Annotated in this window: 76 protein-coding genes (1 of these 76 running past the window's edge); 48 read left to right on the top strand and 28 right to left on the bottom strand. The window is 52.2% G+C overall.

The genetic code is table 11. From position 1 onward, the window contains the following. Positions 1 to 181: 181 nt before the first annotated feature. A complete protein-coding gene (gene mdtD, locus MUG06_RS20140) occupies positions 182 to 1,585 on the top strand; it encodes a multidrug transporter subunit MdtD (protein WP_243079822.1) in 1,404 nt (467 codons plus the stop codon). Here mdtD and rbsR read toward each other — a convergent pair. From rbsR to MUG06_RS20105, 7 genes are all read right to left on the bottom strand, one after another. After that, a complete protein-coding gene (gene rbsR, locus MUG06_RS20135) occupies positions 1,582 to 2,565 on the bottom strand; it encodes a ribose operon transcriptional repressor RbsR (protein ID WP_243079827.1) in 984 nt (327 codons plus the stop codon). The two genes, mdtD and rbsR, sit on opposite strands and share 4 nt — an antisense overlap. Positions 2,566 to 2,578: 13 nt before the next feature. Continuing rightward, positions 2,579 to 3,508, bottom strand: coding sequence for a ribokinase (rbsK, locus tag MUG06_RS20130; protein ID WP_215848112.1), 930 nt, complete (start codon positions 3,506 to 3,508; stop codon positions 2,579 to 2,581). A gap of 63 nt (positions 3,509 to 3,571) precedes the next feature. Next, complete coding sequence (gene rbsB / locus MUG06_RS20125; protein ID WP_215848111.1) at positions 3,572 to 4,447, bottom strand: ribose ABC transporter substrate-binding protein RbsB; 876 nt, start codon at positions 4,445 to 4,447, stop codon at positions 3,572 to 3,574. Between the two features lie 26 nt (positions 4,448 to 4,473). Further along, a complete protein-coding gene (gene rbsC, locus MUG06_RS20120; protein ID WP_215848110.1) occupies positions 4,474 to 5,445 on the bottom strand; it encodes a ribose ABC transporter permease in 972 nt (323 codons plus the stop codon). Further along, positions 5,442 to 6,950: a ribose ABC transporter ATP-binding protein RbsA gene (gene rbsA / locus MUG06_RS20115; protein WP_243079821.1), complete on the bottom strand. Its 1,509-nt coding sequence runs from the start codon at positions 6,948 to 6,950 to the stop codon at positions 5,442 to 5,444. Before rbsA ends, rbsC begins: the two co-directional genes overlap by 4 nt. Positions 6,951 to 6,957: 7 nt before the next feature. Continuing rightward, entirely contained in the window at positions 6,958 to 7,377 is a 420-nt protein-coding gene (gene rbsD / locus MUG06_RS20110; RefSeq protein ID WP_215848109.1) for a D-ribose pyranase, read from the bottom strand. A 182-nt stretch (positions 7,378 to 7,559) separates the two neighbouring features. After that, positions 7,560 to 7,955 carry a NirD/YgiW/YdeI family stress tolerance protein gene (locus MUG06_RS20105; protein WP_215848367.1) on the bottom strand — a complete coding sequence of 132 codons (396 nt, stop codon included), beginning with the start codon at positions 7,953 to 7,955 and terminating at the stop codon, positions 7,560 to 7,562. Positions 7,956 to 8,118: 163 nt separating this feature from the next. Between MUG06_RS20105 and qseB the strand changes: the two genes are divergently transcribed. Both qseB and qseC read left to right on the top strand, forming a co-directional pair. Further along, positions 8,119 to 8,790 (top strand): quorum sensing response regulator transcription factor QseB, encoded by a 672-nt coding sequence (gene qseB, locus MUG06_RS20100; RefSeq protein ID WP_243079820.1) that lies wholly within the window; start codon positions 8,119 to 8,121, stop codon positions 8,788 to 8,790. Further along, entirely contained in the window at positions 8,778 to 10,151 is a 1,374-nt protein-coding gene (gene qseC / locus MUG06_RS20095) for a quorum sensing histidine kinase QseC (protein WP_243079819.1), read from the top strand. Before qseB ends, qseC begins: the two co-directional genes overlap by 13 nt. On the opposite strand, the gene kup is transcribed toward qseC, so the two are convergent. Further along, positions 10,148 to 12,016 (bottom strand): low affinity potassium transporter Kup, encoded by a 1,869-nt coding sequence (kup, locus tag MUG06_RS20090; RefSeq protein ID WP_243079818.1) that lies wholly within the window; start codon positions 12,014 to 12,016, stop codon positions 10,148 to 10,150. The genes qseC and kup overlap by 4 nt on opposite strands. Positions 12,017 to 12,306: 290 nt before the next feature. Here kup and ravA point away from each other — a divergent pair, with 290 nt between their 5' ends. The 24 genes from ravA (at position 12,307) to MUG06_RS19970 (ending at position 38,861) form a co-directional block, all read left to right on the top strand. Next, a complete protein-coding gene (gene ravA / locus MUG06_RS20085) occupies positions 12,307 to 13,803 on the top strand; it encodes an ATPase RavA (protein WP_243079817.1) in 1,497 nt (498 codons plus the stop codon). Then, the gene (gene viaA / locus MUG06_RS20080; RefSeq protein ID WP_243079816.1) at positions 13,800 to 15,260 is read left to right on the top strand and encodes an ATPase RavA stimulator ViaA; all 1,461 of its coding nucleotides are present in this window, start codon (positions 13,800 to 13,802) and stop codon (positions 15,258 to 15,260) included. Before ravA ends, viaA begins: the two co-directional genes overlap by 4 nt. Before the next feature lie 72 nt (positions 15,261 to 15,332). Then, the gene (gene ovoA, locus MUG06_RS20075) at positions 15,333 to 17,471 is read left to right on the top strand and encodes a 5-histidylcysteine sulfoxide synthase (RefSeq protein ID WP_243079815.1); all 2,139 of its coding nucleotides are present in this window, start codon (positions 15,333 to 15,335) and stop codon (positions 17,469 to 17,471) included. A 104-nt stretch (positions 17,472 to 17,575) separates the two neighbouring features. After that, complete coding sequence (gene asnC, locus MUG06_RS20070; protein WP_215848108.1) at positions 17,576 to 18,037, top strand: transcriptional regulator AsnC; 462 nt, start codon at positions 17,576 to 17,578, stop codon at positions 18,035 to 18,037. 155 nt (positions 18,038 to 18,192) lie between these two features. Beyond that, positions 18,193 to 18,633, top strand: a complete 441-nt coding sequence (gene mioC, locus MUG06_RS20065; protein WP_215848366.1) for an FMN-binding protein MioC — start codon at positions 18,193 to 18,195, stop codon at positions 18,631 to 18,633. Between the two features lie 433 nt (positions 18,634 to 19,066). Continuing rightward, a complete protein-coding gene (gene mnmG, locus MUG06_RS20060) occupies positions 19,067 to 20,956 on the top strand; it encodes a tRNA uridine-5-carboxymethylaminomethyl(34) synthesis enzyme MnmG (protein WP_243079814.1) in 1,890 nt (629 codons plus the stop codon). Positions 20,957 to 21,003: 47 nt separating this feature from the next. Then, positions 21,004 to 21,621: a 16S rRNA (guanine(527)-N(7))-methyltransferase RsmG gene (gene rsmG / locus MUG06_RS20055; RefSeq protein WP_215848106.1), complete on the top strand. Its 618-nt coding sequence runs from the start codon at positions 21,004 to 21,006 to the stop codon at positions 21,619 to 21,621. A 713-nt stretch (positions 21,622 to 22,334) separates the two neighbouring features. Continuing rightward, a complete protein-coding gene (gene atpI, locus MUG06_RS20050; protein WP_215848105.1) occupies positions 22,335 to 22,715 on the top strand; it encodes a F0F1 ATP synthase subunit I in 381 nt (126 codons plus the stop codon). 8 nt (positions 22,716 to 22,723) lie between these two features. Next, positions 22,724 to 23,542 (top strand): F0F1 ATP synthase subunit A, encoded by an 819-nt coding sequence (atpB, locus tag MUG06_RS20045; protein ID WP_215848104.1) that lies wholly within the window; start codon positions 22,724 to 22,726, stop codon positions 23,540 to 23,542. 48 nt (positions 23,543 to 23,590) lie between these two features. After that, positions 23,591 to 23,830, top strand: a complete 240-nt coding sequence (gene atpE, locus MUG06_RS20040; RefSeq protein ID WP_003849523.1) for a F0F1 ATP synthase subunit C — start codon at positions 23,591 to 23,593, stop codon at positions 23,828 to 23,830. A gap of 104 nt (positions 23,831 to 23,934) precedes the next feature. Beyond that, the gene (gene atpF, locus MUG06_RS20035) at positions 23,935 to 24,405 is read left to right on the top strand and encodes a F0F1 ATP synthase subunit B (protein WP_215848103.1); all 471 of its coding nucleotides are present in this window, start codon (positions 23,935 to 23,937) and stop codon (positions 24,403 to 24,405) included. Positions 24,406 to 24,419: 14 nt separating this feature from the next. Further along, a complete protein-coding gene (gene atpH / locus MUG06_RS20030; RefSeq protein ID WP_215848102.1) occupies positions 24,420 to 24,953 on the top strand; it encodes a F0F1 ATP synthase subunit delta in 534 nt (177 codons plus the stop codon). Between the two features lie 14 nt (positions 24,954 to 24,967). Beyond that, entirely contained in the window at positions 24,968 to 26,509 is a 1,542-nt protein-coding gene (gene atpA, locus MUG06_RS20025; protein ID WP_215848101.1) for a F0F1 ATP synthase subunit alpha, read from the top strand. A gap of 52 nt (positions 26,510 to 26,561) precedes the next feature. Further along, on the top strand, positions 26,562 to 27,428 hold the full coding sequence (gene atpG, locus MUG06_RS20020) for a F0F1 ATP synthase subunit gamma (RefSeq protein WP_215848100.1): 867 nt from the start codon (positions 26,562 to 26,564) through the stop codon (positions 27,426 to 27,428). A gap of 30 nt (positions 27,429 to 27,458) precedes the next feature. Then, on the top strand, positions 27,459 to 28,856 hold the full coding sequence (gene atpD, locus MUG06_RS20015; RefSeq protein ID WP_215848099.1) for a F0F1 ATP synthase subunit beta: 1,398 nt from the start codon (positions 27,459 to 27,461) through the stop codon (positions 28,854 to 28,856). Positions 28,857 to 28,880: 24 nt separating this feature from the next. Further along, positions 28,881 to 29,300, top strand: a complete 420-nt coding sequence (locus MUG06_RS20010; protein ID WP_215848098.1) for a F0F1 ATP synthase subunit epsilon — start codon at positions 28,881 to 28,883, stop codon at positions 29,298 to 29,300. 162 nt (positions 29,301 to 29,462) lie between these two features. Beyond that, positions 29,463 to 30,833 (top strand): bifunctional UDP-N-acetylglucosamine diphosphorylase/glucosamine-1-phosphate N-acetyltransferase GlmU, encoded by a 1,371-nt coding sequence (gene glmU / locus MUG06_RS20005; protein WP_243079813.1) that lies wholly within the window; start codon positions 29,463 to 29,465, stop codon positions 30,831 to 30,833. Positions 30,834 to 30,979: 146 nt separating this feature from the next. After that, positions 30,980 to 32,809, top strand: a complete 1,830-nt coding sequence (glmS, locus tag MUG06_RS20000) for a glutamine--fructose-6-phosphate transaminase (isomerizing) (RefSeq protein ID WP_243079812.1) — start codon at positions 30,980 to 30,982, stop codon at positions 32,807 to 32,809. A 165-nt stretch (positions 32,810 to 32,974) separates the two neighbouring features. Then, positions 32,975 to 34,018, top strand: coding sequence for a phosphate ABC transporter substrate-binding protein PstS (gene pstS, locus MUG06_RS19995; RefSeq protein ID WP_215848095.1), 1,044 nt, complete (start codon positions 32,975 to 32,977; stop codon positions 34,016 to 34,018). Positions 34,019 to 34,105: 87 nt separating this feature from the next. Next, positions 34,106 to 35,068 carry a phosphate ABC transporter permease PstC gene (gene pstC / locus MUG06_RS19990; RefSeq protein ID WP_243079811.1) on the top strand — a complete coding sequence of 321 codons (963 nt, stop codon included), beginning with the start codon at positions 34,106 to 34,108 and terminating at the stop codon, positions 35,066 to 35,068. Beyond that, positions 35,065 to 35,955, top strand: coding sequence for a phosphate ABC transporter permease PstA (gene pstA / locus MUG06_RS19985; RefSeq protein WP_243079810.1), 891 nt, complete (start codon positions 35,065 to 35,067; stop codon positions 35,953 to 35,955). Before pstC ends, pstA begins: the two co-directional genes overlap by 4 nt. Positions 35,956 to 35,999: 44 nt before the next feature. Beyond that, positions 36,000 to 36,773 carry a phosphate ABC transporter ATP-binding protein PstB gene (gene pstB, locus MUG06_RS19980; RefSeq protein ID WP_215848092.1) on the top strand — a complete coding sequence of 258 codons (774 nt, stop codon included), beginning with the start codon at positions 36,000 to 36,002 and terminating at the stop codon, positions 36,771 to 36,773. Positions 36,774 to 36,790: 17 nt separating this feature from the next. Next, positions 36,791 to 37,525 carry a phosphate signaling complex protein PhoU gene (gene phoU / locus MUG06_RS19975; protein WP_215848091.1) on the top strand — a complete coding sequence of 245 codons (735 nt, stop codon included), beginning with the start codon at positions 36,791 to 36,793 and terminating at the stop codon, positions 37,523 to 37,525. 97 nt (positions 37,526 to 37,622) lie between these two features. Next, on the top strand, positions 37,623 to 38,861 hold the full coding sequence (locus MUG06_RS19970; protein WP_243079809.1) for an MFS transporter: 1,239 nt from the start codon (positions 37,623 to 37,625) through the stop codon (positions 38,859 to 38,861). Positions 38,862 to 38,944: 83 nt separating this feature from the next. Here the strand turns inward: MUG06_RS19970 and xylB are convergent, their stop codons facing one another. Beyond that, a complete protein-coding gene (xylB, locus tag MUG06_RS19965) occupies positions 38,945 to 40,387 on the bottom strand; it encodes a xylulokinase (RefSeq protein WP_243079808.1) in 1,443 nt (480 codons plus the stop codon). A gap of 818 nt (positions 40,388 to 41,205) precedes the next feature. Here xylB and MUG06_RS19960 point away from each other — a divergent pair. Beyond that, positions 41,206 to 42,654, top strand: a complete 1,449-nt coding sequence (locus tag MUG06_RS19960; protein WP_243079807.1) for a sugar porter family MFS transporter — start codon at positions 41,206 to 41,208, stop codon at positions 42,652 to 42,654. Between the two features lie 46 nt (positions 42,655 to 42,700). Here the strand turns inward: MUG06_RS19960 and MUG06_RS19955 are convergent, their stop codons facing one another. The 6 genes from MUG06_RS19955 to MUG06_RS19930 form a co-directional block, all read right to left on the bottom strand. Next, the gene (locus MUG06_RS19955) at positions 42,701 to 43,834 is read right to left on the bottom strand and encodes an ROK family protein (protein WP_215848089.1); all 1,134 of its coding nucleotides are present in this window, start codon (positions 43,832 to 43,834) and stop codon (positions 42,701 to 42,703) included. 128 nt (positions 43,835 to 43,962) lie between these two features. Continuing rightward, positions 43,963 to 45,486 carry a sodium:solute symporter family protein gene (locus tag MUG06_RS19950; protein ID WP_243079806.1) on the bottom strand — a complete coding sequence of 508 codons (1,524 nt, stop codon included), beginning with the start codon at positions 45,484 to 45,486 and terminating at the stop codon, positions 43,963 to 43,965. 184 nt (positions 45,487 to 45,670) lie between these two features. Beyond that, a complete protein-coding gene (gene dnaC, locus MUG06_RS19945) occupies positions 45,671 to 46,411 on the bottom strand; it encodes a DNA replication protein DnaC (protein WP_215848088.1) in 741 nt (246 codons plus the stop codon). After that, positions 46,411 to 46,947: a primosomal protein DnaT gene (dnaT, locus tag MUG06_RS19940; protein ID WP_215848087.1), complete on the bottom strand. Its 537-nt coding sequence runs from the start codon at positions 46,945 to 46,947 to the stop codon at positions 46,411 to 46,413. The genes dnaC and dnaT overlap by 1 nt, the downstream gene beginning before the upstream one ends. A gap of 113 nt (positions 46,948 to 47,060) precedes the next feature. Further along, the gene (locus tag MUG06_RS19935) at positions 47,061 to 47,744 is read right to left on the bottom strand and encodes a hypothetical protein (RefSeq protein ID WP_243079805.1); all 684 of its coding nucleotides are present in this window, start codon (positions 47,742 to 47,744) and stop codon (positions 47,061 to 47,063) included. A 76-nt stretch (positions 47,745 to 47,820) separates the two neighbouring features. Beyond that, positions 47,821 to 48,531 carry an autotransporter domain-containing protein gene (locus tag MUG06_RS19930; RefSeq protein WP_215848086.1) on the bottom strand — a complete coding sequence of 237 codons (711 nt, stop codon included), beginning with the start codon at positions 48,529 to 48,531 and terminating at the stop codon, positions 47,821 to 47,823. Between the two features lie 139 nt (positions 48,532 to 48,670). Between MUG06_RS19930 and MUG06_RS19925 the strand changes: the two genes are divergently transcribed. From MUG06_RS19925 to MUG06_RS19885, 9 genes are all read left to right on the top strand, one after another. Next, positions 48,671 to 49,231, top strand: a complete 561-nt coding sequence (locus tag MUG06_RS19925; protein WP_243079804.1) for a DNA-3-methyladenine glycosylase I — start codon at positions 48,671 to 48,673, stop codon at positions 49,229 to 49,231. A gap of 116 nt (positions 49,232 to 49,347) precedes the next feature. After that, positions 49,348 to 50,010: an OmpA family lipoprotein gene (locus tag MUG06_RS19920; RefSeq protein ID WP_215848084.1), complete on the top strand. Its 663-nt coding sequence runs from the start codon at positions 49,348 to 49,350 to the stop codon at positions 50,008 to 50,010. A gap of 162 nt (positions 50,011 to 50,172) precedes the next feature. After that, a complete protein-coding gene (locus MUG06_RS19915) occupies positions 50,173 to 51,162 on the top strand; it encodes a LacI family DNA-binding transcriptional regulator (RefSeq protein WP_243079803.1) in 990 nt (329 codons plus the stop codon). Between the two features lie 65 nt (positions 51,163 to 51,227). Then, a complete protein-coding gene (locus MUG06_RS19910; RefSeq protein ID WP_243079802.1) occupies positions 51,228 to 52,253 on the top strand; it encodes a LacI family DNA-binding transcriptional regulator in 1,026 nt (341 codons plus the stop codon). A gap of 138 nt (positions 52,254 to 52,391) precedes the next feature. After that, positions 52,392 to 53,138 (top strand): sugar phosphate isomerase/epimerase, encoded by a 747-nt coding sequence (locus MUG06_RS19905; RefSeq protein WP_243079801.1) that lies wholly within the window; start codon positions 52,392 to 52,394, stop codon positions 53,136 to 53,138. A gap of 9 nt (positions 53,139 to 53,147) precedes the next feature. Then, positions 53,148 to 54,101: a sugar kinase gene (locus tag MUG06_RS19900; protein WP_215848081.1), complete on the top strand. Its 954-nt coding sequence runs from the start codon at positions 53,148 to 53,150 to the stop codon at positions 54,099 to 54,101. A 35-nt stretch (positions 54,102 to 54,136) separates the two neighbouring features. Further along, positions 54,137 to 55,417 (top strand): MFS transporter, encoded by a 1,281-nt coding sequence (locus MUG06_RS19895; protein ID WP_243079800.1) that lies wholly within the window; start codon positions 54,137 to 54,139, stop codon positions 55,415 to 55,417. A gap of 72 nt (positions 55,418 to 55,489) precedes the next feature. Beyond that, entirely contained in the window at positions 55,490 to 56,464 is a 975-nt protein-coding gene (gene ghrB / locus MUG06_RS19890) for a glyoxylate/hydroxypyruvate reductase GhrB (protein ID WP_243079799.1), read from the top strand. A gap of 81 nt (positions 56,465 to 56,545) precedes the next feature. After that, entirely contained in the window at positions 56,546 to 57,793 is a 1,248-nt protein-coding gene (locus tag MUG06_RS19885; RefSeq protein ID WP_243079798.1) for a valine--pyruvate transaminase, read from the top strand. Here MUG06_RS19885 and MUG06_RS19880 read toward each other — a convergent pair. Beyond that, the gene (locus MUG06_RS19880) at positions 57,790 to 59,241 is read right to left on the bottom strand and encodes a PLP-dependent aminotransferase family protein (protein ID WP_243079797.1); all 1,452 of its coding nucleotides are present in this window, start codon (positions 59,239 to 59,241) and stop codon (positions 57,790 to 57,792) included. The two genes, MUG06_RS19885 and MUG06_RS19880, sit on opposite strands and share 4 nt — an antisense overlap. Positions 59,242 to 59,480: 239 nt before the next feature. Here MUG06_RS19880 and MUG06_RS19875 point away from each other — a divergent pair, with 239 nt between their 5' ends. From MUG06_RS19875 to MUG06_RS19850, 6 genes are read left to right on the top strand one after another with little or no spacing between them, the layout of a single operon-like run. Next, positions 59,481 to 60,947 carry a hypothetical protein gene (locus MUG06_RS19875; protein ID WP_243079796.1) on the top strand — a complete coding sequence of 489 codons (1,467 nt, stop codon included), beginning with the start codon at positions 59,481 to 59,483 and terminating at the stop codon, positions 60,945 to 60,947. Positions 60,948 to 60,965: 18 nt separating this feature from the next. Further along, positions 60,966 to 62,240, top strand: coding sequence for an ATP-grasp domain-containing protein (locus tag MUG06_RS19870; protein WP_243079795.1), 1,275 nt, complete (start codon positions 60,966 to 60,968; stop codon positions 62,238 to 62,240). Then, on the top strand, positions 62,228 to 62,935 hold the full coding sequence (locus MUG06_RS19865; RefSeq protein WP_215848078.1) for a class II glutamine amidotransferase: 708 nt from the start codon (positions 62,228 to 62,230) through the stop codon (positions 62,933 to 62,935). The genes MUG06_RS19870 and MUG06_RS19865 overlap by 13 nt, the downstream gene beginning before the upstream one ends. Positions 62,936 to 62,940: 5 nt before the next feature. Then, positions 62,941 to 63,741 carry a 2OG-Fe(II) oxygenase gene (locus MUG06_RS19860; RefSeq protein WP_243079794.1) on the top strand — a complete coding sequence of 267 codons (801 nt, stop codon included), beginning with the start codon at positions 62,941 to 62,943 and terminating at the stop codon, positions 63,739 to 63,741. Between the two features lie 29 nt (positions 63,742 to 63,770). Next, a complete protein-coding gene (locus tag MUG06_RS19855) occupies positions 63,771 to 64,271 on the top strand; it encodes a YbaK/EbsC family protein (protein ID WP_243079793.1) in 501 nt (166 codons plus the stop codon). Positions 64,272 to 64,292: 21 nt separating this feature from the next. Further along, positions 64,293 to 65,204 (top strand): EamA family transporter, encoded by a 912-nt coding sequence (locus MUG06_RS19850; RefSeq protein ID WP_243079792.1) that lies wholly within the window; start codon positions 64,293 to 64,295, stop codon positions 65,202 to 65,204. An 88-nt stretch (positions 65,205 to 65,292) separates the two neighbouring features. On the opposite strand, the gene ibpA is transcribed toward MUG06_RS19850, so the two are convergent. After that, entirely contained in the window at positions 65,293 to 65,709 is a 417-nt protein-coding gene (gene ibpA, locus MUG06_RS19845; RefSeq protein ID WP_215848074.1) for a small heat shock chaperone IbpA, read from the bottom strand. A gap of 286 nt (positions 65,710 to 65,995) precedes the next feature. Here ibpA and MUG06_RS19840 point away from each other — a divergent pair, with 286 nt between their 5' ends. Further along, positions 65,996 to 66,358 carry a YceK/YidQ family lipoprotein gene (locus MUG06_RS19840; RefSeq protein WP_215848073.1) on the top strand — a complete coding sequence of 121 codons (363 nt, stop codon included), beginning with the start codon at positions 65,996 to 65,998 and terminating at the stop codon, positions 66,356 to 66,358. Here the strand turns inward: MUG06_RS19840 and MUG06_RS19835 are convergent. The 11 genes from MUG06_RS19835 to dnaA form a co-directional block, all read right to left on the bottom strand. Next, positions 66,339 to 67,589, bottom strand: coding sequence for a DUF3748 domain-containing protein (locus tag MUG06_RS19835; RefSeq protein ID WP_243079791.1), 1,251 nt, complete (start codon positions 67,587 to 67,589; stop codon positions 66,339 to 66,341). The two genes, MUG06_RS19840 and MUG06_RS19835, sit on opposite strands and share 20 nt — an antisense overlap. A gap of 46 nt (positions 67,590 to 67,635) precedes the next feature. Continuing rightward, the gene (locus MUG06_RS19830) at positions 67,636 to 68,958 is read right to left on the bottom strand and encodes an MFS transporter (RefSeq protein ID WP_243079790.1); all 1,323 of its coding nucleotides are present in this window, start codon (positions 68,956 to 68,958) and stop codon (positions 67,636 to 67,638) included. A 96-nt stretch (positions 68,959 to 69,054) separates the two neighbouring features. Further along, entirely contained in the window at positions 69,055 to 70,203 is a 1,149-nt protein-coding gene (gene dgoD, locus MUG06_RS19825) for a galactonate dehydratase (RefSeq protein WP_215848071.1), read from the bottom strand. Further along, positions 70,200 to 70,817: a 2-dehydro-3-deoxy-6-phosphogalactonate aldolase gene (locus MUG06_RS19820; protein WP_243079789.1), complete on the bottom strand. Its 618-nt coding sequence runs from the start codon at positions 70,815 to 70,817 to the stop codon at positions 70,200 to 70,202. The genes dgoD and MUG06_RS19820 overlap by 4 nt, the downstream gene beginning before the upstream one ends. Beyond that, positions 70,801 to 71,676, bottom strand: a complete 876-nt coding sequence (locus tag MUG06_RS19815) for a 2-dehydro-3-deoxygalactonokinase (RefSeq protein ID WP_243079788.1) — start codon at positions 71,674 to 71,676, stop codon at positions 70,801 to 70,803. Before MUG06_RS19815 ends, MUG06_RS19820 begins: the two co-directional genes overlap by 17 nt. Then, positions 71,673 to 72,371, bottom strand: coding sequence for a FadR/GntR family transcriptional regulator (locus tag MUG06_RS19810; protein ID WP_243079787.1), 699 nt, complete (start codon positions 72,369 to 72,371; stop codon positions 71,673 to 71,675). The genes MUG06_RS19815 and MUG06_RS19810 overlap by 4 nt, the downstream gene beginning before the upstream one ends. A 152-nt stretch (positions 72,372 to 72,523) precedes the next feature. Further along, on the bottom strand, positions 72,524 to 73,330 hold the full coding sequence (gene yidA, locus MUG06_RS19805) for a sugar-phosphatase (protein WP_215848067.1): 807 nt from the start codon (positions 73,328 to 73,330) through the stop codon (positions 72,524 to 72,526). Between the two features lie 267 nt (positions 73,331 to 73,597). Beyond that, positions 73,598 to 76,006, bottom strand: a complete 2,409-nt coding sequence (gyrB, locus tag MUG06_RS19800; protein WP_243079786.1) for a DNA topoisomerase (ATP-hydrolyzing) subunit B — start codon at positions 76,004 to 76,006, stop codon at positions 73,598 to 73,600. A 17-nt stretch (positions 76,007 to 76,023) separates the two neighbouring features. Further along, positions 76,024 to 77,109, bottom strand: a complete 1,086-nt coding sequence (recF, locus tag MUG06_RS19795) for a DNA replication/repair protein RecF (protein WP_243079785.1) — start codon at positions 77,107 to 77,109, stop codon at positions 76,024 to 76,026. Positions 77,110 to 77,282: 173 nt separating this feature from the next. Beyond that, the gene (gene dnaN / locus MUG06_RS19790) at positions 77,283 to 78,383 is read right to left on the bottom strand and encodes a DNA polymerase III subunit beta (RefSeq protein ID WP_243079784.1); all 1,101 of its coding nucleotides are present in this window, start codon (positions 78,381 to 78,383) and stop codon (positions 77,283 to 77,285) included. 4 nt (positions 78,384 to 78,387) lie between these two features. Next, a complete protein-coding gene (dnaA, locus tag MUG06_RS19785; protein WP_215848064.1) occupies positions 78,388 to 79,791 on the bottom strand; it encodes a chromosomal replication initiator protein DnaA in 1,404 nt (467 codons plus the stop codon). A 598-nt stretch (positions 79,792 to 80,389) separates the two neighbouring features. On the opposite strand from dnaA, the gene rpmH reads away from it, so the two are divergent. The 4 genes in view from rpmH to yidC are tightly spaced (at most 14 nt apart) and all read left to right on the top strand, a layout consistent with a single transcriptional unit that may run on beyond the window. Further along, positions 80,390 to 80,530 carry a 50S ribosomal protein L34 gene (gene rpmH / locus MUG06_RS19780; RefSeq protein WP_003023858.1) on the top strand — a complete coding sequence of 47 codons (141 nt, stop codon included), beginning with the start codon at positions 80,390 to 80,392 and terminating at the stop codon, positions 80,528 to 80,530. Between the two features lie 14 nt (positions 80,531 to 80,544). After that, positions 80,545 to 80,904, top strand: coding sequence for a ribonuclease P protein component (gene rnpA / locus MUG06_RS19775; protein ID WP_215848063.1), 360 nt, complete (start codon positions 80,545 to 80,547; stop codon positions 80,902 to 80,904). Beyond that, positions 80,868 to 81,125, top strand: coding sequence for a membrane protein insertion efficiency factor YidD (gene yidD / locus MUG06_RS19770; RefSeq protein ID WP_215848062.1), 258 nt, complete (start codon positions 80,868 to 80,870; stop codon positions 81,123 to 81,125). Before rnpA ends, yidD begins: the two co-directional genes overlap by 37 nt. 2 nt (positions 81,126 to 81,127) lie before the next feature. Further along, positions 81,128 to 82,623, top strand: partial view of a membrane protein insertase YidC gene (yidC, locus tag MUG06_RS19765; RefSeq protein WP_215848061.1) — the 5' portion only. Its footprint extends 151 nt past the window's final position; the window shows 1,496 of its 1,647 coding nt (coding positions 1-1,496); it begins with the start codon at positions 81,128 to 81,130; its stop codon lies beyond the right edge, outside the window.

Genomic DNA, 82,623 nt, shown 5'->3' with positions numbered 1-82,623 from the left:
CATTTCTTTGAATAAAATTACTGACCGTCTCTTTTTTAAACGAACGGGTTAAAAACAGGCATTTCCTGCCGGAATAACGCACAGAAAACCGCTCAAATAGCAAAAACGCGCATACCCAGCATTGTTGCCAATGCTATTCTTTTTCAATCTTACTGCTGGATAACCCTTAAAAGGATGCTCAATGATTCGATCCGCGCGCAGTATGGCCGGTCTGCCATGGATAGCTGCCATGGCATTTTTCATGCAGGCACTGGATGCCACCATTCTCAACACCGCTTTACCTGCTATAGCCACCAGCCTTGAACGTTCTCCCCTTGCGATGCAATCCGCCGTCATTAGTTATACATTGACTGTTGCCATGCTAATTCCCGTCAGCGGTTGGCTTGCCGATCGCTATGGCACGCGCAAAGTATTTATTGTGGCGGTTTCGCTATTTACGTTGGGTTCACTGGCTTGCGCATTCTCACAAACGCTTTCAATGCTGGTTATCTCGCGCATTATTCAGGGTGTCGGCGGTGCGATGATGATGCCCGTTGCGCGACTTGCTTTGTTACGCGCCTATCCGCGCAGTGAATTATTGCCTGTGCTTAATTTTGTCACTATGCCGGGTTTGGTCGGCCCAATACTGGGTCCTCTGCTCGGTGGGGTAATGGTGACTTACGCCACGTGGCACTGGATATTCCTGATTAACATTCCTGTCGGCATTCTTGGCATTTTCTATGCGCGAAAATATATGCCGGACTTCACCACGCCTAAACGTCGCTTCGATTTCCTTGGTTTTATGCTGTTTGGCTTTGGATTAGTGATGATCTCAATCGGTATTGAGTTATTTGGTGAGCGTATCGTCTCTGCCTGGCTGGCCGCAGGCATATTGTGCAGCGGAGTTTTATTACTTCTTCTTTATATAATGCATGCGCGCCGTCATCCTTCACCGCTGATCAGCCTACCCATGTTTAAAACCCGCACCTTCTCAGTTGGCATTATTGGCAATATCGCTTCGCGTCTGGGTACTGGATGCGTGCCGTTTCTCATGCCATTGATGCTGCAAGTTGGTTTTGGTTATTCGGCGATTATTGCTGGATGTATGATGGCACCTACCGCAATCGGATCGATTTTGGCTAAATCAACGGTAACGCAGTTGCTGCGCTGGTTTGGCTATCGTCGTGTGTTAGTCAGCATCACCGTCATTATCGGTATTCTGATCACCACGTTTTCGCTACAGTCACCCGCAGAAAGCGTTTTCCTCTTATTAATACCGCTGTTTATTCTTGGCATGGCAATGTCGACACAGTTTACGGCGATGAACACCATAACTTTGGCTGATTTAGATGATGACAACGCCAGCGGCGGCAACAGCGTGCTTGCCGTAACGCAGCAGCTGGCGATCAGTTTTGGTGTTGCCGTCAGCGCCGCGGTGCTGCGCTTTTATCAGGAGTTTGAAACCAGCACTGTGCAGCAATTCCATGAGACCTTCCTGACAATGGGTGTGGTCACCGTATTGTCAGCGCTGACATTCATGATGCTGCGCAATGGCGATGGCCGCAATTTGATCAGCAATCGCGATAAAAAGAAGAAAAAGGCTTAAGCGGAGCCGCGTACAATCAGTTCCGGCGTCAGCACCAACGTTTGCTGGCTGACGTCGGGATCGCGCAGACGATGGATCAAGGTATCAATCGCCAACTCGCCCAGTTCATTTTTTGGCTGATGGATGGTACTTAACGGCGGCGATAAATAACGCGCCAGTTCGATATCGTCATAGCCCATCACCGCCATGTCCTGAGGAATCTGCAATCCCGCCTGATACAACGCATGATAAACGCCAACCGCCATGGCATCGTTACTGGTGAACACCGCTTGAGGAGGGGTTTCAAGCGCGAGCAGCTCAATCATCGCGTTGTAGCCGCCCTGGAATTCAAAATCTCCCTTCACTATATATCCCGGCAAGATATCCAGACCATTTTTCGCCATCGCATTCTGATAACCCTCAAGACGCATGCGCGCCGGGGTTTTATCCAGTGGTCCCGCAATGCAGGCGATTTGCGTATAACCGCTGTCGATTAAATGCTGCGTGGCCAGTTCGCCGCCCAGTAAGGCATTATCCTGAATAATGTCGCCGCGCCCTTCAAACGGCGCCCAGTCCATCATTACGGTAGGAATAGAAGGATAGCGGTTGAGAATATCCGCTGAAGGTAGATGACTTTCCGTGCACATGATCAGCAGACCATCAACACGCTTTTGCAGCAAGGTTTCCAGGCTACGATTCATCCGCTGCTCATCGCCTGCAGTATTACACAAGATCAGACTGTATCCGCGTTCATAACAACTGTCTTCCACGCCGCGTACCACTTCGGCATAAAATGGGTTACTGCTGGCGGTAAGCAGCATGCCGATAGTGTGCGTTTGGTTGATCTTCAAGCTGCGTGCCAACGCTGAAGGCGCATAGTTCAGTTCGCGGATGACTCGCTCAACTTTTTCACGTACGCCCTCGCTCACAAAACGATTGTTATTAATAACGTGAGAAACGGTTGAGGTTGAGACGCCCGCTCTACGGGCGACATCTTTCATGGTAGCCAAGCGCTTAATCCTGCTGTTGCAAAAAATCATCGATTTCCGCGCGCCACGGCACGGAAGGCTGCGCGCCCGGACGCGTTACGGCAATGGCAGCGGCAGCATGGGCGAAGCGCACTGCATTATGCATAGCTTGACCTTCCAACCGTGCAGTAATAAACGCGCCATTAAACGTATCGCCCGCCGCGATGGTGTCTACGGCCTTGACGCTGAAACCCGCAATACGCTGGCCATTGCCCTGTTCACTCAGCCATACGCCACGACGCCCGAGAGTAATCAACACTGTTTCAATGCCCTTCGCATGCAGCGCTTTAGCTGCCTGGGCCGCATCGTCATCACTTTTTACCGCAATCCCCGTCAGGATTTCTGCTTCGGTTTCGTTCGGGGTAATGATGTCAATCAACGCGAGCAGTTCATCTGACAGCCTGGTCGCTGGGGCAGGATTGAGAATGACCTGCGTTTGATGTTGACTGGCGATTTTGGCTGCCGCCAATACGCTTTCCAGCGGTGATTCAAGTTGCATTAATAACGCATCAGCCTGCGCAATGATTTGCTGATGACGTTCAACGCAGGCTGGCGTTAACGCGGCATTTGCACCTGAATAGATACCAATGTTGTTCTCGCCTTCGCCATTCACGAAAATCATCGCCACACCGGTAGATTCATTCTCAACGCTTTCCACTGACGCAACGTCAATGTTGTCCTGCGCCAGCTGCTGACGAATGCGCTCGCCAATATCATCAGCGCCCACGCAGGCGATAAACGCGATATCCGCGCCTGCGCGCCCAGCGGCAACGGCCTGATTCGCCCCTTTGCCACCAAACGCAATGTGATACTGCGTCCCGATCACCGTTTCACCGGGACGCGGAAAGTGCGACAAATTAAGGATGTGATCAGCATTGATGCTGCCAAGAACGGTCAGTTTTGAGTTTTTGCTCATAGGGAATGATCCAGAAAGAGTGCGCCACCGGAAAGGTGGCGCAATGCCCTGCTTTTCTTTGATTTATTGACTAACCAGCTTCAGGTCAACTGGATTAACCGCCTGCACTTTTTCGCTCTTTAGCACTTTATCAGCGGTATCAACGCCAATCATGCCAATTTTGTCCGGCATCTGTGCCACAGTCGCTGACAGTTTGCCCGCTTCAACCGCTTTAACGCCATCAGCAGTGCCGTCAAAGCCGACCACGATCACATCTGTTTTACCCGCAGTTTGCAGCGCACGCAGTGCACCTAACGCCATTTCATCATTCTGGGCAAACACAGCTTGCACGTCAGGATGCGCCTGCAACAGATTCTGCATCACGTTCAGACCTTTAGTACGGTCAAAATCTGCCGGCTGGCTGGCAAGGATCTGGAATTTGTGCGCATCGGCGGCTTGTTTAAAGCCTTCGCCACGTTCGCGCGCCGCAGAAGTGCCAGCAATGCCCTGCAGTTCGATGATTTTTGCATTTTCACCGACTTTCTTAGCGATGTAGTCACCTGCCATTTTGCCGCCAAAACGGTTGTCAGAGGCAACGTGACTCACCACGCTGCCTTGTGATGCCACACGATCAAGGGTGATAACAGGAATCTTGGCCTGATTAGCCATTTTCACTGCATTGCCAACTGCATCGGAATCTGTTGGGTTAATCAGCAGCAGCTTGGTGCCGCGTACTGTTAAATCTTGCACGTTAGCCAGCTCTTTTGCTGGGTTGTTTTGCGAATCCAGCACCACCAGGTTGTAACCCAGCTTGTCAGCTTCTTTTTGCGCCCCATCTTTCAACGCAACAAAGAATGGGTTATTCAGCGTAGAGACAACCAGCGCGATAGTCTCCTTTGCCATTGCGCCAGCACTTAATGTAGCGCCAAGAATGACAGCCAATGCGGTCAACTTTTTCATCATTTCATCCTGTGTAAAGGTCAGAGTTATTTACTGCTTTTATTATCCACCAGCACCGCGAGCAGGATTACCACCGCTTTAACGATCATCTGGTAGTACGAAGAAACGCCCATCAGGTTCAGGCCGTTGTTCAGAAAGCCCAAAATCAGCGCACCAATTAACGTGCCGACAATCCGCCCTTTACCGCCTGCCAGGCTGGTTCCACCTAACACCACCGCAGCGATAGCATCCAGCTCATAACCGGTTCCTGCCGTTGGCTGCGCTGAGGACAAGCGCGCCACTTCAATGGTGCCTGCCAGCGCCGCCAACATGCCGCACAGGGAATAGACGATCACTTTGACGCGGTTCACATTGATGCCGGATAAGCGCGTTGCCGCTTCGTTGCCACCCAATGCATAGATGTAACGTCCAAGGCGGGTGTGATGCAGCATGTACCAGGCAACGATAAACACGATCGCCATCAGCCAGACCGGCGTGGGAATACCCAGCGGGCGGCCGATACCGAACCAGCCAAACAGATCAGCGTTATCGTTGAAGCCGGTATTAATGGGGCTACCGTTGGTATAAACCATCGTGACGCCACGCAGCAGCAGCATCATTACCAGCGTGGCGATAAACGCCTGTACTTTGCCGCGCGCCACAATCGTGCCCGTTACTGCACCAATTGCAGCACCCAGCGCCAGCGAGGCCGCTACCGCCGTTAGCGCATTGACTTCCAGCCCCACCAGCGATGCAGCTACCGCGCCGGTTAGCGCCAGTAACGAGCCCACCGAGAGATCGATGCCAGAGGTTAAAATCACCAGCGTCATGCCCACCGCCATAATGGCGTTCACCGAGGTTTGCTGCAGGATGTTGAACACGTTAGCGATGGTAAAGAAGTTCGGACTTTGGCTCGCGACAACGGCAATCAACACGATCAGCGCAATCAGCGATTTTTGCTCCAGCAGCCACTCTTTGCTGAACCAGCGACGGCTGGAAGGTAAGGTTTGGGTACTCATACAACTAAATCCTCGCTGTGTTGCTTGCCAACGGCTGCCGCCATCAGGCTTTCCTGAGTGGCTTCTTCACGGGTAAATTCGCCGCTTAAGTGGCCTTCATGCATCACCAGAATGCGATCGCTCATGCCTAACACTTCCGGCATTTCCGACGACACTAAAATAATGCTCAGCCCTTCGGCTTTGAACTGGTTAATTAACTGATAAATCTCTTTTTTTGCGCCAACATCAACACCGCGCGTTGGTTCATCAAGGATCAGCACATGGGGCCGCGTCATCAAACCACGCGCAATCGCCACTTTTTGCTGATTACCGCCAGAAAGCAGGCCAATCGGCTGCTCCATCGACGGGGTTTTGACATTAAACAGACGAATAAAATCGCCTACCGCAAGTTGCTCTTCAGCATGTTTCAGGCTGCCACCGCCGCGGCTGAAATAACGCAGCGCGGTTAAAGACATGTTCTCTTTTACTGACATGCCCAGCACTAAACCGTCACGTTTACGATCTTCCGATATATAAACGATGCCGTTTGCCAACCCATCCTGCGGTGAACGCGTGACGACCTCGCGTCCATCCAATAACACGTTGCCTTCACTACGCGGCAATGCCCCGTACAGCACTTTCATTAATTCGGTTCGACCCGCGCCCATCAAACCGGAGACGCCAAGGATTTCGCCTTTACGCAGCGTGAAGCTGACGCCGTTTACGCCTGGTCCGCTAAGGTTTTCTACTTTTAAACGCACTTCGCCTGGCGCTTGATCGAGGCGAGGATATTGATCTTCCAGTTTGCGTCCGACCATCATCTCGATCAGGCTCTCTTCGGTAAGATCACTTACCGCACGCTCGGCAATAAACTGACCATCGCGGAACACGGTGACGTCATCGCATATCTCGAAAATTTCTTTCATACGATGCGAGATATAAACAATGCCGCAGCCCTGCGCTTTTAATTCGTTGATCACGTTAAACAGCGATAACGTTTCGGTGTCGGTGAGCGCATCAGTCGGCTCATCCATGATAATGACCTGCGACTCAAAGCTGATGACTTTGGCGATCTCCACCATTTGTTGATCGCCGATCGACAAATCGCCCACCAGCTTGTGGCTGTTAAAACGCAGGTTAAGCCGATTCAGTAAGGCATCCGCTTCGGCATGCATACGTTTCCAGTCGATGCGACCAAAGCGGTTGACGAATTCGCGGCCAAGGAAAATATTCTCCGCCACGCTAAGTTGAGGAATCAGGTTAAGTTCCTGATGAATGATACCGATGCCCGCTTCCTGGGAAGCTTTTGGTCCGCTAAAGGTGGTTTCTTTCCCCAGCCACTTTAGCGATCCCGCATCACGGCTGTAGATGCCGGTCAGCACTTTCATCATGGTAGATTTGCCCGCGCCGTTTTCTCCCACCAGCGCCATAACGCGTCCGGGGTAAACAGCCAGCGAAGCACTTTTCAACGCTTTCACGCCAGGGAACGATTTTTCAATCCCGATGAGTTGCAGTAACGGTTGCATAGCGGCCTCAGAAGGTCACACCGGCGCTCAGGATGACATTCGCATACGGAGAACACTCTCCGCTGCGAATGACCGCCTGACTACGCTGAGTATGTTGTTTGAACTGTTCATGGCTGGTGTAACGTACCGCGATGGTATTCCCCTGGTGCTGTTGCAAGGCTTCGAGCACAGCGAGCAGCGCGCTGTGGAGCTGCGGATTGTGCAGCTTAATCTCTTCCGCAATCAGGGCACTTTCTACCTGCATCTCCAGCGTGACAGCATTGACCACCTGCATAAAATCGGGCGTGCCCGGCGTAAGCGCCAAGTCAATACGTTGTGGCCCCGCCGGAATCGGCAAGCCTGCATCGGCAATGGTGAGCGTATCCGTATGACCCAAGCGGGCAATCACATGAGAGAGTTCAGCGTTTAACAAGCGACCTTTTTTCATCTATTCACTCCACAGCGAAACGTTTCGCTGGCTGCAGTGTATGAAATGTATAAAGCAACTCAATCGGCAAATGAAAGAAGTGTGATCGCTATCGAAACGTTTCGCTTCAGCGGGAGAGAATTTGTCTTAGGGGACAGGAGAAAGGAAAGAATGGACCGCCGCAGCGGTCCTGAAAGCAGGATTTAAGGCAGTTTCTTCACTTGCTTAACGTCCAGCTCAATGCTGTTGAAATCTTTGTCTAGCTCACCCGTCAACTCAACGCGGTCTTTCGGCGAAATGGTCTGTCCATTCCAGCGCTTGTGATCAATTTCGACTTTCATGGTGCCGGTTTGATCACGGAACTGATAATCCTCGTCACCAATCTGCTTTTCCAACTGACCACGTACAGTGATCCAGCTGTCATCTTTCATCTCTTCAGCCTGTTTTACGGTGACAACGCTGGTGTTGTCCGCATTAAACCCACCTTGTTTAACCTGGGCAGCAGGCGCATTAGGATCGACAAATCCACCTTGCTGAGCAGCAAAAACCGGCGCAGAGGCCAACATAACAACAGCTAACAGTGCGGCTTGCTTTTTCATCATTCCACCTCTTGTCCATGAATGTATTTCGTTTTGATGCATACAGTTAAGCACAAGGTTCTTAACAGGATCTTAAGGATAAAAAATAGCCGAAATAGAGTGAAAGCTGCTGTACAAGCTTGGCTGTGCTTCGTATAAAGCCCTTTCTATCGGGGGAGAATCGATGCGTATTTTATTAATCGAAGACGATCGCTTAATTGGCGATGGCATCAAAGCGGGACTGAGCAAATTAGGATTCAGCGTTGACTGGTTTGTCTCCGGCGAAGCAGGATTTCAGGCGTTAGCCGCTGCACCCTGGGATGCGGTCATTCTCGACCTTTCCCTGCCGGAACGTGACGGACTGGATATTTTGCGTCAATGGCGCCAGCAGGGCCACGATGTGCCGGTGCTGATTCTCACCGCGCGCGACGCGCTGGATCAGCGAGTCGAAGGTTTACAGCTCGGTGCAGATGATTACCTTTGCAAACCTTTTGCCCTAACTGAGGTGGCAGCACGTTTACAGGCATTGATTCGTCGTCGTCATGGTCAGGTTCAACCCGAACTGCGCCACGGCAATGTGGTGCTCTCGCCCGGCAACCACAGCGTGATGATGAACGGCGAAGCGATTGAACTGAAAAGCCGTGAGCTAGCACTGCTCGAATTATTTATGCTTAACCCCAGTCGCGTCCTGACGCGCAGCCAGCTAGAAGAGAAGCTCTATAACTGGGATGACGACGTTTCCAGCAATGCGATAGAAGTCCACATTCATCATCTGCGCAAAAAATTGGGCAGCCGTTTCATTCGCACCGTTCACGGCGTGGGTTATACGCTGGGGGAAGCGGCATGCGATCAATGAGCCTGTTCCTGCGCCTTGGCATTGGCTTTGTTTTGCTGCTGGGCGTTTGCTGGGGCAGCGCCAGCCTGAGCGCATGGTATCAAACGCGTGAAACCATCAATGAACTGTTCGATACTCAACAGATGCTGCTCGCTAAGCGCCTGCTTAGCCTGGATTTTGCCACACTGGATAATGTCTCTCTGCCTAAAACCAAACGGCTGCTGCGTCATAATCGTGGCGATCAGGATGATGATGCGTTGGCGTTTGCCGTTTTTTCTCGCGATGGCAAACAGGTGCTTAATGATGGCGATAACGGCAAACATCTCCCGTTTGAAGCAGATTATCAGGGCTTCCGTGATGGACGTTTAGATAATGATGACGATCGCTGGCGCTTTGTCTGGCTGACCACCGAGGACCAGCAGTTCCGCGTGATTGTCGGTCAGGAATGGGAATATCGCGATGACATGGCAAAAGATTTGGTCAACGCCAGCGTCTTGCCATGGCTGATCGCGCTGCCGCTGATGCTGTTATTGCTCATTGGCCTGGTGTGGTATGAGTTGCGTCCCCTGAAGCGGCTGGCGCAGCAGCTCACCCAGCGTGAGCCCGATGATGACACCCCCTTAAACCCCAAACCTTTACCTAAAGAGGTACAGCCGCTGATCGTGGCATTAAATGGCTTGTTCAGCCGTATCAGCGCCATGATGCATCGCGAACGCCGCTTTACCTCCGACGCAGCCCACGAACTGCGCAGCCCATTGGCCGCACTTCAGGTTCAGAGTGAAGTGATTCAACTTGCTGCTGATGATGAAGCCATGCGTACCCATGCATTACAACAACTGGATGCCGGTATTACGCGCGCCACGCGATTAGTGGATCAATTACTGACTCTTTCGCGCGTCGAAGCGGATGACGCCCGCAGTGCTTTTCAGTCGGTTGATCTACAGCGAACCTTGCAGGATACGCTCATTGCTCAATTGCCGTTGGCTGACAACGCTGGAGTAACGCTACGCTTACACGCGCAGGCTGAACCGGTAATTCAGGGACACCCGTTACTGCTCTCGCTGCTGGTGCGCAATCTGCTGGATAATGCGATTCGCTACACGCCTGCGGGAAGTGACGTTGATCTCTGGCTGGAAGCCAATAGCTTACGCATTGAGGATAACGGTACAGGCGTGAGTGAAGACGATTTACAGCGCTTAGGAGAACGTTTTTGGCGGCCAGCGGGACAGGAAAAAAGCGGTAGCGGTTTGGGATTATCCATTGTGCGCAACATTGCGCATCTTCATGACATGCAGATTGCCTTTAACCAGCGGCAAGGCGGCGGATTGTGCGTCACCTTGCGCTGGTCATCTCACGCCCTAATCAGTGGCGCACCCGCTTAAATCTCGACCTGCGTTCCCAGCTCAATCACACGATTGGGCGGGATCTCAAACTGATCAGGCGCACGTAATGCGTTTCGTTGCAGCGCCAGGAACAGCTTGCCGCGCAACCTCAAGTACCACGGACGTTTACCCATAATCAGCGATTCGTGCGACATAAAGAATGAAGTCTCCATCATGCGGCAGTTTAAACCTTCTAACCCGCAACGATGGAAAACTTCTACCACGTTCGGCGTTTCACGCCAGCCGTAGCTCGCGACAACGCGCCAGAATGTGGGTGAGAGCTGCTCAATCGTGACGCGACGTACATTATGCACGTAAGGCGCATCTTCCGTACGTAACGTTAATAACACCACACGTTCATGCAACACTTTGTTGTGCTTGAGATTATGCAGCATAGCGAAAGGAATCACATTCAGTGCACGCGACATATAGACCGCAGTGCCCGGTACGCGAACCGGCGGAGATTTCTCGAGTGACGCGATCATCGCTTCAAGTGAATTTCCATGCTCATGCAGACGTCGCAACAGGCGGAAACGCTCACTTTTCCAGGTCGTCATGATGATAAACATCACTAATCCCAGACAAAGCGGCAGCCAGCCACCGGAGAAAATCTTAACCAGGTTGGCAGTGAACAGCGGAATATCGATACACAGCATCAGTACCAAAATGACGCCAACCGCTAGCTTCTGCCAATGCCAGTTTTTGATCGCCACAGTGCAGGAGAGAATGGATGTCAGCACCATAGTGCCAGTTACCGCAATACCATACGCCGCTGCCAGATTACTTGAATGTTCAAAGCTGACGATGACAATAACCACAGCAAAATAGAGCACCCAGTTGATAACCGGAATGTAGATCTGACCCGATTCCATTTCTGAAGTATGGATGATACGCATGCCCGGCAGATACCCCAGACGAACCGCCTGACGCGTCAACGAGAACACACCAGAAATCACCGCCTGTGAAGCAATCACCGTTGCCAGCGTGGCCAGGATCAGCATAGGAATCAGCGCCCATTCTGGTGCCAGCAGGAAGAACGGATTTTTTATCGCCGCAGGATCGCTGAGCAGGAGTGCACCCTGACCAAAATAGTTCAGCACCAGTGAAGGCAGCACCACCGAGAACCAGGCGAGTCGAATCGGTATTTTGCCGAAATGCCCCATATCCGCATACAACGCTTCAACACCGGTAATCGCCAGCACCACCGCGCCAAGCGCAAAGAATGAGATGGTTTTGTAGTGCAAAAAGAAGTTAACCGCATGTGCCGGATTCAGCGCCTGCAACACTTCCGGGTTTTTCATGATGCCATTGACGCCCAGCACCGCCAGCACCAAAAACCACAGCAACATCACCGGTGCAAACAGTTTACCGACAATGCCAGTGCCATGTTTTTGAATCATAAACAGCAGCGTTAATACGGCGATAGAAAGCGGTACGATAAAGGGATCCAGCGACGGTGCAGCAATCTCCAGCCCTTCTATCGCTGACATCACAGAAATAGCGGGCGTGATCACCACTTCACCGTAGAAGAAGCTGCCACCAATCAGCCCCATAATCACCAGCACAGCAGTGGCACGAGCGCCAGTATTGCGGCCTGCCAGCGACATCAGCGTTAAAATTCCGCCTTCACCCGCGTTGTCGGCACGCATGACATAGCTGATGTACTTAAGCGACACCACCAATACCAGCAGCCAGAAAATCAGTGACAGAAAACCAAATACGGCTTCACGTTCCACACCAAAACCGAACTGACCTGAAAGGCATTCACGCAAGGTATACAGGGGACTGGTACCGATATCTCCGTAAACTACACCAATAGCGGCCAGCGTTAATCCACCAAGCGACTGCTTCTTATCCGAGCTCATAGAGTTATCTTTTGTTGGAGTCAAAGAGGCACAAAACCGCTCGCTCAAGCCTCTAAAAAGCGCACAGTATGCACGTATTCCAAAAAAATCCCATCCTTGTAAACCGTCTGGTTATCTGCCATCCGGCTGTTTTTACCTTAAAATAAGCGGGTTAAGCGGGGTTTAAGCCTTGTTGAACCTTCTGAAACAAAAAAGCTGACAGCTATCAACGCTTTCACGCATCATAATCTATAAAGTGTTGCGTTCGCTAAGCGCGGCAGCTTGATGATCCTAAGGACAATGATGTGATTATGGCTCAACCCCATCTTTTGGCAGAAAGAATTTCTCGCCTCAGCAACGCATTAGAAAAAGGCTTATATGAGCGTCATCATGCCATTCGCCTCTGCTTGCTGGCCGCCCTGAGCGGTGAAAGCGTATTCCTGCTGGGGCCGCCGGGCATTGCAAAGAGCCTGATTGCCCGCCGCCTGAAATACGCCTTCCAGAATGCTCGCGCCTTTGAATACCTGATGACCCGATTTTCTACGCCGGAAGAGGTGTTTGGTCCGCTGTCGATTCAGGCACTAAAAGATGAAGGGCGTTATCAGCGTCTTACTAAAGGCTATTTGCCGGATGCCGAGATTGTTTTCCTTGATGAAATATGGAAAGCCGGCCCGGCGATTTTGAATACGCTGCTTACTGCCATTAACGAACGCCGCTTCCGTAATGGTGATAGCGAAGAAAAAATTCCGATGCGTCTGCTGGTGACAGCATCCAACGAATTGCCTGAAGCGGACAGTGGACTGGAAGCGCTGTATGACCGCATGTTAATCCGCCTGTGGCTGGATAACGTGCATGAGAAACAGAACTTCCGCAGCATGTTAACCCACCAGCAAGATGAAAACGCCAATCCGGTAGCGGAAGGGCTGCGCATCAGCGACGAAGAGTATCTGCAATGGCAGCAAGGCATTAGTCAGGTCAATTTACCGGACAACGTTTTTGAACTGATCTATCAACTGCGCCAGCAGCTGGAAAATCAGCCGCAAGCGCCTTACATCTCCGATCGTCGTTGGAAAAAAGCGATTCATCTGTTGCAGGCCAGCGCGTTTTACAGTGGCCGAACCACCATTGCGCCGATTGATTTGATCCTGCTGAAAGATTGCTTGTGGCACGATGTCGCCTCAATGCAATTGCTGGATCGTGAAATCGATCAATTGATGACTCAGCACGCCTGGCAACAGCAGCCGATGCTGCTCAAACTTCAGCAAATCAAAACGCGCCGTATGGCGTTGCAGCAGCAACAAAGCGTGTCACAGGCGATCACCCTGGAGAAACACAGCGGAATGTTCAGCCGCAAGCCGCATTACGATCTGCCCGAAACGTTTACTGATGAACAACTCACTTTAATGCTGCAACAGCCGCTGACGCTGCATGACATGCAGGTCACGCACATTGTTATAGCGCGTGATGCGCTTAATCAATGGCTGCTGAAAGGCGGCGACGTTCGCGGCAAACTCAACGGTATCGGTTTTGCTCAAACGGTGGATTTATTGGTTGATGCGCAGCATTGCCTGGCGGTACGTGATGTTAGCCTGCAAGCGACTCGCCTGACGCTGCCGGGTATTAGCAACAACAATGAATTGCCCACTGAAATCGTTGAAGCGCTGGATGAGTTGGATGCGCAACTTCGCGCCCAGCGCCATCTGTTTAGCCAACACCAGCGCTGTTTATTTATCAGCGATGACTGGTTTGCGCGGGTTGAAAGCAGCCTGCAAGATGTAGCAGAACAGCTAAAACAGGCGCGTAAATGATTTCGGTTGAGACGCTAAGCACGCTGCTTTCAATCGGCGAAACTGAACTGATTGAAGAGTTGATTATCGCGCTGCTGGCGTCTCCCCAATTTGCTCTGTTCTTTGAAAAGTTTCCGGGCCTGAAGAAAGCGCTGTTGCGCGATGTGCCGCGCTGGAAGGCAGAAATTAATGCGGAACTCAAAGCCACGCCCGTGCCGGAAATGCTGTCGCAGGAATTTCAGCTCTTTCAACGGGTGCAACTGCTCAGCCACCACGAATTTAACCACCAGCTTTCGGACACGCTAGATACGCTGGATCGCCTGCCTTCCCCTTTTATAGAAGAAGCCAATCGGCTGCTTCACCACACTGAAGCACGCCAGCTCAGCTCGGCGCAGCACACGCTTTTTTTACAGCGCTGGCGGCTTAGCCTGACGTTGCAAACTCTGACGTTGAATGAGCAATTGCTGGAACAGCAGCGTGAACGCCTGATAGCAGAGTTGCAGCAGCGCATGGCGCTAAGCGGCCAACTCGCGCCCCTGTTAAGTGACGATGATGAAGCCGCAGCGGGCCGGTTATGGGATATGAGTAAGTCGTCGCTACAACACGGCGATTATGAGTTGATGCTGCAATATGGCGATTTTCTGGCGCAGCAGCCGGAGCTAATGAAGCTGGCCCAACAACTGGGTCGCAGTCGCGAAGCAAAATCAGTGCCGTCAAAAGAGGCGCCGATGGAAGCCTTTCATCATCTGGTGCATGAACCTGATGCTGTGCCAGAAGAGGTCAGCGGTATTCATCAAAGTGATGATGTGCTGCGTCTTCTGCCGCCAGAGCTGGCCGCGCTGAGTATCAGCGAGCTGGAGTTAGAGTTTTATCGGCGGCTGGTGGAAAAACGGTTACTGACTTATAAGTTGCAGGGCGATGCCTGGCACGAAAAGGTGACGATGCGCCCGGTAAGCCACCAGCAGCATGAAGAGCAGCCGCGCGGTCCGTTCATTGTCTGTGTTGATACGTCGGGTTCCATGGGCGGGTTCAATGAACGCTGCGCCAAAGCCTTCTGCCTGGCTTTGCTAAAAGTGGCGTTGGCCGATCGCCGTCGCTGCTACATCATGCTGTTTGCTCACGATGTCATTGGCTATGAATTAACCGGCGATGATGGTCTGGAGCAGGCGATTCGCTTTCTTAGCCAGCGTTTTCGTGGCGGCACCGATCTGGCCGCGTGTTTGTCGTCGGTGGTGAAACGGATGGAAGGCACTATCTGGCAGGAAGCTGATGCCGTTATTGTGTCTGATTTTATCGCTCAGCGCCTGCCGGAAGAGGTCATCAGCGCGATAAAACAACGTCAGCGTCATCATCAGCAACGCTTCCATGCTGTCGCTATGTCGACGCATGGCAAACCCGGTATTTTGCGCATTTTTGATCATATCTGGCGATTCGATACCGGAATGAAAAGCCGCCTGTTGCGTCACTGGCGGCGCTAAGTCATTAGGCAGAAATCCTTATTTGCTATAGTGAGTAATCGCATTTACTTACTCAGCAATCTGGAGCTTTCTGTGACACCAGCCCAATCTCATCGCGATCTGCTTGCGCCGACGCGTACTTTGCTGCTCTCCGGCCATAACGTAGAACAAAAACGTGCCGAACTGTTGGCGTACTTTACCCAAACCTGGGAACAGTACGAAGAGTTGTTTACCTGTCTTGCCGATCAGCGCGCCTGGTTCAATAAAGCCATCCCACTGCGCCATCCTCTGATCTTCTATTTTGGTCATACCGCCACTTTTTACATTAATAAGCTCATGGCGGGTCGCTACATTGATGCACGCTTAGACGATCGCATAGAAGCGATAATGGCGATTGGCGTTGATGAAATGAGCTGGGATGATCTCAACGACGACCATTATGAATGGCCAACCATCGAAGAAGTGCGTGATTACCGCGGCAGCGTAAAAGCGCTGGTCAGTAAATTTATTCAAACCATGCCGCTGGAATTGCCGATCAGCTGGGACAGCCCAGCGTGGATTATTTTGATGGGCATTGAACATGAGCGCATTCATCTGGAAACCTCCAGTGTATTGATACGCCAACTGCCTATTGAATGGGTCAAACCTCAGCCGCAATGGCCCGCTTGCCCAAACGCGCGTCATGCTCGCAATAGCGTTCCCGCCAACACGCTGGTTGAGATGCCCGGCGGCCGCATTACCTTAGGTAAAACCGATGATACTTACGGCTGGGATAACGAATATGGAACGCAGCACGTCGAACTGAAGCCGTTTAAGGCCAGCAAAATGCTGGTGAGTAATGCTGAGTTTTTTGAATTCATCAGCGCGGGCGGTTATCAGGATGTACGCTGGTGGGATAATGAAGGCTTAGGCTGGCGCGAATTTGCGCAGGCAGAAATGCCTACTTTCTGGGTCGGCACCCCAACGATGCCCGATCAGCTGAAACTGCGCTTGATGACGGAAGAAGTGGCCATGCCATGGGATTGGCCAGCCGAGGTGAATCAATTGGAAGCATCCGCTTTTTGCCGCTGGAAAGCTGACCAAACCGGAAAATCTATTCAGCTTCCATGCGAAGCGGAATGGGCGCAGTTGCGTGAGCAGGTTGAAGGCGATCAGCCGAACTGGGAGCGTGCACCGGGTAATATAAACCTGGCGTACTGGGCCTCTTCCAGTCCCGTTGATCAATTCCCGCAAGGTAACTTTTTCGACGTGATCGGCAATGTCTGGCAATGGACGACAACGCCGACTAGCGGCTTTGAAGGCTTTAGAGTGCATCCTTTATACGATGACTTCTCAACGCCAACCTTTGACGGTAAACATACCTTAATCAAAGGCGGCAGTTGGATCTCCACCGGTAATGAAGCGCTGAAGTCGGCGCGCTACGCTTTCCGTCGCCACTTTTTCCAGCATGCGGGTTTTCGTTATGTTGTCTCTTCACATCAAGAGAGCATGACGATTAACCCGTATGAAACCGACAGTATGGTGTCGCAATATCTCGACTTCCAATATGGTCCACGCTATTTCGGCGTAGAGAACTATGCAGAAACGTTGGTGAATCTGGCGTTGCAGCACACCTCTTTACGTGGCAAGGCATTGGACATCGGCTGTGCCACCGGTCGTGCCAGCTTTGAACTGGCTCGTCACTTCGACAGCGTTGTGGGTATGGATTATTCAGCACGCTTCATTGATGTGGCGCTGCAGTTAGCCAGTGGCGAAGAGTTCCGCTATGTGGTGCCTGAAGAAGGTGAGCTGGTGGAATATCGTCAGGTGCGCTTGAAAGATTTGAATATGGGAAGCGAGTTCGCGCAGCGGATCCAGTTTGTGCAAGGCGATGCCTGTAACCTGAAACCGCAACCACAGCAATATGATTTGGTGTTGGCATCCAACCTGATTGATCGCCTGCGCCAGCCGAAGCGTTTCCTGCAGGACATCACGCCCATGATCCGTTCGGGCGGTATGCTCGCTCTCTCTTCGCCTTATACCTGGCTGGAAGCGTTCACGCCAAAAGAGAACTGGCTTGGTGGCGTGCGCGAAAATGGCGAAGCGCTAACGACCTTACAAGCGCTGCAGCGTCTTTTAGCGGCGGATTTTGAACAGGTTGGCGCACCACAGGATGTGCCGTTTGTTATTCGTGAAACAGCGCGTAAATTTCAACACACGCAGGCGCAATTAACCCTCTGGCGTAAGCGTTAATCTACCCGGCAGCGGTATTCACCGCTGCCGATACATTGCCTAATCCCCCGTTTTGCTGCACATTCTCAACAGTTCAATGAAGAAGTAACATAAAGAGGATGGCAATGGCCGAACATCTGCAACTGGATAACCTGGATCGCGGCATTTTGAATGCGCTGCTGGATAACGCACGCACGGCATATGCTGAACTGGCAAAACAGTTCAACGTCAGTCCGGGCACCATTCATGTGCGCGTAGAAAAGATGAAACAGGCTGGGATTATTCTGGGTACGCGCGTTGAAATCGATCCACGACAGTTGGGCTTCGATGTGTGCTGTTTTATCGGCATTATCCTGAAAAGTGCCCGCGATTATCCTGCTGCGCTGAGCAAGCTTGATGCACTGGATGAAGTCGTTGAAGCCTGGTATACCACCGGCCATTACAGCATCTTCATTAAAGTGATGTGTCGTTCTATTGATGCGCTGCAGCAGGTACTGATCAACAAGATACAGACAATTGACGAAATTCAGTCGACTGAAACGCTGATCTCGCTGCAAAACCCGATCATGCGCACCATCAAACCCTGATCCATCCCCTGCCTTGTGCACAACCTTATCCCCTGTGAATGCGCCGTCTCCCAACGGCTGCGTTCGCATCCTCCGATCTATTAACCCTGTTGTCCACAGGTGGATCACTGCTTGATCACAGCGTACAATGCTCGCCTTTAGTTCAGGAGAGCATGATGGCCGATATTACTTTAATCAGTGGCAGCACCTTGGGAAGCGCCGAATATGTCGCTGAACATCTCGAAGAAAAATTGCAGGAAGCTGGCTTCTCAACGCAGATGCTGCATGGGCCGGAACTGGATGAAGTGCCGCAGGAAGGCGTCTGGCTGATTGTCTCCTCTACTCACGGCGCAGGTGAACTGCCTGATAATCTTGTGCCGTTTTATGACGCTATTAATGAAAGCCAGCCCGATCTGTCTGGCGTGCGCTTCGGTGCCGTTGGTATTGGCAATCACGAGTACGATCTTTTTTGTGGCGCGATCCGTAATATAGAAACGCTATTGATCGCGCGTGGTGCTCAACGTATTGGCGAGCGCCTGGAAATCGATGTTCTTGAGCATGAGATTCCTGAAGATCCAGCTGAAGAGTGGATCGCGGACTGGAAAAGCTTGATTTGATCTGGCTGAGGATCGGGAATTAGCCACGATCCCCAGTGGAAGATGCTGATTTTATGCATTTGAAAGCCATCTGATTGTGGATAACTACCCCTTTTTCCTGCGTATAACCAGTAGTTATCCAAAGAACAACCCAAGTCTATTTTTTGAGCTGTGGATAACTAGCCATTTTGATCTCAGGTTATACGTTGCAGGATCACCGATCATTAACAGCTAGTGATCTTATACATCCTGTTGTTTCATGAGCTTTTTTGAGACATATCCACAACAGATCGCGATCCTAATAAGAGATCTAACAAGAAGATCATATACAGAATAAAGATCCTTTCTTTTAAACACTGACGATCCCATCGCTTTCCCCCTGCGCTGAATTTAAGTAGAATCCACGGCCCAAGGGAGAACGATCCCTGAATGTCCATCAACGAGGTACCACTTCATGTTTTATCAAGATCCTTTTGACGTCATCGTAATTGGTGGTGGTCATGCGGGTACAGAAGCCGCTATGGCTGCTGCTCGAATGGGTCAGCAAACCCTGTTACTCACCCATAACATTGATACGCTTGGACAAATGTCCTGTAATCCGGCGATCGGTGGCATTGGCAAAGGACATTTGGTGAAGGAAGTGGATGCCTTAGGCGGTTTGATGGCCAGTGCGATCGACCAGGCAGGTATTCAGTTTAGGATACTAAACGCGAGTAAAGGGCCCGCCGTCCGAGCGACACGTGCTCAGGCGGATCGCGTGCTTTACCGTCAGGCAGTACGTACTGCACTTGAGAACCAACCCAACCTGATGATCTTCCAACAGGCGGTTGACGATCTGATTGTCGAGAACGATCGTGTCGTGGGTGCTGTGACGCAAATGGGCCTGAAGTTCCGTGCAAAAACGGTGGTTCTTACGGTAGGGACTTTCCTCGATGGAAAAATTCATATCGGGCTGGATAACTACAGCGGTGGCCGTGCTGGCGATCCACCTTCCATCCCGCTGGCAAAACGCTTGCGAGCTTTACCACTGCGTGTAAACCGCCTTAAAACCGGTACGCCGCCGCGTATTGACGCACGATCCATCGACTTTAGCGTGTTGTCGCCGCAGCATGGCGATAATCCAATGCCGGTGTTCTCGTTCATGGGGAATGCTTCACAGCATCCTCAACAGGTACCGTGTTGGATCACATATACCAACGAAAAAACCCATGACGTGATCCGCAATAACCTCGATCGTAGCCCAATGTATGCCGGGATCATCGAAGGGATCGGCCCACGTTATTGCCCATCGATCGAAGATAAAGTGATGCGTTTTGCCGATCGTAATGCGCACCAGATCTTCCTTGAGCCTGAAGGCTTGACCAGTAACGAAATTTATCCAAACGGCATCTCAACCAGCTTGCCGTTTGATGTACAGATGCAGATCGTTCGCTCTATGCAAGGGCTGGAAAATGCGAAGATCATTCGCCCAGGCTATGCCATTGAGTATGATTTCTTCGATCCGCGCGATCTTAAGCAGACGCTGGAAAGCAAATATATTCACGGCCTGTTCTTTGCCGGACAAATCAACGGCACTACCGGTTATGAAGAAGCCGCCGCGCAGGGATTATTAGCAGGTCTGAACGCCGCACGTCAGTCTGCCGACAAAGAAGGCTGGGCTCCACGTCGCGATCAAGCTTATCTGGGCGTGTTGGTTGACGACCTCTGCACGCTTGGCACCAAAGAGCCGTATCGCATGTTCACTTCACGCGCGGAGTATCGTTTGATGCTGCGTGAAGACAATGCCGATCTGCGTTTGACTGAAACTGGCCGCGAGCTCGGTTTAGTGGATGACGCTCGCTGGGCGCGTTTTAATCAGAAACTGGAATCCATTGAGCAAGAGCGTCAGCGTCTACGTGATATCTGGGTACACCCGAAATCAGAAAACGTTGCTGACGTGAATACCGTGCTGAGCGCGCCGTTGACTAAAGAAGCCAGCGGTGAAGATCTGCTGCGTCGTCCAGAACTGACGTATCTGAAATTGATGACGTTGAACGGGTTTGGCCCAGCTCTGTCAGATGCGCAGGCTGCTGAACAGGTTGAGGTTCAGGTAAAGTACGAAGGTTACATTGCGCGTCAGCAGGAAGAGATTGATCGCCAGCAGCGTAATGAAAATACCTTACTGCCGGTCGATCTCGATTATCGTCAGGTTAATGGCTTGTCGAATGAAGTGATTGCCAAACTGAACGATCATAAACCGACGTCAATCGGTCAGGCTTCACGCATTTCTGGTATCACACCAGCCGCCATCTCGATTTTGCTCATCTATTTGAAAAAACAGGGTCTGCTGCGCAAAAGCGCCTGACCTGAAACGGGGCGAGGCAACTCGCCCCCGCTGACTGGACTCACGCTGTGATTAACAAACTCACCTCGCTGCTGCAAGCAGCTAATATTTCCCTCTCCGATCAACAAAAACAGCAGCTGATTGGCTACGTATCGCTGCTGGATAAGTGGAACAAAGCTTACAACCTGACGTCAGTTCGCGATCCACAGCAAATGTTGGTGCGCCACATTCTCGACAGCATCGTCGTTGCACCACATTTGAAAGGCTCGCGCTTTATTGATGTAGGGACCGGGCCGGGCTTGCCAGGCATTCCGCTGGCGATCGTCATGCCAGAAGCACATTTCACGCTGCTTGATAGTTTGGGAAAGCGTGTACGGTTTTTACGGCAGGTACAGCACGAACTTGGTCTCGAAAACATCACGCCTGTGCAGAGTAGGGTGGAGGAGTTTCCTTCGGAGCCGCCTTTTGATGGCGTTATTAGCCGCGCTTTTGCCTCGCTGGAGGACATGGTGAACTGGTGTCATCATCTGCCTGCGCCAGAAGGACGCTTCTTTGCTTTGAAAGGTGTTCGCCCAGACGATGAGATTGCTTCGTTGCCTGCCGGATACACGTTAGATGCTGTTGTCGAGTTGAAAGTGCCTCAGTTGGATGGTGAACGTCATCTGGTCATCATTGGTCGCGAATAGGCATTTAAAGATTGTGGATTAAGGGAAGGTTAAGGTTTCGTCTTAGCAAAAAATGTGGCTAAAAAAACGGCAGTTGATTCTTTTATCGTGCGCGTTTTTTATTAAAGTTGCGCAGGAATAAGGTTAAAAAAGCCAACGGAAATTATCCGAAAAACTCTGTTACATTTAACCTTTAATTCACAATTATTTATCAGAAAGATCACTTATATTGCCGTTCATCTGAATACTGATAGTCACGTCGGAAAATATATCGCAGTAATAACTTGGCGTGCGTAATATGAATTACACACTTTTATTGCACTCTTCGATGTCAACAACATGTTTTTATCGATAATAAGAGATTTGCGACCTGACACTATTTATAACTTGATGATAGTTAAATAAATAACTGCCTGTTAAAAACGGTAAATTGGGTACTGTCACAAAAGTTATTGTAGTTCAGATGCTTATTATGTGATCTAAAGCACGCTTTAAAAGCAAGTCCTGGCTGCATTTTCAGTAGACGGCCTGCCAATTCCAGCGGATTAATCTTTGGAAAAATAGGCGCTCGGAAAGAAATTTAAATAATTGTTCACCTTTTCGCTACTTAGCGATTGAAATCGCAGGTGCGGCCCGTATAATTTGCACGGCTTTTGCTGCTTGACTCAAATGAGTAAAGGCAGTCTTATACGACACGCGACATACCCCTAACGGGGCAGGAGAGTATCAGCGTCATGTCAGTGTCTCTTTACAGTGTGAAATACGCCCGAACCCTGCTGGTTATTCAGCTGGTGACGACTGTCATCATCGGTGCACTCTTTGCTCTGAAAGATGTCCACTGGGGCGTTTCTGCTCTGGCTGGCGGAGCGGCAGCCTGGCTGCCAAACGTGTTGTTTTTGTTTTTAGCCTGGCGCCTGCAGGGGCAAACCCCGGCTTCGGGGCGAGTCGCGTGGAGCTTCGCTTTGGGTGAAATAGCCAAAGTGTTCGCGACCATCATTTTGCTCATTGTGGCGTTGGGTGTATTCGGAGCGGTCTTCTGGCCTCTCGGAATAACCTGGTTATCGGTGCTGGTGGTTCAGATGTTGGCACCGGCGGTAATTAACAACAAAGGGTAAGAGGCATCATGGCTGCAGGAGAAATCTCTACTCCGCAAGAATACATAGGACACCATCTGAATAACCTTCAGCTGGACCTGCGTACTTTCGAGTTAGTGAATCCGCACGACGCTCCCGCGACGTTCTGGGTATTAAATATCGATTCCATGTTTTTCTCTCTGGTGCTGGGACTGGTTTTCCTGGTGTTGTTCCGTAAAGTGGCGAAAACCGTCACCAGCGGTGTGCCAGGGAAATTACAAGCGGCTATCGAGTTGGTTGTTGGGTTCGTTGATGACAACGTTCGCGACATGTATCACGGTAAGAGCAAACTTATCGCCCCGCTGGCTCTGACAATTTTTGTCTGGGTCTTCTTGATGAACTTCATGGATCTGCTACCTATCGATCTGCTGCCATATATTGGTGAGCATTTCTTAGGCCTGCCGGCGCTGCGCGTCGTGCCGTCTGCAGACGTGAACATCACGTTGTCTATGGCGTTGGGCGTATTTATTTTGATTCTGTTCTACAGCATCAAAATGAAAGGCATTGGCGGCTTCACGAAAGAGCTGACGCTGCAGCCTTTTAATCACCCGATCTTCATCCCTATCAACCTGATTTTGGAAGGTGTGAGCCTGCTGTCTAAACCGGTTTCTCTCGGTTTGCGACTGTTCGGTAACATGTATGCGGGTGAGCTGATCTTTATCCTTATTGCCGGTCTGTTGCCGTGGTGGTCACAGTGGTTGCTGAATGTGCCTTGGGCCATTTTCCACATCCTGATCATTTCGCTACAGGCTTTCATTTTCATGGTCCTCACGATTGTCTATCTGTCGATGGCATCTGAAGAACATTGATTTTTTTCTCAACACTAAGCGTTTAACTGAAACAAACTGGAGACTGTCATGGAAAACCTGAATATGGATCTGCTGTACATGGCTGCCGCTGTGATGATGGGCCTGGCGGCAATCGGTGCTGCGATCGGTATCGGCATCCTCGGAGGAAAATTCCTGGAAGGCGCTGCTCGTCAGCCTGACCTGATTCCTCTGCTGCGCACGCAGTTCTTTGTTGTAATGGGTCTGGTGGATGCAATCCCGATGATCGCTGTTGGTCTGGGTCTCTACGTGATGTTTGCTGTCGCCTAAAGCCCTTTGTTCACTCATCACATGTTGTGTACGAGTGAACGGATTCTGCCGTTTATCTTTGATAACGGCAGAAAAGTTAAATACTTAATTAGAGGCATTGTGCTGTGAACATTAATGCAACAATCCTCGGCCAGGCCATCGCGTTCATCCTGTTTGTCGCGTTCTGCATGAAGTACGTATGGCCACCGATTATGGCTGCCATCGAAAAGCGCCAGAAAGAAATTGCTGAAGGCCTTGCTTCTGCTGAACGCGCGAAGAAAGATTTGGATCTCGCGCAGGCTAATGCGACCGACCAGCTGAAAAAAGCCAAAGAAGAAGCCCAGGTCATTATCGAGCAAGCGAACAAGCGTCGCGCGCAGATCATGGACGAAGCCAAAACCGAAGCTGAGAACGAACGTAATCGAATCGTTGAACAAGCGCAGGCTGAAATTGATGCTGAGCGTAAACGTGCACGTGAAGAACTGCGTAAGCAAGTCGCGTTGCTGGCAATAGCTGGTGCCGAGAAGATCATCGAACGTTCCGTGGATGAAGCTGCTAACAGCGACATCGTTGATAAACTGGTCGCTGAACTGTAAGGAGGGAGGGGCTGATGTCTGATCTAATTACTGTAGCTCGCCCCTACGCCAAAGCAGCTTTTGACTTTGCTGTTGAGCATCAAAGTATTGAACGCTGGCAAAAAATGTTGGCGTTTGCCGCAGAAGTGGCTCGCAATGAACAGATGGCAGAACTCCTTTCCGGTGCTTTGGCGCCGGAAGCTTTGTCTGCTTCTTTCAACGCAGTCTGTGGTGATCAACTGGATGAACCCGCGCAGAACCTGATTAAGGTGATGGCGGAAAACGGACGTTTGACAGCGCTTCCAGCTGTACTGGATCAATTCATTCAACTGCGTGACGCCCATGAAGCGACAGCGGAAGTTGACGTGATTTCTGCCAGTACACTGAGTGACGACCAGCTGACTAAAATCAGCACCGCGATGGAAAAACGTCTGTCACGCAAAGTTAAGCTGAATTGCAAAATTGATAAGTCCGTAATGGCAGGCGTGATCATCCGTTCGGGTGATCTAGTGATTGATGGCAGCGTACGCGGCCGTCTTGAGCGTCTGGCAGACGTCTTGCAGTCTTAAGGGGACTGGAGCATATGCAACTGAATTCCACCGAAATCAGCGAACTGATCAAGCAGCGCATTGCTCAGTTCAATGTCGTGAGTGAAGCTCACAACGAAGGTACTATCGTTTCTGTAAGTGACGGTATCATCCGCGTACACGGCCTGGCCGATGTCATGCAGGGTGAGATGATTGCCCTGCCGGGTAGCCGTTACGCTATCGCCCTGAACCTCGAGCGTGACTCTGTAGGTGCAGTGGTGATGGGTCCGTACTCTGACCTTGCCGAAGGCATGAAAGTTAAGTGTACTGGCCGTATCCTGGAAGTTCCAGTTGGCCGTGGCCTGCTGGGCCGCGTGGTGAACACTCTGGGTGCACCTATTGACGGTAAAGGCGCAATCGACAACGACGGCTTCTCGCCAGTTGAAGTGATTGCTCCGGGTGTTATCGACCGTCAGTCAGTCGACCAGCCGGTTCAAACCGGTTACAAATCTGTCGATGCGATGATTCCAATCGGCCGTGGCCAGCGTGAGCTGATCATCGGTGACCGTCAGACCGGTAAAACCGCGATGGCGATCGATGCCATTATCAACCAGCGTGATTCAGGCATTAAATGTGTCTACGTCGCGATTGGTCAGAAAGCGTCAACCATTTCTAACGTGGTGCGTAAGCTGGAAGAGCATGGCGCATTGGCGAACACCATCGTGGTGGTTGCTTCTGCTTCAGAATCTGCAGCACTGCAGTATCTGTCTCCGTACGCAGGTTGTGCGATGGGCGAATACTTCCGTGACCGCGGTGAAGATGCACTGATCGTGTACGATGACCTGTCTAAGCAGGCTATCGCTTACCGTCAAATTTCACTGCTGCTGCGCCGTCCACCAGGTCGTGAAGCTTTCCCTGGCGACGTGTTCTATCTCCACTCTCGTCTGCTGGAACGTGCATCACGCGTAAGCGCTGATTACGTTGAGCGTTTCACCAACGGTGAAGTGAAAGGCCAAACCGGTTCTCTGACCGCGCTGCCAATCATCGAAACTCAGGCGGGTGACGTTTCTGCGTTCGTTCCGACCAACGTAATCTCGATTACTGATGGTCAGATCTTCCTGGAATCCAACCTGTTTAACTCCGGTATTCGTCCGGCCGTTAACCCAGGTATTTCGGTATCCCGTGTGGGTGGTGCAGCGCAGACCAAGATCATCAAGAAACTGTCCGGTGGTATTCGTACCGCGCTGGCACAGTATCGTGAACTGGCTGCGTTCTCGCAGTTCGCTTCTGATCTGGACGATGCAACCCGTAAACAGCTGAGCCACGGTCAGAAAGTGACCGAGCTGCTGAAGCAGAAACAGTATGCGCCGATGTCTGTTGCGCAACAGGGTCTGGTTCTGTTCGCTGCTGAGCGCGGTTATCTGAACGACGTTGAAATTGCTAAAATCGGCAGCTTCGAAGCTGCACTGCTGGCCTTCGCCGATCGCGATCACGCCGAGCTGATGCAGGAAATCAACCAATCTGGCAACTTTAACAACGAAATCGAAGCGAAGCTGAAAGGCCTGCTCGATACGTTCAAAGCAACCCAGTCCTGGTAATGTCTGGCGGCTTGTCTGAAAAGGCAAGCCGCAAGGCTTTGAGGAGAAGCTAATGGCCGGCGCAAAAGAGATACGTAGTAAGATCGGAAGCGTAAAAAATACGCAGAAGATCACCAAAGCGATGGAAATGGTCGCCGCCTCCAAAATGCGTAAAACGCAGGAACGCATGGCAGCCAGCCGTCCGTATGCAGACACCATGCGCAAAGTGATTGGTCACCTTGCGTTAGGTAATCTGGAATACAAGCACCCTTACCTGCAAGAGCGTGACGTCAAGCGCGTCGGCTACCTGGTCGTTTCAACTGACCGCGGGCTTTGTGGTGGTTTGAACATTAACCTGTTCAAAAAATTGCTGGCAGAGATGAAATCCTGGTCTGATAAAGGCGTGCAGAGCGATCTGGCGATTATCGGTTCCAAAGGGATGTCATTCTTCGGCTCTGTAGGTGGCAACATCGTGGCGCAAGTCAGCGGCATGGGAGATAAACCTTCCCTGTCAGAACTGATTGGCCCAGTAAAAGTGATGTTGCAGGCTTATGATGAAGGCCGCATCGACAAGCTGTATATCGTCAGCAACAAGTTTAATAACACCATGTCTCAGACTCCGACCATTACCCAACTGCTGCCGTTACCGCCAGCGGAAGGTGAAGCAGAGATGAAGGCGAAGACCTGGGATTACCTGTACGAACCCGATCCGAAAGCGCTGCTGGATACCCTGCTGCGTCGTTATGTCGAATCGCAGGTGTATCAGGGTGTGGTGGAAAATCTGGCCAGTGAGCAGGCCGCACGTATGGTAGCGATGAAAGCCGCAACCGATAACGGCGGAAATCTGATCAAAGAGCTGCAGTTGGTATACAACAAAGCTCGTCAGGCCAGCATCACCCAGGAACTTACCGAGATCGTCTCGGGGGCCTCCGCGGTTTAACCAGGTTTGGAATTAGGTAGAGGATTCAAGATGGCAACTGGAAAGATTGTCCAGATTATCGGCGCCGTTGTTGACGTCGAATTCCCTCAGGACGCGGTACCAAAAGTGTACAGCGCCCTCGAGGTTCAGAATGGTGATGCTCGTCTGGTGCTGGAAGTACAGCAGCAGCTGGGCGGCGGCGTAGTACGTACCATCGCAATGGGTACGTCTGACGGTCTGAAGCGTGGTCTGGCAGTTAACGACCTGCAGAAACCGATTCAGGTTCCCGTCGGTAAAGCGACCCTGGGCCGTATCATGAACGTGCTGGGCGAGCCAATCGACATGAAAGGCGAGCTGAAAGAAGAAGACGGCAGTGCAGTAGAGATCGCCTCTATTCACCGCGCAGCACCTTCTTATGAAGATCAGTCAAACTCGCAGGAATTGCTGGAAACCGGCATCAAGGTTATCGACCTGATGTGTCCGTTCGCTAAGGGCGGTAAAGTCGGTCTGTTCGGTGGTGCGGGTGTAGGTAAAACCGTAAACATGATGGAGCTGATCCGTAACATCGCGGCTGAGCACTCAGGTTATTCGGTATTTGCTGGTGTGGGTGAGCGTACTCGTGAGGGTAACGACTTCTACCACGAAATGACTGACTCCAACGTTATCGATAAAGTTGCACTGGTGTATGGCCAGATGAACGAGCCGCCGGGTAACCGTCTGCGCGTTGCACTGACCGGTCTGACCATGGCGGAAAAATTCCGTGATGAAGGCCGCGACGTTCTGCTGTTCATCGACAACATCTATCGTTATACCCTGGCCGGTACGGAAGTATCTGCTCTGTTGGGTCGTATGCCATCTGCGGTAGGTTATCAGCCAACGCTGGCAGAAGAGATGGGTGTGTTGCAGGAGCGTATTACCTCCACCAAGACCGGTTCAATCACCTCTGTTCAGGCCGTTTACGTTCCTGCGGATGACTTGACTGACCCGTCTCCAGCGACCACCTTCGCCCACTTAGACTCAACCGTAACGCTGAGCCGTCAGATCGCTTCTCTGGGTATCTACCCAGCAGTTGACCCGCTGGACTCTACCAGCCGTCAGCTGGATCCGTTGGTTGTTGGTCAGGAGCACTACGATGTTGCTCGTGGCGTGCAGTCACTGCTGCAGCGTTATCAAGAACTGAAAGACATCATCGCCATCCTTGGTATGGACGAGCTGTCTGAAGAAGACAAACTGCTGGTGGCACGTGCGCGTAAGATTCAGCGCTTCCTGTCTCAGCCGTTCTTCGTGGCCGAAGTATTTACCGGTTCACCGGGCAAATACGTTTCGCTGAAAGACACCATCCGTGGCTTTAAAGGCATCATGGACGGTGAATTCGACCACCTGCCAGAGCAGGCTTTCTACATGGTCGGTTCTATCGACGAAGCGGTAGAAAAAGCGAAGAAACTGTAATAACGGTTTCCCGGGAGGAAAGATATGGCTATGACTTATCACCTGGATGTTGTCAGCGCAGAGCAGCAGTTATTCTCTGGTCTGGTACAGAAAATCCAGGTGTCAGGTAGCGAAGGTGAGCTGGGGATTTTTCCTGGTCACGCCCCGCTTCTGACTGCCATTAAGCCTGGAATGATCCGTATCGTGAAACAGCACGGCGAAGAGGAGTTTATTTACCTCTCTGGCGGCGTGCTGGAAGTGCAGCCGGGTAGCAGCACCGTTCTGGCCGATACCGCAATTCGCGGTACCGATCTGGACGAAGCGCGTGCTCTGGAAGCAAAACGTAAAGCAGAAGAGCACATCAACAGCAGCCACGGCGACGTGGATTATGCTCAAGCCTCTGCCGAGCTGGCGAAAGCCATTGCTAAACTGCGCGTGATCGAGCTGACCAAAAAAGCGATGTAATCCGGCTTTATGCGTCACGAAATGCCAGCCCTTTGGGCTGGCATTTTTTTTGTCTAAAAGCCATGAAGCAAGAGCCTACCTAATTTCGGCCCGAGAAAAATGTAGTAATCTCAACCCTAAACCGTTTAACTTTCCGCAGTCAAAAATTCAGTCAGGATGATTATGTCTATTAGCGCGATGAGTGTGGTGATCCTTGCCGCTGGCAAGGGCACACGTATGTATTCCGATGTGCCAAAAGTTTTACATACCTTGGCAGGTAAGCCGATGGTTCAGCATGTGATTGACGCCGCCAAAGGTCTTGGTGCGCAGCATGTTCATCTGGTTTATGGGCACGGCGGCGATCGACTCAAAGCAACGTTAACCGACAGTGCCTTGAACTGGGTATTACAGGCTGAGCAATTAGGCACTGGCCATGCAATGCAGCAGGCAGCGCCATTTTTTGCCGACGATGAAGACATTCTGATGCTGTACGGAGACGTTCCTCTTATATCAGAGGCCACGTTACAGCGTTTACGTGATGCGAAACCACAAGGTGGTATCGGATTACTCACAGTGGTGCTAGATAATCCAAGCGGATATGGTCGCATTGTACGTGAGAATGAAACAATCGTTGGAATTATTGAACAAAAAGACGCCACACCTACACAACTCTCTATTAATGAAATCAACACTGGCATCCTGATCGCCAATGGCGGTGATTTAAAACGCTGGTTGGCACAGCTCACCAACAACAATGCGCAGGGTGAATATTACATCACTGACATTATTGCGTTAGCGCACCAGGAAGGCCGACTGATCAATGCGGTGCATCCGGCACGCATCAGCGAAACGGATGGCGTGAATAACCGTCTGCAACTCGCAACCCTGGAACGCACCTATCAAGCTGAACAAGCGGAGAAGCTGCTGTTGGCTGGGGTTATGCTGCGCGATCCGGCGCGCTTTGATCTGCGCGGTACGCTGGCACACGGTCGCGATATCGAAATCGATACTAACGTCATTATTGAAGGTCAGGTGACGTTGGGCCATCGCGTTAAAATCGGCGCGGGCTGCATCATTAAAAACAGTGTGATTGGCGATGATTGCGAAATCAGCCCCTATTCGGTGATCGAAGATGCGAATCTCGCTCAGGAATGTACGGTGGGTCCTTTCGCTCGCCTGCGTCCCGGCAGCGAGCTGGCGCAAGCCGCGCACGTTGGCAACTTTGTCGAAATGAAAAAAGCGCACTTGGGCAAAGGCTCTAAAGCAGGCCACCTCTCTTATCTGGGCGACGCTGAGATTGGCGCTAATGTAAACATTGGAGCAGGTACCATCACTTGTAATTACGACGGCGCGAATAAGTCTAAAACTATTATCGGTGATGACGTCTTTGTTGGTTCGGATACGCAACTGGTCGCACCGGTAACGGTGGCTGCGGGGGCGACAATCGCGGCAGGTACCACGGTAATGAAGGATGTCACTGGCGCTGAGCTGGTCTATAACCGTAAAGAGCAGAATCACAAAGCGGGATGGCAACGTCCGCAGAAGAAAAAATAAATTTTTTTACGGCTCGCCTTGAGCGAGCCGCTGCACGTCCAAAACTATAATCCCCACTCTCTACAAGGCTCGGGGAACCGGCAAAGCCGGAAATCAGGTCGTATGACAACGAAAATGGCGAAGAGCCATGAAGTCAGGAAACTATTATGTGTGGAATTGTTGGTGCAGTAGCACAACGCGATATCGCAGAAATTCTGTTAGAGGGTCTGCGTCGTCTTGAGTATCGCGGGTATGACTCGGCAGGTTTGGCCGTGGTGGATCGCCAAGGGCACGTCACGCGCCTGCGTCGTTTAGGAAAAGTACACAAACTGGCTGAAGCCGCAGAACAGCAGCCGCTAATCGGGGGTACCGGGATTGCTCACACGCGTTGGGCAACGCACGGTGAACCCTCAGAGGCCAATGCGCATCCGCATATTTCAGAGCACATCATCATCGTGCACAACGGCATTATTGAGAACCATGAACCGCTGCGTGAATTGCTGATCGGTCGCGGTTATCACTTTGCCTCAGAAACCGATACCGAAGTGGTGGCGCATCTGGTGCATTGGGAGCAGAAGCAGGGCGGATCGCTGCGTGAAGTGGTATTGCGTGTCATTCCTCAGCTGCGTGGTGCGTATGGCATGGTAATCATGGACAGCCGCGATCCCTCGCTGCTGGTGGCGGCTCGTTCGGGCAGTCCGCTGGTGATTGGACGTGGCGTGGGCGAAAACTTTATCGCCTCCGATCAGCTGGCGCTGCTGCCGGTAACGCGTCGCTTCATCTACCTGGAAGAGGGCGATATCGCTGAAGTGACTCGCCGCGACGTGACTATTCTTGATCGCGCAGGCCAGCAGGTCACGCGTGCAGAAATTGAATCGAACGTGCAGTACGATGCGGGTGACAAAGGCATCTATCGCCACTATATGCAGAAAGAGATTTACGAGCAGCCAATGGCGATCAAAAACACCTTAACCGGTCGTTTTAGCCACGGAGAAGTTGATCTCAGCGAATTGGGCCCACAAGCCGAAACATTGCTGAGCCAGGTTGAGCATATCCAGATTATTGCCTGCGGCACGTCATACAACTCGGGGATGGTGTCGCGCTACTGGTTTGAGTCGCTGGCTAATATTCCTTGTGATGTGGAAATCGCCTCTGAATTTCGCTATCGCAAATCGGCGGTGCGCAAAAATAGCCTGCTGATCACCTTGTCACAGTCGGGTGAAACTGCCGACACGCTGGCCGCGCTGCGCCTGTCTAAAGAGCTGGGCTATCTCGGTTCGTTGGCGGTGTGCAACGTAGCGGGTTCATCGCTGGTGCGTGAATCTGATTTAGCGTTAATGACCAAAGCGGGCACTGAAATCGGTGTGGCATCGACCAAAGCGTTTACTACCCAGCTCGCTGTGTTGCTGATGCTGGTGGCAAAGCTGGGTCGCCTGAATGGCATGTCTGTTGAGACTGAACATGAAATTGTGCACGGTCTACAAGCGCTGCCAAGCCGCATTGAACAGATGCTGGCGCAGGATAAGCTGATCGAAAACCTGGCTGAAGGTTTCTCTGATAAACATCATGCGCTGTTCCTTGGCCGTGGCGATCAATACCCGATCGCGATGGAAGGGGCGCTGAAATTGAAAGAGATCTCCTATATTCATGCAGAAGCCTATGCGGCAGGTGAACTGAAACATGGCCCACTGGCACTGATTGATGCGGATATGCCTGTGATTGTGGTCGCGCCGAACAATGAGCTGCTGGAAAAACTGAAGTCGAACATAGAGGAAGTTCGCGCACGCGGCGGTTTGCTGTATGTGTTTGCCGATCAAGATGCCGGTTTCAGCGACAGCGAAGGAATGAAGATCATTCCATTGCCGCATGTGGAAGAGGTGATTGCGCCAATCTTCTACACCGTGCCGCTCCAACTGCTCTCTTATCACGTCGCGTTGATCAAAGGCACCGACGTCGACCAACCGCGTAACCTGGCAAAATCGGTTACGGTGGAATAAAAAACGGGCCCCGATGTGGGCCCGCTTCATTTCTGCACGCTGTCATATAACTGTCATATTTCGTACATTTCACTGTAACCAAACTGTCCTATTTTCCCTCCAGCAGCAATCACAAAATCTTACTAAAACGGCTTTGAGCCTGAGATTAACTCCCCTGGAGGGAACATGACACTGATGCGTAGCACCGTAGCCCGAATCCTCGCCGCCACCTTCGCCGTAAGCGCGGTCTCTGCTTATGCAGCCACCGATCTGACGGGCGCAGGCGGGACGTTCCCGGCGCCGGTTTATGCCAAGTGGGCAGCAGAATATCAGCAAGCCACAGGTAGCAAAATCAACTATCAGGGTATTGGTTCTTCGGGTGGCGTGAAACAAATTATCGCCAAGACCGTGGATTTTGGTGCGTCAGATGCGCCAATGAAAGATGAAGATCTGCAAAAAAATGGCCTGTTCCAGTTTCCAACCGTGATCGGTGGTGTAGTGCTGGCGGTTAACCTGCCTGGCATCAAATCGGGCGAACTGACGCTGGATGGCAAAACCGTCGGCGACATCTATCTGGGCACCATTAAAAAGTGGAACGATCCGGCGATTACCAAGCTGAACCCAGGCGTCAAACTGCCAGAAACTAACATCAACGTGGTTCGCCGCGCTGACGGTTCCGGCACCTCATTTGTTTTCACCAGCTACCTGGCGAAAGTGAACGAAGAGTGGAACAGCAAAATTGGTAAAGGCAACACCGTTAACTGGCCGACCGGTTTAGGCGGAAAAGGTAATGATGGCGTGGCGGCGTTTGTACAGCGTCTGCCTGGTTCAATTGGTTACGTTGAATATGCCTATGCCAAACAGAACAACCTGACGTACACCAAGCTGATGGATGCCGATGGCAAAGCGGTTGCACCAAGCGAAACCAGCTTCAGCAATGCCGCGAAAGGCGCAGACTGGAGCAAATCTTTTGCCCAGGATCTGACGTTCCAGAAAGGCGACGACGCCTGGCCAATCTCTTCAACCACGTTCATTTTGCTGTACAAGGATCAGGCTAACGCTGACAAAGGTAGCGAAGTGCTGAAGTTCTTCGACTGGGCCTATAAAAATGGTGATAAAACCGCCACCAGCCTGGATTACGCCACCTTGCCAGACAGCGTGACTGAACAAATTCGCTCTGCCTGGAAAGCCAATATCAAAGACAGTTCTGGCAAAGCGCTTTACCAGTAAGTGAATGACCCTGATCGGACATCTGTTCGTTCAGACCTCATGGGCGGCGTTGAGCCGCCCTGATAACCTCTGAAGACTGAGACTTCTATGGCTGCAACGAAGCCGGCATTCAAAGCTCCAGGCAAGCAAGGCGACAAGATTTTCGGCGCGCTGGTAAAACTCTCCGCGATCATTGTGCTGTTGCTGATGGGCGGCATTATTGTCTCCCTGATTATCTCCTCCTGGCCAAGCATTCAGAAATTTGGTTTCTCATTTTTATGGACCAAAACCTGGGATGCGCCCAACGAACAATTTGGTGCGCTGGTACCGATCTACGGCACTATCGTTACCTCTGTCATCGCCTTGATCATTGCGGTACCGGTAAGTTTTGGTATTGCGCTGTTCCTGACTGAACTCTCTCCGAACTGGTTACGTCGCCCGCTCGGTACTGCCATCGAATTGCTGGCGGCCATTCCAAGTATCGTTTACGGCATGTGGGGCCTGTTTGTCTTCGCTCCGCTGTTTGCCGAGTACTTTCAGACGCCGGTGGGTGAAGTGCTGTCAGGCATTCCGATTGTTGGCGAGCTGTTTACCGGCCCGGCTTTCGGTATTGGTATCCTCGCGGCAGGCGTGATCCTCGCCATCATGATCATCCCTTACATCGCCTCGGTGATGCGTGATGTGTTTGAGCAAACCCCGGTGATGATGAAAGAGTCTGCTTACGGCATCGGTTGCACCACTTGGGAAGTGATCTGGCGCATCGTGCTGCCGTTCACCAAAAACGGTGTGATTGGCGGCATCATGTTGGGGCTGGGCCGCGCCCTCGGTGAAACCATGGCAGTGACCTTTATCATCGGGAACACCTACCAACTCGACAGTGCCTCGTTGTTTATGCCGGGTAACAGCATTACCTCGGCGTTGGCGAATGAGTTCGCGGAGGCAGAATCCGGCGTTCACGTTGCCGCACTGATGGAGCTGGGTCTGATCCTGTTTGTGATCACGTTTATCGTTTTGGCGATTTCTAAATTGATGATTTTACGCCTGGCGAAAAGTGAAGGAGCGCGCTCATGACAACAATTGAATTGCAGGCGCGCACTGAGCTTGAGCAGTCACGCCGTAAGATGCAGTCCTGGCGCAGTACAAAAAACAAGATTGCGCTGACGCTGTCGCTACTGACCATGGTTTTTGGCCTGTTCTGGCTGGTATGGATCCTCTATACCACCGTTTCACGCGGGCTGGATGGTTTGTCGTGGGAACTGTTTACCGAATCCACGCCGCCACCGAATACGGCAGGCGGCGGTTTAGCCAATGCTTTAGCGGGCAGCGGCCTGCTGATTTTCTGGTCGACCTTTTTCGGTACGCCGCTGGGCATCCTGGCGGGCGTTTACCTGGCTGAATATGGGCGTAAACACTGGTTGGCGGAAGTGATTCGTTTCATCAACGACATTCTGCTGTCAGCGCCGTCGATTGTGGTCGGCCTGTTTGTCTACACCATCGTGGTGGCGCAGATGCAGCACTTCTCCGGTTGGGCTGGTGTGATTGCATTGGCACTGTTACAGGTCCCGATTGTGATCCGTACTACGGAAAACATGCTGCGATTGGTTCCCGATACCATGCGAGAAGCGGCTTACGCGCTGGGTACGCCAAAATGGAAGATGATCTCAGCCATCACGCTAAAAGCCTCGGTGTCGGGCATTATCACCGGTGTGCTGCTGGCCATCGCGCGTATCGCCGGTGAAACCGCACCGCTGCTGTTTACTGCACTGTCGAACCAGTTCTGGAGCACCGACATGATGCAGCCGCTGGCTAACTTGCCGGTCACCATTTTTAAATTCGCTATGAGCCCGTTTGCCGAATGGCAGAGCCTGGCCTGGGCTGGCGTACTGATTATTACCTTGTGCGTGCTGCTACTGAATATCATAGCGCGTGTGATTTTCGCCAAAGGTAAACACGGTTAACTTCCGGTGCTGCCCTGCGCGGCACCGTTTAAGAGAGACGAACAATGCGTAACGCGACTTCATCTGCCGATAAAATTCAGGTCCGTAATCTGAACTTCTATTACGGCAAGTTTCACGCGCTGAAAAATATTAATCTGGATATTGCTAAAAATCAGGTTACGGCGTTTATCGGCCCGTCGGGCTGCGGCAAATCCACCTTGCTGCGCACCTTCAATAAAATGTATTCGCTCTACCCTGAACAGCGTGCTGAAGGGGACATCCTGCTGGATGGCGATAACATTTTGGCCACGCATCAGGATATCGCGCTATTACGCGCTCGCGTGGGCATGGTATTTCAAAAGCCAACCCCGTTCCCGATGTCGATTTATGACAACATTGCCTTTGGCGTGCGTCTGTTTGAGAAGCTGTCGCGGGCTGACATGGACGAGCGTGTGCAATGGGCGCTCACCAAAGCGGCGCTGTGGAATGAAACCAAAGACAAGCTGCATCAGAGCGGTTACAGTCTTTCCGGCGGTCAGCAGCAGCGCCTGTGCATTGCTCGCGGCATCGCCATTCGCCCGGAGGTTCTGCTGTTAGATGAGCCTTGTTCCGCGCTCGACCCGATCTCCACCGGGCGCATTGAAGAGCTAATCACCGAGCTGAAGCAGGATTACACCGTGGTGATTGTTACCCACAACATGCAGCAGGCGGCGCGTTGTTCCGACCACACCGCATTTATGTATCTGGGCGAACTTATTGAATTCAGCGATACCGACACGCTGTTCACTAAGCCTGCGCAGAAACAAACTGAAGATTACATTACTGGCCGCTACGGCTGATTTGTCAGGAGATTGCCATGGACAATTTGAATCTGAATAAACATATCTCCGGGCAGTTCAATGCGGAGCTGGAACACATTCGTACCCAAGTGATGATCATGGGCGGCATGGTCGAGCAGCAGCTGACGGATGCGATTACCGCGATGCACAATCTGGACGGCGAGCTGGCACAGCGCGTCATCGACGGTGACCAAAAGGTCAACATGATGGAAGTGGAGATTGATGAAGCCTGCGTGCGCATCATCGCCAAACGTCAGCCAACCGCCATCGATCTGCGCTTGGTGATGGCGATCATCAAAACGATTTCTGAGCTGGAGCGCATCGGTGATGTGGCTGAGAAAATCAGCCGCACCGCGCTGGAAAAGTTTGGTCAACAGCATATGCCGCTGTTGGTGAGCCTGGAATCATTGGGCCGCCACACGGTGCAGATGCTGCATGATGTGCTGGATGCCTTTGCGCGTATGGATCTTAACGAAGCGATTGAAATCTATCGTGAAGACAAGAAAGTCGATAAAGAGTACGAAGGCATTGTGCGTCAGTTAATGACTTACATGATGGAAGATCCGCGCACTATCCCAAGCGTATTGACCGCCCTGTTCTGTGCCCGCGCCATTGAACGCATCGGGGACCGCTGTCAGAACATCTGTGAAATCATCTTCTACTTCGTTAAAGGTCAGGATTTCCGCCATGTTGGCGGTGACCGGTTAGATGAACTGCTTTCCGGTGACGACGGCAGCAATAAACCTTCCTGATGTGATTTAATCCGTGCGTTGTTCTGACGCACGGGTTTCCTGTTGCCCCCCTCACTCCTTTATACTTGCGGCACTTTCCCCTTTTAGGTGCCAATTGATGTCTTCTTCTCCCCACTCCAGGCAGAGCGCCACGCCTGCTAAAGCCATGCTGGCTGCCGTTAGTGGTTACGCCATGGACGGATTTGATCTGCTGATCCTTGGTTTTATGTTGCCCGCTATTAGCGTGTCACTGGCGCTTGATCCGTCACAAGCGGGGTCGTTAGTGACCTGGACATTGATCGGCGCAGTTATCGGCGGCATTGTGTTTGGCAATCTCAGCGACCGCTTTGGCCGCATTCGTATGCTGACTATCACCATCTTGGTTTTTTCGGTGTTTACCGGCCTGTGCGCAGTCGCGCAAGGTTACTGGGATTTGTTGGCTTATCGCACGCTGGCTGGCGTGGGATTAGGGGGCGAATTCGGTATCGGCATGGCGTTAATTGCTGAAGCCTGGCCTGAAGAGAAGCGCAATCGCGCATCAGCGTGGGTGGGCATCGGTTGGCAGCTTGGCGTATTGCTGGCTGCGTTTATCACGCCACCGTTATTGAGCGTGATCGGCTGGCGCGGCATGTTCCTGGTTGGTTTGCTGCCTGCGATTGTTTCCTTTGCCATTCGCCGCAGCATGGGCGAACCGGAAGGTTACACGCAGCAGGTAAAGCACGTTCCTTCCTTGTCTTTTATGGCGCGACTCAAACTGTTGGTTCGCGATCGTGATACCACAAAAGCCAGCCTCGGCATCTTCATTCTTTGCTCAGTACAGAACTTCGGTTATTACGGTTTGATGATCTGGATGCCAAGCTATCTCTCCTCCAACTTTGGCTTTAGCCTGACCAAATCGGGCTTGTGGACGGCAGTTACCGTGGTCGGCATGACATTTGGTATTTGGCTGTTTGGCGTGTTGGCGGATCGCTTTGCGCGCTGGAAGATTTTTTTGCTGTATCAGTTTGGTGCGGTGGCGATGGTCATCATCTATGCGCAACTGCGCGATCCCACCGTGATGCTGTTTACCGGTGCGCTGATGGGCATGTTTGTGAATGGCATGATTGGCGGCTATGGCGCGCTGATTTCTGACACCTTCCCACCACAGGCGCGCGCCACAGCGCAGAACGTATTGTTCAACCTCGGACGCGGCGTTGGCGGCTTTGGCCCAGTAGTGATCGGCCTGTTGGCGAGTAAGTTCTCTTTCGTTGCAGCGATTACCTTGCTGGCGCTGATTTATCTGCTGGATATCCTCGCCACGCTATTTTTACTGCCGAAAAAGCAGAGCAAGGAAGATGCGCTAGGCGCAATTGGTTAAGTTTGGCTAGGCGCGCTGGCCCCATCCCGGCCTTCCCCCACAAAGCGGGGGAAGGCGATGTTGCTCCATCAGTGGCTTCTTCCTCACGCCATTAAAGGCTGTAACTGCTGATACAACCGGCTAAACGTCTCGCGCATTGGCTGATAACGGGCAAAGCGTTCCGCATCAGGCTGATGGCGCTGAGCCAGCACCAATGTAGAGGCCTTAGCATCAGGATCGACCGCCAACTGCGCCAAACGTGCCGCGCCCAATGCAGGCCCCACGTCGCCGCCGTGACAATAATCCAGCGTCTGTCCGCTGATATCTGCCAACATTTGCCGCCACATTGCGCTGCGTGCGCCACCGCCGATCAGCATAATACTCTCTGGCGTGACGCCACAGTCATGCACGGCATCCATGCCTTGCGCTAACGCGAACCCCACGCCTTCCAACACGGCACGCGCGAGTTCAGCCCGACCATGCTGGTGGGTAAAACCAAAGAAACAGCCTTTAGCTTCAGGATTGTTATGCGGCGTGCGCTCGCCAGAAAGATAAGGCAAAAACCACAGCGGTGACAGATCCGTTTTGGCCTGTTCCGCTTCGTTTAATAATTGCGAAACGTCTTCACAACCGGTTAGCGCGGCGGCCCAATCAAGACATGACGCCGCACTCAAGATCACCGACATCAAATGCCAGCGCTGCGGCAATGCATGACAAAAGCTATGGACCGCCCGTTCGGGATTACTGAGATAGCCGTCGCTCACGACGAAATAGACGCCGGATGTGCCCAGCGACAACATGCCTTGCCCCGGCTCCGCCATGCCCACGCCTATCGCACCGGCGGCATTATCACCACCGCCCGCAGCCAGCGGCACCGCGTTCATCTTCCAGCGCGTCGCGAGTTCAGCATTCAGCGTACCGGTGATCGCGTTTCCTTCAAACAGGCGCGGCATCTGCTCACGCGTCAGGTTACAGGCATGAAGCATTTCATCGCTCCAGTCGCGTTGCGCCACATCCAGCCACATCGTGCCCGACGCGTCGGAAAGATCGGTGGCGAAATCGCCACTCAAACGCCAGCGCAGATAATCCTTTGGCAGCAGCACTTTAGCGACCTGGCGAAAAATATCTGGTTCATGCTGCTGTACCCAAAGTAGCTTTGGCGCGGTAAAGCCTGCCATCATTAGGTTACCGGTGATGTGACGTGAATTCGGCACTCTCTCTTCCAGCTCACGACACTGTTCAGCGCTGCGACCGTCATTCCACAAAATGGCTGGACGCAACACGCGAGACTCCTTATCCAGCAACGTTGCACCGTGCATTTGTCCACTCAGCCCTATCGCTTTAACGTCGCGCAGAGGATGATCTTTGCTCAGCGCCTGCATTGCGCGGTCTAGCGCTTGCCACCATGCTTCAGGATCTTGCTCGCTCCACAGCGGTTTAGGCCGGGACACGCTGAGTTTTTCCGTTTGACTGGCCAGCACATTGCTGTGCGCGTCGACTAACACCACCTTGATACCCGACGTGCCGAGATCAATGCCAATGAACATGACCTGCTCCTATTGCGTGGAATGATGACGCGCTCAGTATCTACTGGAATGGCGTAGGCAGGTTGAAACCGTGTGAAGAAATTGATCAAGGTCGCATGCGCGAGCTTTTGCGATGTGATTAACCCCGCCGCAGTCTTGTCGGCAATCTGGCGAATGCTATCCCCAGCGGCCTTATCATAAAGACAGATCGTCGTTTCCGGTGAGGTGGCCAAATTTCAAAGCCAGCTGGGACCATCAGCGTTCCTGGGCAGGTTCGACTGCTGTGAGCTCCGCAGTTATTTACGCGGCTGTTAAGCAATGCACAGCTTCAACGCTTCCAACTCTCTCTTTTTATCTCTCTCCATAATGGAAAAATAATTTCATATCTTTTGGGAAGAAATCAATTCCTGTCTTAATTTCTGTTCTCTCTCACTGCAGATTTTTGAGCTGAACGTCATGAAGTAGTCAAAGCTTGTTTCTTATCAGTATGATTTATATAAATAAAAGTTTTCATCAAGCGTACTGGCTTAGTTTTCTGAAAAGTAAGCGTGTTACTTTCTCAGGGGTTAATCTTTTGTAATCACTGATAGTTTTCTCTTTTTTTGGTTTTATCTGTTTATCCTGCTGTTCCTAAAGGCAAAAATTGATAGTTTCCCATCTTTACTATCACGAAATATTCCAACCCCGCTCACACTTTTGGAAAAATTAATCCAAATTGATCGATTTAGAAAATATATTTCATGTGTGCTTTCACTCTGAAGCCGCTAAACCCGAAGACAATAACGACTCCTCTTTCTGAACTGGATACGTTCAGGCAGTAGAGAACAGGAGCTTGAAAGATGGATACCCGGCAAAAACGCTACAACATGAAATACGTCATGCTCTGTTGTACGGTCGCTGCATTTGGCGGCCTGCTGATGGGATATGACTCGTCGATTATTTCCGGTGCAATCGAGCCGCTAAGTGAATATTTTCAGTTATCACCAGCTGAAACCGGTTGGGCTGTGTCAAATATTCTGCTCGGTAGCCTGGTGGGCTGCTTCATTGCGCCAAAACTCAGCGATAAATTTGGCCGAAAAAAATCCCTCGCGATCACCGCACTGCTGTTTACCGCCTCGGTAGTTGGCACCGCCATCGCGCACAACTTCGTTACCTTTGTCGCCTTCCGCATTCTCGGCGGCCTGGCGATTGGTCTGGCTTCGGTGATTTCTCCCATTTACCTTGCTGAGCTGTCACCCTCAAAGTTTCGTGGTCGCACTACCGCGTTATATGCCGTGTGCTGCGTCGGTGGGCAATCAGTGGTTCTGCTGACCAACTACTTCATCAATAAATCGATGCTGCCAGAAATGATGATTGATATCGGCTGGCGCTACATTCTGGCGACCGCATTAGTGCCCTGTGCGCTGTTTGTCTTCTTTATCGCTTTCATTCCTGAATCCCCTCGCTGGAACGTTCTGAAGGGAAAAGATAAAGAGGCGCTGGATACGCTAAGCAAAATCTCTAATCGCGATCACGCAGAAAGCGTTTTGCAGGAGATTAAAAGCTCGTTCTCCACAGAGGCCGCGAGTCAGCACAAAGCCCGCTTCCGCCTGAATAAAACCACCGTGCCGTTGTTGATTATCGGTATTGGATTAGCGGTGGGTAACCAGATCAGCGGCATTAATGTTATTCAATATTTCGGTCCTACCTTGTTGAAAAATGTCGCAAGCAGCACCGATTCCGCGCTGTTACAAACTTTCTGGCTCTCGGTTTGTCAGTTTGTGGGTGTGCTGATTGGCATGTCATTAATTGATAAAATGGGACGTCGCAAGCTGTTGCTGATTGGGGCCATCACTTCTGCCATCTTCCTGGCGTATACCTTTGTCGCGTTTTATTACCGTTTGCCTGGCTTGCTGGCTGTGGTGGGTTTATTCGCTTACATGGTGTTCTTTGGCATCACGTGGGGACAAGTTGTCTGGACGGTGCTGGGTGAACTTTTCCCAACTGAAATTCGCGCTATCTGCGTGGGCATTTCAATCTGCGCAATGTCGATGGCAAACTTCATCATCAGTACCACGTTCCCGATTATGAACAGCAACCCTTACTTGGTTGAAGTCTTCCATGGCGGCTTCCCGCTGCTGTTGTTCGCAATCTTCTCGGTGGGCATGTATTTCTTCACCTTCCGTTATTTACCTGAAACGGCGGGCGTGCCGCTGGAAAAAATCCATGCGCGCGTGTTGGAGAAATTCAATGTTGAGGCTGAGGAAGGCGTTCTGGTGAATGAACCGGCTAATCAGTCGCGTTCATAAGATGAAAGGGCAGCGAAAGCTGCCCTTTATATGGAAAATGAATGGATTAACTGACTCGCTGCTCATACTGTTCAAGCACAGCTAGCGCCAATCCATTTGCCGGGTTAAGCCGGGTTTGCAGAAAATGCAGATCGGTATGTTGATAGGTAAAAGCCAATGCGCTGGACTCTGCCACGCCGCTGACTGCCTCGCAAAACCCGAGATGTGCACTCCATGGGCAATCAATCACGATGCTGGCCGGATTAAGCAGCAGCATGATTTGACTCAGCGCCTTACCCAGAAAACTTCCCGCCTGCATCATCACTTCATTCACAATTTTTGGGGCGCTTTCTCGATTTTGCCAGGTTAAGCCCGGCTGACGTTGAGCCAGCTGTTGTTTTATCGCCGGTTGGCTAATCAGAGCTTCCAGGCAACCTTGTCGGCCACAGCTGCAACGGGGTCCGTTTGGTTGTACGGTTAAATGGCCCGCTTCTCCCGCCGTCCAGCTATTGCCGGTAAAGACCTCACCATCCTGCACTAACGCACCGCCAATACCTTCCGAAATGCGCAGATAGAAGTGGCTGCTTTCTGTCGTCAGCGCAAGTTGCTGCACAGAGAGCAGCGCTGCCGCTTTCACGTTATTCATGACGCGGATAGGCATACGGACATGTTTGCGCAGAGAGGTGAGCAGATCGACATCCTGCCAGCCGAGATGGGTAGAAAGGTGCATCCAGCCGCGTTGCGGATCGACAATGCCGGGAAAGCCCAGCCCGATGCCCAATAAGTCGGGGAATTTATCGCTGATCTCACGACAAACCATTGCCAGTTCAGCCAGCAGTTTAGTGGGATTACTGGTGTCAGTGCGTAGCGTTTCTTCAGCAAGTACCTGTGAAAAATAGTCACAGACGCGCCAGTGAATGGTATTACGCTCTACCATCACGCCAGCACTTTTTAACTTTTCCGGGCGCAGCGTGATTTCAATCTTTGGTCGTCCTGCGGTCGCCACGCTGACCGGGCCTAACTCCTCGATAAGATCCTGTTCCAACAGGTCATCAATGATCAACGAAACCGTGTTTTTACTGAGCGACAGGGTTTGGGCGAGATCCTGGCGTGACGTTACGCGCATCCTGCGCAGTTGCGTCATCACCCGCTTTTGGTTATTTAGCCGCAATAATGCTGGCCCTTTGCCACTGGCTTTCATGACGCATTCACTCAACAGAAGAGAAGAGTTTCAGTGTATCAGCGTCTGTGCATTCGTCACCCCACACTTTCATGCCCTGTTTCACACAACGCCCAATAACCGGCGGCGATCGCCGTGGCATTACACAATTAACGCTCTGGCGAAACGGAGCTTTCCTGTGGCCAGCGCGAATTTTCCGGCATGCCCTGATCGTTATTAAGTGCGTGGAGAAGTGCATCAACCTGCGGATCAACGGGTGAGCGCCGCATCCAGCCCATTACGGTGAACAGCACCAGTGAAGAGAGCACGGGCGCGGCAACCTGCGTGGCGGTACTGACATCGTTCAATACAAACTTCACGTAGAAAAAGGTCGTAACGCCAATGGCCCAACTCGTGAGCGCCGCCGCGCTGCCGCTGCGCCGAAACCACGGGAGCAAACCGAGCAGCATAGGGATAGAAATGGGGCCGACCAGGCCACCAAACCAGATAATCAGTAACGATAAAACGCCGCCAAAGTGGCTGGCATTTATCGCGATAATTAACGTCAGAATAATGAACAGAAACGCGGTGAGACGCGCCACCAGCAAAGAGCTTTTACCGCGCTGGAAAAGGTTCGGCATCATGCCGGGCAGAATATCGCGAGTAACAACGGCGGTGATGGCATTGGCATCAGACGAGGTCATTGAGAGCGTATGTGTAAACATAGCGACCAACACCAGGCCGACTAAGCCATTGGGCAGCAATTCCATAGCCATCAGTGAATATGCACGCGACGGATCGGCAAGATCAGGATAGAGCAGTGGAGCAGCCCACATCGGCCAGAACAGCACCAGCGGCCAGATCAGGAAAAGCGCGGATGAAAGCAGGGCGGCTTTACGCGCTTCGCGCCCCCCAGAAGCAGCAATAAACCGCTGCGCCAAATTCCAGGTGCCGCCGTTGTAGCTCAGCGTGTAAATAATGAAATAGGCAAAAATAAACCCCAGCGTGTAGGGTTCCTGCACGATTTGCGTGTGACCGACTGGCAAATGATCCCAGATGGACAATAAAGCATGAAAACCGCCCAAATGCAGGGCAACGGCGATGAGCATGACAATCGCCGCCACAAACTGCACGATGAACTGACCAAAATCGTTGCAGGCGTCTGCCCACAATCCGCCTATTACGGTATAAAACAGGCTCAGGGCACCAGAAAGGCAAATTCCGATGATCGGATCAATACCGGTAAATACGTTGATGATGACCGCAATAGCGGCCCATTTGGCGCCGACATCAAAGGTTTTCAGCAGTACGCCGCTCCACGCCAGCACCATCTGCGTTGGCAAATTGTAGCGCGTGACGAGATATTCCATTGGCGATTCAATATTCATGTGGATACGCAAACGCGCCCAACGTGGCGCAAACACCCGTGAGCCAATGAATACTGCGATGGAGATGGGCAAAGCCCACCAGAAATAGAGCGTGATGCCCATGTTATATGCAACGGCGGCATAGGCGACAAAGACGGCGGCGCTGTAGCCAGACATATGATGCGAGACGCCAGAAAGCCACCATGGCATTTTGCCGCCAGCGGTAAAAAAGTCGCGCGTGCTGCCCACTTTCCGCATCGCCCATAGCGTAATGAGTACGATCATCAGGGCATACAGCGCCATTACCGCATAATCAAGCACGTTCATCGCAGATTCCAGAAGGGCTGCCCAACGAACACAGCAGCGTCGTCGGCATTAAGGGATTTATCTCTGGTCAGGATAACAGCGTCCTGGCACGGTTATTGGAAATGGAAGGTGATGCTGTCTGCCCGCTGCACTTTAAAACGGCAGCGGCTGAAATAAAACTGCCCGACGAAGCGGGCAGTAAGATTTAATATTCGTCGCCGCGAACCCGGCTGCGATAGCTTTCCCAGTCGAAGCGCACCCAAAGGCTGTTGCCCAGGCGCATGCGATCCATCACCCTTTCTCCCAGCAAAGTATTCATACCTGCGTGGTCGAGATTGGACAACATACCGGTAGGACGTTTTGATGAGGATCGGCGATCAACAATCTGATTAATAATGACTTTTTCGTAACGCGATTCGCTTTGCATTCCAATTTCATCGATCACCAGCAGATCGACGCTGCTGAGATCCTGAATCAGCCGCTCTTCGGTGATATCGCTGGTGCCGCTAAACGTGCCTTTCATGCTGGACATCAGATCGGCGACCGTAACGATTAACACACTTCTACCGCGTAAAATTAAATCGTTGCCAATAGCTGCGGCTAAATGGTTTTTACCTGTGCCAGGACGGCCGGAAAAAACAAAGCTGGCGATACTGCCGTCAAACTCTGCGCAATATTGTCGCGCCAGTTCGAGCGCTTTACGCTGGCCTTCATTCTCAACGCGATAGTTATCGAATGAGCAGTTCATATGCAGTTCGCGAATGCCGGAGCGGCCCATGATGCGCTGCATTTTCATCGCGCGGTTTTCGCGCACAATGGCTTCAGAACGCAAGCGGCCTTGTTCCTGATTCCACGCCAGCAGATCTTCACCACTGGTGAATTTAGGTTGGGTGCCGGCAGGCATCATTTTTTTCAGACGGCTAAAGAGATCGGTCGGCGTTTTCATTACTCACCTCGGAAACCATCGGGAATAGTACGGTCGGGATTGGGCAACTGCGTAATGTCACGCTTAGGCTGCCCGCCGTTAGCGGCGCGATTCATCTGTATACTACGCGCCAGCTTTTGCTGCCACTGAACATGATGGAATAATCGGCCTTCTGCTTGCCAATAGGCGACAAATGCAGCCAGCTCCGAGGCGGTCACCGATTCGCTGAGTGCGACGCCCCAAATTGCGGCTTGGCGTGAAAAATCAGCGTCCGGTTGCCAGCCATCGTACATGGCAAACTTGCCGACCGGCGTATGAATCGCGGCGGGCGCATCGTTAAACAGGCTGTCATCCAGCGCCACGTCATTGGGTTGCTGTATGGCGGCTTCCAGCGCTAAGAGCTGCGCCAAACGCTCCGGCGTGATGGCGTACATCACCGGCGCATAATCTTCTAACACCGCCAGCGTGCCTTTGTCAGCCTGTTGAAGGGCGTTAAGTGGATCCTGACGGAAAGCATCCAGGCCAATAAGCGTTGACGTTAAGATTTTGACTGACATGAAGAGACCTGACGTTAGCAAACACGTTGCGCCGGAGAGATGACCTGTCCGACGCAGAAGTGCATATTGTACCTTTTTTAACGCGCAGAATCGCTCAAAAAGCGCTGAGGCGTTTAGGACGACGTGATGGGCGTCGCTTTGCTGCGATGGGAAGCCATGGGTTTTAAGACTGGCTCGCTAACTGCGGCTGTTACCGGGCGGGTTTGCCATAAATAACGTACCGACGCCAGCGTGCACAAACTGTATCCCAGCAATTCGGTGCCTTCTTCCGCCATATTTTTTACTACGCGGTTGTAGCCATCCATCATCATGTGTTCCCACAAATAATGCGTACCAAACAGGCGTGAAAACACCAGCACGACTAAAAAGCCGCTCGCCATTACCGGCCAACTGCGATTTTGCAGCAGATTCGCCAGACCTTGCAGAGTACGTTTCGGTGAGCGAATCGCAACGGCAAGGCAACCAGCCGTCACGGCCAGCGAAAACCATACCCAGCTCCCGTGATGAATAATGTCAAACAGGAAATCGAGTTCGCGAATCAGCATACAGCTGTAAAAGCCGCCGATCAGGGTTAAAGCGCCACGCTGCTCAGGGCGTTGGTACGCCGCAGCAAAGAACAGCACGGCCACAATGGCCAGTAACGCTTCCTGGGTGGTTTCCGTTAAGGAGGTTTCATGCAGCGCATCATTCATCCAGGCAACGTCGATATAAATCGGCGCCACCATCAAAATAAGGAAAAGTGCTGCAAATATAAAAACGGCCATTTCACGGCCAATAATTGTCAAATTTTCACGCATAGTGTTACCAGTATTATGATTAGCGCGCTCATTATATTTTATTCAGCACGCGCGCCTTCTCATTTTATGCCGCACCTTAAAAGCTGGCGCTTACACCCAAGCTATAAATGAACTGTTCACCGGTATTCAGCGCATCGGTTTGAGAAAAAGAGGCGAAAGCCGCCAGATTATTGTTAAGCGGCATATGCGCCCCGACGCTGACGTCTACCCAATTCTCCTGACGATTGTTGGGATCGTCTTCAGCACGGTAATTAAGATTCTCCTCCACGAGCTGATGGCTGTAACTGAGCTGAGCCCAAGGCGTAATCCAGCCTAACTTTGAATCGACGCGCCAGCCAACACTCGCGACCTGATCGTGATTGGGCCGCTCACTGAAATCACATTGTGGGCAAGTGAGCGGGCGCTGATCAACAGCATATTGCGCCACCGGACCGGTCGTAAACGAGTGATTGATTGGCAAATCCCAGCCTGCACTAAAACGGGTGCCTAGCGGCGTTGCCCCAACGCTGCCGGGTTCGCTACGCAATGCCATTGGGATCGATGCCGGCGCATTGAGCGCTGCATCCCATAATCCTTGCTGCTCGTCGGTAAATTCCAATGGAGTGCGAGAGATTTTTTCCGCCAAAATGGTGTTGTAGTCGGGAGGGATGACCGTAGAACTTTGATTGTCATGCAGGGCAAAGTCGCCACCCCATGCAAAGGCGGGTTGAATGATCGCTAAAAGCAACGCACTACAAAAAAGCCGCACTGGATAGTGCTGGCCTGTACAAGGACTTTTCTGCAACATGAATTCTCCAGGCGAGGCTGAAGGAATGATCGGGCGCTTTGATTAAAGGATCGTTATTGCGCCTGTCGTTTAACTATTAACCGATTGTCCCTAAGATCAAGGGTCTCGATAAAATTTTCCTACAATCAGGATTACTACGATGCAACGATGTGGCTGGGTAACACAGGATCCGCTCTATCTGGCGTACCACGATAAAGAGTGGGGAATCGCGCAAACTGACAAAAAAATGCTGTTTGAAATGTTATGTTTGGAAGGGCAGCAAGCGGGATTGTCATGGATTACCGTGCTAAAAAAACGCGAAAATTATCGGGAAGCTTTTGGTCGGTTTGATCCGCAAATCGTGGCCTTAATGAATGAGGATGATATCGAGCAACTGCTGCTAAACAGCGGCATCATTCGCCATCGCGGTAAGATTTCAGCCATTATTACCAACGCGCGTGCTTATCTGGCAATGGAAGCAAAGGGTGAAGATTTTGCCCGTTTCGTCTGGGAATTTGTTGATAATGCGCCAATTGTTCATCATCACGCCGATTACCGCTTAGCGCCCACCACGTCAGAGCAGGCTATTGCGCTCTCCAAAGCCTTAAAAGCGCGTGGTTTTAAATTCATCGGCCCGACAATCTGTTATTCATTTATGCAGGCTTGCGGGCTGATTAACGATCATCAAACAACCTGTTTCTGCCATCCCGATAATCTTTAGCGGCCATTGTTTACAAAATAAGACTTTCCCTCACGCCTTTCCTCATCATTCCACGGCATAATCGATCCGTTTTAGAGGAGACATTTCTCCACTGTGAAGAGTGTAAAGGAACGAAAATGCAGAAAAATTTATTAGCGATCACCTTGTTACTGAGCGGCAGCCTGGCCCTGTCAGGCTGTACTACCAATCCTTATACCGGCGAATCTCAGGCGGGTAAATCAGGCATGGGTGCTGGCCTCGGTGCACTGGTTGGCGCGGGCGTAGGCGTGCTTTCATCATCGAAGAAAGATCGTGGTAAAGGCGCGTTGATTGGCGCTGCGGGTGGCGCAGCCTTGGGCGGCGGTGTCGGTTATTACATGGATGTACAGGAAGCCAAACTGCGCGACAAGATGCGCGGTACGGGCGTCAGCGTGACGCGTCAGGGTGATAACATCATGCTTAACATGCCAAACAATGTCACCTTTGATTCCAACAGCAGCAGCCTGAAAGCGGCGGGAACCAATACGCTGTCTGGCGTGGCAATGGTCCTGAAAGAGTATCCAAAAACGGCTGTTAACGTAGTGGGTTATACCGACAGTACCGGCACGCGTGCGCTGAATATGCGTTTATCGCAGCAGCGCGCTGAAAGCGTAGCCAGCACGTTGATTGGACAGGGCGTCGCGAATAATCGTTTACGTACTCAAGGTGCGGGACCGGACAATCCTATCGCCAGCAACAGCACGGAAGACGGAAAAGCCCAGAATCGTCGTGTAGAGATTACGTTGACGCCGCTTGGTTAATTGTGTCGCCCTCTTAACCGGGGGCACACCGTTAATGTTCACCTCATTTTCCGACAACTTTGAGTAAAAAGTGCGCAATAAGTTCCAGTTAGGTGCCGATACATAGAGCCAGGTTAAACTTTATGCTAGCGTGATCAAAATCCGAACTGTGAGTAACGCATCATGTCGCTTAAAGCCATTGCTTCCCTATTAGGTCTTTCAGTGACAACCGTAAGCCGTGCTTTGAATGGTTACGAGGATGTGGCGCAGGAAACGCGTCAGCGCGTGGAAGAGGAAGCTCGCCGACGCGGCTATCGCCCTAATGCGGCGGCTCGTCATCTGAAAACAGGCCGGGCTAATGCGGTGGGTTTAGTGTATCCGGTCAGCGCGCCGCCATTGAGTGATGGCTTCTTCAGCGAGATATTACTGACGCTGGATCAGTGCCTTTCCCGCCATGAAATTGACTTACTCCTGCTCGCCAATAAGCCAAAAGAAAGCCAACCTACCTTAACGCGTATGCTGCGAAGCCGTGCGGTAGACGCCATTATCGTGACTCACACCACGCCGCAAGATCCGCGCTTACTGCAACTGCAACAAAAGGGCTTTAACTTTTTAGCCATGGGGCGCAGCGATTTACCACAAACCTATGCCTGGTTTGATGTGGATAACTACGCCGGTTCGCAGCTGGCGGTAAATCATTGCCTGAAAAATAATCTGCAACAGATTGCCTGGCTTGGCGGCAACGAACCCTGCACGTTTGTGCGCGACAGGCGTCAGGGTTATTTGGATGCTCTGGGCCAGATTCCACCGTTTGCTATGGCTGCGGTTGCGCCTTCGCGGCGATGCGGCTATCAGCAAACCTGCGCCTGGCTGGCGCAAGGCAAGCTGCCACAGGCCATCATTACCGATTGCAGTCCACTAGCGGAAGGCGCGGCGATGGCGCTCCAGCAAGCGGGCCGTTTGCTGGGCGACAATGCCGTCACGTTGATTGCCTGGGATGGTCTGCCGCGTGATGCGATTCTCGATCAGCCGATTATTGCTATCCGGCAGGCCTCGAACAATGAAATCGGTGAACGGGTCGCGGAGATGGTTTTATCTCTGCTTGATGGTGCGCCGTTAAACCAATTACAAACCCTTTGGCAGCCCTGGCTACAGTTGCAGGCCCACGCATAACGGTTTTTTGCGACCGGCTTCGGCTGTGCTAGTCTCTGCCTGATTCTTACTTAGCAGGGTATTTCATGAAAACCAGGCCGCCTCGCGCCACTATCAGCGATGTTGCTCACGCGGCACGAACCGGAAAAACCAGTGTTTCTCGCTATCTGAACGGTGAACAACATCTCCTTTCTGTGGATCTCAAGGCCCGCATTGAGCAGGCTATTGCTGACCTGAGCTACAGCCCAAGTCAGATGGCGCGCGGCCTAAAACGTGGCCGAACCCGGCTAATTGGTTTGATCATCGCCGATATCACCAATCCCTACTCTGTGGACGTGATGTGCGGCATTGAAGCGGCCTGTCGTGAATGTGGCTTCACCTTACTGATGTGTAACACCAATAACGAAGTGGATCTGGAGCAGCATTATTTGCAATTGCTCAGCAGTTATCAGGTGGAAGGCATTGTGGTCAACGCCGTTGGGATGCGTGAAGAAGTATTGAGTCGCCTGCAACAATCTTTGCTGCCGATGGTCCTGATTGACCGTAAAATTCCTGACTTTGCGTGTGATGTGGTTGGGCTGAATAATGCCGAAGCTGCTGAAACGGCGACGCGTCATTTGGTGGATAACGGTTATGACGCCTTGCTGTTTCTCAGCGAACCGCTAGGCAGCGTCAATACGCGTCGCGAGCGTTTGCAGGCATTTCGAAAAGTGCTCGCTGATTACCCGCATATACAGCATGAAAACGCTGAAGTGCCGCTGCATCAGCCCGCTGAAATGGATGCAGCCCTGAATGCTTTCTACCAGCGTCATGCGGGCAAGCGCAGTGCGGTGATGGCGGCTAACGGCGCGTTAACCCTGCAAGTCGCGCGTGCTCTGCAACGCATTAATCTGCGTTGGGGCGATGAGATTGGCCTACTTGGTTTTGATGAACTGGAATGGGCCGCTTTAGCGGGTGTCGGCATCACGACCTTGAAACAGCCGACCTGGCAGATTGGTTATGCAGCGCTGGAGCGCTTAATCGCCCGTATTCAAAGTAACGATCTGCCGATCGTTGAACAGGTTTTTCCCGGTGAACTGATTACCCGTGGTTCCAGCCAGCGTTTGCCCTAATTTTTAAGACTCTTTCCCGCCACGCCGTGCTCACTTCGTGAGCACGATCATAATTTCAAGTTTTGCTTCTTTGCTTTGGAACCGGTTCCATCTAACGTTTTTATATTCGTTACGGGAATGTCCCCGCAGGAGCAAAACATGAAAGCAGAAATCATCGTCGTTACCGCCGCCTATGGGCATCAGCAGATCGCCGCACTTGGTGGTCAGTTAGCCTTATTGCCGATCATTCAACAGGCTGGTGCAGACGGTGTTGAAATCCGCCGCGAACTGTTTGATGACGCCACGCTGGCTGACTTGCCTGCGCTGGCTAAAGCCATTGAGCAGCATCAGTTACGTACCAGCTATTCCGTACCCGATACGCTGTTTTGTGACGACGGCGGATTAAATCCTCAGCTGACGAACTACTTTGAAGAAGCGCAGCAGTTAAAGGCTCAGCGTTTGAAAATTGCATTGGGCAACTTCCAAACGCTGCCAACCGAGCAGCTGCGCGCACTTCTTGCCAGCAGCGATATCCAGCTGGCGGTAGAAAACGATCAAACTGAACAGGGCAAGCTGGCGCCGTCTCAGCGTTTTTTCGCTGCGGTCAGCGAAGCAGATTTACCCATTAGCATGACGTTCGATATGGCTAACTGGTGCTGGACACAAGAAAACGCCGAGCAAGCTGCTGCTGAGTTGGGTGCGTATGTCAGCTATATCCATGTTAAAGCGGCGGTCGCGCAAGGCGACAGCTTCCGCGCTATTGCGCTGGACGACGCGGATGAGAGCTGGCTAAACCTGTTGAAAAAGCTGCCAGAAAATGCACCGCGCGGTATTGAATTTCCGCTGGAAGGCGATGATTTGTTGGCCGTCACACGTCATTACGTGGCGCTACTGCGCAACGTTTAAGGAGTAAACATGACAACGCATCAAACCGGCATGCTTGACGTTGTGACCATCGGCGAAGCGATGGCAATGTTCGTTGCGCGTGAGACCGGCGATCTGGCCGCTGCTGAAACGTTTGTAAAACGCGCGGCTGGCGCAGAACTTAACGTGGCAATCGGTCTGGCGCGTCTCGGCTTGAAGGTCGGCTGGGTAAGCCGTGTCGGTGATGACACCTTTGGTCGCTTCATCTGTCAGCAACTTGATAAAGAAGGCATCGATCATCAGCAGGTAGCCTGTGATAAACGCTATCCGACCGGCTTTCAGCTTAAGTCAAAAGTGGACGATGGTTCTGACCCGCTGGTGGAGTATTTTCGTAAAGGCTCGGCAGCCAGTCACCTTTCGGTGGAAGATTTTAATCACGACTATTTTGGCTCTGCGCGCCATCTGCATCTGAGCGGCGTGGCGGCGGCGATTTCTGACAGTTCATTAGCGCTGTTGAAACACACGGCAAAAGAGATGCGTGCACGCGGCAAAACGATCTCTTTCGATCCCAACCTGCGTCCCGTTTTATGGCGCAGCGAAAATGAAATGCGTAAGCAGCTTAACCATTTAGCGGAATATGCCGATTGGGTGCTGCCAGGTGAAAATGAAGGGCTGATTTTAACCGGCCATCGTCAACCGGAAGCTATCGCTGACTTCTACCTCGATAAAGGGGTGAAAGCGGTGGTGATCAAAACCGGCTGTGACGGCGCATGGTTTAAAACTGCGGAGGGCGAAAAAGGGCAGGTAGAAGCCATTTTGGTCGACAACGTGGTGGATACCGTCGGCGCTGGAGATGGTTTCGCGGTTGGCGTCATTAGCGCGCTGCTGGAAGGTAAAACGCTACCGCAGGCGATTCGCCGCGGTAACAAAATTGGTTCTTTGGCGATTCAGGTGATTGGCGACAGCGAAGGTTTGCCGACGCGTCAGCAATTGGGCGAATACTAACCTGCATCTCAATCGCTTTGACAGAGGGTTTTTCTATGAAAAAGCAGACAATTGCGCCTAAACGCTGGTGGTTCATCATGCCCATCGTGTTTATCACCTACAGTCTGGCGTACCTGGATCGTGCGAATTTTAGCTTTGCCTCTGCGGCAGGCATTAACGACGACCTGGGCATTACCAAAGGCATGTCGTCGCTACTTGGCGCGCTGTTCTTCCTCGGCTACTTCTTTTTCCAGATCCCCGGTGCCATTTACGCTGAACGCCGTAGCGTGAAAAAACTGATTTTTTGGTGCCTGATTTTGTGGGGCGGCTGCGCCTCGCTGACCGGGGTAGTAAGCAACATTCCGATGCTGGCGGCCATTCGCTTTATACTTGGCGTGGTGGAAGCTGCGGTTATGCCTGCAATGCTGATTTACATCAGCAACTGGTTTACCAAGTCAGAACGTTCGCGGGCAAACACCTTTCTGATTTTAGGTAATCCGGTCACGGTACTGTGGATGTCGGTGGTTTCCGGTTATCTGATTGAATCGTTCGGCTGGCGCGAGATGTTTATCTTTGAGGGAATTCCGGCGGTGATCTGGGCCGTTGCCTGGTGGTTCCTGGTGCAAGATAAGCCGGCGCAGGCGCGCTGGATGAGTGAAGCGGAAAAAGCGGCCTTACAAGCTGAATTACAGAAAGAGCAAGAGAATATCAAAGCGGTACGTAACTACGGCGAAGCCTTCCGTAACCGCAACGTGATCATCCTGTGTTTGCAATACTTCGCCTGGAGCATCGGCGTGTATGGTTTCGTGCTGTGGCTACCGTCGATTCTGCGTAACGGTACGCAAATGGGCATGGTTGAAGCAGGCTGGTTGTCGGCGGTACCGTATCTGGCAGCGACCATTGCGATGGTGGTGGTCTCCTGGGCTTCGGATAAGACACAAAACCGTAAGCTGTTTGTTTGGCCGCTGTTGTTGATTGGTGCGCTGGCTTTCCTCGGTTCATATCTGGTGGGTTCAGATAATTTCTGGCTCTCTTATGCGCTGTTAGTGATTGCGGGTGCTGCGATGTATGCCCCTTATGGTCCGTTCTTCGCCATTATCCCTGAAATGCTGCCTCGCAACGTATCGGGTGGCGCGATGGCGCTGATCAACAGCATGGGTGCACTCGGTTCCTTCCTGGGATCCTGGGTTGTCGGCTATCTTAATGGAGCGACCGGTAGCCCGTCAGCCTCCTACATCTTTATGGGCGGTGCCTTGTTGGTTTCAGTCTGGTTGACGTTAATCGTCAAACCAGCACAAAACAAAACGCCGCCGCTACATGGTGCGAAACACGCCTGAAAGCGTAAGCGCTAAGCGTATTTTTCCGGGCGACCTGTGTGTCGCCCGTCACTCATTTACAGGGAGCAATTGATGAAACCATCTGTGATTCTGTACAAAAGCCTGCCCGACGATTTGCGCGCCCGCCTCGACGAACACTGCGCGGTGACTGAAATTAACGATCTGTCGCCAGAAAGCCAACAGCAATATGCAGACGCCTTGCAACAGGCAGAAGGTTTACTGGGATCTGGCGGCAAAGTGAATGGTGACTTACTGGCGAAAATGCCAAAACTGCGTGTCTGCTCCAGCGTTTCGGTGGGATATGACAACTTTGATGTCGATGCGTTGAATCAGCGTCACGTGGTGCTGATGCACACGCCGACTGTACTGACCGAAACCGTTGCCGATACCATGATGGCGCTGGTATTAAGCAGCGCCCGCCGCGTCACCGAGCTGGATGCGTGGGTGAAGGCAGGTAAATGGCAGCAAAGCATTGGCCCGGATCTGTTTGGCATTGATGTACACCACAAAACACTGGGAATTCTCGGCATGGGCCGCATCGGCATGGCGCTGGCGCAGCGTGCGCATTTTGGTTTTGGTATGAAGGTGCTCTATAACGCTCGCCGCGAACATGAAGAAGCGCAAACACGCTTTGACGCCCAGCGCTGCGATCTGGAAACGCTGCTGAAAGAGAGTGATTTTGTCTGTATCAGCCTGCCGTTGACCGAGCAGACGCACCATATGATTGGCGCTGAACAGCTTAAATTAATGAAATCGAGCGCGGTGCTGATTAATGCCGGACGTGGTCCGGTGGTGGATGAGAATGCGCTGATTGCTGCGTTACAGAACGGGACGATCCACGCTGCTGGTCTGGACGTATTTGAGCAAGAACCGGTCTCGCCAGATTCGCCGCTGTTGAAACTGCCTAACGTCGTGACGCTGCCGCACATTGGTTCAGCCACCCACGAAACCCGCTACGGCATGATGCAGGATGCGGTGGAAAATTTGATCGCCGCACTGAGCGGCAACGTTGAGAAAAACTGCGTAAACCCGCAGGCGCTGAAGTAATCCGAGCGCCTTCCCATTGCGCCCGCCACTGGCGGGCGTTATGGTGGACCCCCCATTCGTTATTACAAATTTTTAACCGCTATGGCTTTTTCTCAATTCGGCGACAAATTTACACAAAATTCCGGTATCTCACGTTTGATGGAAGACATGGGCGCAGGCTTGCGCACGCCTGGCACCATCATGCTTGGCGGCGGTAATCCCGCGCAGATCCCGGCTATGAACGACTATTTTCAGCAACTGCTGCAACAGATGCACGATGAAGGCAAGCTGAGCGAAGCGCTCTGCAATTACGATGGCCCACGTGGTAAGGCTGTTTTGCTGGAAGCGCTGGCAGAACTGCTGCGCGAAAAGCTGGGCTGGCCCATCAGCGCAGAAAATATTGCGCTGACCAACGGCAGCCAAAGCGCTTTTTTCTATCTGTTTAATCTGTTCGCTGGACGTCGCGCCGATGGCAGCAAAAAGCGCGTGCTGTTCCCGCTGGCACCGGAATATCTCGGCTATGCTGATGCCGGGCTGGATGAAGGATTATTTGTCTCGGCGAAACCGAATATCGAACTGTTGCCAGCAGGCCAGTTTAAGTATCACGTCGATTTCGAACATCTCCCGATGAATGAGGATGTGGGACTGATTTGCGTCTCGCGTCCCACCAACCCAACCGGCAATGTTATTACCGACGAAGAGTTATTAAAGCTGGATGTACTGGCGCAGCAACATGATATTCCGCTGCTGATCGACAACGCTTATGGCGTGCCTTTTCCCGGCATTATCTTCAGCGATGCACGTCCGCTGTGGAATCCCAACATCATTCTCTGCATGAGTTTATCCAAGCTGGGTCTGCCGGGGGCGCGCTGCGGCATTATCATTGCCGACGAAAAAACCATCAGCGCGATTGGCAACATGAACGGCATTATTAGCCTGGCACCGGGCGGCATCGGCCCGGCCATTGCCTGTGAAATGATTCGTCGTGGCGATCTGCTGCGCGTGTCAGAAGAGGTGATCAAGCCGTTTTATCAGGATAAGGTTTCACAGACGATCACCATTATTCGTCGCTATTTATCGGAAGATCGCTGCCTGATCCATAAACCCGAAGGCGCGATTTTCCTCTGGCTTTGGTTCCGCGATTTGCCGATCAGCACGGAAACGCTTTATCAACGACTCAAAGCGCGTGGTGTACTGATGGTGCCAGGCCATTTCTTCTTCCCCGGGCTTGAACATGAATGGCCGCACACGCACCAGTGTATGCGTATGAACTATGTCCCAGATGCCAGCAATATCGAGCGTGCGATACAGATTCTGGCGGAAGAAGTAGAAGACGCCTGGCGCGACTAAACCTGCTTTTCGATCAACGATTGTTGGCACCATTGTGCCAGCTGACGAATGGCTTGCTCGACTTCGGCGTTCCAGCCGAAGCCGGCATTCAGCCGAAAGCAGTGATCGTAGCGGTCATCGGTGGCGAAAATATGCCCCGGCGCAATGCCAATGCCCGCATTGCGCGCTTTTAAAAACAGTGCTCGCACATTTAAGGCGTTAACCGGCATCTCTACCCACAAGACATAACCGCCTTCTGGCTCAGAAACGCGCGTGCCAACCGGAAACTCGCGTAGCACCGACTGACGCATTTTGCTGATTTGTGATGAAAGCTCACGTCGCAGCTTGCGCAGGTGCGCATCGTAGCCGCCGCTGCGCAGCAGTTCTGCAACCGCCGCCTGCGACAGCACTGACGTGCCCATAGTGGAGGTATATTTCAGCGAGGCAATTTTGCGCATGAAATTCACGCTGTGAACCCAGCCGATGCGGATCCCCGGCGCCACGGTTTTCGAGAAGCCGCTGCACAAAATGACATTCGGGCTAAAGGCCCGCATGGGAAAGGGCCGGCGTTCACCAAACGCGGTATCACCAAAAATATCATCCTCAATGATCACCACATCATTTTCGTCGGCCTGGCGCGCAATGTACGCTTTCTGTTCGTTGGGAATGCTTTTTCCCAATGGGTTGTTGATGTTGCAGAGCGTAAGAAACGCTTTCACTGCTTTACGGCGAAACAGACCCGTTAACTTTTCTACGTTAACGTAGCCTTCTGGCCCGGCTTCGACTTCAATCACTCGCAGATCAAGATTACGCAGCATCTGCAATAAGACGAAATAGCAGGGCGATTCCACCGCCACGATATCGCCGGGTTTGACGGTTGCACGCAGCGACAGTGAAATCGCTTCGATGCAGCCGTTGGTGATCAGAATATCATCCGTGTTGATGTTGCAGCCGTAATCGACCGCCCGACGGGCGATCTCGGTTTTCAGCGGCGCGTAGCCGGTGCCTTTTACCGTGTTACCCAACAGCGCCGGTTTGCTGTAACCCATCTGGCGCATCAGCAAGCCGATTTTCTTCACGGGATAGAGCGCGCTGTCACCATTCGCCAAATCAAGGCGTACGCGGCAATCTGAGCCGACCATCGCCAGATGCAGCTCAGTTTGCTCATCCAGCGGGGCGACTTCACGCGGCTGCTCACCCAGCGTTACCCGTGAATGCTTCTCCAGCAGACGGGGTGCAACAAAAAAGCCCGACTTCGGGCGTGCTACCGCGTAGTGCTCATCCTCCAGCGTGCGTAATGTTTTCAACGCCGTCGTCAGGCTGACATTATATTGCGTGGCCAGCGTGCGTACCGACGGTAAGCGGCTGTCTGGCAGCAGCGTGCCCGCATGAATAGCCTGCTTGATCTGTTCTGCTATCTGGCGGTAACGACTGCTTTGACTCTCCTGCTCCCCGATAACATCCGCCATCTGTTCCACCCCATATCGTGCTGATCTGTGCATATTCAACAGAGTACATTCAAAGTACTTTAGGCTGCATCTCTTAATTATTCATGATGCAAGACGGGTATTTCTCCGAGGCTGGCTTGCGTCTAACGCTCTCAATGACCGAGACATTTATTAGCTAACCACGCCGTGGCGTTTTCTAGTGGAATCAATTCTTTCCACGTCGTTCATGCGATTTTATTAGCCAAAGGAAAAAGTGAAAAATGAATAATTTGTCCACCATGATGAGGGAAATTGAAGCCTTTCTTTCGCCCGCAATCATCGACTCTGCTAATCGTTGCTCAACACGTTTACTTGCGGCTTTGCCGGACACACAACAGCTTGATAATAACCGCGTGCTGCTCGCCTACGGCGGCGGCAAAGACAGTAGCTATATGGTCGCCTACGTTCGATACATTCAAGGCCTTATCTGGCAGCAGCAGGGCAACACCTTTCGCCTACGCATTAGCACCAACCGCCATGCGGCGATGAGCGACAGCGTGATGGAAAATATCGATCGCGTTTATCAATCACTGGCTATTCCGGGTGATGAATTCACCGAATGTCTGGTGGTCGATGGCTTACAGATTCGCCCGTTCGAGCGGCATTTGCCGATGCCGGACAGCGTCCGCCAGCAAAATCGCAACGATGTGCTGATGAACGGCCACCGCTTTCGCGCAGATGCGCGTTCCACTTTTTGCAATGCCTGCAACCTCAGCATGGTCAACTCCTTTGGGCTGGCAGCCGATTACAACGGCGGCGTTGATGTGATCATTACCGGCGATTCGCCACAGGAACAAACATCCTACGTTGCCTGGGCGCGCCACCTTTCTCGCCTGTTTGATGCGCCCGTTGCGGATAAAAGCCGCGGCTTTAGTGGCTTTCTGCAAACGCTGGATGGCGTAGCCGACCGCTATTTTTCAGATATTTATGGTGCCGATCAGGTCACGCCCGCCCACCGTATTACGCATCAGTTGGCGCGCGATCCGCTGTTTTTCAACATCTATGAAGATACCGCTTATGAAGCGGGTGCGCATTGGGCACTGCTTAATGACTTTATGCGCTTTCGTTTTGACGACCTGATGTTCAGCTTCTCTGAATCGGACTGCGGCAACCCAACCTTAATGGCGCATATTCGCGGCCTGCGAGCCGAAACGCTGTTGCAAAGAAACTATGCCGAAGGCATTCGGGAATATGTGCGCTTTGCGCTTGGCTTGATGGTGCAAAAAGATTTTCCACCGCAGCTTATCGATGAGATGGCGGCGCGTTATCAGGATGATACAGCCATTGAGCGCCAGCGCCAGCGTGCAGCCCAGTTCGCTGAACAGGCGTTCGATTTAGATGAAACACAGCTGATTTGCATGATTTATTCCCCGTTCATTGAGGAAGGAAAACAGCTCAACAGCTGGCTGACACAGCAAAATATTGCGCTGGATGAAACGGCGATTCGCGATTTTCTTAGCCAGCGCAGTGACGATATGACGCTGGCTCACTCGTTATCCCAGCTTTCCGGTATGACGATGGGACAAATGCGTCATTGTTGGCAGAGCAAACAGGTCAGTTCGTTGCTGGACGGCAAAAGTGCCGATCCGCTGTCGCGCGTGCTGCGTTTTGATCCGCATAAAGCGGTGATACAGGTCAATAACGGCGTGCTTCAGGACACCGTGACCGAAGTGATCTCCGGGCGCTAATCCCGGTAAGGCAGAGCGATGAGAAAGATTTTCCTGCAGATTGGTGCCACCCGCGACGGACAAAATCCTTATTGCGACGTCGCGAAGCGCGAAGGTTATTTTACCGTGCTGGCAGAGATGGGCGATTTTGTTGATTACCAGTCGCTTAGCTTGTCACTGCCGTTCGATCTGATTTTACGTCTCGATCGGCCCGAAAACCCGTGGGATGTGATGCAGGCTTATATGCGCGCCGGGATGTTGGAACACCCGCACGTGGTGCTGGCCGGGTTTGAAGCCTACAACACCAGCGCCGGTCGGGTGCGCGAAATGCTGGCTGGCCCCGATGCGCCCGCAGCCTTTATTCCGTTGGATAAATATGCGCAGCGCATGGCGTTAAAAAAAGCCTGGTCACGCTTTCCACAGCCGGAATTTCGTTTCTTCGCTTCGCCACTCAGCATTCTTGATGCGCAGGATGCGCTGCTTTACCCCTGTGTGATCAAGCCTGTAGATGGTGGCGGGGGTTTAGGCATTTGGTTAATCGAAGAGGAAAGCCAACTCGCGGCGGTGGTAAACAAACTGGTGGAAACCATGAATTACGGCGGTCGCGGCTTTACCGGTTTTATTGTCGAAAGCTGGCTGCCGGGCGATGAATATTCACTGCAAGGTGTGGTGCATGAAGGTCATCCGCAAGCGCTGACCTGCTGCCAAAAGGTGATTGAGCAGCATCGTGATGCTGAAGGTTGCGTCAGTTTCTACGAGTCGGGCCATGTTGCCGCATCCGCCGAACACTTACCGCCTTCGTTTTCCAGCCTGATGAAATTCTGCTGTGAAACCTTTGATTACCGGCAAGGCGCATTTCATATCGATTTCATCGTAGTGGATGGCGTGCCACATTTTTTGGAAATGGGCTTTCGCCTTTCCGGCATGGGTGTGGTGAATTTGGTGCAGGAAGTCACCGGCATTAACTGGGCCGAGATCGCTTTTCAAATTGAAGCCGGTAAGCCGATGCCTGCACTGGAATTTGCGCCACCTCATGCCGTAGGTCAGCTGCGCTTGCGGCAAAGTAAACAGCTGCAGACAGCAGAAACCTGGATCGCGCAGCATCAACAGGGCGTATTGATGCCGCCACTTAATCTGCCCGCGTTGCAGGTCTCGCAGCGATCGTCGCTGTATGCCGATTTAACCCGCCACGCCGGTATTCTCGCCACCTTCCGCCTGACAACCGGCGGGCGTGACGACATTTTGGCGATATTTAATCAGATCATTACTTCGCAAACAGCCAGCATAGGGAGAAATTTATTATGTGCAGGATGATTCTGGCGCACGGCCAGTTTGACCCCGCTACTGTACTGGAAGCTGCGCGTGCTATGAGTTGTGGCGAAAGCGCCGAACACGACGGGCCGATAAAAGCACATCCCAACGGGTGGGGCTGTTTGTGGCTGGAAGAGGGGCAGATTCGTACTTTGCACGGCACCGATACCTTTGCCGAAGCGCTGCCGGGTATTGATATTGATCGACTACGCGGGCGTTTTTTAGCGGTACATGTACGCCATGCAACGTTGACCAAAAATCACGGACTGGAATTTTCACATCCGCTGTGGCGCAACAGTGCTGGCAACCATTGGTACATGATGCACAACGGGTTTTTGCCCACGGTTTACCGCCATCTTGGCTTAACGGAGTCGCGTTTTGACTCGGCAGAATATTTGCAATATTTGGTTGATAAGGTCACACCAGCCGATTTCAACCGCGATTACCTGCGCAGCAAAATGGCACAAGTCGCGCCGGGCGGCAGCGCAGGCAATGCCTTTGTCGTCACCCGGGAAAAAGCCTGGGCGTGGCAATGGTATCCAGAAGACACACCCTATCCTGACTATTTTACGATGCATTACCGTCAACAGGACGGCTGCACATTTATCTCTTCAGAACCTGTTTCAACACTGGGCAGTGCCGACACCTGGCGGCGCATGAGCAATCATGAACTTCATGAGATTCCTTTGTGGGAGTAAACAACATGGCCATTTTTAATCAGATCCGCGTCATCAATCCCAACATGTTCGTTGAAACGACCTGGCTGGATGACATCGTTACTGCGCGTGTGCCTTTGCTGGTGCTGCGTAATTTCATCACGCCAGAAGTGCGCGAAGCGGTGGTCGATGATTTGCAATCGTGTCGCGAAAAGATCCGCGTCTCCCACTATCCCAACGGGGCACTCACGACGCTGGGACCGTATCTGGCAAAACATACTGCTGCGCCGGATAACTACTTTACCGAGCTGCGCGATATTCAGCCGTCGCTGCCGCCGTCACTGAGTTGCTTGCGCGCGCAGATTTACAACTGGGTGCAACATACGCTCAAGCTCGACAGTTTGCGGATTGCGCATGAACCAGGAAAGGGTGATTACGCGGGTTCCATCGTGCGCTTTCATGCCAATGGTGTCGCGAATCCGCTGCATAACGACAACATCGTACGCGATGCCGCAGAGACTGATCTGGTGGTAACTCAGATTCTGCATCAGCTGAGTTGTGTGGTGTGCCTTCAGGAATCAAATGCCGGCGGGACGCTGCGTATCTACAACAAGAAGTGGTCACCGGAAGATGAGCGTTTCAAAACCGCTGGAGAGCTGGGCTATCAAAGTGGCGTGACGGACAGCAGCGAAACCTGTGAATTTTCGCCGCGCAGTGGAGATATCTACCTGTTTAATCCGGCGTTTTACCATGAAATCGATCGCGTCGAAGGCGATACCCGCATCACCATGGGTTTCTTCTTTGGTCTGACTGACAAAAAAATGAAGCATGCCATTGCCTGGAGTTAATTCAGGGGCCCGTCAATGAGGAAAACCGAATGACAGTATTTGAAAAAATCACAGCATTACTGGATGAGCATCAGGCGGATTACCGTGTGGTAGAGCATGACGCGATCGGTCAGACCGATGTCATCAGCGAGATTCGTGGTAACGCGTTGAACCAGGCAGCAAAAGCGATGGTATTAGAAGTCACCATGCCGGAAGGCGCGGATTCGCGCTACCTGTTAGCGATTGTGCCGGGCGACTGCAAGATCAACTTTAAAAGCGCGGCGCGGGCGATTGGCGGCAAGAAGTCGAGCTTCGCTACGCCAGAGATGGCGCAGGCGCTGACCCAGTGCGTAATGGGGGCGGTGCCGCCGTTTAGTTTTGATGACCGATTGGCGCTGCGCGTGGACGCGCGGCTACAGGAGGTGGGCACGTTGTGGTTTAACGCCGGTGCATTGGAAAAATCGATCGCGTTGGCGGTAGCAGACTATTTTCATATTGTGGGTGAACACTGCTGTGCAGAGATTGCCACGCCGATGGCGATCACCGCCTGACGGCAGCAGAAGGAGGACGTGATGTCCGTAAAAGATATGCTGTTAGCACTTTGCGTGGTGGTGGCGTGGGGCGTGAACTTTGTGGTGATTAAACTGGGGCTGCAGGGAATGCCGCCTTTCTTACTGGCAGGGTTACGTTTTGCCTTGGTCGCATTTCCAGCGATTTTCTTTGTGCGTCGTCCGGCGATCCCGCTGCGCTGGCTGGTGGTGTATGGCATCACCATCAGTTTTGGTCAATTTGCGTTTTTGTTTTTGGCGATCAAGTTGGGCATGCCGGCTGGCCTGGCGTCGCTGGTCTTGCAGGCGCAAGCCTTCTTCACCATTCTGCTCGGCGCATTGCTGTTAGCCGAGAAACTGCGCTGGAATCACATCGCCGGGATTATCATCGCCACGCTGGGCATGTTTATGTTGGCGACTGCAGGTATGAAGGGGCAAGCTACCGCAGGCATTACGTTAACCACCATGATGCTGACGCTGGCCGCCGCGCTGTCGTGGGGTTTGGGGAACATTACCAACAAAATCATTATGCGTAACCGCAAGGTGCCGATCATGTCGCTGGTGATCTGGAGCGCGCTGGTGCCGATCGGACCGTTTTTTGCCTGCGCGTTTCTGTTTGAAGGCAAAGAGGCAATTGTTTTCAGTCTGCTGCATATCACCTTGCAAACTGTGCTGGCGCTGATTTATCTGGCTTTCGTCGCCACCATTGTCGGTTATGCGATTTGGGGCAATTTGCTCAGCCGTTATGAAACCTGGCGTGTCGCACCCCTTTCGCTGTTGGTGCCGGTGGTGGGTATATTGAGCGCGGCGCTGTTTCTCAATGAAACCCTCTCTGCACAGCAAATGCTGGGCGCTTCGGTGATCATCGTTGGGCTGTTGGTGAATGTGTTTGGCGGTATGGTGACGCAACGATTTCTGATGCGTACACAGCCTTAAGCAATAAAAAAACGCCGCATCGCTGCGGCGTTTATCTCATCGACTTTCTGTACCTGCGTAACGTCGCGTAAACGTGCGGCAGGGATTATTATTTCAGAATTTCAATGCGGCGTGGTTTCGCCTCTTCTGGAACGATGCGCTCCAAATCAATGCTTAGCAGACCATTTTCAAGCCGTGCATCGCGCACGACGATGTGGTCAGCCAGTTGAAATTTACGTTCAAAATTACGCTCGGCGATGCCTTGATAGAGATATTTACGCTCGACCTGCTCTTCAGGATGCGCACCGCGCACAATCAGCATATTGTCTTGTGAAGTAATATCCAGTTCGCTTTGTGCAAAGCCCGCGACCGCAATAGTGATGCGATAGTGATTTTCATCCACCAGTTCAACGTTGTACGGAGGATAACCGCCGTTGCTCTGGTTTTGGTTTGATTCGAGCAAGTTAAACAGGCGATCAAAACCGATAGAGGTGCGATAAAGTGGAGAGAGATCAAAATTCCGCATAATAAGACTCCTGAAATTCAGCAAGTTTTGGCAACCTTCCACTATTGGACAGGTTGTTCGGTCTTCGGCGTCCCTTTCGGCGACACCCTGCATGACCGTGATATAAAAATGGGTGCCAGCCAGCGACTTTCAAGGCCCCAAAAGCAATTTTTTTCGCCAATCTGGTGAAATGACATACACTCAGGAATACCTTTGTCTGACCAAGGCGGACTTCACCGTAGAGTGATGACGTAGTCAGGCGAGCCAACTCAGTCAGGCGAATATCACGACTGAAGGGATGATGGAAATGAAAATAATGAAAACCTTACCGCTGGCAGGCATTGTCTGCTGCGCTATGGCGACAACAGGCTGTTCCAGCGTGATGTCACACACTGGCGCAAGCCAGGGTTATTATCCCGGCACGCGCGCCAGCGCTGATATGTTAGTGGATGACAACACCAGCTGGGCATTGAAGCCGCTGGCATTGGTTGACCTGCCGTTCTCAGCAGTGATGGATACGCTACTGCTGCCGTGGGATTATTATCGCAGCGACCACGATCAATCCCTCGATTCCCCACGTGCTCGCGTTTTGCGGAGCGAAAAGCTGGCACATACGCAAGAGAATCTGGCTCAGGCGCAGCCGATGCCGACTATTCAGCCGCAACCCTAAACAGCTGACGCCAACCATTCACTTCACGCATATAAGCGATCTGTTTTCCGTCAGGTGACCACACAACGGCGTCGCCGGACGGCGCTTCATCGCTTTGAACGGTTAACCGCTGGCAATCACCGCTCGACACGTCGCAGCGCATCACACTGTTATCACACACAAATGCAATCGCCTTGCCCTCGGGGTGCCAGCTGAACGCTGACTGAATGCTGCTCGCCAGTTGGGTGATTTGCCGTGGCTCGCCACCGTTAGGCGAAACGCTCCATAACTGGATTACGCCTTGTCGATCTGCTTTTAAAAACGCGATGGCGCTGCCATCGGATGACGCACGCAACCAATGGCGTGGCTGCTGCGCCAAACCGCTAAAGGTGACGCGGCGCTGCGTGACGCCAGCGGGCGGTGCAGGCAAACAATCATTGCGGCCTTCCAGCGGTGTATCGCCAGCGCGGGCGTAATCCTCAAGCGCATCGGGTAGATCAACCACAAAAATGTCCGGCTGTTTATCCCCTTGCGGCGAGAGCGTGTCGCCAATAAAGGCGATCGCCCACCGTTGTTGGCGGCCATCCGGCTTTATATAGCCTTGATTGCCAATCCAGCACTCTTCGTAGGCACGATTAATGTCATCGCTGCCAGGTTTGGGCTGCGCCGTGGTGGCGCTCACCAACACACAGAAATGGCTGCCATCATATTCACGTGGATGTTGTTTAGGTGGCGTGACCGCATGCAATGGCACAGCAATGCCGACATTGCGCAGATCCTGGCGCGTATCCCATTCATGCATCACATGGTCGTTATAGGTAAAGCTAAGGCGCGAGCCATCTGGGCTGAAAACGTGAACGTGAGAGCCGCCACGCAGCGCGCCGGCCGTAAACGGCGGCGTAATATCGCAGGCATCAAGATTCTGCGCTTCACCGTTTTGCACAATGACGCCGCGGCGATGGTGAAAATCGTAATGCCAGCTTTCGTCAGGATGTTCCGGGCCGTGAATGCAGACGTAGCGGGGCGGCAAATCTGGACTGACGGTGACAACGCCAACATGCGCCCCCTCTTTTGCCTGATACACCACCTCGACATCGCCACTTTCTACATTGACACGCTCAAGGGTTTCACCGGTAAATGACGCGCCTGAAGGACGTACATCAAAGGCCAGCCATTGGCTGTCTGCGGTCCAGACGTTGATATTAGTGAGTTGGTGATGACGTGAAGCAAAGGTAAGTTGTTTTTCGCGCATGAGGGCAACCTGATCAGAGAGTTGCCCACACGCTACGCCAAATGCGTTAAAGATGCAGCTTCGAATTTACCGCTTTGGCAGGGGCTTCGTGTCCTTCAATGGCCTTTTTTCTGCCCATCACCAAACCCAATATGCCGCCTAAAATCAGCGCGGCTGCCACAATTAACAAGCCATCGTTGTAGCTGTTGGTTGCGTCTTTTATGCGTCCCATAATCGGGGGAAAGCCCAAGCCAGCAATGTTCGCGACTGCATTGATTAAGGCGATAGAGGCGGCACCGGCTACGCCAGAAATGGTTTCGGTAGTGACCGCCCAAAATACCGGCGTGATTGCCCAGTTCAGTCCTACCATCAACACCAGCAACAGGTAAGCTATCCATTGTTGCGAAACCGCCATCGCGGCCAACAGCAGCAAGCCGGAAGCCATCAGCGGCAGCCCTAAATGGCGTGCGCGTTCGCCGGTACGATCAGAATGTCGGCCATTGAAATACATAAAAATACAGGCAAACAGAAACGGCACCGCCGACAGTAAACTCACCATCAGATTGCTGCGATCTTCCGCTACGCCTTTAACAATCAGCGGCAGGAACAGCGTGACGCCGATGGTGCCAAATGCCTGCAGCAGCCACAGCAAACTCAGCGCCCAGACACGACCGCTTTTTAATGCCACGCGCCAGTTGTGATGATGAATAGCGGAGTGCTGTTCGTCGCGGGCGATAGTTTGTGCCAGCCAGTTTCGCTGTTCAGCAGTGAGCCAGCGCGCTTTTGCCGGAGAATCGTCGAGATAAAACCAGGTCACAATGCCGAGGAAGAAGGCGGGGATCCCTTCCAACAGGAACAACCAGCGCCAACCCTCGACGCCCAGCATTCCGTGCATATTCAGCAAACTACCGGAAAGCGGCAGACCAATCACCGAGGCCAGCGCGGCGCCAATGTAAAACATCGACATGGCGCGAGCGCGGTCGCTGCGCGGATACCAGCAGGAGAGGTAATAAATGATGCCGGGCGTAAAACCCGCTTCCGCCGCACCGAGCAGAAAGCGCATCACATAGAGCTGGGTTGGCGTCTGCACCAGGCTCATACCCGCGGCAATAATGCCCCAGCTCACCATGATGCGCGCAATCCAGCGGCGGGCGCCAACGCGCGTTAGCAACACGTTGCTTGGCACTTCAAAGATGATGTAAGTGACGTAAAAAATCCCGGCGGCAATGCCGTACATTTCGGCTGTCATCGCCAGGTCGGCGTTCATCTGTAGCGCAGCGACTGAGATGTTGGCGCGGTCAATGTAGGCGATCAGATAGAGCAACATGATGAACGGCATGATGCGTAAATTCATTTTTTTGACGGTGCTGAGGTGCAGATGTTGTGTCATCGGAATGTCCTCACGTAGGGTGCAGCTGGCCTGGATTCCACGCTAGCGCGGAACCACAGAGATTTTTTTAGTTATGCAGAGGGTTGAATTAGCGCTTTACCATTCGGCGACAGAGCCGTCGACGTGGCGCCATAAAGGGTTGCGCCAGTCTGGCGCGTTGCGGCTGCGTTCGATCACCAAGGCTTCATCGATTTCTACGCCTAAGCCAGGTTTTAACAAGGGAGAAAACATGCCGTCATTCATGGCAAAATCCGCTTTGTTCACCACGTAATCCAGCAATTCTGCGCCCTGATTGTAGTGAATGCCCATGCTCTGTTCCTGGAACACGGCGTTATGTGAAACGAAATCAACCTGCAAACAGGCGGCGAGCGCCAGCGGGCCCAGCGGGCAATGCGGCGCGAGGCCAACATCATAGGCTTCAGCCATGGCGGCAATTTTCACACATTCGGTGATGCCGCCCGCGTGCGACAGATCAGGTTGCAGGATCGCTAATCCACCCGCTTCAAGCACGCGTTTGAATTCGAAACGCGAATACATGCGTTCACCCGCCGCGATCGGGATATGGGTTTGTGCGGCCAGGCGAGGATAATATTCTGCCTGCTCTGCCAGCACCGGCTCTTCAATGAACAGCGGGCGATAAGGTTCCAGTTCGTGGATCAGCAGCTTCGCCATGGGCGCACTTACGCGACCATGAAAATCCAGGCCGAATTCAATTTGATTGCCAAAGGCTTCACGGATCTGGGCGACGGTATTGACCGCAGCATCTACCTTGCGGCTGCTGTCGATCAGACTCATCTCTTCACAGCCGTTGAGCTTGAACGTATCAATACCGATGGTGCGCAATTTTTCGATACCGGCAATCACGTCAGCGGGACGATCGCCGCCAACCCAGCTGTAGGCTTTGATTTTGTCGCGCACCAACCCGCCAAGCAGTTGCCAAACAGGCACACCCAAGGTTTTACCTTTGATATCCCACAATGCTTGATCGATACCTGCTATGGCGCTCATCAAAATTGGCCCGCCGCGATAGAAACCGCTGCGATACATGACTTGCCACACGTCGTTGATACGCGCTGGGTCTTGACCGATCAACGCTTCACCCAGTTCATGGACTGCGGCCTCTACGCTACGGGCTCGTCCTTCGATCACGGGTTCGCCCCAGCCCGATACGCCTTCATCAGTTTCAATTTTCAAAAACATCCAGCGCGGCGGTAAGCGGTAGGTCGTGAGCCTGGTAATTTTCATCGCGTCGCCTCCTTATAAGCCTGTACAAAGGCTTGCGCCTTCTCGATAGTCTGCGTCACCGATTGACCGGCACGATAGAGATCGCTGCCTAAACCGGCACCTATGCAGCCGACTGCCAAATATTCCGCCAGGTTCTGTGGCGTAACGCCGCCAACTGCAAATACCGGGATTTCAGGCGGCAGCACCGCTTTGATCGCTTTGATATAGGCCGCGCCAAAGGCTGAAGCGGGGAAAATTTTCAGCGCCTGCGCCCCTGCATTTACGGCGGTGAATGCTTCTGTCGCCGTGGCGCACCCGGCTGCAACCCACATGTTGTGTTTGACCGCCTGCTGAATGACTGCCGCATCGGTATTCGGCGTAACGATCAGGCGACAGCCGATTGATGCCAGCTCATCAACCTGTGCGGTTTTTAACACGGTTCCTGCCCCAATCACTGCACGATCGCCGAACTGATGCACCATTTGTGGAAGGGTTTGCTGCCAGTTTGGTGAGTTAAGTGGGACTTCTATCGCATCAAAACCCGCATCAATCAGTGCGCGAATGTGTGCTTCCGCTTCTTCCGGCTTAATGCCACGCAAAATGGCAATCAGCGGTAATTTAATCGGTAAGTTCATCAACAATTCTCCGTATTCCTTGCTGGAAGGCACGATCGCCTTCCAGCCATTGCGTCGGGATATCGATCAGGGTGAAAGCCTGCTGATAACGCTGCGCCAGCTGCATATTAGTCACCAGCGTTACTGGCGTGGCTAGCGCGAGCTGGCGCTGCTGGCTGGCAACCTCATGACCAATCAGTAGACCAGAAAGGAAATCGCTAACCGATTCGCGTGGTAGCGTACCCAACAGATGTTGTGCCCGGACCTCGAACAATCGCGACAAAATTGAGGCATCGTTAACACCGATTTCCAGCCCACGGTGAAAAGCCTGCGTATCATCGTGCTGTTCGGGTAAACCGTTGCCGATAAGCGATTGTTTAAGCAGTAAATGGTGCAGTTCACCGGTCATGACGGTGCGGAAATCAACGATGCAGTCGCCTTCGGCAATCACCCATTTACTGTGTGTTCCTGGCATGACCGTAACGGCAGCAGGCGCCAATGCCTGGGCACCCAGCAGCTGCGTCTCTTCACCGCGCATCACGTTATGGTTATCGGCGTGGTTAATGCTCAATCCCGGCACAATCCAGCGGTTTTCGCCGACGTGAGTTAATTGTGCGGCAATGGATTCGAGTGGTAGCGGACAAGGAAGATAAGGCGCAGGTAGCCAGCCAACATTGCTGCCGACCATGCCTGCCATCACCACGGGTAATTCACTGACTGGCCAGCCGTGCACGATTTCGTCAAATACCTGTTGGTGGCTGCGACCATTTAATCGCGTTACGCCTGCTTCTGAGCGTCGCGTCTCTTGGCATTCGCCATCCAGGTAAAACCAGGCGCGTAAATTGGTTGAACCCCAATCGATAGCGATATAGCGGCTCATGAGATTGCCTTTAAGCGCTGGGTTGAGCTGGCAATCATGGTGCGAGCCGCCGCTTCTGCTGCATCGGCATCCTGATGACGAATGGCCTCAAACAGCATCTGATGCTCACGCAATGTTTGCGGCATATTGTCGCGATCGGGTTGGTAAGTGCGTTCAAATACCGCTTTTTGTAGCTGAACAATCGCGATGCTGAGTTGCTGCAAAATAGGGTTGTGGACGGAGGTTAGCAGCGCTTCGTGATAACGCATGTCAGCATCATTAAATGCCTGGCGATCGTGATGATGCGCAATCATGTCATTAAGCGCGTGCTCGATCTGGGCTAAATCCTGTGATGTGGCGCGTTCCGCTGACCAACGCGCCAGCTGCGGCTCCACTAATACACGCACGTCATTCATCGCTGCAATCAACTGCGGATCGTGGTTGTGCTTCAGCGACCATTGCAGCACGTCGCTGTCGAGGAAATTCCACTGCTGATGGGTTGTGACAAAGGCGCCGCGATAACGCTTAATTTCGATAAGCCGTTTTGCTGTTAGCGAGCGATAAACTTCACGGATTATGTTGCGCGACGTGGTAAAGCGTTCACACAGCTCCGCTTCTGCAGGCAGCGCCTGTCCGGGGGCGAACTGTCCAGAGACAATTTCTTCACCTAGCGTGAGAAGAATACGATCGGTTTTACTGACGTCCTGCTGATCCACGATTTATCTGCCTTTTCCTGAATGATGCGCAGGAAAGATTGTAGTACCACCTTGTTGGGTTGTACTACAATGTTGATCACAAAACAGACATATCGTCAGGTGGTGAGGAGCGTAGAATGAAGGGAAGTGGGCGGCGCCTGGCCGCCGAGAAATTAAAGCACTAACTCTTCAATCGCGTAAGCAACGCCATCTTCCATATTAGTTTTCGTGACAAACTGCGCGATTTTCTTAACAGATTCAATGGCATTACCCATTGCAACGCCGGTGCCTGCATATTCGATCATCGCTAAATCGTTTTCCTGATCGCCAATCGCCATCACTTCTTCCTGCTTCAGGCCGAGTTTTTCTGCCAGCATTTTCACGCCCTGACCTTTATTGACGCGACGGTCAAGAATTTCGAGATAGTAAGGCGCGCTTTTCAGCAGGGTGTAAGTCTCTTTCGCGTGGGCGGGCAAACGCTCAATAGCGGAATCCAGCAGCCCCGGTTTATCGATCATCATCAGCTTAGGAAAACGCATGTTGCGATCCATCTCCTCTACGGCGCGATAACGCACCGGAATGCCGGTCAGGCTAGCTTCATGAATGGTATATTCGCTGATATCTTTGTTTGGGGTATAAAGATGAGATTTATCAAACGCCTGAAAATGTACGCCCAGTTCACGTGCCAGCTGCTCAACGTAAAGATAATCGTCGAACGTTAGCGTGACTTCTGCGACGCATTCGCCATCTTCCGCACGATGTACCAGCGCACCGTTATTGCTGATGCAATACTGGCCAGCCTGAAGATCCAGCTCCATCAAATAACGTTGCACGCCAACAAACGGGCGGCCGGTTGCCAGCACAATGGACACACCTTTTTGGCGTGCGTGATCAAGTGCTGCTTTTACTCCCGGCGTGATCAGATGTTGTGGGTTGAGCAGCGTGCCATCCATATCAATCGCAATCAGTTTAATTGCCATAACGTCCTCGTTGAGTCAGGGTTTTATTCAATGCTAGCGCGATTCAGCTCACATTGACCAGTTTATCGGCACGTTTGGCAACAGCTTCGGAATGGGGCGTAAAGCAAAAAAAAGCCATCACAGATGTGATGGCGCATTAACCAGAGAGAATGTTGCGAGGAATCAACGGCTCATTGCGCCTGTTTTCGCTTTTCAAGTGCGCGACAGGCATAAAAAAACCCTTCCGAATAAGGAAGGGTTTTTCGTCGCGTCAGTGAATATCAACGATTAGATATCAATGTTTGCTGCTCTCAGCGCATTCTCTTCGATGAAGGCGCGGCGCGGTTCAACCGCATCACCCATCAACGTAGTAAACAGCTGGTCGGCAGCAATCGCGTCTTTAATGGTGACGCGCAGCATGCGGCGACTGCCTGGATCCATGGTAGTTTCCCACAGCTGCTCTGGGTTCATTTCGCCCAGACCTTTGTATCGCTGCACCGACAAACCACGACGTGACTCTTTTACCAGCCACTCAATTGCTTGTTCAAAGCTGGCAACAGGCTGTCGACGCTCACCACGTTCGATGAAAGCATCTTCCTCCAGCAAGCCGCGCAGTTTGCTGCCCAGAGCACAGATCTTGCGGTATTCTGGCCCCTGAATGAACTCCGCATCCAGCACATAATCGGTGTCAACACCGTGAGTACGCACACGTAAAACCGGTTCGAACAGATGCTCTTCACGGTTTTCACGGATCTGCGCAAAATAGGTGCTGCCGTGCGCTTCACGTTCAGTCAGATAGGAAACCAGGCCGTTTAACCAGTCTGTTACTTCCGCTTCATTACCCAACTCGCTGAGCGTTGCATGGTAAATCAGCGCACGTAACAGCGCGACCGGATAGCGGCGCTCCATACGTTTGATCATCTTCTGCGTGCTGTTGAAATCAGCCACTAAGGTTTCTAGCTGCTCGCCGCCGAGTGCCGGTGCGCTGGCGTTGGTGTGCAGCGTAGCGCCATCAAGCGCGATGGCGATTTGATACTGATCCATCGCTTCATCATCTTTGATGTACTGCTCTTGCTTGCCTTTCTTCACTTTGTAAAGAGGTGGCTGAGCAATGTAGACATGACCGCGTTCTACAATTTCTGGCATCTGGCGATAGAAGAAGGTCAACAGCAGCGTACGGATGTGCGAGCCATCGACATCAGCATCGGTCATGATAATGATGCTGTGATAACGCAATTTATCCGGGTTATATTCGTCGCGGCCAATGCCGCAACCCAGCGCAGTGATCAGCGTTGCCACTTCTTGTGAAGCGAGCATTTTATCGAAACGCGCTTTCTCAACGTTGAGGATTTTACCCTTGAGCGGCAGAATCGCCTGGTTTTTACGGTTACGGCCCTGTTTCGCCGAGCCGCCTGCGGAGTCACCCTCCACCAGGTAGATTTCTGACAGCGCCGGATTGCGTTCCTGACAATCCGCCAGTTTGCCTGGCAAGCCCGCCAGATCCAACGCGCCTTTACGACGCGTCATTTCACGTGCACGACGCGCCGCTTCACGGGCGCGTGCAGCATCAATAATTTTACCCACCACGATTTTTGCATCGCCTGGGTTTTCCAGCAGATATTCTGCCAGCAGTTCGTTCATCTGCTGCTCGACCGCAGATTTCACCTCAGAAGAGACCAGTTTATCTTTGGTCTGCGAGGAGAATTTTGGATCCGGCACTTTTACCGACACCACTGCAATCAATCCTTCACGCGCATCATCGCCGGTCGCGCTGACTTTGGCTTTTTTGCTGTAACCCTCTTTGTCCATATAGGCATTCAGGGTACGCGTCATTGCCGCGCGGAAGCCCGCAAGGTGTGTGCCACCATCGCGTTGTGGAATGTTGTTGGTGAAGCAGTAGATGTTTTCCTGGAAACCGTCGTTCCACTGCAGCGCCACTTCCACACCGATCCCATCTTTTTCAGTTGAAAAATAGAACACTGTTGGGTGGATTGGGGTTTTGTTTTTATTCAGGTATTCAACAAACGCCTTGATGCCGCCTTCGTAATGAAAGTGATCGCTTTTGTCATCGCGTTTGTCTTCCAGACGAATAGAGACACCTGAGTTCAGGAACGAGAGTTCACGCAGGCGTTTTGCCAGGATGTCGTACTCGAACGTAGTGACATTGGTAAAGGTTTGGTGGCTCGGCCAGAAGCGCACGCGCGTACCGGTCGCTTCAGTTTCACCAGTCACAGCCAGCGGTGACTGCGGCACGCCATGCTGATAGATCTGATGATGTACTTTGCCTTCGCGGCGAATAACCAACTCGAGTTTTTCTGACAAGGCGTTAACCACAGAAACGCCTACGCCATGCAGGCCACCAGAAACTTTATAGGAGTTGTCGTCGAACTTACCGCCGGCGTGCAGCACGGTCATGATCACTTCAGCGGCAGAGACGCCTTCTTCTTCGTGAATGCCGGTTGGGATACCGCGCCCATCATCTTGAACGGAAACTGAATTATCCGCATGAATGGTGACCATAATGTCACTACAGTGACCGGCGAGCGCTTCGTCGATTGCGTTATCCACGACCTCGAATACCATGTGATGCAGACCGGTGCCGTCATCCGTATCGCCGATATACATACCCGGGCGTTTGCGTACCGCATCAAGTCCTTTCAGGACTTTGATACTTGAGGAGTCATAAGAATTCGACATCAACGTTTCTCGCTCATTTAATCTTCAGGTTGAACCGCTATTTTACCCTGTTCCACGCGGAACATCTTGCCCTTTTCGTCGCTCATGTCGATTACATGATCGGCAGAAATGGCGCTGACAAAGACTTGTGCTTGCGTGGCTTTTAACCGCTCCGCTAACAGACGGCGGCGGCTGTCATCCAGCTCAGAAGCAAAGTCGTCAATCAGGTAAAGACAGCGGCGTCCGCTCTGGCGCGTCAGGAACTCGCCCTGCGCCAAACGTAATGCACACATCAGCAGTTTTAACTGACCGCGTGAGAGTAAATCTTCCACCGGCGTCCCTTCAGCACGAATACGGAAATCCGCTTTGTGCGGGCCGCTGGCGGTGTAAGTTAAGGCACGATCGCGTTCGAAATTGCGTTCCAGCAATTCGCCGTAATCGCTTTCTTTATCCCAGCCGCGCTGGAATGAGAAGGCTAATTCAAACTCCGGCAAAAACTGGCCGCAAGTTGCAATGATTTCAGCAGATATAGCCGCGCTGTATTCAGCACGCCACTGGCTGATTTGTTCGGCCAGCGGCACCAATTCTTGATCCCACGGCCGGATTTGGCTGTAACGCGAAACCTGACGCAGCGCAGCGTTGCGCTGTTTCAGCAGGCGGCGCATATTGCTCCAGGCATTAAAGAAGCCGGGCGTATTATGAAAACAGCCCCAGTCAACATAGGCTCTACGGTATTTGGGGCCGCCATTAAGCAGCGTAAAGCCCTCAGGCGTGATCAGCTGCATCGGCAGCATTTGCGCCAGCTCCGCGACTTTATGACCATCGCTGCCGTCAATGCGAACCTTGCTGTCTCCGGCGCGATTCTTGGTCAATCCCACCGAAATTTCACGCTCTTTGCCTTCCAGGCGACCGTGCAGCACAAACGCGGCCTGGTCATGACGAATAATCCGTCCTGCCTGCAAACTGCGAAAGGCGCGTCCATGTCCCAGCGTATAAATGGCTTCTAACACGCTGGTCTTACCGCTGCCGTTTGCGCCGACGAGGAAGTTAAACCCCGGCGCTAGCGCTAAGTCGGCCTGTTCGATATTACGAAAATCTTTGATAAGTAGGCGGGTTAAAGCCATGAATCAATCCAGCAGAGAAGGGCAAGAAGAGGCTAAATCATCATTCCAGGCCGACGGCAGCGCAATAAGTCTGATTACGGCCAGCACGCAGACCCTGGGAGCATACTGAAGTAGGCTTCCAGGGATAGGCACTCTCCGCAACCAGAATGACAAGTAAGCCAGGCCGATAAGAATCAAAGGCGCATTGGCATGACAACGTAGGCGGCGGCCGGACTGGCGACATCTTCAATTTGCACGCTGGAAATGGAGTCAGTCAGCAGTAAACGGACGTTCTCGCACTTCAGCGCATTGAGTACATCCAACACGTAACTGACGTTGAAGCCAATTTCCAATTCGCTGCCGTTGTATGAGACATCCAACATCTCTTCCGCTTCTTCCTGCTCAGGGTTGTTCGCCGTAATTTTCAGCTGATTTTCAGTGATATAGAGGCGAACACCGCGGAATTTCTCGTTAGAGAGAATCGCGGCACGGGCGAAAGCTTGTTTCAGCACGTCACAACCGGCTTCCAGTGCTTTGTCGGGGTTCTTCGGCAATACGCGACGATAGTCGGGGAAACGACCATCAACCAGCTTCGACGTAAAGATAAACTCTCCGACATAGGCGCGAATATTGCTGCTGCCAATTTTTACCTGCAGCGGCGTTTCGCCGCCATCCAGCAAGCGCAGCAGCTCAATGACACCTTTACGCGGCACAATCACGGAATGGCTCGGTAAGGTCTGGCCAATCGGCATTGAACAAACCGCTAAACGGTGACCATCGGTAGCGACAGTGCGCAGCTCTTCACCTTCGGTTTCAAACATCATACCGTTCAGGTAATAACGCACATCCTGATGCGCCATTGAGAACTGCGTTGCTTCGATCAGACGTTTCAGCGTGGCTTGCGGCAGCGTAAATTCGACTTCGCTTTGCCAGTCATCCAGATTAGGGAAATCGCTCGCGGGCAAGGTCGACAGCGAAAAACGGCTGCGTCCCGAACGAACCAGCATGCGATCGCCTTCCAGCGTGACGGTAATTTCTGCACCTTCCGGCAATCCACGACAGATATCGAGGAATTTACGCGCCGGGACGGTGGTGGCTCCGGGTTCATGCGCTTGCGTTAAAGCCACACGCGCCACCATCTCCATTTCTAAATCGGTACCGGTCAGCAACAACGATCCTTCATTAACCTGCATCAGCAGATTACCAAGAATCGGTAGCGTCGGGCGCCCACCTAGCGGACCGCTGACTTGTTGCAGCGGCTTCAGCAAATGCTCACGTTCAACAATAAATTTCATAGCGTCAGGAAGATAATGTTCTGATGAGATTAGAGAAATCTTCTTTAATATCGTGGCTCTCTTCGCGCAGCTGCTCAATTTTGCGGCAGGCGTGAAGCACCGTGGTATGGTCGCGGCCACCAAAAGCATCGCCAATTTCTGGCAAGCTGTGGTTTGTCAGCTCTTTCGCCATCGCCATCGCCATCTGGCGCGGACGTGCGACTGAACGTGAACGGCGCTTAGACAGCAAATCCGCGACCTTAATTTTATAGTACTCAGCGACCGTCTTTTGAATATTGTCGATGGTGACTAATTTTTCCTGCAATGCCAGCAAATCGCGTAACGCTTCGCGCACGAAGTCGATCGTTATGGCGCGACCGGTAAAGTTAGCATTGGCAATCACACGGTTCAGTGCGCCTTCCAGCTCACGTACGTTGGAGCGCAATCGCTTAGCAATAAAGAAGGCGACTTCACCGGGCAGGCGAATGTCATTTTCATCCGCTTTCTTCATCAGGATCGCAACGCGTGTTTCCAGCTCTGGCGGCTCGATCGCTACCGTTAAACCCCAGCCGAAGCGCGATTTAAGACGATCTTCGACGCCGTTGATCTCTTTAGGATAACGATCCGATGTCAGGATGATCTGCTGATTGCCTTCTAACAAGGCATTAAAGGTATGGAAAAACTCTTCCTGAGAACGTTCTTTATTGGCAAAAAATTGGATGTCATCGATAAGCAGTGCGTCAACCGAGCGGTAGTAGCGCTTAAACTCTTCAATGGCGTTGTTTTGCAACGCTTTTACCATGTCCTGCACAAAACGTTCAGAATGCATATAAACCACTTTAGCATTCGGTTTGCGCGCAATGATGCCATTGCCGACCGCGTGTAACAGGTGGGTTTTACCTAAACCGGTTCCGCCATAAAGGAAGAGCGGGTTATAGGCGCCGCCGGGATTATCTGCCACCTGACGTGCCGCCGCGCGCGCCAGTTGGTTCGATTTACCCTCGACAAAGTTGTCGAAGTTATGGCGGTTATTCACATTTGAGCGATAAGTCACGTCAGCAGGCGCGGGAACGTTGTCCCAGCTTGGACGCAGAATTTGTGTGGGTGCTGGACGCGTATAAACGGGCGTTGGCGTGCTTACGCTAGCCATAACGGGCTGGCTGACGGCTGCCGTCTGCTGTACCGGACGCGTGCCGACTTCAAAACGCAGCAAGGGCACATGTGGTCCACAAAATTCATTCAATAGTGCATTAATACTGTTGAGGTATTTATCTCGAACCCAGTCGAGTACGAAGCGATTTGGAGCATACAAGGCAAGCGTATTGTCGTTTAACTCAGCCTGTAGCGGACGAATCCACATGCTGAATTCGGTGGCAGGAAGCTCATCCTGCAAACGGGCAAGACACTGTTGCCAAAGCGTAAGTGACACGGCGGACTCCACTCGTACAAATTCGAATAAGAATAGTAGGTGCTAAACTCAGAAACGTTCATTTTTGACACAGACGAAAGAAAGCGCCTGCGACCGCTATCAGCGGTTTTCCATCCTGCAATCACTGGAGGATCGTCAGCGGAAGGGCGGATCATAGCGCAAAGCGCGTCAGAGATCTTCCCTTTCTACACAGTTTTGATCCTTTTTATCCACAGGTTCAAGGCGCGGAGTGAAGTTTACGCTAGCTGGGGGAAAAACCAGCAGGGTTCAGTATAAATGATGTGATTTTTCTAGCAGCTTCTCGTTTTGCTCGCAAGATCCTGCAATCTGATCACAATAAGATCCTGTGCGATCCTTGCGCTTTGGTACGGAGCCCGTATAATTCTCCCCCCGGCGTTGTTGTGCTATGCCCAATGCCCGGACTCAGCGGGCTGTATCCGGGTTTCCAGGTACCGCGAATAGCGAAGTAAATTGACTCTGGACTGTACAATTATTACAATCCCGCCTCTTTATTAAAGACACATTGAGGCGTAGGTCGAATTACTGGCCCAAAAACGCGTCATCCAGTGAAAATTTTCAAGTTTAGGTAGAAATCGCCATGAAACGCACTTTTCAACCGTCCGTACTGAAGCGCAACCGTTCACACGGCTTCCGTGCTCGTATGGCAAATAAAAATGGTCGTCAGGTTCTGGCACGTCGTCGTGCTAAAGGCCGTTCTCGTCTGACCGTTTCTAAGTAATAAAGCTAACCCTGATGGGTAAGCTCGCATTTCCCAGGGAGTTACGCTTGTTAACTCCCACTCATTTCACTTTCGTCTTCCAGCAGCCACAACGGGCTGGCACGCCGCAAATTACTATTCTCGGCCGCCTTAACGCGCTGGGGCATCCCCGCATCGGTCTTACCGTCGCTAAAAAACATGTGAAACGCGCTCACGAACGCAACCGGATCAAGCGATTGACCCGCGAAAGCTTTCGCCTGCGTCAGCATGAATTACCCTCGATGGACTTTGTCGTGGTAGCGAAAAAAGGGGTTGCCGATCTCGACAACCGTACGTTGGTGGAAGCGTTGGAGAAATTATGGCGTCGTCACTGTCGCCTGGCGCGCGGCTCCTGATCGTCCTGATACGCGTCTACCAACGCGTTATCAGCCCATTACTGGGACCACACTGTCGGTTTCATCCGACCTGCTCTCAATACGGAATTGAGGCATTACGCAGGTTTGGCGTGTTAAAAGGCAGTTGGTTGACATTAAAACGCGTATTAAAATGCCACCCTTTGAACCCGGGTGGTGACGATCCTGTGCCGCCAAAAACCTTAGATACCAGAGAACATTAACGATGGATTCGCAACGCAATCTCTTTCTCATCGCTTTTCTGTTCGTGTCTTTCATGATCTGGCAAGCCTGGCAGACGGACCACGCTCCGCAGCCACAGCAGACTCAGACCACGCAAAACACTAACAGCACAGCGGGTGATGCCGCCAGTCAAGGTGTACCGGCCAGCGGTCAGGGCAAAACGATCACCGTTAAGACCGATGTCCTGTCATTAAATATCAACACCCGCGGTGGCGATGTTGAGCAAGCACAACTGCTGACTTTCCCAGACAAACTGGGTTCTGATCAGCCGTTCCAGCTGCTCGAAACCACGCCAGGTTTTATTTACCAGGCGCAAAGCGGCTTAACCGGCCGTAATGGTCCAGATAATCCGAACAACGGTGCGCGTCCTTTATTTACCTCATCGCAAGATCATTTCGAACTGGCTGATGGTCAGACCGAACTGCGTGTGCCGATGACCTTTACCGCCGAAAATGGCGTGGTATACACCAAGACTTTTGTGTTCAAACGTGGCGAATACGCGGTGAACGTTGATTACAACGTCAACAACACCACCCAGCAACCGCTGGAAGTATCACTGTTTGGTCAGCTGAAGCAAACCATTGATCTGCCAAAGCATCGTGATACCGGCAGCAATAACTTTGCTCTGCATACTTTCCGTGGTGCGGCTTACTCGACCAGCGATGAGAAATACGAAAAGTATAAATTCGATACCATTGCGGATAACGAGAACCTGAACATCACCACCAACAATGGTTGGGTGGCGATGCTGCAGCAGTATTTTGCTACTGCATGGGTACCGCGTACCGCAGGCAGTAACGCGCTTTACACCAGTAACCTGGGTAACGGTGTTGCTGCAGTAGGCTATAAGTCTGCGCCAGTGACTATCGCCGCCGGTTCGCAACAGAACCTTGGCGCGACGCTGTGGGTTGGCCCGGAAATTCAGGACAAGATGGCAGCCGTTGCGCCGCATCTGGACCTGACAGTCGATTATGGTTGGTTGTGGTTCATCTCTCAGCCGCTGTTTAAATTGCTGAAATTCCTGCACAGCTTCATCGGTAACTGGGGCTTCTCCATTATCGTGATTACCTTCATCGTGCGCGGCATCATGTACCCGCTGACTAAAGCGCAGTACACCTCGATGGCGAAAATGCGCATGCTGCAGCCGAAAATCCAGGCAATGCGTGAGCGCCTGGGTGACGATAAGCAGAAGCAGAGCCAGGAAATGATGGCGCTGTATAAAGCAGAAAAAGTGAACCCGCTGGGTGGTTGTCTGCCGCTGGTGATTCAGATGCCAATCTTCCTTGCTCTCTACTATATGTTGATGGGCTCGGTTGAACTGCGTCATGCACCGTTCGCGCTGTGGATTCATGACTTGTCTGCGCAGGATCCGTACTACATTCTGCCGATTCTCATGGGTATCACCATGTTCTTCATTCAGAAGATGTCACCGACCACCGTGACCGATCCGATGCAGCAGAAGATCATGACATTCATGCC

The sequence above is a fragment of the Pantoea sp. MQR6 genome, assembly GCF_022761075.1.
Taxonomy (GTDB): Bacteria; Pseudomonadota; Gammaproteobacteria; order Enterobacterales; family Enterobacteriaceae; genus Pantoea; species Pantoea phytostimulans.
Note: the sequence above shows the minus strand (reverse complement) of the source record. Positions and strands in the feature narration are given on the sequence as shown.

Coding starts and splice junctions, on each gene's coding strand:
- MUG06_RS20105 (WP_215848367.1), bottom strand. CDS start 7,955: ATGAAAAAGCAAGCCGCACTGTTAGCTGTTGTTATGTTGGCCTCTGCG.
- MUG06_RS19880 (WP_243079797.1), bottom strand. CDS start 59,241: ATGGCGGATGTTATCGGGGAGCAGGAGAGTCAAAGCAGTCGTTACCGC.
- asnC (WP_215848108.1), top strand. CDS start 17,576: ATGGCCGAACATCTGCAACTGGATAACCTGGATCGCGGCATTTTGAAT.
- atpG (WP_215848100.1), top strand. CDS start 26,562: ATGGCCGGCGCAAAAGAGATACGTAGTAAGATCGGAAGCGTAAAAAAT.
- ibpA (WP_215848074.1), bottom strand. CDS start 65,709: ATGCGGAATTTTGATCTCTCTCCACTTTATCGCACCTCTATCGGTTTT.
- atpA (WP_215848101.1), top strand. CDS start 24,968: ATGCAACTGAATTCCACCGAAATCAGCGAACTGATCAAGCAGCGCATT.
- MUG06_RS19950 (WP_243079806.1), bottom strand. CDS start 45,486: ATGAACGTGCTTGATTATGCGGTAATGGCGCTGTATGCCCTGATGATC.
- MUG06_RS19900 (WP_215848081.1), top strand. CDS start 53,148: ATGACAACGCATCAAACCGGCATGCTTGACGTTGTGACCATCGGCGAA.
- rpmH (WP_003023858.1), top strand. CDS start 80,390: ATGAAACGCACTTTTCAACCGTCCGTACTGAAGCGCAACCGTTCACAC.
- MUG06_RS19915 (WP_243079803.1), top strand. CDS start 50,173: ATGTCGCTTAAAGCCATTGCTTCCCTATTAGGTCTTTCAGTGACAACC.
- MUG06_RS19860 (WP_243079794.1), top strand. CDS start 62,941: ATGGCCATTTTTAATCAGATCCGCGTCATCAATCCCAACATGTTCGTT.
- rbsD (WP_215848109.1), bottom strand. CDS start 7,377: ATGAAAAAAGGTCGCTTGTTAAACGCTGAACTCTCTCATGTGATTGCC.
- recF (WP_243079785.1), bottom strand. CDS start 77,109: ATGGCTTTAACCCGCCTACTTATCAAAGATTTTCGTAATATCGAACAG.
- MUG06_RS19870 (WP_243079795.1), top strand. CDS start 60,966: ATGAGAAAGATTTTCCTGCAGATTGGTGCCACCCGCGACGGACAAAAT.
- atpE (WP_003849523.1), top strand. CDS start 23,591: ATGGAAAACCTGAATATGGATCTGCTGTACATGGCTGCCGCTGTGATG.
- MUG06_RS20010 (WP_215848098.1), top strand. CDS start 28,881: ATGGCTATGACTTATCACCTGGATGTTGTCAGCGCAGAGCAGCAGTTA.
- MUG06_RS19905 (WP_243079801.1), top strand. CDS start 52,392: ATGAAAGCAGAAATCATCGTCGTTACCGCCGCCTATGGGCATCAGCAG.
- atpH (WP_215848102.1), top strand. CDS start 24,420: ATGTCTGATCTAATTACTGTAGCTCGCCCCTACGCCAAAGCAGCTTTT.
- MUG06_RS19960 (WP_243079807.1), top strand. CDS start 41,206: ATGGATACCCGGCAAAAACGCTACAACATGAAATACGTCATGCTCTGT.
- ravA (WP_243079817.1), top strand. CDS start 12,307: ATGGCTCAACCCCATCTTTTGGCAGAAAGAATTTCTCGCCTCAGCAAC.
- MUG06_RS19925 (WP_243079804.1), top strand. CDS start 48,671: ATGCAACGATGTGGCTGGGTAACACAGGATCCGCTCTATCTGGCGTAC.
- atpB (WP_215848104.1), top strand. CDS start 22,724: ATGGCTGCAGGAGAAATCTCTACTCCGCAAGAATACATAGGACACCAT.
- rbsA (WP_243079821.1), bottom strand. CDS start 6,950: ATGCAACCGTTACTGCAACTCATCGGGATTGAAAAATCGTTCCCTGGC.
- rbsC (WP_215848110.1), bottom strand. CDS start 5,445: ATGAGTACCCAAACCTTACCTTCCAGCCGTCGCTGGTTCAGCAAAGAG.
- viaA (WP_243079816.1), top strand. CDS start 13,800: ATGATTTCGGTTGAGACGCTAAGCACGCTGCTTTCAATCGGCGAAACT.
- MUG06_RS19855 (WP_243079793.1), top strand. CDS start 63,771: ATGACAGTATTTGAAAAAATCACAGCATTACTGGATGAGCATCAGGCG.
- qseB (WP_243079820.1), top strand. CDS start 8,119: ATGCGTATTTTATTAATCGAAGACGATCGCTTAATTGGCGATGGCATC.
- rbsR (WP_243079827.1), bottom strand. CDS start 2,565: ATGAAAGATGTCGCCCGTAGAGCGGGCGTCTCAACCTCAACCGTTTCT.
- MUG06_RS19830 (WP_243079790.1), bottom strand. CDS start 68,958: ATGACACAACATCTGCACCTCAGCACCGTCAAAAAAATGAATTTACGC.
- pstS (WP_215848095.1), top strand. CDS start 32,975: ATGACACTGATGCGTAGCACCGTAGCCCGAATCCTCGCCGCCACCTTC.
- rnpA (WP_215848063.1), top strand. CDS start 80,545: ATGGGTAAGCTCGCATTTCCCAGGGAGTTACGCTTGTTAACTCCCACT.
- MUG06_RS19820 (WP_243079789.1), bottom strand. CDS start 70,817: ATGAACTTACCGATTAAATTACCGCTGATTGCCATTTTGCGTGGCATT.
- MUG06_RS19970 (WP_243079809.1), top strand. CDS start 37,623: ATGTCTTCTTCTCCCCACTCCAGGCAGAGCGCCACGCCTGCTAAAGCC.
- MUG06_RS19930 (WP_215848086.1), bottom strand. CDS start 48,531: ATGTTGCAGAAAAGTCCTTGTACAGGCCAGCACTATCCAGTGCGGCTT.
- MUG06_RS19875 (WP_243079796.1), top strand. CDS start 59,481: ATGAATAATTTGTCCACCATGATGAGGGAAATTGAAGCCTTTCTTTCG.
- rbsB (WP_215848111.1), bottom strand. CDS start 4,447: ATGAAAAAGTTGACCGCATTGGCTGTCATTCTTGGCGCTACATTAAGT.
- MUG06_RS19850 (WP_243079792.1), top strand. CDS start 64,293: ATGTCCGTAAAAGATATGCTGTTAGCACTTTGCGTGGTGGTGGCGTGG.
- mdtD (WP_243079822.1), top strand. CDS start 182: ATGATTCGATCCGCGCGCAGTATGGCCGGTCTGCCATGGATAGCTGCC.
- dgoD (WP_215848071.1), bottom strand. CDS start 70,203: ATGAAAATTACCAGGCTCACGACCTACCGCTTACCGCCGCGCTGGATG.
- dnaN (WP_243079784.1), bottom strand. CDS start 78,383: ATGAAATTTATTGTTGAACGTGAGCATTTGCTGAAGCCGCTGCAACAA.
- atpD (WP_215848099.1), top strand. CDS start 27,459: ATGGCAACTGGAAAGATTGTCCAGATTATCGGCGCCGTTGTTGACGTC.
- kup (WP_243079818.1), bottom strand. CDS start 12,016: ATGAGCTCGGATAAGAAGCAGTCGCTTGGTGGATTAACGCTGGCCGCT.
- MUG06_RS19955 (WP_215848089.1), bottom strand. CDS start 43,834: ATGAAAGCCAGTGGCAAAGGGCCAGCATTATTGCGGCTAAATAACCAA.
- MUG06_RS19935 (WP_243079805.1), bottom strand. CDS start 47,744: ATGCGTGAAAATTTGACAATTATTGGCCGTGAAATGGCCGTTTTTATA.
- glmS (WP_243079812.1), top strand. CDS start 30,980: ATGTGTGGAATTGTTGGTGCAGTAGCACAACGCGATATCGCAGAAATT.
- glmU (WP_243079813.1), top strand. CDS start 29,463: ATGTCTATTAGCGCGATGAGTGTGGTGATCCTTGCCGCTGGCAAGGGC.
- atpI (WP_215848105.1), top strand. CDS start 22,335: ATGTCAGTGTCTCTTTACAGTGTGAAATACGCCCGAACCCTGCTGGTT.
- MUG06_RS19865 (WP_215848078.1), top strand. CDS start 62,228: ATGTGCAGGATGATTCTGGCGCACGGCCAGTTTGACCCCGCTACTGTA.
- MUG06_RS19835 (WP_243079791.1), bottom strand. CDS start 67,589: ATGCGCGAAAAACAACTTACCTTTGCTTCACGTCATCACCAACTCACT.
- MUG06_RS19895 (WP_243079800.1), top strand. CDS start 54,137: ATGAAAAAGCAGACAATTGCGCCTAAACGCTGGTGGTTCATCATGCCC.
- MUG06_RS19815 (WP_243079788.1), bottom strand. CDS start 71,676: ATGAGCCGCTATATCGCTATCGATTGGGGTTCAACCAATTTACGCGCC.
- mioC (WP_215848366.1), top strand. CDS start 18,193: ATGGCCGATATTACTTTAATCAGTGGCAGCACCTTGGGAAGCGCCGAA.
- MUG06_RS19910 (WP_243079802.1), top strand. CDS start 51,228: ATGAAAACCAGGCCGCCTCGCGCCACTATCAGCGATGTTGCTCACGCG.
- qseC (WP_243079819.1), top strand. CDS start 8,778: ATGCGATCAATGAGCCTGTTCCTGCGCCTTGGCATTGGCTTTGTTTTG.
- MUG06_RS19885 (WP_243079798.1), top strand. CDS start 56,546: ATGGCTTTTTCTCAATTCGGCGACAAATTTACACAAAATTCCGGTATC.
- dnaT (WP_215848087.1), bottom strand. CDS start 46,947: ATGTCAGTCAAAATCTTAACGTCAACGCTTATTGGCCTGGATGCTTTC.
- MUG06_RS19920 (WP_215848084.1), top strand. CDS start 49,348: ATGCAGAAAAATTTATTAGCGATCACCTTGTTACTGAGCGGCAGCCTG.
- yidD (WP_215848062.1), top strand. CDS start 80,868: ATGGCGTCGTCACTGTCGCCTGGCGCGCGGCTCCTGATCGTCCTGATA.
- pstA (WP_243079810.1), top strand. CDS start 35,065: ATGACAACAATTGAATTGCAGGCGCGCACTGAGCTTGAGCAGTCACGC.
- mnmG (WP_243079814.1), top strand. CDS start 19,067: ATGTTTTATCAAGATCCTTTTGACGTCATCGTAATTGGTGGTGGTCAT.
- xylB (WP_243079808.1), bottom strand. CDS start 40,387: ATGTTCATTGGCATTGATCTCGGCACGTCGGGTATCAAGGTGGTGTTA.
- rbsK (WP_215848112.1), bottom strand. CDS start 3,508: ATGAGCAAAAACTCAAAACTGACCGTTCTTGGCAGCATCAATGCTGAT.
- gyrB (WP_243079786.1), bottom strand. CDS start 76,006: ATGTCGAATTCTTATGACTCCTCAAGTATCAAAGTCCTGAAAGGACTT.
- phoU (WP_215848091.1), top strand. CDS start 36,791: ATGGACAATTTGAATCTGAATAAACATATCTCCGGGCAGTTCAATGCG.
- ghrB (WP_243079799.1), top strand. CDS start 55,490: ATGAAACCATCTGTGATTCTGTACAAAAGCCTGCCCGACGATTTGCGC.
- pstC (WP_243079811.1), top strand. CDS start 34,106: ATGGCTGCAACGAAGCCGGCATTCAAAGCTCCAGGCAAGCAAGGCGAC.
- dnaC (WP_215848088.1), bottom strand. CDS start 46,411: ATGAAAACGCCGACCGATCTCTTTAGCCGTCTGAAAAAAATGATGCCT.
- pstB (WP_215848092.1), top strand. CDS start 36,000: ATGCGTAACGCGACTTCATCTGCCGATAAAATTCAGGTCCGTAATCTG.
- yidA (WP_215848067.1), bottom strand. CDS start 73,330: ATGGCAATTAAACTGATTGCGATTGATATGGATGGCACGCTGCTCAAC.
- MUG06_RS19840 (WP_215848073.1), top strand. CDS start 65,996: ATGAAAATAATGAAAACCTTACCGCTGGCAGGCATTGTCTGCTGCGCT.